90 protein-coding genes and 1 tRNA gene (2 of these 91 cut by a window edge) are annotated in these 115,343 nt (G+C 42.4%); 28 read left to right on the top strand and 63 right to left on the bottom strand.

Annotated elements, in window-relative coordinates:
• Positions 1–879 carry the 3' portion of a hypothetical protein gene (locus J3P37_RS04270; RefSeq protein ID WP_256009765.1) on the top strand. It extends 1,167 nt beyond the left edge of the window, so the window shows 879 of its 2,046 coding nt (coding positions 1,168–2,046); its start codon lies off the left edge, out of view; the stop codon is at positions 877–879.
• Here J3P37_RS04270 and mnmE read toward each other — a convergent pair.
• The 5 genes from mnmE to J3P37_RS04245 form a co-directional block, all read right to left on the bottom strand.
• Positions 798–2,156 carry a tRNA uridine-5-carboxymethylaminomethyl(34) synthesis GTPase MnmE gene (gene mnmE / locus J3P37_RS04265; protein WP_256009764.1) on the bottom strand — a complete coding sequence of 453 codons (1,359 nt, stop codon included), beginning with the start codon at positions 2,154–2,156 and terminating at the stop codon, positions 798–800. The genes J3P37_RS04270 and mnmE overlap by 82 nt on opposite strands.
• 121 nt (positions 2,157–2,277) lie before the next feature.
• Positions 2,278–2,505, bottom strand: a complete 228-nt coding sequence (locus J3P37_RS04260) for a DUF3820 family protein (RefSeq protein WP_256009763.1) — start codon at positions 2,503–2,505, stop codon at positions 2,278–2,280.
• Between the two features lie 14 nt (positions 2,506–2,519).
• Entirely contained in the window at positions 2,520–3,947 is a 1,428-nt protein-coding gene (locus tag J3P37_RS04255; RefSeq protein WP_256009762.1) for a dihydrolipoamide acetyltransferase family protein, read from the bottom strand.
• Between the two features lie 107 nt (positions 3,948–4,054).
• On the bottom strand, positions 4,055–5,305 hold the full coding sequence (locus tag J3P37_RS04250; protein WP_256009761.1) for a competence/damage-inducible protein A: 1,251 nt from the start codon (positions 5,303–5,305) through the stop codon (positions 4,055–4,057).
• Between the two features lie 32 nt (positions 5,306–5,337).
• A complete protein-coding gene (locus J3P37_RS04245) occupies positions 5,338–7,914 on the bottom strand; it encodes a putative LPS assembly protein LptD (protein WP_256009760.1) in 2,577 nt (858 codons plus the stop codon).
• A 40-nt stretch (positions 7,915–7,954) separates the two neighbouring features.
• Between J3P37_RS04245 and J3P37_RS04240 the strand changes: the two genes are divergently transcribed.
• From J3P37_RS04240 to J3P37_RS04230, 3 genes are all read left to right on the top strand, one after another.
• The gene (locus tag J3P37_RS04240; RefSeq protein WP_256009759.1) at positions 7,955–8,818 is read left to right on the top strand and encodes an N-acetylmuramoyl-L-alanine amidase family protein; all 864 of its coding nucleotides are present in this window, start codon (positions 7,955–7,957) and stop codon (positions 8,816–8,818) included.
• Between the two features lie 79 nt (positions 8,819–8,897).
• On the top strand, positions 8,898–9,731 hold the full coding sequence (locus tag J3P37_RS04235; RefSeq protein WP_256009758.1) for an N-acetylmuramoyl-L-alanine amidase family protein: 834 nt from the start codon (positions 8,898–8,900) through the stop codon (positions 9,729–9,731).
• Between the two features lie 37 nt (positions 9,732–9,768).
• Positions 9,769–10,713, top strand: coding sequence for an MlaD family protein (locus J3P37_RS04230; protein WP_256009757.1), 945 nt, complete (start codon positions 9,769–9,771; stop codon positions 10,711–10,713).
• Positions 10,714–10,767: 54 nt separating this feature from the next.
• On the opposite strand, the gene J3P37_RS04225 is transcribed toward J3P37_RS04230, so the two are convergent.
• The 4 genes from J3P37_RS04225 to J3P37_RS04210 all read right to left on the bottom strand — a co-directional run bounded on the left by J3P37_RS04225 (position 10,768) and on the right by J3P37_RS04210 (position 14,403).
• A complete protein-coding gene (locus tag J3P37_RS04225; RefSeq protein ID WP_256009756.1) occupies positions 10,768–11,682 on the bottom strand; it encodes a ribonuclease Z in 915 nt (304 codons plus the stop codon).
• Between the two features lie 15 nt (positions 11,683–11,697).
• A complete protein-coding gene (locus J3P37_RS04220) occupies positions 11,698–12,075 on the bottom strand; it encodes an STAS domain-containing protein (protein WP_256009755.1) in 378 nt (125 codons plus the stop codon).
• Between the two features lie 249 nt (positions 12,076–12,324).
• The gene (locus J3P37_RS04215; RefSeq protein ID WP_256009754.1) at positions 12,325–13,272 is read right to left on the bottom strand and encodes a phosphoribosylaminoimidazolesuccinocarboxamide synthase; all 948 of its coding nucleotides are present in this window, start codon (positions 13,270–13,272) and stop codon (positions 12,325–12,327) included.
• A 165-nt stretch (positions 13,273–13,437) separates the two neighbouring features.
• Positions 13,438–14,403: a PhoH family protein gene (locus J3P37_RS04210; RefSeq protein WP_256009753.1), complete on the bottom strand. Its 966-nt coding sequence runs from the start codon at positions 14,401–14,403 to the stop codon at positions 13,438–13,440.
• 102 nt (positions 14,404–14,505) lie between these two features.
• Between J3P37_RS04210 and J3P37_RS04205 the strand changes: the two genes are divergently transcribed.
• The 3 genes from J3P37_RS04205 (at position 14,506) to J3P37_RS04195 (ending at position 18,653) form a co-directional block, all read left to right on the top strand.
• Positions 14,506–15,282, top strand: coding sequence for an SAM hydrolase/SAM-dependent halogenase family protein (locus tag J3P37_RS04205; RefSeq protein WP_256009752.1), 777 nt, complete (start codon positions 14,506–14,508; stop codon positions 15,280–15,282).
• A 106-nt stretch (positions 15,283–15,388) separates the two neighbouring features.
• A complete protein-coding gene (locus J3P37_RS04200; RefSeq protein WP_256009751.1) occupies positions 15,389–17,212 on the top strand; it encodes an ABC transporter ATP-binding protein in 1,824 nt (607 codons plus the stop codon).
• A gap of 37 nt (positions 17,213–17,249) precedes the next feature.
• Positions 17,250–18,653 (top strand): MBL fold metallo-hydrolase, encoded by a 1,404-nt coding sequence (locus J3P37_RS04195; RefSeq protein WP_256009749.1) that lies wholly within the window; start codon positions 17,250–17,252, stop codon positions 18,651–18,653.
• Between the two features lie 313 nt (positions 18,654–18,966).
• On the opposite strand, the gene J3P37_RS04190 is transcribed toward J3P37_RS04195, so the two are convergent.
• The 4 genes from J3P37_RS04190 to rpe all read right to left on the bottom strand — a co-directional run bounded on the left by J3P37_RS04190 (position 18,967) and on the right by rpe (position 24,204).
• On the bottom strand, positions 18,967–19,917 hold the full coding sequence (locus tag J3P37_RS04190; RefSeq protein WP_256009748.1) for a D-2-hydroxyacid dehydrogenase: 951 nt from the start codon (positions 19,915–19,917) through the stop codon (positions 18,967–18,969).
• Between the two features lie 24 nt (positions 19,918–19,941).
• Complete coding sequence (gene serC / locus J3P37_RS04185; protein ID WP_256009747.1) at positions 19,942–21,021, bottom strand: 3-phosphoserine/phosphohydroxythreonine transaminase; 1,080 nt, start codon at positions 21,019–21,021, stop codon at positions 19,942–19,944.
• Positions 21,022–21,095: 74 nt separating this feature from the next.
• Positions 21,096–23,528, bottom strand: a complete 2,433-nt coding sequence (locus tag J3P37_RS04180) for a TonB-dependent receptor (protein ID WP_256009746.1) — start codon at positions 23,526–23,528, stop codon at positions 21,096–21,098.
• A 4-nt stretch (positions 23,529–23,532) separates the two neighbouring features.
• Positions 23,533–24,204, bottom strand: a complete 672-nt coding sequence (gene rpe / locus J3P37_RS04175; RefSeq protein WP_256009745.1) for a ribulose-phosphate 3-epimerase — start codon at positions 24,202–24,204, stop codon at positions 23,533–23,535.
• A 466-nt stretch (positions 24,205–24,670) separates the two neighbouring features.
• Between rpe and J3P37_RS04170 the strand changes: the two genes are divergently transcribed.
• Positions 24,671–25,537: an alpha/beta fold hydrolase gene (locus J3P37_RS04170; protein ID WP_256009744.1), complete on the top strand. Its 867-nt coding sequence runs from the start codon at positions 24,671–24,673 to the stop codon at positions 25,535–25,537.
• 246 nt (positions 25,538–25,783) lie between these two features.
• Here the strand turns inward: J3P37_RS04170 and J3P37_RS04165 are convergent, their stop codons facing one another.
• From J3P37_RS04165 to J3P37_RS04070, 20 genes are all read right to left on the bottom strand, one after another.
• Positions 25,784–26,602, bottom strand: a complete 819-nt coding sequence (locus tag J3P37_RS04165) for a phosphatase PAP2 family protein (RefSeq protein WP_256009743.1) — start codon at positions 26,600–26,602, stop codon at positions 25,784–25,786.
• A 386-nt stretch (positions 26,603–26,988) separates the two neighbouring features.
• A complete protein-coding gene (locus tag J3P37_RS04160) occupies positions 26,989–27,411 on the bottom strand; it encodes a hypothetical protein (RefSeq protein WP_256009742.1) in 423 nt (140 codons plus the stop codon).
• A 55-nt stretch (positions 27,412–27,466) separates the two neighbouring features.
• Positions 27,467–29,053, bottom strand: a complete 1,587-nt coding sequence (gene abc-f, locus J3P37_RS04155; RefSeq protein WP_256009741.1) for a ribosomal protection-like ABC-F family protein — start codon at positions 29,051–29,053, stop codon at positions 27,467–27,469.
• 254 nt (positions 29,054–29,307) lie between these two features.
• Positions 29,308–30,231: an AraC family transcriptional regulator gene (locus tag J3P37_RS04150; RefSeq protein ID WP_256009740.1), complete on the bottom strand. Its 924-nt coding sequence runs from the start codon at positions 30,229–30,231 to the stop codon at positions 29,308–29,310.
• Between the two features lie 115 nt (positions 30,232–30,346).
• Positions 30,347–30,769, bottom strand: coding sequence for a DUF1810 domain-containing protein (locus J3P37_RS04145; protein WP_256009739.1), 423 nt, complete (start codon positions 30,767–30,769; stop codon positions 30,347–30,349).
• A 48-nt stretch (positions 30,770–30,817) separates the two neighbouring features.
• Positions 30,818–34,801: a hybrid sensor histidine kinase/response regulator transcription factor gene (locus J3P37_RS04140; RefSeq protein ID WP_256009738.1), complete on the bottom strand. Its 3,984-nt coding sequence runs from the start codon at positions 34,799–34,801 to the stop codon at positions 30,818–30,820.
• Positions 34,802–34,944: 143 nt separating this feature from the next.
• The gene (locus J3P37_RS04135; protein ID WP_256009737.1) at positions 34,945–36,192 is read right to left on the bottom strand and encodes a glucuronyl esterase domain-containing protein; all 1,248 of its coding nucleotides are present in this window, start codon (positions 36,190–36,192) and stop codon (positions 34,945–34,947) included.
• Positions 36,193–36,318: 126 nt separating this feature from the next.
• On the bottom strand, positions 36,319–37,884 hold the full coding sequence (locus tag J3P37_RS04130) for a DUF4832 domain-containing protein (RefSeq protein ID WP_256009736.1): 1,566 nt from the start codon (positions 37,882–37,884) through the stop codon (positions 36,319–36,321).
• Between the two features lie 132 nt (positions 37,885–38,016).
• The gene (locus tag J3P37_RS04125) at positions 38,017–39,237 is read right to left on the bottom strand and encodes a SusE domain-containing protein (protein ID WP_256009735.1); all 1,221 of its coding nucleotides are present in this window, start codon (positions 39,235–39,237) and stop codon (positions 38,017–38,019) included.
• A 43-nt stretch (positions 39,238–39,280) separates the two neighbouring features.
• On the bottom strand, positions 39,281–40,927 hold the full coding sequence (locus J3P37_RS04120; RefSeq protein WP_256009734.1) for a RagB/SusD family nutrient uptake outer membrane protein: 1,647 nt from the start codon (positions 40,925–40,927) through the stop codon (positions 39,281–39,283).
• Between the two features lie 17 nt (positions 40,928–40,944).
• A complete protein-coding gene (locus J3P37_RS04115) occupies positions 40,945–43,959 on the bottom strand; it encodes a SusC/RagA family TonB-linked outer membrane protein (RefSeq protein ID WP_256009733.1) in 3,015 nt (1,004 codons plus the stop codon).
• Between the two features lie 514 nt (positions 43,960–44,473).
• A complete protein-coding gene (locus tag J3P37_RS04110; protein WP_256009732.1) occupies positions 44,474–45,688 on the bottom strand; it encodes a glycosyl hydrolase family 28 protein in 1,215 nt (404 codons plus the stop codon).
• A 4-nt stretch (positions 45,689–45,692) separates the two neighbouring features.
• Complete coding sequence (locus J3P37_RS04105) at positions 45,693–47,903, bottom strand: glycoside hydrolase family 3 N-terminal domain-containing protein (protein ID WP_256009731.1); 2,211 nt, start codon at positions 47,901–47,903, stop codon at positions 45,693–45,695.
• 23 nt (positions 47,904–47,926) lie between these two features.
• Positions 47,927–48,697 carry a glycoside hydrolase family 35 protein gene (locus J3P37_RS04100; RefSeq protein ID WP_256009730.1) on the bottom strand — a complete coding sequence of 257 codons (771 nt, stop codon included), beginning with the start codon at positions 48,695–48,697 and terminating at the stop codon, positions 47,927–47,929.
• 4 nt (positions 48,698–48,701) lie between these two features.
• Complete coding sequence (locus tag J3P37_RS04095) at positions 48,702–51,479, bottom strand: DUF8487 domain-containing protein (RefSeq protein WP_256009729.1); 2,778 nt, start codon at positions 51,477–51,479, stop codon at positions 48,702–48,704.
• Positions 51,480–51,545: 66 nt separating this feature from the next.
• Positions 51,546–52,724: a glycoside hydrolase family 88 protein gene (locus tag J3P37_RS04090; protein WP_256009728.1), complete on the bottom strand. Its 1,179-nt coding sequence runs from the start codon at positions 52,722–52,724 to the stop codon at positions 51,546–51,548.
• 12 nt (positions 52,725–52,736) lie between these two features.
• The gene (locus tag J3P37_RS04085; protein ID WP_256009727.1) at positions 52,737–54,524 is read right to left on the bottom strand and encodes a glycoside hydrolase family 2 protein; all 1,788 of its coding nucleotides are present in this window, start codon (positions 54,522–54,524) and stop codon (positions 52,737–52,739) included.
• Between the two features lie 3 nt (positions 54,525–54,527).
• A complete protein-coding gene (locus J3P37_RS04080; protein ID WP_256009726.1) occupies positions 54,528–56,519 on the bottom strand; it encodes a retaining alpha-galactosidase in 1,992 nt (663 codons plus the stop codon).
• Between the two features lie 4 nt (positions 56,520–56,523).
• Complete coding sequence (locus tag J3P37_RS04075) at positions 56,524–58,596, bottom strand: alpha-galactosidase (protein ID WP_256009725.1); 2,073 nt, start codon at positions 58,594–58,596, stop codon at positions 56,524–56,526.
• 315 nt (positions 58,597–58,911) lie between these two features.
• The gene (locus tag J3P37_RS04070) at positions 58,912–59,907 is read right to left on the bottom strand and encodes a helix-turn-helix domain-containing protein (RefSeq protein ID WP_256009724.1); all 996 of its coding nucleotides are present in this window, start codon (positions 59,905–59,907) and stop codon (positions 58,912–58,914) included.
• 126 nt (positions 59,908–60,033) lie between these two features.
• On the opposite strand from J3P37_RS04070, the gene J3P37_RS04065 reads away from it, so the two are divergent.
• Complete coding sequence (locus J3P37_RS04065; protein ID WP_256009723.1) at positions 60,034–62,421, top strand: TonB-dependent receptor plug domain-containing protein; 2,388 nt, start codon at positions 60,034–60,036, stop codon at positions 62,419–62,421.
• 25 nt (positions 62,422–62,446) lie between these two features.
• Positions 62,447–63,697 carry a DUF4374 domain-containing protein gene (locus J3P37_RS04060; protein WP_256009722.1) on the top strand — a complete coding sequence of 417 codons (1,251 nt, stop codon included), beginning with the start codon at positions 62,447–62,449 and terminating at the stop codon, positions 63,695–63,697.
• A 102-nt stretch (positions 63,698–63,799) separates the two neighbouring features.
• Here J3P37_RS04060 and J3P37_RS04055 read toward each other — a convergent pair whose 3' ends face one another.
• The 6 genes from J3P37_RS04055 to hscA all read right to left on the bottom strand — a co-directional run bounded on the left by J3P37_RS04055 (position 63,800) and on the right by hscA (position 70,150).
• Positions 63,800–64,759: a hypothetical protein gene (locus J3P37_RS04055; protein WP_256009721.1), complete on the bottom strand. Its 960-nt coding sequence runs from the start codon at positions 64,757–64,759 to the stop codon at positions 63,800–63,802.
• 717 nt (positions 64,760–65,476) lie between these two features.
• The gene (locus J3P37_RS04050; RefSeq protein ID WP_256009720.1) at positions 65,477–65,998 is read right to left on the bottom strand and encodes a GNAT family N-acetyltransferase; all 522 of its coding nucleotides are present in this window, start codon (positions 65,996–65,998) and stop codon (positions 65,477–65,479) included.
• Between the two features lie 43 nt (positions 65,999–66,041).
• Complete coding sequence (locus J3P37_RS04045; RefSeq protein ID WP_256009719.1) at positions 66,042–66,368, bottom strand: DMT family transporter; 327 nt, start codon at positions 66,366–66,368, stop codon at positions 66,042–66,044.
• 107 nt (positions 66,369–66,475) lie between these two features.
• Positions 66,476–66,585 (bottom strand) — tRNA-Asp (locus J3P37_RS04040).
• Between the two features lie 192 nt (positions 66,586–66,777).
• Positions 66,778–68,238, bottom strand: a complete 1,461-nt coding sequence (locus J3P37_RS04035; RefSeq protein ID WP_256009718.1) for a glycine--tRNA ligase — start codon at positions 68,236–68,238, stop codon at positions 66,778–66,780.
• Between the two features lie 58 nt (positions 68,239–68,296).
• Complete coding sequence (gene hscA, locus J3P37_RS04030) at positions 68,297–70,150, bottom strand: Fe-S protein assembly chaperone HscA (protein ID WP_256009717.1); 1,854 nt, start codon at positions 70,148–70,150, stop codon at positions 68,297–68,299.
• A 277-nt stretch (positions 70,151–70,427) separates the two neighbouring features.
• On the opposite strand from hscA, the gene J3P37_RS04025 reads away from it, so the two are divergent.
• The gene (locus tag J3P37_RS04025; protein WP_256009716.1) at positions 70,428–70,877 is read left to right on the top strand and encodes a hypothetical protein; all 450 of its coding nucleotides are present in this window, start codon (positions 70,428–70,430) and stop codon (positions 70,875–70,877) included.
• A gap of 24 nt (positions 70,878–70,901) precedes the next feature.
• The gene (locus J3P37_RS04020) at positions 70,902–71,309 is read left to right on the top strand and encodes a hypothetical protein (protein ID WP_256009715.1); all 408 of its coding nucleotides are present in this window, start codon (positions 70,902–70,904) and stop codon (positions 71,307–71,309) included.
• Between the two features lie 61 nt (positions 71,310–71,370).
• Here the strand turns inward: J3P37_RS04020 and J3P37_RS04015 are convergent, their stop codons facing one another.
• The 5 genes from J3P37_RS04015 to J3P37_RS03995 form a co-directional block, all read right to left on the bottom strand.
• The gene (locus tag J3P37_RS04015) at positions 71,371–71,976 is read right to left on the bottom strand and encodes a YceI family protein (protein ID WP_256009714.1); all 606 of its coding nucleotides are present in this window, start codon (positions 71,974–71,976) and stop codon (positions 71,371–71,373) included.
• 69 nt (positions 71,977–72,045) lie between these two features.
• Positions 72,046–73,362, bottom strand: a complete 1,317-nt coding sequence (locus tag J3P37_RS04010; RefSeq protein WP_256009713.1) for a porin family protein — start codon at positions 73,360–73,362, stop codon at positions 72,046–72,048.
• Between the two features lie 90 nt (positions 73,363–73,452).
• The gene (locus tag J3P37_RS04005; RefSeq protein WP_256009712.1) at positions 73,453–74,055 is read right to left on the bottom strand and encodes a YceI family protein; all 603 of its coding nucleotides are present in this window, start codon (positions 74,053–74,055) and stop codon (positions 73,453–73,455) included.
• A gap of 219 nt (positions 74,056–74,274) precedes the next feature.
• Complete coding sequence (locus J3P37_RS04000) at positions 74,275–75,213, bottom strand: universal stress protein (RefSeq protein WP_256009711.1); 939 nt, start codon at positions 75,211–75,213, stop codon at positions 74,275–74,277.
• A gap of 52 nt (positions 75,214–75,265) precedes the next feature.
• Positions 75,266–75,643 (bottom strand): hypothetical protein, encoded by a 378-nt coding sequence (locus J3P37_RS03995; protein WP_256009710.1) that lies wholly within the window; start codon positions 75,641–75,643, stop codon positions 75,266–75,268.
• A gap of 238 nt (positions 75,644–75,881) precedes the next feature.
• On the opposite strand from J3P37_RS03995, the gene J3P37_RS03990 reads away from it, so the two are divergent.
• The 7 genes from J3P37_RS03990 to ccoS all read left to right on the top strand — a co-directional run bounded on the left by J3P37_RS03990 (position 75,882) and on the right by ccoS (position 84,929).
• Positions 75,882–77,099, top strand: a complete 1,218-nt coding sequence (locus J3P37_RS03990) for a PAS domain-containing sensor histidine kinase (RefSeq protein WP_256009709.1) — start codon at positions 75,882–75,884, stop codon at positions 77,097–77,099.
• A complete protein-coding gene (locus J3P37_RS03985) occupies positions 77,065–78,132 on the top strand; it encodes a response regulator (protein WP_256009708.1) in 1,068 nt (355 codons plus the stop codon). Before J3P37_RS03990 ends, J3P37_RS03985 begins: the two co-directional genes overlap by 35 nt.
• Positions 78,133–78,218: 86 nt before the next feature.
• A complete protein-coding gene (locus J3P37_RS03980) occupies positions 78,219–79,250 on the top strand; it encodes an NAD(P)-dependent oxidoreductase (protein WP_256009707.1) in 1,032 nt (343 codons plus the stop codon).
• Positions 79,247–80,587 carry an oxygen-independent coproporphyrinogen III oxidase gene (gene hemN, locus J3P37_RS03975; RefSeq protein ID WP_256009706.1) on the top strand — a complete coding sequence of 447 codons (1,341 nt, stop codon included), beginning with the start codon at positions 79,247–79,249 and terminating at the stop codon, positions 80,585–80,587. Before J3P37_RS03980 ends, hemN begins: the two co-directional genes overlap by 4 nt.
• Before the next feature lie 14 nt (positions 80,588–80,601).
• Positions 80,602–82,383: a hypothetical protein gene (locus J3P37_RS03970; protein ID WP_256009705.1), complete on the top strand. Its 1,782-nt coding sequence runs from the start codon at positions 80,602–80,604 to the stop codon at positions 82,381–82,383.
• 9 nt (positions 82,384–82,392) lie between these two features.
• A complete protein-coding gene (locus J3P37_RS03965) occupies positions 82,393–84,780 on the top strand; it encodes a heavy metal translocating P-type ATPase (protein WP_256009704.1) in 2,388 nt (795 codons plus the stop codon).
• Positions 84,777–84,929, top strand: a complete 153-nt coding sequence (ccoS, locus tag J3P37_RS03960; protein WP_256009703.1) for a cbb3-type cytochrome oxidase assembly protein CcoS — start codon at positions 84,777–84,779, stop codon at positions 84,927–84,929. Before J3P37_RS03965 ends, ccoS begins: the two co-directional genes overlap by 4 nt.
• Before the next feature lie 99 nt (positions 84,930–85,028).
• Here ccoS and J3P37_RS03955 read toward each other — a convergent pair whose 3' ends face one another.
• Positions 85,029–86,072, bottom strand: coding sequence for a hypothetical protein (locus J3P37_RS03955; protein WP_256009702.1), 1,044 nt, complete (start codon positions 86,070–86,072; stop codon positions 85,029–85,031).
• 241 nt (positions 86,073–86,313) lie between these two features.
• Here J3P37_RS03955 and ccoN point away from each other — a divergent pair, with 241 nt between their 5' ends.
• The 6 genes from ccoN (at position 86,314) to J3P37_RS03925 (ending at position 92,074) form a co-directional block, all read left to right on the top strand.
• Entirely contained in the window at positions 86,314–88,428 is a 2,115-nt protein-coding gene (ccoN, locus tag J3P37_RS03950; RefSeq protein WP_256009888.1) for a cytochrome-c oxidase, cbb3-type subunit I, read from the top strand.
• A gap of 21 nt (positions 88,429–88,449) precedes the next feature.
• Positions 88,450–88,626 (top strand): hypothetical protein, encoded by a 177-nt coding sequence (locus tag J3P37_RS03945; RefSeq protein WP_256009701.1) that lies wholly within the window; start codon positions 88,450–88,452, stop codon positions 88,624–88,626.
• Positions 88,623–89,510, top strand: coding sequence for a cbb3-type cytochrome c oxidase N-terminal domain-containing protein (locus tag J3P37_RS03940; protein WP_256009700.1), 888 nt, complete (start codon positions 88,623–88,625; stop codon positions 89,508–89,510). The genes J3P37_RS03945 and J3P37_RS03940 overlap by 4 nt, the downstream gene beginning before the upstream one ends.
• A gap of 141 nt (positions 89,511–89,651) precedes the next feature.
• Positions 89,652–90,965 carry a cytochrome c oxidase accessory protein CcoG gene (gene ccoG / locus J3P37_RS03935; RefSeq protein WP_369414047.1) on the top strand — a complete coding sequence of 438 codons (1,314 nt, stop codon included), beginning with the start codon at positions 89,652–89,654 and terminating at the stop codon, positions 90,963–90,965.
• A gap of 3 nt (positions 90,966–90,968) precedes the next feature.
• The gene (locus J3P37_RS03930; RefSeq protein WP_256009699.1) at positions 90,969–91,394 is read left to right on the top strand and encodes a FixH family protein; all 426 of its coding nucleotides are present in this window, start codon (positions 90,969–90,971) and stop codon (positions 91,392–91,394) included.
• Entirely contained in the window at positions 91,391–92,074 is a 684-nt protein-coding gene (locus tag J3P37_RS03925; protein ID WP_256009698.1) for a sulfite exporter TauE/SafE family protein, read from the top strand. Before J3P37_RS03930 ends, J3P37_RS03925 begins: the two co-directional genes overlap by 4 nt.
• Before the next feature lie 82 nt (positions 92,075–92,156).
• Here the strand turns inward: J3P37_RS03925 and J3P37_RS23045 are convergent, their stop codons facing one another.
• Entirely contained in the window at positions 92,157–93,332 is a 1,176-nt protein-coding gene (locus tag J3P37_RS23045; protein ID WP_256009697.1) for a beta-ketoacyl synthase N-terminal-like domain-containing protein, read from the bottom strand.
• Positions 93,333–93,482: 150 nt separating this feature from the next.
• Here J3P37_RS23045 and J3P37_RS03915 point away from each other — a divergent pair, with 150 nt between their 5' ends.
• Positions 93,483–94,016, top strand: a complete 534-nt coding sequence (locus tag J3P37_RS03915; protein ID WP_256009696.1) for a hypothetical protein — start codon at positions 93,483–93,485, stop codon at positions 94,014–94,016.
• Here J3P37_RS03915 and queD read toward each other — a convergent pair.
• The 9 genes from queD to J3P37_RS03870 all read right to left on the bottom strand — a co-directional run bounded on the left by queD (position 94,001) and on the right by J3P37_RS03870 (position 102,891).
• Complete coding sequence (gene queD, locus J3P37_RS03910; protein ID WP_256009695.1) at positions 94,001–94,357, bottom strand: 6-carboxytetrahydropterin synthase QueD; 357 nt, start codon at positions 94,355–94,357, stop codon at positions 94,001–94,003. The two genes, J3P37_RS03915 and queD, sit on opposite strands and share 16 nt — an antisense overlap.
• 34 nt (positions 94,358–94,391) lie before the next feature.
• Complete coding sequence (locus J3P37_RS03905; protein WP_256009694.1) at positions 94,392–94,883, bottom strand: c-type cytochrome; 492 nt, start codon at positions 94,881–94,883, stop codon at positions 94,392–94,394.
• A 74-nt stretch (positions 94,884–94,957) separates the two neighbouring features.
• Entirely contained in the window at positions 94,958–97,216 is a 2,259-nt protein-coding gene (locus J3P37_RS03900) for a nitric-oxide reductase large subunit (RefSeq protein ID WP_256009693.1), read from the bottom strand.
• Positions 97,213–98,472 carry a hypothetical protein gene (locus J3P37_RS03895; protein WP_256009692.1) on the bottom strand — a complete coding sequence of 420 codons (1,260 nt, stop codon included), beginning with the start codon at positions 98,470–98,472 and terminating at the stop codon, positions 97,213–97,215. Before J3P37_RS03895 ends, J3P37_RS03900 begins: the two co-directional genes overlap by 4 nt.
• Positions 98,472–98,804 carry a metal-sulfur cluster assembly factor gene (locus J3P37_RS03890; protein WP_256009691.1) on the bottom strand — a complete coding sequence of 111 codons (333 nt, stop codon included), beginning with the start codon at positions 98,802–98,804 and terminating at the stop codon, positions 98,472–98,474. Before J3P37_RS03890 ends, J3P37_RS03895 begins: the two co-directional genes overlap by 1 nt.
• Positions 98,791–100,086 (bottom strand): hypothetical protein, encoded by a 1,296-nt coding sequence (locus tag J3P37_RS03885; RefSeq protein WP_256009690.1) that lies wholly within the window; start codon positions 100,084–100,086, stop codon positions 98,791–98,793. The genes J3P37_RS03890 and J3P37_RS03885 overlap by 14 nt, the downstream gene beginning before the upstream one ends.
• Positions 100,083–100,928 (bottom strand): DUF2249 domain-containing protein, encoded by an 846-nt coding sequence (locus tag J3P37_RS03880; RefSeq protein WP_256009689.1) that lies wholly within the window; start codon positions 100,926–100,928, stop codon positions 100,083–100,085. Before J3P37_RS03880 ends, J3P37_RS03885 begins: the two co-directional genes overlap by 4 nt.
• 24 nt (positions 100,929–100,952) lie before the next feature.
• A complete protein-coding gene (gene ric / locus J3P37_RS03875; protein ID WP_256009688.1) occupies positions 100,953–101,906 on the bottom strand; it encodes an iron-sulfur cluster repair di-iron protein in 954 nt (317 codons plus the stop codon).
• Between the two features lie 103 nt (positions 101,907–102,009).
• Positions 102,010–102,891, bottom strand: coding sequence for a universal stress protein (locus J3P37_RS03870; protein ID WP_256009687.1), 882 nt, complete (start codon positions 102,889–102,891; stop codon positions 102,010–102,012).
• 238 nt (positions 102,892–103,129) lie between these two features.
• Here J3P37_RS03870 and J3P37_RS03865 point away from each other — a divergent pair, with 238 nt between their 5' ends.
• Both J3P37_RS03865 and J3P37_RS03860 read left to right on the top strand, forming a co-directional pair.
• On the top strand, positions 103,130–104,188 hold the full coding sequence (locus J3P37_RS03865; RefSeq protein ID WP_256009686.1) for a response regulator: 1,059 nt from the start codon (positions 103,130–103,132) through the stop codon (positions 104,186–104,188).
• A gap of 98 nt (positions 104,189–104,286) precedes the next feature.
• Positions 104,287–106,239, top strand: coding sequence for a DUF4914 family protein (locus tag J3P37_RS03860; protein WP_256009685.1), 1,953 nt, complete (start codon positions 104,287–104,289; stop codon positions 106,237–106,239).
• Positions 106,240–106,362: 123 nt separating this feature from the next.
• Here J3P37_RS03860 and J3P37_RS03855 read toward each other — a convergent pair whose 3' ends face one another.
• The 8 genes from J3P37_RS03855 to J3P37_RS03820 all read right to left on the bottom strand — a co-directional run.
• Positions 106,363–106,854, bottom strand: a complete 492-nt coding sequence (locus J3P37_RS03855) for a threonine/serine exporter family protein (protein ID WP_256009684.1) — start codon at positions 106,852–106,854, stop codon at positions 106,363–106,365.
• A 1-nt stretch (position 106,855) separates the two neighbouring features.
• Positions 106,856–107,626 (bottom strand): threonine/serine exporter family protein, encoded by a 771-nt coding sequence (locus tag J3P37_RS03850; protein WP_256009683.1) that lies wholly within the window; start codon positions 107,624–107,626, stop codon positions 106,856–106,858.
• 79 nt (positions 107,627–107,705) lie between these two features.
• Positions 107,706–110,333, bottom strand: coding sequence for a bifunctional acetaldehyde-CoA/alcohol dehydrogenase (adhE, locus tag J3P37_RS03845; RefSeq protein ID WP_256009682.1), 2,628 nt, complete (start codon positions 110,331–110,333; stop codon positions 107,706–107,708).
• Between the two features lie 152 nt (positions 110,334–110,485).
• Positions 110,486–110,869: a pyruvate formate-lyase-activating protein gene (locus J3P37_RS03840; RefSeq protein WP_369414046.1), complete on the bottom strand. Its 384-nt coding sequence runs from the start codon at positions 110,867–110,869 to the stop codon at positions 110,486–110,488.
• Positions 110,870–110,892: 23 nt separating this feature from the next.
• Complete coding sequence (locus J3P37_RS03835) at positions 110,893–111,267, bottom strand: 4Fe-4S cluster-binding domain-containing protein (protein WP_256009681.1); 375 nt, start codon at positions 111,265–111,267, stop codon at positions 110,893–110,895.
• 84 nt (positions 111,268–111,351) lie between these two features.
• Positions 111,352–113,586 carry a formate C-acetyltransferase gene (pflB, locus tag J3P37_RS03830; RefSeq protein ID WP_256009680.1) on the bottom strand — a complete coding sequence of 745 codons (2,235 nt, stop codon included), beginning with the start codon at positions 113,584–113,586 and terminating at the stop codon, positions 111,352–111,354.
• A gap of 179 nt (positions 113,587–113,765) precedes the next feature.
• A complete protein-coding gene (locus J3P37_RS03825) occupies positions 113,766–115,046 on the bottom strand; it encodes an L-lactate MFS transporter (protein WP_256009679.1) in 1,281 nt (426 codons plus the stop codon).
• 231 nt (positions 115,047–115,277) lie between these two features.
• A protein-coding gene (locus tag J3P37_RS03820; RefSeq protein ID WP_256009678.1) for an acetate/propionate family kinase crosses the window boundary here: on the bottom strand, positions 115,278–115,343 show its 3' portion. 1,137 nt of this gene lie beyond the right edge of the window; the window shows 66 of its 1,203 coding nt (coding positions 1,138–1,203); the start codon falls outside the window, past its right edge; the stop codon is at positions 115,278–115,280.

The raw sequence follows: 115,343 nt of genomic DNA, 5'->3' as shown, positions 1-115,343 counted from the left end.
ATCTGCAAAGCCTTTCCTCAAAACATATGGGTTCAGCTTGTCCTAAAGGATGTAGTTCTTTTTAGAAACTACCTTACAAAATGGTTTAACTCGGATAACTGGAGTGTACACACATCGCTCTTGAAGCTTTCTTCATTAAATCAATTAGATGCAAGCATCTTCAAGCTTTCTAAGGAAGAATTGAAAAAATTAGATGCAGCTGAAAAAGGTTACATTGCAGCGAAGATTGTCGGCTATACTTACTCTCCAGAGCACCTTCAATCCTTAATTTTGTCTTTAGTATCAGGTGTAAAAGAAAGTGAAACAGGTTTGCTCACATATCTTTATACAATCTTTTTCGATTATATAATTTATAACTATCGGAGCACCTTAACGGAAATTAAGAAACTCATAGATTCAAAGGATACGCCCCTGCATTTGCGGCACTTTTACCAAAAGCTAAACAATGCTTATCAGCACTATTTTGATCAATTAAATAAAATCCCTGACACATCTGAAATTCAACCAGATAAAGTTCTATTGGATTATATAAATTTCTACAGACAGCAAAAGTTTTCGGAGGAGTTCAAAAAGGCACAGAAAAACTCATTCAGCAATTATTTCAAAACTGTTTCCTTGCACTCTAACAACTGGGCTATAAGACGCCAAAATGAGCCAGTTCATAAAGTAAGCCCTATGGGATTAATACAAACGAGCCATGAATTTCCTTCTGGCGAAAAATTGGCAACAATAAAAAACAGAATCATAAGTCTTAAATTAAAGAATGATAGGCCGTTAAAAAACAAGAATAGATCATATCACTTTCCGATACAAAACTTACTAAAGATATTATCCAGCAAATCATCCGTCGTCACCGTCCCCGTAATCTCCCCCAGATAATACAGCGCCTGCTTAATATCCATCGCCAAAAAATCAGAAGTAACCGGGTTATCTATACCAAATAACACGCGCTCCAGGGAATCCTGGGTACGTTGCAGCGCTTCCACATGACGCACATTGGTCACAAGTACATCATCAGTACTGATGTTATGCAAATTCACCTTCTGAAGGATCTCCTCCTTAAGCTCCTCAATTCCTTCTTTGTGTTTTGCAGAGATATAATTAGGATCAAGCAGCGACAGTTCAGAAGTTTGCTGGGGGCTAAGTAAATCACTTTTATTCACCACAAAAACGGATGGGATTTCCAGGTGCTGAAGCTCTGAGATCTGAGTCTCGATTTCCTGTAAAGCCTGCGTAGGGTCTACCAGGTAGATGATCAGCTTGGCTTGCTTCATCTTGGCCAGGGTGCGCTCCACTCCTTTCGCTTCGATGATATCTTCAGTTTCGCGGATACCTGCGGTATCAATAAAACGGAAGAGGATTCCGCCAATGGTCATTTCATCCTCGATGGTGTCGCGGGTGGTTCCGGCAATTTCGGATACGATGGCGCGATCTTCGTTTAAGAGGGCATTGAGCAAAGTGGATTTTCCGACGTTAGGTTTTCCGGCTATCACCACGGGTACCCCATTCTTCATCACATTACCCTGCTCGAAAGATTTAATCAGCTTGCTCAGCACTTTGTTGATCTGCAGGATCAGGTGTTTAAGCTGTTCGCGGTTAGCAAACTCAACATCTTCTTCGGAGAAATCAAGTTCCAGCTCTATCAGGGAGGCGAAGTTGATCAGCTGCTCGCGCAGGTTCTGCAACTCATTAGAGAAGCCGCCGCGCATCTGCTGAAGGGCCACCTGGTGGGAGGCTGCTGAGTTGGAGGCGATAAGATCGGCTACGGCTTCGGCCTGCGAGAGGTCCATACCACCGTTCAGGAAAGCTCTTAAAGTAAATTCACCCGCTTTGGCTGCCCTGGCGCCGTGCTTCAGCATCAGCCTGATGATGCTTTCGATAATGTATTTGGAGCCGTGAGTGGAGATCTCCACTACGTTTTCTTTGGTGTAAGAGTTCGGGGCGACAAATAAGGATACTAATACCTCATCCAGTATGGTTTCGCCGTCACGGATAGTACCAAAGTGAATGGTATGGCTCGGCTGTTTTGCCAGATCCTTACCTTTAAATACTTGATTGGTAATGGATATGGCGTCGGGACCGGATAGCCGGATAACGGCGATTGCTCCTGAACCGGAAGGTGTTGCAAGGGCTATGATAGTATCAGTAGTAGTCATAATTATCTGGGGACAAATATCAGAATAATTAAAGACTTAAATTTTCTAAAAAACCTTCACCGATGATCGAGTGACCTTTTTGGTGATTATTTGACAATAACACTAGAGTAATTAAAAAAAATCAAGATGGCTTAAACTGGGACTTCTTAAGGGGCGTTAACAGATACTCCAGACCGTTTAACTTAATTTCATACATGGTATGCAGCAGCATACCGAGTTTGCCTTCGGGAAATCCTTTAGAATGGTACCATACCAGGTAAGGTTCGGGCAGGTAACAGAGGATGGTGCCTTTGTATTTGCCGTAAGGCATTTTCATGGTGACAAGCTCCTGGAGTGAGGAAGTATTCATAATAATTTCAAGTACTATATTTCACAGGATCCGTCCCAGCCTTCCAGGTAGTCTGCTACACGTTTTAGGAACATACCTCCTAAGGCTCCATCTACCACACGGTGATCGTATGACATAGAGAGGTACATTTTATGGCGGATGGCAATCACGTCCCCGTATTCGGTTTCGATTACGGCAGGTTTTTTCTGGATAGTTCCGATAGCGAGAATAGCCACCTGTGGCTGATTGATCATCGGGGTGCCCATGATGTTTCCAAAAGGACCGATATTGGTGATAGTGAAGGTTCCGTCCTTTACTTCGTCGGGCTGAAGCTTATTTGCCCTGGCTCTTCTTGCCAGGTCGTTTACGGCCTTGGTTAAACCTACCAGGTTCAACTGATCGGCGTTTTTAATCACCGGCACAATGAGGTTACCTGAAGGAAGGGCTGCTGCCATTCCGATGTTGATATCCCGTTTTTTGATGATCTGAGAACCGCTAACGGATACATTGATCAAAGGAAAGTCTTTAATGGCTTTTGTCACCGCCTGAACAAATACCGGGGTAAAGGTGATCTTCTCCCCTTCTCTTTTTTCAAAGGGGCCTTTTATTTTATCGCGCCATTTTACCAGGTTGGTTACATCGGCTTCAACGAATGATGTAACATGAACGGCAACTTCTTTACTCATGATCATATGATCTGCAATGAGTCTGCGCATGCGGTCCATTTCGATGATCTCATCTCCGGGGCCAATGGATACTGATGGCTGGGTATGGGCAGCTGGTTTTGACTGATAAGCTTCTTGTGGAGCTGATCGTTCGACTGATGCTGTTGCTTGAGATTGAGCTTGAACCTGAGCCTGAGCCTGAGCTGCAGTGGTATTGCCAGTTCCGGCAGCCGGCCGGTTTTGCACGTAATTCAACACGTCTTCTTTGGTTACCCGCCCTTCGGCGCCTGTGCCTTTTATGGCATCAAGCTCTTTTTGAGAAATCCCTTCTTCGTTGGCTATGCTTCTCACCAGCGGTGAATAGAAGCGAATAGAGCTGATTTTCGAATCGGATGCTTGTTGAGGTGCTTGTTTTGACGGCGCTTCATTTACAGCATTCAACTCTGTTATGCCAGGTATCTTAGGTATATTTGGAATGTCACTAAGGTTCACAGGTTCTTGTTTCTTAATTTCAGGCTCAGCAGGAACAGATGTCGAATGTCCAGCTGTACTTCCTCCCTCTGTTTCAATGATCGCAATAACCGAACCGATCGAAACCACGTCATCTTTATGAACGAGGCGGCTTACTAACTTCCCCGAAACAGGTGAAGGCACATCTGAGTCAACTTTATCGGTTGCGATTTCAACTACTGCTTCATCTTCACTGATCTGGTCACCGGGGTTTTTCAACCATTTTACAATAGTAGCTTCTGCAACACTTTCACCCATTTTAGGTAGTAACAATTCGAACTGAGCCATATATTAGAATAAGGGGTGCAAAAATAATGTTTTTACTTAGGATGGAGCAACAATTCAAACTGAGCCATATACTAAGTAAAGTAAGGGTGCAAAAATAATGTTTTTACTTAGGAATCGTGTTGATCCCGGAGTAATTTAAACAGAAGGATCAGGGCGTTTACTGCAGAGCGCTCAATATTTTGCTGCCTGCGGCCACCAAACTGGTACCGCTGCGTCACCACTTTACCCTTCCCGAAAACGGCAACCCATACTGTTCCAACGGGCTTTTCTTCGGTACCACCCCCAGGACCAGCAATACCGCTGACCGATACTGCGTAATCGCTACCGGTGCTTTGCTGAACGCCTTTTACCATCTCAATGACAGTTTCTTCGCTTACCGCCCCAAACTGACTTAATGTTTCGGAACTTACTCCCAGCAAACTTTCTTTAAGCCCGTTAGAATAAGATACTACGCCTCCCAGAAACACGGCACTTGATCCTGCATGCCGGGTAAAAAGATGGGATAAATAACCACCTGTACAACTTTCGGCAACCGCTAGCTTCAGTCCTTTTTCTTCCATAAAATCCAGTACTGCTTTCTCCAGCTCTTTATCTTCGGAGGTCACGATATAACTGCCGGCGATGGCTGCTATCTTATCGGCATGAAGCTGAACTTCGGCTTTAAGGGCTGATTCATCCTGTCCGTAGGCACTTAAGCGCAGGCGCACCTGGCCCAATTTAGGAAGGTAGGCCAGTTTAATATGTGGGGGCAATGCATCCTCTGCTTCGGCGATCATTTCCGCAAGGAAAGACTCTCCTATTCCGGCTGTCAATATGGTATGGTGTACAATGGCTTCCAATTGGAAGCGCTCCTTAATCCGCGGCAGCACTTCTTCCTGCACAAGGTACATCATCTCAAAAGGCACCCCTGGCATGGAAATATATACTTTACCTTCATGTTCCATCCACATTCCGGGAGCCGTACCGTTTTTATTGAGAAGGACGGTGCAGTTTTCCAGTACATCTGCCTGCTGGCGGTTAATGTCGAGCAAAGGACGGTTGTGTCGCTTGAAGATTCCGCAAATAATATCAAGACTTGCCGCATCCTGCCTGAAGCCTACACCGAAATATTCGGCCAGGGTCTTTTTGGTAATGTCGTCTTTTGTTGGACCCAATCCGCCTGTAACGATGATCACGTCGGCCCTACCGGCAGCGGCTTTAAAAGCTTCCAAAATATGCGAGCGCTCATCAGAAACAGAAGTTATTTGCTTCACCCTGACACCAATGGCATTCAGCTGCTCTGCTATCCAGGCTGAGTTAGTATCAACGATCTGGCCGATCAGAATTTCGTCGCCAATGGTTATTATTTCTGCTAACATGATTTTTGATAAACGCTGTTATAGACTAATTCCTAAAAAGGGTTGTATGAACTTCTTCTGCTTAGTTTAAGATCCTGTAAAATAGAGGCTCTTACGCGCAAATCAAAGCTATAGCTTTTGTATAAACCGAAGGGCATCCAGGTAAAGGCCATATCCCAGCAGTGCAAGTCGCGGTTGATCGAAAATGATGTCGGACTGAATGTATTTTGCTTAAAATCCCAGCCGGAAGTATAAGACACCTTCCATTTAGGAGTTACACTAAAGTCACCGTTAAAATTCAGTGAGTTGGTAACCTGCCCCCTGAGTCCGACCTTGGTATAACCAAAGCTGTAACTCGCATTTAAGCTCCAGGGAATAGTGAAATCCACAAATTCGTTCGGATTACGAAGAATGCTGCTGATATCCTGTTGCTGCTGTGGCGTGGTATTGGGATTATCCTGCATGTTCTGGAGGTTCTCCTGCCTCTTTTGCAAAGCCTCCGAATTGAAATTGTAGCCGGTGGAGAATCCAAAATTAACCAGCCTCGGAAGTCTGCCCTCTCTGAAAGTGTAACGATCTATCCGGGTCCCAATACTGTCGACCTGGTAAGGATCGAAGGTTCCGTTAAAACTGATTGCCAGTTTCTGCTTAAAGAAAGCTGTACGGCCGCTAAAACCTATATTAGAAAGTTTGTAGTTCTCCGCCAGGAAATTATAACTCCCGCTAAAGTTCAAACCCTGAATAATAGGGATCTTTTCGAAAGCACTGGCGGTATCAGACTTTGACTTCACTTTTGCTTCAATGGTATTGTCTAAGCCGAATGAGACAACAGCACTTCTCCCCCGTCCGGGCCCCCCATAAACAGTTCCTTCAAAGATCGAATACTTGTGTTCAACGCCAGCATTGTCTCTATACGTATCATAGAAGCCAAAATTGTCACTACTGAAATCAGGAGTATAGGTAAAGTTCGCGCTGGGAGTCATTACATGCCGGATAGCATTTATTTTGCCCTTCTTAAATTCGGCCATTCCATACACCTTAGTAGAAAGTCCGCCACCAAAGGAATAATCATAGTTTCTGGCAAAACCACGCACAACTTCTCTGTTCACCACTCTGTTAAACCTGTCATAGCGCTGCCTGTACGTTTGCAGAGACCAGCGTTCATTATAATTGAAATTCGTGCTGAACTGAAGGTATTTCAACACGTTAAAGTTCATACTGATAGGAATAGCATGCGAAATTCCGTTCCTGGCATTCAGTAAACCACTGTCAAGAAGATTATATTCTTTTTCTTCAATGGTATTCGACCCGTTCATGTTATATCCTACCGAAATTTTTTCATACCATTTAGGCGCTCCCGTCCGTTCCTTGTTTTCAAAAGGATTGATGGTGGTCATCGCCAAACTAAAAACCGGCAGCTGCAAGGAAACAACCTGGGTTGCAAGATCCTGCCTGTGTGATAAACTGGTATTGAAATTAAACAGGTTGTCGAAAAATGTACGGCTATAGTTCACACTCGAAGACAGGGAGGTCTGTGTCAGGCGGTTAATATCATAGGTTGCAGATGCCCGTGTATCCTGGAAGTAAGAACTGGTGGATATGTTTACGTTCGCCCCGAAATTAGTACCAGGGTTAGCTGCCTGATCCTGGGTATGCGACCATTGCAGGTTGAAGTTTTGCCGCGGTTTGTATTCTGGAGTACCCTCAATACCATTACGGATAGATGCATAAGCAAAGTTCAACTGACCGTTATATTTGTAGTTTTTACGGTAGCGGGTTAACAAACTTCCCTCATACGATCCCTTGCTGTATACAGTACCTAATACATCGGCATCCCAATAATCGTTAATACCGAAGTACCAGCCTGCATTCCGGATAAAGAAACCAAGGGTGGCATCTTCACCGAACGTAGGGAAACGAAAACCCGAGGAACGTTTATTGGTCTTAGGAAAAAATCCAAAAGGCAGGATCACCGGTATAGGGATATCTTCGATCTCCAGGTAAGCGGGCCCGCTGATCACCTGCTTTTCGGTAACCAGCCCTTTCGAAATATGAATACCAAAATGCGGATGTGGTAAATTACAGGTACTGTATATACCGTTCCTGAATGAAATTTCGTTGTAAGGATTCTTTTTGGACTGTGCCGCAGAGATGTATCCGCCCTCTACTTCAGAAAAAGATCCGTATGTTTTACCCTTTTTGCTCTCCATGTTAAACACCAGCGAATCGGTGCTTATAGGCGACTCCTCGCCCTGCTTAAAGATAGGTCGCCCCCGGTAGCGGTTCCATTTATCATTTAAACCGCTGGCAAATAGCGTTTTATTTTTCTGGTCAAGCCGGATATAATCGGCAGAAAGTTCCATTCCTTCGTAAGAAACGCGTGCTTTTCCGTAAAGATATACTATATTCCGGTCGACACTAAAGTGGATCGAATCTTCAGCGTGGTAATCGATATCAGTATTAAGTCCGGATCTGGTTGCAGAATTTTTATTCAAAGAATCCGTTTTAAGAGAGTCGGTTACCAGGGAATCCCTTAAAGTAGTAGTGATTTTTTTTGTGGTATCTGTCTGAACACCTGTTTGCTGTGCCTGTAAATTGCAGGTAAATGCAACAAAAAGAAACAGAAACACGTATCGGATAAAAAAAATGCTGATAGATTTCAAGTGTGTGATGATGAATATTATTTTTGCAATAAATTACAGCTCAAATTTAATGAAATTAATACCATTCAAAAGATTGATTTATGGCTTTGCCCTACTAATTGCATTTCTTCCTTTGGTATCAATTGCCGTATCATTTCCTAATAACTCAACAAATCCCCCTTATCGTATAAAGACCATTGTAATTGACGCTGGTCATGGCGGAAAAGCAACAGGAGCTGTAGGAAAATTTTCAGTTGAGAAGAAAGTAACCCTTGAAGTAGCTTTGAAGTTAGGTAAAGAAATAGAAAAAACTTTCCCGGATGTAAGGGTTCTATATACGCGTACTACCGATGAGTTTGTACCTAATATTGATCGCCCAAATCTCGCCAACCGCGAAAAGGCTGATCTGTTTATTTCCATTCATTGCAACTCGATGCCACACACCACCAAAAACCGCCTTTCGGTTAGAGGGGTAGAAACTTTTGTTGCAGGCTTTGGCCGTCTGGATGAACAGGACGTCGCTATAAGGGAAAATGCGGATATCTTACTGGAAAAAGATTATAAGGAAAAGTATGATGGATACGATCCGAATGATCCAACCAGTATGATCGTTTTTTCTCTTCTAAAAAATGCTTATCGGGATCAGAGCATTAAGCTAGCGAGTTTGATGCAAAATGAATACATCGCCACTGGCCGTGTTGACCGTGGTGTAAAAGAACAAAATATATTAATTTTACAGAGAGCGGGCATGCCATCCGTACTAACCGAAATTGGCTTTATAAGCTGTCCTGAAGAAGAAGAGTATATCAATTCTGATTATGGACAAAGTGAAATTGTAACTAATATATTAAGAGCAATACAGGCGTATAAAAAAACAGTTGAAGTCTCCTAAGACTTAAGTGCAGGGTTTAGGGTTTAGAGTTCAAGGTTAAAGATTAAGCCTGTGAGCATTTATCCGGTAAAGGAAGAAAATGAGCAGATTTAGATTTTTAATAACTTGTACTATTTTGATGTTATGGTCTTTATCTCCAAGAAATGGTCTTGCGGAGAATGTGGAGAAGACAGAGAATAACGACAAGACTGTTTCAGCTCCCCCTTATCGCATAAAAACAATAGTGATCGATGCCGGTCATGGAGGTAAAGATGGAGCTACACGTGGTGTCCTGGCGACCGAAAAAGAGCTGGCTCTGCAGGTTGCCTTAAAACTCGGCGCGGCTATTCAGGGTGAAATGCCTGATGTAAAAGTTGTCTACACCCGCACCACCGACGTCTTCGTACCCTTATATGAACGCATTGCGGTTGCCAACAACGTAAAGGCAGATCTGTTCATCTCCATCCATTGCAACGACATGCCCAAAAACTACCGGGGACGCAGCTCCACTAAGGGAACTGAAACTTTTGTTTCAGGTTTCGGACGTTTAGATGAACAGGACATCGCTATCCGCGAGAACGCCTCCATCCTCCTCGAAAAAGATTACAAAGAGAACTATGGGGGTTACGACCCTAATGATCCGGAAAGTATTATTATCTTTTCCTTAATGAAAAATGCCTTCCGCGATCAGAGTATCCGCCTGGCGAGCTTGATGCAGGACGAATACGTTAAAACCGGCCGTATTAACCGGGGTGTAAAAGAGAAAAGTTTGGCAGTGCTGGCCAGAGCTGGTATGCCCGCTGTATTAACTGAGATTGGTTTCGTATGTAACCGCGAAGAAGAAGAGTACATGGTATCTGATTATGGCCAAAACGAAATCGTAAGTTGTTTGTTGAAAGCAATTCAGGCATACAAGAAGCAGGTAGAGCTTTAACGCCTTGATTGATTATATTTGAAAAAACGAATACGCTTTGAAAATTACAAACGAAACAAAAGTTGGCATACTGGCAGCAGTCTCCATCACCGTTCTAGTGCTGGGATATAGTTTTCTAAAAGGAAATGATGTTTTCTCCAGCGAAAAGGAATTTTACGCTACTTATGAAAGCGTAGAAGGACTGACCATCTCTAAACCTGTTTTAGTTAACGGCTTTCAGATCGGCAGGGTGTCAGCCCTTACTTTAAGACCGGATGGCCGTATTGATGCTCAGTTTAAGATCCATCCAGAGTATGAGATCCCAAAAAATACGGTTGCCCGCCTTGAAAGTACCGACCTTTTAGGAAGTAAGGCTATTGTGTTCGACCTCGGTACCGGACAAGAGTATGCAGAGGCTGGCGATACTTTGCAGGCAAACACTGAAAAGGACCTTATGACTAAAATGCAGCCGGTTCAAAAGAAAGCCGAGCAGATCATTACACGTCTCGACTCAATCCTCACCTCGGTTGATAACACGATCAGTCCGGAGTTTCAACGCAATTTCAACAGCAGCTTTGCAAGCATAGCGCAGTCTTTGCAAACCCTGGAGTCGACAACTAAAAAAGTGGATTACATGGTAGGCACAGAAAGTAGTCGCTTATCGGCTATTTTTGCAAACCTTGAATCTATTTCCTCAAACTTTGCCCAGAACAACAAAAAGATCAGTGCAGTGATGACTAATCTGGAATCTGTAACGGATCAGTTCGCGAAAGCTAATTTTGAACAGACGATCAAAAATGCGGATAAGGCTGTGGCCGACTTCCAGCTGGCTGTGAATAAGGTTAATAATGGTGAAGGATCTTTAGGGCAATTGATAAACGACAAACAGTTATATAACAATCTTAACAGCTCTGCTGAGAACCTGAACAAGCTGATGATCGATCTAAAAGCTAACCCCAAGAGATACGTAAGCTTCTCGGTCTTTGGCGGTAGAAAAGATTAATAGAAGCGAAAGGGACCTACGGTCCCTTTCGCTTCTATTAATAATCTAATTTCTTCACTCAATAACAACCGTTTGCCCTTCAATTGCTAGCCTGGAATTAGGAAACACTGTTTTCGCTTCCTCTAACAAAGGCTCCAGCTCGCGGTAACGGGCTGAAAAATGCCCAAGGATAAGTTGTTTGACACCTGCCTTTAACGCTATTTCTGCCGCCTCCAATGCGGTAGTATGAAATGTTTCCTGAGCTCTTTCCAGCATATCATGCATGAAGGTAGCTTCGTGATAGAGCGTATCTACGCCTTTAATTTGCTCCAGGTATTTCCAGTTACAAATCGTATCTGAACAATAGGCGTAAGATTTCGGTAAATCGGGATCTGTGGTAAGTTCCGCATTGGGGTGCACCCTGCCCATTGCATCCGTATAATCAAAACCCTTCTTTAACAAAGGAATCACATTGACAGGGATATCCAGCTCCTCTACCTTTTCTTTGACGATCTTGCGAAGTCTCTTCTTCTGGCTGAAACGAAATCCAGTGCAGGGAATCCGGTGCTCTAATACAAAAGTATCTACAACAATGTCCTGGTTTTCGAAGATCCTTTCCGGCTTCGCCGGATTGGTGAAGACATAGACTAATGGATACCTCAACTCGGTTTGAGAGTACTTGAACTGAATGTCAAGTATCTCTTTTAACTCTGCCGGGACATAAAGATATAAAGGTTTTGTACGGCCATTCAGGTGAAGGGATGAGAGAAGCCCAACTAAACCAAGGTAATGATCACCATGAAGATGGCTGATGAATATATGTTCTATTCGCTGGGCCTTGAAACCGTTTCTTAATAACTGCTGTTGCGTACCCTCGCCACAGTCTATTAAGAAATATCTTTCGTTGATATTCAGTAGTTGCGCACTTGGGTTTCTGTTAAAAATCGGGGTAGCTGAACTGCTTCCTAAAATAGTTACTTCAAACCTCATACGGTGTTGAAGCAATTATCTGGCCTCTTTTTTCAAGTCGCGTTCAATTTCTTCCATAAAGATGAGATCAATCCCTTCTTCAACTGTAGGAACAATAGTAAGAACGTTCTCAAGCTGCGAAATTGTTATTAAGCGGTCGATATTTTCGTTCACCCCGGTTATAACAAAACTGCCTTCAGCATTTTTGCATAAACGATGGCCAACTAACAAGCTGCTTAGACCTGATGAATCTGAATACTTAACTCCGGAAAGATCAAGGATAATATTACGAAGTCCTTCGGTATTGATCAGTATCAATTCAGACTTCAACTGAGGAGAAATTAAGCTGTTTAGCTTTGCTTCATTCAGTTTTATTAATACATACTTTTCGTGTTTATCTACAGTAAATTTCATAAGTTACAGTCACAATTGCTTTTACAATATTAAAGAATTATTTCGATCAGAACAATTGTTTTTTAATGCACAGAAGATGGAAACTCTCCGGAGTTTCCAAAAAATTTTCATGTCTTATAAACTTATGTCCCGGAATTTCGCACTTTGTTTTAAAACTTAACAAAAAACTATTCACAGCGGTTTGCTCTGCCTATTGATTAATTTTTTAGCGCTAAATCGAAAGTCATTTAAACTTATTAAATGACTTAATTAGGATAAACGGTTCAGACTTTCCAGAATATTATTTTCAACTCTTCCTAAAACCTGGCTGGCTTCTGCTTTGATGAACTTGTCGCCGGTGATGTGCTCGTAAAGTTCTATGTAGCGCTCCGATATTGAGTTAATGATCTCAGGAGTCATCTCAGGAACCTGCTGCCCGTCTTTTCCCTGGAAGCCATTTTCAATAAGCCATTTTCTTACAAACTCTTTCGACAACTGGCGTTGAGGCTCACCTTTTGACTGCAATTCTTCGTATCCTTCTTTATAGAAGTAACGAGAAGAATCAGGAGTATGGATCTCATCGATCAGATAGATTTTTCCTTCAGCTTTACCAAATTCGTATTTGGTATCCACCAGGATAAGGCCTCGCTCTGCAGCAATTTCGGTTCCACGCTGATACAGCTGACGAGTATATTGTTCCAGCATAGTATAATCCTGCTCAGACACTATGCCCTGTTCCAGGATCTCTTCACGAGATATGTCCTCATCGTGTCCCACCGCAGCTTTAGTTGTTGGCGTAATGATAGGCTCAGGTAGCTTATCATTCTCCTTTAAGCCTTCAGGAAGGCTCACGCTACAAACCTGGCGTTTTCCGGCGGAATATTCGCGCCAGGCATGGCCGGCAAGGTAACCGCGTATTACCATTTCCACTTTGAATGGCTCGCATATTTTACCGATGGTCACACTTGGATCAGGAATGTCTATTACCCAGTTAGAAACAATATCCTGGGTAGCATAAAGAAACTTGGCTGCAATCTGGTTAAGCACCTGCCCTTTGAAAGGAATGGGCTCAGGAAGAATAACATCGAATGCAGAGATCCTGTCGCTAACTATCATCACCAGGAATTTGTCAGCGATGGTATATACATCCCTTACTTTTCCTTTGTAATAATTTGTTTGGCCGGGGAACTTAAAGTTGGTCTCTTTTATTGCAGACATGTATTGTTAAATTAAAATTTGTTAAAGTTGAACTATGTTAATGAGGATATCGAAAAGCTTCAGATCGTCATGCCGGTCCTGAATCGAGTTCAGGATGACGAAGAAATATAACTTCTTGCACCCTCAGGAAGCAAGCCGCAAAATTAATTTTTTTCCTGAATATCTTTACTGGATATCTCCGTATGCCTTCAAAATCTGCTTCACTAATTTATGCCGCACCACATCTTCCCCGGAAAGGTAGATGATATCAATTCCTTTAATATCAGTTAATATTCGTAAGGCCGTGTGTAAACCAGACTGCTGTTTTTTTGGTAAGTCGATTTGCGTGATATCACCTGTAACAATAAATTTTGCTGAAGGTCCCATACGGGTGAGGAACATCTTGAGCTGCATATCGGTGGAGTTCTGCGCCTCATCCAGGATCACAAAACAATTGTCCAGCGTACGTCCCCGCATAAAGGCTAAAGGCGCCACCTCAATAGTACGGTTCTCCAGGTAAACCTTTAATTTTTCAGGTGGGATCATATCATCCAGGGCATCATACAAAGGCCTTAGATAAGGATCGATCTTCTCCTTCAAATCGCCTGGAAGAAAGCCAAGGTTTTCACCCGCTTCTACCGCGGGACGGGTAAGGATAATACGTTTGATTTCTTTATTTTTCAGAGCCCTTACAGCCAGGGCAACAGCCGTGTAAGTTTTACCAGTTCCTGCAGGTCCAATAGCGAGAAGAATATCGTTTTTATTGATACTCTCTACCATACGACGCTGGTTGGCAGTACGGGCTTTTACCACGATACCGTTGGGACCAAATACAATGGGTTCTCCGCCGCCCGCGGGAGCTTTGTCAGCTCCTGGCTCACCATCTGCCTGCACTGACACCCTGGCGCCAAGAAATCTTTCCAGATCATTACTGCTCAGGCTGTTGTATTGCTCAATATGGTTTATTATCTCTTTAAGTCTGTTGTTAAAACTGGTTAGTTCCGCCACATCGCCCAACACTTTTACCTCAGTTCCCCGGGCCACAATTTTGATCTTCGGGAACTGTTTTTTGATTACTTCAAAGTACTCATTGTTCGGTCCCCAAAGCACTACGGGGTTAATGTTCTCAAGATCAATCTTTAGTTCGTTCAAGTTATGCTTTTTTTAGTTTTTGACTTATTATGTGCAATTAAAATTCAATATTTGCAGGCTGAAATCTGTATCACAAGATTAATAATTAATATTCACATTTTAATGGCAATAATAACTTTAACAACCGATTTAGGTTACAAAGATTTTTATCAGGCTGCTCTGAAAGGAAGCATTCTGAGCCTGTTGCCAACGGTTAATATTGTTGATATCACACACAGCATTTCAGCGTTTAACATCCCGCAGGCTGCTTTCGTTTTAAAAAACGCTTTCCACTACTTTCCGGCTGGTACTGTACACCTGATCGGTATTGATTCTGTGTATAGCGATCATACCCGCTACCTTGGAGTAAAGTATAAAGGCCATTATTTTGTGGGTGCTGACAACGGGATCTTTTCGCTGATGTTCGACACTCCCCCAGAGGAGATGGTTGAGCTTCATATTATGCAGGATCTTAAATTCCTGCACTTTCCGCTTTCCGATATATTCTCTAAAGCATCCTGCCATATTGCCGACGGAGGCAAATTAAATGATATAGGAATTCCCGTGGAGGAGCTGGAGGAGAAAGTGAACCTTCACCCCGTGATAGAACGTGATACTATTCGCGGAAGCGTCATTTATATTGATGGCTTTCAGAATGTGATCACTAACATTTCCAAAGACCTGTTTTCCAAAGTTCAGCAGAACAGGCCCTTCACCCTGTACTTCCGGAAAAGCGAATCGATCTCCCAGCTTAGCTGGCATTACAACGAGGTTCCTGAAGGCGAAAAACTTTGTTTGTTCGGGATCAGCAACCACCTCGAAATTGCTATCAACAAAGGAAATGCCAGCGGCCTTCTCGGTTTGCATCTGGGCGATATTGTACGGGTTGAATTTCATTAAATCATTTAAATTACGTTTAAATTACGCTTAACTGATTATCTCTAAAAATTCATTTGAATAAAAATTTATTTTTGTGTGCGCTATAATGCGCTTTTATTTAGGATCGATGGCCCGGAACAGATTTAATAGCGGAACTACACCGGAAGAAGAACTTCCAAAAGTAAAACTAAACAAAGCAAGTATACAGAAAGCAGAAGGGCTTTTAACCTACCTGAAACCTTATAAATGGAAGTTTATTATTGGTTTAATATTCCTTTTTATTTCCAGTTTAACAGGCCTGGCCTTCCCTTCACTGCTTGGAGCTATGATAGATGCCGCGCAGGGAAAGCACAAATTTGATTTCATCCACCCAAGTATCAATGCCCTGGGTTATACTGCTTTTATTATTCTTTTCATTCAATCTTTCGTATCCTACTTCAGGGTCCGTTTATTTGTAGAGGTGGCAGAAAAAACCATTGCCGATGTAAGACGCGATACCTATTTCAAGCTGATCACCTTACCTATGGATTTCTTTGCAAACCGACGGGTAGGTGAATTGAACAGCCGTCTTTCTGCCGACCTTTCGCAGATCCAGGATACCATTACCACTACACTCGCCGAGATGATCAGGCAAATTGTGCTGTTGGTTGGTGGAATTGCTTTCCTGATCTTTGTATCTCATAAACTTACTCTATTTAATCTGGCAGTATTGCCGGTCCTGGTGATATCCGCTATATTCTTTGGCCGGCTAATCCGCAAGATATCCAGGCAAGCCCAGGACAAGCTGGCTGAGTCGAACACAATTGTCCAGGAAACCTTGCAGGGAATTGCCAACGTAAAGGCCTTTGCCAATGAATCTTACGAAGCTAAACGGTATGATAAAAGTCTTCGGGAGGTTGTTCAAATTGCTTTAAAAGGCGCAACTCTGAGAGGTGGCTTTGCTTCCTTTATCATTTTTTGTCTGTTTGGCGCTATCGTAGGCGTAATATGGTATGGCTCCATTCTGGTTCTTCAGGGCGAACTGTCGGTTGGTGATTTAACCACTTACATCCTCTATTCCATGTTCGTTGGCGCTGCTATGGGTACCTTCCCCGACCTTTATGCCAATGTTCAAAAAGCCCTGGGTGCAACAGAACGTGTCATTGAAATTCTTTCAGAAAAGAACGAAGCAGTTTCTATGGAAGCTTCGGAAAATATAACCAAGCAAGTGATCAAAGGCGATCTGGCCTTCAACGATGTTCACTTCTCCTATCCTTCGCGCAAAGAAGTGGAGGTTTTGAAGGGCTTGTCCTTTAGTGCCAAAGCAGGCGAAAAGGTAGCCATCGTAGGTCCAAGCGGTGCAGGTAAATCAACCATAGCTTCGCTCATTTTACGCTTTTACGAACCGCAGCAAGGGGGCTTGCTTTTTGACAACAGACCTTCAGAAAGCTTTGCCCTTACTGACATCCGGAACCAGGTTGCTATTGTACCGCAGGACGTCCTTCTTTTCGGCGGCACCATTCGGGAAAATATCGCTTACGGCAAGTTAAATGCTTCCGACGAAGAGATAATCACTTCGGCTAAACAGGCCAATGCACATCATTTCATCCAGCACCTGCCGGAAGGCTATGATACGATCGTAGGTGACAGGGGAATGAAATTATCAGGCGGCCAGCGTCAGCGCATAGCCATTGCACGCGCCCTGCTTAAAGATCCGGCTATTTTGATACTGGACGAAGCTACCTCATCTCTCGACTCTGAATCAGAGCGGCTGGTGCAGGAGGCGCTTGAGGTTCTGATGAAGAACCGTACGTCCATAATTATTGCACACCGTCTCTCTACTATCCGCGAGGCGGATAAGATTGTGGTACTTGAAAAGGGCCAGGTGATTGAGATTGGTACACATGAAGAACTAATTCAAAACGAAGAAGGACTATACCGCTATTTAAGCCAGCTTCAGTTTGAAGCTTAATTTGGGGGCTTTAAGCAGTAAACTCGAAAAACATTAAATGAAACTAACCATTTGGGGGGCTGCGCGGCAAGTAACGGGCAGCATGCATCTTTTAGAAACCGGCAACTATAAAATACTTATTGATTGCGGGCTCGACTATGAAAAGGATACCAGGCTGGAGGAAAACGAATATTTTCCTTTCGATCCGGCCAGCATCGACGTATTAATATTAACTCACGCACATATTGACCATTCGGGAAATATTCCGACCCTGATCAGGATGGGCTTCGATGGGCAGATACTATGCACCCCTCCTACTGCGGATCTTACCGAACTATTATTGCTCGATTCCGTTAATATCTTTCTTAAAAAGGAAAAAAAGCACTCCAAACGAAGACGCGGACATTCATCGGGTCCGAAGGCGCTGTACCTGCAAAAGCATGTGATGGAAACAACCGAGCGTTTTGTAACGATCAGTTTCAATAAACTCTTTCGTCTTAATGGAGATATCAGCCTGGAATTCGTTCCTGCCGGTCATCTATTAGGAGCCGCAGCAGTGGTCCTAAACGTGAACGAGCACGGCGTCGAAAAGAAGATCGCCTTTACAGGGGACATAGGCCGCGCGAATTATCCGGTGATTGTTGATCCGGAGCCATTGCCTCCGGTAGATTATCTGGTTTGCGAATCAACATATGGCGGACGCTACCATACGAAGGATAAAACCGTTGAACAGGTACTGGTGGAAACCATCGACAATGCCTGTATTAAAAACCCCGGCCGGCTGATCATACCGGCTTTCAGCATCGGCAGAACGCAGGCGCTGGTATATTCTTTGAATAAGATTTTCTCGGCTGGATTACTTCCGAGGGTGAAGATCTTTGTCGATAGCCCGCTGGCAAATTATGCAACCGAAGTATTCCGCAAACATCATAGTTACCTGAACGAAGAGGCTCAGGATTTCTATCTTCGAAAAGGCGACGAGTTTGAGTTCGAGAACCTGTACTATATACAGAACCTGCAGGAAAGTAAGGATGTATCAAATTATTTCGAACCCTGCATCATCGTCTCTTCGGCCGGAATGCTGGAAGGAGGCCGTATCCAGGATCACCTGTTCTATAACGTACAAAATTACTACTGCACCATCCTTTTTATCGGCTACAGTGCAAAAGGTACCCTTGGACATCGCCTTTTACGCGGGGATCCTGTAGTTCATATTCGGGACAGAGAATTGGCCGTATATGCTACCATCAAACAAACCGATACTCTAAGTGGTCATGGCGATCATGGCGACCTCCTAAGGCTTATTCAGAGCCAGGATAAGGCTCAGATAAAGAAAGTGTTCCTCGTACATGGAGAGCCTGAAAGTATGCAGGCCTTAAGATCAGATCTGGTACAGGATGACCAGGGCTACCAGGATGATCAGGTAGTGATCCCAGAAAAGGGAGAAGTGTTTGAGTTGTAATTCAAAGCCATGTCTTGACGCCGAATCAAGGTATCCAAAGCTAATATTAGCTCGTTATGCCGATTCTAAATCAAGTTCAGGGCAAAGAAGCTCTTAACACGGTCGTCATGCCGAATTTATTTCGGCACCTCTTGAACTTAAGGACAAACTCAGGCAAGAGGTCCTAAAACAAGTTCAGGATGACGAAAAAATGAGTTGCGCTGCTAGTGAATAGGTGCCGTGTGTTAAACAAAAACCTACTTAAAGACATACTCACAAAAAAAGCCAATGAGCGCTGCTCATTGGCTTTTTATATTAACCTCTACTTCTTCTTTTATTTCTTAAAGAAATCAATGATCAGGTTTGCAAGTTCAACACCAATACGTTCCTGGGCTTCATTAGTAGCAGCGCCAATGTGCGGTGTTAAAGAGATCTTTGGATGAGTCAGGATATCCTGAAGAGGAGTTGGCTCATTATCAAAAACATCCAGACCAGCGAAAGCAACTTGTCCAGAGTTTAAAGCTTCAATTAAAGCAGGCTCATCGATAGTACCACCACGAGAGCAGTTAACGATACCTACGCCTTTTTTAACTTTAGCAAACTCTTCTGCACCTAAAACAGGTTTTTCGGTGAAAGGAATATGTAAGCTGATGAAATCAGATTCTGTAAGAACCTGCTCTAAGCTAGCCTTAGTTACAGGAACCTTAACATTGATCCCACCTGTTAAGTTAAGCTCCAGTTCTGCAGGAACATCATACAGATCGAATGCAAGAACTTCCATACCTAAACCCAGGGCGATCTTAGCAGTTTCGCGACCTATACGGCCAAAGCCGATGATACCGATCTTTTTACCTTTTAGCTCAATACCTTTAGCATAAGCTTTTTTAAGGTCGTTGAACTTAGTACCGCCTTCAACAGGCATCTTACGGTTAGAATCGTGTAAGAACCGGATACCAGTGAATAAATGAGCAAAAACCAGCTCTCCTACCGAAGGAGATGAAGCTGCCGGAGTATTAACTACCGCAAGACCTTTGCTTTTTGCATACTCCACATCAATATTATCCATTCCAACACCACCACGGCCAATAAGCTTAAGGTTTGGAACAGCGTCGATCAGATCTTTACGAACTTTGGTAGCACTACGAACGGTGATCGCATCATAGTTTTTAAGTGCTTCAGGTAGCTGATCCTGTGGTATATTTTGTGTATCAACGGTAAAGCCGGCAGCTTCAAGCAATTGCTTTCCTACTGCATCAATACCATCATTGGCTAGAATTCTTATCATTATATAATTGAATTTAAGTACAAATTAGCTGCTTTGTTTAGCTGTTTTTTCTGCAAACTCCTGCATCGTTTCAATCAGGGCATGAATAGCTGTGATCGGCAATGCATTATAAATTGAAGCTCGGAAGCCACCAACACTGCGGTGTCCTTTGATGCCTACCATACCGCGTTCTTCCGCGAATTTCAGGAATGGTTTTTCCAGCTCAGGATTCTGCATCACGAAACAAACGTTCATTCTTGAGCGGTCTTCCACAGCACAAGTTCCTTTAAATAAAGGATTCCTGTCGATCTCTGCGTAAAGAGCTGAAGCCTTAGCGATGTTCTCTTTTTCGATCTGCTCTACACCACCTTTAGATTTCAACCATCTAAGGTTCAACAAGGAAGTATAGATGGCGAACACCGGGGGAGTGTTGTAAAGTGATTTGTTATCTGCATGGATCTTATAATCAAGCATTGATCCTAATTTCCTGCCAGACTTTCCAAACAACTCATCCTTAACGATCACCAAGGTTACACCTGCAGGACCCATATTTTTCTGAGCACCAGCGTAGATCAATCCAAAGTCTGCCACGTTGATCGGACGGCTTAAAATGTCGGAAGACATATCGCTAACCAATGGAACCGGAGAAGAAGGGATTGTATGCAGTTCGGTACCAAAAATAGTGTTGTTAGTAGTTATATGAAAATATGCCGCATCGGCAGGGATTTCATAATCTTTTGGAATGAAAGTATAATTTGATTCTTTAGATGTTGCTACTACATTAACATTACCAAACAATTTAGCTTCTTTCAAAGCTTTGCTCGACCATGCGCCTGAATCAAGGTAGGCAGCAGTTTGCCCCTCTGGTAACAGGTTCATCGGAACCATTGAGAATTGTAAACTTGCACCTCCCTGAAGAAATAGTATTGAATACCCATCAGGAACATTCAATAACTCTTTTACAAGGCGGGTGGCTTCTTCTACCACGGCTTCAAATTCAGGAGCTCTGTGCGATATTTCCAAAATTGATAAACCGGTATCATTAAAATTTAGAACAGCTTGAGAAGCCTGTTTAAATACTTCCTGAGGTAGAATACAAGGGCCTGCGCCGAAATTAAATTTCATTGTTAGTACGTTTTGTTGAGGCCCCAAATTTAAAAGAATTATATCTTTTTATTTACAGATTTATAGCTTTTTATTTACTTATTTTTAATTTTAGCAATAATCTTAAAATTCAGTTGCCGGGATGTTAAGTGGTTGGGAATAGCAAACTGCTTATTGTTTACATCCTTAATCCAGAGATAGGATACTGTATTGTTGATATTAAGCAAGTTAAACACTTCAGCATAAAGCATCAGCGAGTTCAGATATCTGTTCATGAACCCCAGGTACCGGCCACTGCTTCCCTCCAGGAAATTCTTTGAGAAGCCAATATCCACGCGTCTGTAAGCCGGAATCTTGAATTCATCAGCATAGCGTTCTGTTTGCGGAGGTCCTGCAGGTAATGCAGATCCGTACAAGATTGATAAATGCACCTTATATGTCGGACTGTTAAAAAGCTTATCCTGGAAAAAGGCGGAAAAGTTAATTCGCTGATCAGTGGGCCGTTTCAGATACCCTGGCTCTATACGGGTAGTGCTTCCGTCGGCTTCCTTACGGGAATAAAAATCTCCCTCAATATCTTCGGCGGTTTTCATAAGCGATAACCTGAATGAAGATTCCAGGCCTTCCACAAACTCGCCACTGACGCTAAGATCGGCACCTGTTGCATAACCTTTTGCCTGCTGTCCGGCAAAATACCGGATGCGCAGGTTTTCAATCTTGTAAGGAACCAGATTATCCAACTTCTTATAATAGATCTCGGATGTAAATTTCATGGAATTACCCCATTTCTTAAACCTGTAGTCTGATCCAGCCAGGAAATGCCATGATTGCTGGGCCTTGCTGCCACTGTATATATTCCCCTGAAAATCTCTCATCTCTCTGTAGAAAGGGGGCTGATTATAAGATCCCGCCGAAAAACGAAATCTCAGGTTTTGATTTTCCGGCTGATAGGCAGTGTTGATCCTGGGACTTAACAATAACTCGTCTGTAAAAGAGTTGTAATTAGCGCGTAAGCCAGCAGTTAAGGTTAGTTTTTCCGTTAAGGAAAAAGTATTCTGTACGAAACCCGAGATACGACGAGTGAGCACACTATTGTCGGCAAAAGCCACATCGCGCAATACTATAGGACCGGGAACATAAGGAAGAATATATCCGGCTGAATCCGTGTACGCGTATTCATTCAACTCATCGTTTATCCGGTCGAGCTGGAAACGGGCGCCTGCCTCCCAATAGGAAGATCCTTTTTGCAAATAACCCTTAAGCTCTGAAGCATAGACCTTCGACTTTAAGAAGTTCCTGCCATGATCGAAATCGACACCAAAGCCCCTTCCCGCGCGGATCTGTCCAAAATCGGAGGTACTTTCGTCTGTCTCCACACCATCAAAAACGTATTGTCCTTCAATGTCGAACGTTTCTTCTTCCCGGATGACGAAGGCTGAGTTTATCCATTTCAAGCCGAACTGTGCATTGGGTTTATAGGCAAGACTTAATGCTCCGGCAAAGGCTTCATAACGGTCTTTCTCTGAACCTTCGTAATCAACCGACAAGCGATATTGTTCGTTGACTGTACCAAAGACCGTTTCACGGCTTTGAGGAATAAGAGTGAAACGGTTTAAATTATAATCTCCAAAAATCGAGACTTCCCATTTCTCATTTAACCGGGACGAATGATACAGCTGCACATCGTAAAATTTCGGCTGATAACTTCCTGCTACCGGTTGCGTCTTTAATATACTCTGATTGGTCTTGGTTCTTAAGCCAAATAAAGTGAAGCCATTTTTGGTAGGTAGCTTTGCGGTAGCTGAGAGTCCGAGCAAACCGCCAGACAATATCAGCTGCTGGCTATCGGGACGATTATACTTCACGTCGAGCACTGAAGAAAGCTTTTCGCCATACTTAGCTTCAAAGCCGCCCGCGGAAAAGTTCGCCTGGCTTACCAGTTCGGGATTGATAAAACTTAGACCTTCCTGCTGACCGTTTCTGACAAGCATCGGCCTGAAGATCTCCAGGTCGTTTATATAGACCAGATTTTCATCAAAGTTTCCTCCCCTCACGGAATACTGGGCACTTAATTCATTATTTGCTGATACGCCCGGCAGGGTTTTCAGCAAGGATTCGAAATTACCGGATGCCGCAGGATTGTTTGCTATAAGCCCCGCATCAATAGTAGTTAGATTTCCAGCAGAGCGCTTCCTGGAATTTACTTCCACCTGGTTCAACTGACGGACGTCTTTCTTTAAAGACACATCTTTTTTAACCTCAGAAAGCCCCATCCCATCAACTACAACCGTTTCTGAAATAAAGCCTGTTAAGCTGAACAATAGTGTGAAAACCTTTTTTGGGGAGGTCAGGGAATAAGATCCGTCTATTTTGCTTAAGGTTTTAACTGAAGTTCCCCTAATGCTGATGTTTACGTTTTCCAGAGCTTCCCCTTGCTCTGATCTCACCTCGCCTGAAATATGTAATGATCTTTGAGCAAAAGCATTACTAAACGCTAGAAAAAGGATTACAACAAACAGGCTCCTCATTAAATTAAACTTGCATCAGGTTATGAGGAACTGCCTTCAGACCGGAAATGATCTTTTGTGGTTCTGCAGCACTGAATACAAAGTTTCCGGCTACCAGGACATTGGCTCCCGCCTTTAGTAACAAGGGCGCGTTTTCACTATTTACTCCCCCGTCAATTTCAATTAAAAGGTTTTCGTTCCTACCCGACGCCATTGCTTTTAAAGTGCGGATCTTGCGGTAAGTATTTTGAATAAATTTCTGCCCGCCAAACCCCGGATTAACCGACATGATCAAAACCATATCAATATCCTCAATGATATCATCCAAAACACTTACCGGAGTATGGGGATTTAAGGCAACCCCTGCAATACAGCCCAGGTCTTTTATCGCCTGAACAGTACGATGTAAATGCGTACAGGCTTCATAATGGACCGTTATGGTTGCTGCCCCGGCCTTTTTAAACTGACTTAAATAACGGTCGGGATCAACGATCATTAAATGCACATCTAAAGGCTTTTTTGCATGCTTTGACAATGCCTCTAAAACAGGAAAACCGAAGGAAATATTTGGAACAAATACACCATCCATTATATCTACATGAAACCAATCAGCCTCGCTAGTGTTCACCATCTCAATATCCCGCTGAAGGTTTCCAAAATCTGCTGCCAAAACTGATGGCGCTACCAGGTGTTTCATACTGCAAACTTATAAATTCTTTTTTTTGAATGGGGATTTGTTTTTTAAGATTTCAGATCCAGGATCAAGCGGAAAAGTTGGGGGATGTCTTTCCTTCGTCATCCTGAACTTGTTTCAGGACCTCTTGCTTAAGCATGTCCTTTATAGTCCAAGAGTTGCCGAATCCTGAACTTGATTCAGGATCGGCATGATCCACCGACTTAAAAAGATGCTCTTGAAAAGATAAAAATGCTCCCGCCTTCAAAAGGCAGAGAGCACAGGTAGATATAGGGCGAACGCCTGATTGGACCGCAAATTTAAAAAATCCAGTCAAAAGAATCGTCTTAAATCTAAGTTAATTCAATCTTACTAATCCAAATCCGGCAAATCGATCCTGAAACATTCTCTTCCTCTGAAAGTTATCTTGTATTAAGTTTTCAGCTGGTTACACTCAAAAGTTTTAACTCATAACTTCAACTTACATACTATGAATTTCATTAAATCGCAAAACCCCGACGGATCTACGGTGAATCTTTATTATCAGGATCAGGGTACGGGCGCACCCGTAGTTTTTATCCATGGCTGGCCTTTAGACCACCAGATGTGGGAATACCAGGTAAGTGTGTTACCCAACTTTGGATTCAGGTGCATCACCTACGACCGCAGAGGCTTTGGCAAGTCGGACAAGCCCTGGGAAGGTTACGACTATAATACACTTGCCGACGACCTGAAAGCAGTATTAGACCAGCTTGATCTGCACAATGTCACCCTGATCGGTTTCTCCATGGGTGGAGGAGAAATTGTTCGATACTTTAGCCGCCACCAGGGTAACAGGGTTTCTAAAGTGGTTTTGATAAGTTCAGTAACACCATATTTCTTACAAACTGAAGAGAACCCCGATGGTGTTCCCCAGGAAAAAATAACAGAGATCACCGAAAGCCTGCAGGAAGATCGTGCTGGTTTTCTTCAAACTTTTATTAAACAGTTTTATGGTGTAAGCCTTTTAAGTCGCCCGGTAAGCCAGGGAGTGCTCGATTGGGACTTCTCAATAGCAATGCAGGCGTCAGCCAAGGCAACTCTGGATTGTGCACATTCATTCGCTGAAACCGATTTTACCCGCGAAATGCGCCACATCAATGTGCCTGCGCTGATCATCCATGGCGATAGCGACGAAACTGTTCCAATAAAAGCCACCAGCGATCAGGCCGCACTGTTAATACATGATGCCGAGTACATTGTTTATGAAGGTGCACCTCACGGTTTATTCTTTACCGAGAAAGAAACGTTAAACGGCGAACTCATCCAGTTTATGCAAGTTGAGAGCAATCCTGTGTCGAATACATCAACATTGTAACAAACTTTTCTAAGCACAAAACCCTCTGTCCTGAGAGTTAGCGCAGCGCTCTCAGGATCCACGAATAAAAAAGAGTTTCCGACTCGCTAAAGCGCCATACAAAACGCCTAACGAGTCAGAGACTCTCTTTTATTGCTAATCCTTAGTCCCCAATGCTTTTCAGCCCAGGCTACAGACTAAGGACAGTACTGTTAGTTTCGCAACGGCCACGTGCCGCGTGCGCCTAATGATAAACAAGTCTTTGCTTTAAAACTTATACGATAGCTGTAATCCATCATACTCCAGCGTTTTAACAGGCACGATACTTAAGTTATTCCCGGTTGTTTTCTTATGTAAATGCGGAACAAGTATCCCAGCCCCCGCTCCTACAGCGTAACCAAGCAGGTTATCACTTAGAAAATGATTCCCGCCCTTTAGACGACAATACCCTACTACCGCAGGCAAAGCCGCAGCTGCTGCCCATACATAAGGTTTTGCACGAGAATCCGGGTTAAAATCACTAAACACTTTTGCTGCAAAGAACGAAGCGGAAGCCGTTGCAGCGGTATGTCCGGCAAAGAAGGAACGCTGAGCGCCTTTTTTCATTCGTTCTTCCAGAGGAGCCTTGGTACCGTAGGTGTATGGCCTGCTCCGGTTTATACTTCCCGCTGTTAAAGTAAATGCAGCCCCGGTGATAGCCATGGTTTCTACATACATTGCCAGTATTTGACCTGCGTGACTGCGTTCGTTTTTAGTGAACAACATGGCCACCGGCATCGCAAAAGAGGCATAAAATGGGTAATAACTGAATTTATCTATTGATTCAGAATAATAACCAGCGCTAAAACGATCGAAACCCGGCACATCAGATTTATCTTTTGCTGCAAGTTCTTCGACGGTTAATCCTTTTTTATCATTTATCAGTTTAAGCCCCAGAACATTCAAACCCACAGCTCCGGCTATTATAGGACCGTCAACTGCCAGGCTGGTTTTGTAAGGCGACTCAGATCCGCTTTCGGTGATCTGACCGATTGCCGGAAACTGTAAAATTGAGAGCGAACAAAGTAATGCTATAATTATTTTCATGAGTGTTATGTTTATTTAAAGCCTAACACTATTCCATTTTAAATAGTTTGAAGATGGCTTTAAAAAGACTGATTATTTAAACGTGTATTAAGCTCCCACGAATTTCCGGCTCTTCGAAATTTGCAATTTCGAAGCATTATCAAAGGATCTGTGATCCGAGTTGAGCTACACGTATGTACAATACCTGGCACCTCCGCCCGTCAGACAAGGGCGCTTAATTTACTACCCAATAAATTTCCAGCCATTGAAAGATTGAAATGTTAATAAATGTTAAAATTCTTTAACATTTTATCACAGTAGCTATATTTGTTACGGTTTATAATTGGTTAGTAAAAGCCTTCACTCTCCCCGTTTGAAGGCTTTTCGTTTTTTAAACCACCTGAAGTTTATTGTAACATATAGACATTATAGTCATACCCTGTGGCGTGCGGCAAAACACCGTAATATTTAATTTGCTGTGCTGAGTGTTCAAAAATGACGTATTTGACACCATCAATGATCAGCTCTCCATTTTCTCTATTGTAAGAATAACTAAGGACTACTTTAGATAATTCTGCTTCATCACACTTTTCGCCATTTCTCGTAATCTCTAAAACTCCATCCTTTTTAAAATGATAAATATCGTCCTGAATACAGGTTGGAACGCTGTGATAGGTAAAAAGACCCGGGGGACGCGAAGAAGGATTTTTATCCCTTATTCCCATCTTCCAGGTTTTAGAGGTTAGGAAATCAGTCGCGTCATCCTTATCCTTTTTACACCCGAACATAATAAAGAGTAACATAATGATGGAAGCCAAACGTAATTTCATAAAAATTAAATTTCAAAGTGCAGCAAATATAAATCAACGAATCAAATAATAAATATCACAACATAATTACTCTTTCCACATTCACCTGTTCCAAAAAAGCTTCATCATGCGAAACAACCAAAATCGTTCCCTGGTAATCATTAATTGCTGCTGTTAATATTTCCATATTCTGAATATCCAGGTTGTTAGTGGGTTCATCTAGAACAATGAGGTCAGGGGCCTGATTACGTATATTAAGACAGCAAAGCATTAAGCGCATTTTTTCACCACCGCTGAGGGTGATGCAGGGCTTATCCCAATATTCATTATTAAATAAAAAGCGGTTTAAGCGGGTCTTTACATCGTGTTCCTGCAATGCAAAAATATTGTATTTCTGAGCCTGCTCATAAACTTTTACTTCATTTTCGATAAGAGAATAATCCTGGTCGATATACACCGATTCGATATTCGCTCTTTGGATTTTACCGGACAGCGGCTCTGCTTTGCCAAGTATGAGCTGAATCAGGGATGTTTTGCCAGAGCCATTCAGCCCTTTCAATGCAATTCGTTCTCCACTGCTTATGCGGAAGGTTAAAGGTTCCGGCCAAAGCATCGTACTTCCATAACCGAAATTGACATCCGTGGCTGTAATTAATACTTTACCGGTATGGAGTGCAGATCTATCAAAGTTAAACTTCATTTTGTCCGTCTCCGGCAAGTCCTTACGAAGCTCGCTAAGATCCTGTGAAATAGCACCTACCTTTTCGGAATGAATTCCCTTCATCTTAGCAGTACTTTTCTCGGCATTGTTTCGCAAAGTGTTCATCACTATGGTCGGCAAGCCTGCTTTCTCCTGCTTTTTCTTCCCGCGGGCGTCGAGTTTCTGCTGCCTTTCTAAAGCTTCACGGGCGATGTCTTTAGCTTTCCTGAGAGCCTTTTCTTTAGCTTTCAGATCATGATTTAAGGCATTACTTTCAAGCTGTTTTTGCTCGTGATAAAAATCAAAATTTCCGCCATAGCGAGTTATTCCCTTTTTGTTTAATTCATAAACTTCATCAAGGAGGTTCAACAGCTTCCTGTCATGACTCACCACCACCAGGGTCGATGAAGTTGACCTGATAAATTCGTAGAGCAATTTCCTGCCCCAGGAGTCAAGGTGATTACTAGGTTCGTCCAGTAACACTATAGTAGGCCGGTGAATCAAAATACCAGCAAGGAATACTTTTGTTTTTTGCCCGCCACTGAGAGTACCCATTTTTTGCCTCAAATCAAAACCCTCAAGATTCCATTGAGACATTGCTGTCCAACAGCGTTCCTCAATCGTCCAATCATCATTTAAAATGGCAAGATTCTCTTCATTGACGTCGCCATTGAGAATTTCATTCATCGCCCGTAATTTTCCATCTACCCGCAGAGCCTCGGCGATAGTAAGATCTTTAAATTGACCAAAGATTTGAGGTATATAGTATGGGTCGTCGGCAGTATAAACCGAACCTGCCGAAGGCTTTAATTCCCCTGCCAGAATTTTCAGGAGCGTAGATTTCCCGGCACCGTTATTTCCGATAAGGGCAACCTTATGATTTTTAATAATGTTGAGATTTATATTCTCAAACAATAAATCTTTATTTGGATGTATATATGTAAGATTTTGAATAATAAGCATGTAATTTCTTTCTTAAGATGAATAATGACTTGGGGCACCAGGTGGCAAGCAGTTATTTTTGAAAGAAACTAAATCCTACATGATCAGAGTTTTGAGGTTGGGTCTTTTTGCTGTTGCAAAGATAATAATTGTAATTAATAAATTAAGATAGATTTTAGCTGTAAGCCTACAACACCAAGTTACCGTTCCATTTCCTTTCCCGATGTTTCTCCCAACTGTCTCCGGTAAGCAAGAGGCGTTCTCCCTGTGATCTCCTATTCAACAGGAATACAAAAGTCGACAATACACTTCCTTTCGGGATGTTCATTAAAATTGTTATGATAGATCTCGAAAGGATTTCTGTCGGCCTTTTTATATCCGTTTTCGTTCATCCAGATAAATAATCCTGTCCATGACCTTTCAAACTCCTCAAGTCCGATTTCAAAACTGCCTACAATAATTTTCCCTTCCTCAATAGAAGTAAGGCCGATCCCAGAACCCGTATCTAAACTAGTCTTTGATTCTGTATTCAAAGTGATGCAGGCACTCATCCTTACCTTCTTAGCTTCGGTTATTTTAAAACTATCATGGTAAATGGTAACCATTTTTGCCTGTTCATTTATCAGCCCCTTAGGTCTGGCCCATCGAATTAACTGTTCATAAGCGGCTCCCAAATTCTGAGGTCCGATACTTGACGAATAAGCCAGTTCCATCCTCGACATTCTTTTGATCTCAATCTTTGCATTCATTTTTATCCATTCTTTAAGATTATTAATGATGCAAATGTATTTTTCAGTTTCAGAATGCTTTTGACCATTCTTGCTTTCAAGTTGGCTAATCTTGCTAAACTTGTTTGCGTTCTGCTTCCTGAATTCCGTCGGACTGACATTGTAGAATCTTTTAAAGGTCCGCGTGAAAGATGAAATATCATTGAATCCATATTTCAGCGAAATTTCCCTTACACTCGTGTTTCTATGCATCAGGTAAGCAGCTGATTTTTCCACCCGTCGCCTTGTAACATACTCATTTAATGTTTCCTGAGTTATCGTCTTGAAAATCCTGTGAAAATGAAAAGGAGAGAAACAGGCAATTTCTGAAACCGTATTTAATGAAAGATCAGAATCGAGATTATCATCAATGTATTGGAACACCCGGTTAATTCGGTTCTTATAATCTGTGAGGATTTCGTTTTCTGTCACTTTTACTTCTATTAAGTACAGGAATGCAAGACTCTTCGATAGCGCTTAAAGTTTTTCGTTTCAGAAACGAAAGATGATCACTATTACGATTCCGGCAAGCATGAAGTCTTACCTGCTATCCAATCAATCGCAGGGTAGCATCATCCTTTTTACCCTCAAAAAACTTTTCAAGCACTGCTTCAAATACCGGATCCGCACCCGGAACCATAGCAAAAAGAGTCATTGACGAACGCAGTTTCATATCGTCTGGGCTGCCCATGATGTATGTCGCATCATTTCCCGGAAGCTGCAGAAGGGCTTTAGTTATTTCAACCAGACGACCACCCAATACAGGATGAGCCAGGTAAGCGGTTGCTTCCGCCAAATCTTTAATACCGTAATGTTGCGCCATCTGACTAAAACCCAATCCCTTCATTTGCGGAAAAATGTACCACATCCAGTGGCTGCGTTTACGGCCGGCTTTAATCTCAGAAAGCGCAATAGCATAATCCTGCTCCTGGGCACTAATAAATCTTAGAAGATCAGTGTTATTCTCCATCCTTTGATACTCCTTTTGGTTTACAAAACTATTAAAAGTTTGTTGCCTTTATCTCCTATCTACTTCTTCCGAACTTGCTCTCTTCTTAAACTCCGATGGACTCAAATCAAACTGCTTCTTAAAACATACACTGAAATACTTCGCATTATTAAATCCTGTTTGATAAGCAACCTCCGCAACTGTCAGATCCGATTGTTCCAGCAGGTAAGCGCTTCGTTTCAGCCTGATATTCAGAATAAACTCTTTAATAGACATCCCCACAATGTCATTTATCTTTTGGTACAAAATGGTTCTTCCCACATTCATATCAGAAACAAAAGAATCAACTGAATAATCCGGATTAGCAATATTCTGTTCGATAAACTTCATTGCTTTAAGCAAAAGCTCTTCATCCATAGAAGTAATGGTCACTTTCGACGGATCCACCAATAACCTCTTGCTATACATCTCCCTTAATTCCTGCTGATTCTTTAGAATCGTTTCTGTCTGCTGCAGCAGATACTCTATTTCAAAGGGCTTATCGATAAATACAGTTGCGCCGAACTCGAGCGCTTTTACTCTATTCTGGTTCTCATCCCCTACCCCTGAGATCATCACGATCGGAATGTGACTGGTTTTGAAATTTTGACGAAGGCGGCGGCATACTTCAAAACCATTACTGTTAGGCATCATAAGATCTGTAACGATCAGTTGAGGATAGATCTTCTCAGCTTTGATAATGCCTTCCATGCCGTCGCTAGCCGTGTAAACGTTATATTTTTCTGAGAGCCTCCGTTCCAGGTAAGTACGTAAGGCTGGATCATCCTCTATAAGAAGAAGGCTGTTTGCTTTGCGGGCATTCTTAACTACATTCCCAGGCTCAGCCGACTCTAACATGATATCATCAATTTCTGAAATAGTATAGTCATATACATTTCCCTCTATGTCTCCTGAACCAGCTTCCTTTTTAAAAGGAAGCATAATGGTAAAGGATATTTTGTCTGCTTTGTTAAGCATCCAAACCTTTCCTTCAAGGGCGTCGACTAGTTCCTTCACGATAGCAAGCCCCAGACCCGAGCTTCCCTCAAAAGTAGGACGTTGTGATGACAGGCGATTAAAGGATGTGAAAAGAGTAGCAATTTGCTGTTCAGAAAATGCGTCCCCTGTGTTTAACACTTCAATCGAAATGTAGTTCTTTTCCTCACTATCTACGCCATCAGATAGTCTTGTTTTCTCCTCTTCGGTGGATTCGTATATACGAACACCTACATAACCCTTATTCGGGGTATATTTCAGTGCATTAGAGAACAGGTTCGTTAAGATCTTTTCGATGACGTCAGAATCAAATGCCACATATACATGATCCTCATGGGACGCAATATTGGTTTCAATTTCCTTTTTGTTCGCATATAGTTCGAACAATCCAAAAAGGTCCTGAACAAAACTAACCAAATCGCCTCCTTGCGGATTTAAAGTAATTTTCTGACTCTCTATTTCCCTGAAATGGAGCAATTGACTTATCATACGCTGAATACGGGCTACATTTTTCTCTATGAGCTGCATATAACCTGCCGCATGATCATTATTCGCAAGAGTCCCTTTAAGTTGTTTAAGCGGCTCGATGATCAGCGTTAAGGGAGTCTTCAAGTCGTGAGAAATATGCGTAAAGAAATCCGTTCTTGCCTGATTTAATTCGCGCATATTTTGCTCTTTCCATATTTCTAAAGCTAATCTCTCTTTAAACATCCTTTTATTGGTGTAATATCTCATTACAAAGAACAAAAGAGCCAGTGCAACCAGGGTATAAAAAAGATAAGCCCACCAGGAAAGAAAAAAAGGCGGATCCACGTGTAAATGAAGTCTTGATATCTTATCCCCCCATAATCCATCGTTATTGGATGCCTTTATTTCAAACGTATAATCACCGCTGGGAAGATTAAAAAACTGAACGGAATTCTGATTTGCGTTGATCAGCAACCATTTGTTATTAAGCCCAAGCATCCGGTAAGCAAATTGATTTTTATTTGCAGACAAATAGCTGTTTGATGAAAACCTGATCTCTATGTTGGATTGCTGGCCTGAAAGCTCTATTCTTTCTTCCTCCTGGTTTGTTAAACTCGAGATATCTTTAGATAGAGGAGAATCTTTGGTATTAGCTGTTACTGGTGTATTATTCACCAAAAAATTAGTGAAAAACACCCTTGGTTTCTGCGGATTCTTATTCAGGTATCCCGGGTCAAAAAGCAAAAATCCATTCGTCCCGCCAAAAAGCATCTCTCCTTTCCTGGTTTTATAAGCAGATCGTATATAAAAGGACCCGCAGCTGTTCTCCCTGTAAAATCTCGCTTTTTCGAACTTCTGCAATTTGTGGTCATAGTAGTAGAGCCCCTCGCTGGTGCTAAACCAGATATTTTTCGAAACATCATCCTCCAGGATACCGAACACCATTTTGGGGTGAAAGCCATTTCCGCCATTAAAATTGAGATACCTGCCATCTTTCTTTAATACATTTACTCCCTTTCCCAAGGTTCCTACCCATAGATCCCCGTTCGAAGCTTCGTAATAGCAACAGAGCTGATTCGCCGAAAAAGGGCCATCTTTAATAAAATGGTGTTTCAAAACTTTTAAAGTATTGCGGTCGACAATGAATAATCCCTGATGACTGATCAGACGAAGGTTATTTTGTTGATCGATATACAAGGCTTCCACTTCTACATCTAATGGTTTGTTATCTGTTCCGGTAACCTTGATGATCTCAATATCTCTTTGATTATTCCTTTTGTAAAAGAAGGATCTGTCAGGATCTGACATCCACCATGTACCCTGTTTCTCCCTTATGAACTCATATATGGTCAGTGGTCTTCCGGTCTCGGCCGATTGAAAGTTAAGGTCCTTAAACGTTCTATTAATGATGTCATAAGAGGTGATCCCTCCATTAAAACCTGAAATAAGCAAATTCTTTGTTTCAGGGTCAAAACGCAGGCGCTTTATCATATTAGAGTTCAGCGAATTCCCATTTGACTTCATGAAATGGCTGAAAGAATCAGTAGCCCTGTTCCAATAGTTGAGCCCCCCACCCTCAGTTCCGATCCAGATGTTCCCTAAATGATCTTCCTGAAAACTGCTTACAACCGGGTGATTAAGTCCGCCGGGGCTCGGATTGAAGTAACGCACCCGGGCATCGTACAGGGAACAGTATGCAATCTTACCGCCATAGGTCCCAATCCAGGCACCCTGGTCCGGATCCCGGTAAATTGTCCATATTGAATTATTGGGTAAGGAAAACGCATCGTTTAAGTTCATTCTTAAAAAGCTGCTGCTTTCTTTAAGCGGATCATAAAGAAAGAGACCCATCTGCGTAGCTACCCATATGATACCTGCCTGGTCAATAAATATCTTTTTGGCCATAACAGATTGATTTCCTGCAATTATTACCGGGATCTGTTTTCTAACATTTCCTTTACCATCCGTTACATAAACTCCTCCCCGCTGTGTTAGATAATAATAAGAGCCTTTGTATTCAAGACCGTCTATTAAAAGATTCTTTGCTCCTCCAAGAGTCGAAAAAAGCTTTAACAGGCGTTTCTGCGTATCTAATTTGTAAAGAAAGCCGTTTTGTGTAAGGTAAAGACTGCCCTTCAAACTGATCACGCTACTGAAAAACCTTTCTTTAGGTAAAGGCAAAGCACGCAACTTTTTACTGCTTTGATCGTACGATAAAATAGTATCTTCCGAAAGCATATACAACCTGTCATCATCATGCAGCGACACAGAACGAATTTTTCCGGGAACGATCAGGTCAAATGAAAAACGATCATAATTGAACTTCAATAAGCCATGGTTAGTCGCCAGAAACAATCTCCCTTTTTTGTCGGTTACTAATGTACCATAAGCCCATCTATACTTGGGTTGACTTACCGATACCAGCTCGTTCAATTGATAAAAGCTATTCCCGTCATACATGAACACCGCGTCAGGGCCGGTATACCAGATCCGACCCAGGCTATCCTTGGTGATACTCTGTATTCCTCCATAATAAGAAGTTTCAGGCATCACATGAAAGCGGTAACGCGAAATATCAATCGCAAAAACACTTTGAAATATAGAAATGCAGAAGCAAAAAAGGAATAAATTGAATTTGCGTACCCCCATAGGACCCATCGAAGATTGTTAAAAATTTCCTCTTGAATTCAGCGTTATTGTTTTGTTGAATGACCATAATGATAATCAGCAAAACGGATAAATTTCTCCCAATCGTAATCATTCAAATCATGCTTGCCTTCCCGGAAATGATATCCAATAGTTGAGTTGATGATAGGCGAATTAACAGCAGGAAACTCCGGACCTATGGCAGTAGCTTTACGATACAAATTGTATGCTGGAACGGCATTTACCAGCGACAAGTAGGAACCTCTTGGATCGGCCCACCTGTCTTCCACGGCATTTGTTGTATATACCGGTCTAGGGGCTACTAAGGCGATCAACATATGCTGATCTACCGGCAAATCATTTACCTTGTTGCTATATTGCTTATAACTACTAGCGAACCAGTGTCCAAACTGTTTATTGATCAGGCTGATAGTCTCTCCATATTGCCTGCGGGCCAAAGACGCTCCGGTACTTCCTGAACAACTGCTGAACACCATAGCGAACCGCTGATCCAGCGCTCCTGCCCATAAGGATGTTTTTCCACCCCGCGAGTGCCCTACGATTGAAACTCTTTTAGCGTCAATATCTTTATCTGTCTCGAAATAGTCCATCACCCGGCTAGCCGTCCATGCCCATGCACCTATTGCTTTCATTCCGTCATCCCTGGTTAACTGCTCAGGGTAAAGTTGATCGATCACTCCATGCTGATAGCTATCCTTTTTATCCGGCGCAGCATCAGCTACATGAAAACTGGCAATAGCGTAGCCTTTATCAATGATCATCTCAGCAGGCCAGAATGTACTTCTCACCGTACGGTCAGGATCCGTATTTCTCTTACTACGATTATTGATCAGCAAAAAAGCCGGCGCAGGCTTTTTACGTGCATTAGGGATAAACAGTACTATTGGGATGCCTATATGTTTTCCCTTGTTCCAAACTTTGACCATTACTTCCTTTAAGCTGGCACGCCCGTCCATGGCATAGGGATCTTGCCTGGTTAGTACAAACCGGATACTGTCAAAGCTTTCAGGCATTTGCCCATAAACATTCTCTTTAAACAGGGAGATTATTTCAGGTCTCCGTTCTTTTTCCCAGACCTTTTTGTTTTTCACAGTCTTGCCTTCAGTTGTCCGAAGCAGTTGAGGGAGGGTGTATTGAGGAACGTTCGCTTCATCATAGTTGACGATCTCCCCCATAAATGTATCGGTCTTTTTTTGCGCGTTTGCCTGATGAAAACCAAGGCAGAATACAAGACTGTACATACATACGATGCCTGAAAAAAAGAATTTTTCCATTATTCTGTTACTTCGACTCAAGTTTATCATAAAAATACTGCTTCACCAAAGGTTTCTAAAATATTAAGCTGTTGTCCGCAAGGAGAAGACAACAGCTTAATGATACTATGTTGCTATTAATCAGATTTATTGCACTTGCACATCGAGAAGCTTCAGCCATCCGCCGCTGGTAATATCACCGTTAACGGCAAGCTTTATACCTGGCTGGTTTTCCTTTGTCTTATCAACAATGGCTACAGCCCATGAATAAGTTCCGGCTGGTACATCCACCGGAGTTTTGAACTCATAGGATACCGGTGTATCTTTAAGCCAATTCGAAGGCTCGCTGTTATTATCAACCAGCACTTTTTTTACATTGCCCTGAGCATCCAGCAGAGCGAAAGCAACTTTATATTTGTAGTTCCACTGAGGAATGTTATTAGGGCAATATCCCCAGCCTGTATTTCTCCAGCGATGAGTAATAATAGCCTCAGACCCGCTGTTTACTTTCTCAGGCAGATAAACCCGGTCTGGGTACAGCCTGTAACCGCCTTCAGAGACAAAGCGCTGAACCAATGTAAAGCTGTTTTCAAACCAGGACTCCGTCTCTGACCCTGCCCTGAAATCCATCATATTCACATGAGCTTCGGCCGATGCGTCAAACTCTCCAAGTCTTACATCTTCAGGATGTCCTTGCCTGTACTTTTTACTTGAGTCGTTCCAATAGCTGTGAGAGCTAATGATCCAACCTCCTTCCATAATCACCGGGCGTTTAAAGATCCAACCGTTAACAAATTGCTTTTCCCAACTTCCATAATAATCGCTCATTCCAAAAGCATCTTGCCTCAAGCTATATCCTTTATTAATAGCCTTGACCAGCAACTTGTCACTATTGGGATTTGCTGCACCCCAGCTCACCGGATCTCCGATCACACGGTGATAATTAATAACAAGGGGCACCTTATTGAAGGTCCTGGTGTAAAGGTCGGTAATCCAATCAAAAACCTGCTCCTTAACAACTTCTTTCTCATTATCATTTAACTCACCCGGAGCCGCATATACTACATTATGAGCCTCGCCCCATTTACCTAGTCCGTAAGCATCGATGAATGAAGTTTTTACAGGATCATTAAAATCCTTGGCCAGTTCTTCAATAAATTTGGTATAATATTGCTGGAAAATTGGGTCCTGTGGTATTGGAGTTATTCGGGTAGGATAATTAGCATTCTCCAGGTAAGACTTGGCGCCCGCATCAAATACGAACTGAGGGGTGTTCATACCCTGATCTCGTCCGTCAACCACAATACGAAGTGCGATGGGTAAACCTCTGTCCTGCACTCCCTTAATTAATCTACCGAGCCGCGAATTTGGGTCTCTCCAGGTATACACTCCATCGCTGGGGTTCATGGATGACCAGCTGGTACGAATATAGCAAGCAGAAGCATAATCCCGGATCTTTACTCTCTTGCCCAGGTCGGCAACATATATTTCCTTATCCCAGTAAGTCTCATTGGCATCACGTGCGCCATACATCACCCAGCCGTTTAAAGGATTATGTATAACCGAGCTTCTGTTGTATTTTGGTTTTACCAGGGTTCCGGTAGGAACGCCCACTTTGGTATCATCGTCTTTTTTTGTGCAGGCAACTGAATGGAGACACATGATTGCCAACAAAGCAACTTTGCTTATTTTCTTATAATTCAATTTTGTCATTTTTTCTTGATATTTTAAATTTATTTGGAAGAGATATCCTGAAATCGGCCTCATCGTCATCCTGAACTTGCTTCAGGATCTCTTGCTTAAGCCGGTCTTTTGGACGCTATCTTCCCTAAATTCTCACCTCATTTACCTCTTTTCAGCAAGGATCGTCATATTCCTCAGGTCAAATACAAGGAAATTTGTTCCGGTGGGGATCGTGATATATGAATTACGATTTTCTCCTGAAAACCCTCCACCTAAATCATTTACCTTACCTAAAGTGAGAGTAATATCTTGCCTTAGACCCGCGGCAGTCAATGGAGAACTAAATGCGTAAGCAAGGTTCTTGTCATTGTCGTTTCCACCGTAAACGATAAATTTAGCTTTACCCGTCCGGCCGCCGGTATAAACAAGCACCTGCGGATCAGCTAAACTTGGCGTACAGCTCATTTTAATCGGAGCTCCCCAGTTGTTAATAGCGCCATGCATCCACAGATCCGTAACTTCCGTGGTAATAGCTCCTCCGCCACCATTCCAAACAACACTCTTTGGTGTAAGAGCTGTTGCTGGCGAATAGATAGCAGCAGTTGCTTTTTGCATATTAACGACCACACGATATTGACCCGGAGTTTCTATCTTCCAGGCAAACGGAGTTTCCCGCATTTTTATACCTATTGTCTCACCGTCCTGTAACTGATCATTTGCGTCAGCAGAATAGATATAGTTTGTTGCACCTTCGAATTCTACGGGGATCTGCAGATCACCAGCCTCCAGATCAAGAAGAAACGCATACTGGTTTGGATTTTCCAGGGTTTTACTCATCTCAACTTTACTCAATCCAGGTACCGCCGAACCATCGAGGAATACCTTATCGGCATTAAAAACCACAGTTCTAATAGGCTGCACGTTAACTCTTACAGTACGCACTTCTGGCGCCTCAAAGGTAGCCCCGCCTTCCCATTCAGCAATGATGCGAAACTCTATAGTAAAGGGTTTATTTGCTGCCACTCCCCATTTTTCATTTGCCCAGTTCTGTAGCTGCTCCGACGTAAAACTCCTGCTGTTGATACCTTCATCCTCATAGTTCATAATGGCTGTAGCCGAACCAAAATTATTTCCTACCACATCCATTTTAGTAGTATAAGATACAAGATGATCGTCAGAGACTTCTCTTGCCTCTGTCCATGAAAAGGTTATTGCATTATCTTCAAGATGCTCTTCATCCAGAGTGATATTTTCTGCTGAAGCTTTTAACTCCAAACGCTCTTCCACCTTAGGAATGTCCAAAACTTCCGGTTCGCAGGCAGTCATGCAAAGTACCGCAAAAAATAAAGGCACTATTTTATATAAATATTTTACTTTTTCCATTACGTTATTCTTTAGTAAAAATCATTATTCTCTGATGATCTGCTTACCGCTTTTCATATCCCAAATTCTGAGGGAATTCAGCATCACGGTTAGCATCAATGATAGCTTGAGGAATAGGCCATAATGCATGTTCATCCTTAACTATACCCTTGATAGCATCGTTATATGCTCTTACCCGCTCTATATATTTACCCGTACGTACCAATGTAAAACGGCGGGTCTCTTCACCTATCATTTCCCTGATACGCTCATCAAGAAGGAAATCCATGGTCATAACACTGGCATCTACAGTTGATGCTCCGGCTCTTCCACGTACTTCATTGACAGCCTCGGCTGCCTTTCCAGGAAGCCCCTGTCCCAGATAAGCTTCAGCAAGCAAGAGGTACGTCTCTGCCAAACGGAATTTCATTCGGTCTTTGTAGCTTCCAGTTAAGCCTAAGTTTTCCGTACGTCCGTAGAAAAACTTTGTGATAGCTGGAAAAAGAGATTTGGTGGACGTCCATGTTTGGTCAGTTATATTAACTTTTTTACCAAATAAAGCAGTCTCTGCAGGATTATTATAATACCAGTTACGCTTAATATTATAGTTAGAGTTCCGCATATCTGGATTGGTAAAAATTCCAGGAATATTTCCTGTCGCATTGGTGCCGGCAGTTCCAACCCACCATTTCATCGGGACCAGTTGTGCCAAACCGCGACCACCTAAAGTATCTGCCAAAACAAAGCCTCCAATATCTTGGTATTTAGGGTTCCATGCCCGGCGTGTCCAATCGTCAGAATTAGTACCTCCACCAACGGTGTTAAACTGAAATTGCAAAACAAAGATACTTTCCCTGTTACCAGACTTCCGGTTTTGGTTATTCTCCAGGAACATGTCACTGAAAGCGTCGCCTGGCTTATCTTTGTTTACGCCAAAGCGTGTTTTCATTAGCCCATAATAACCACTATTAATGACAGCTAAAGCAGCTTGTTCTGCAAGTACATATTCTTTTTGCAGCAGGTACATTTCGCTCAATAAATGATATGCAGCCCATTTGGTGAGTTTTCCATCCAGAACCTGTTCAGGGTTGGCAGGAAGATTTTCTGTAGCAAATTTCAAATCCTCTACGATATGGCCTAATACCTCAGCTTTGGGCGTACGAGTGAAATTTAGCTGAAAATCGTACAGAATCGTCTCTACATATGGTACATCGCCGTAAAGATAGATTAGCGTACGATAAGCATATGCTCGAAAGAACCGGGCCTCGGCCTGGAAACGCGCCTTATCTGTGGGATTATCCCAGTTGGTGTTTTGTTCTGAAAAAACAAGAATTTCGTTAGCGGAAGCGATAAGGCTATAAGCCCAGTTCCAGAATGTCCCCACAAATCGGGTTTCTGAATTCATTGTCAGGTTGGCGAACGGGATCAGCGAGCCGTCGCTTGCTGGCGCATCTGCAATATCTGTGGCAACTTGTAAAGCTTCATAAGGACAAGCAGCATTGTGAATGTAAGCACCACCTTCGCCATAAGTGTTATATTCTGAACGCAACAGTGAATATAGCCCTGCGCTACCTACCTCAAAACCGTAAGTACTCGTAAATGTATTACTTGGCGCCAGCTCTGATTTTAAGTCTTCCTCCAGGAAACGTTCGCATCCACTGAAAGAAAGCATCAATATAACCGCCAAACTGGTTTTTATAAAGTTTTTCATTTTCATATCTTTCTGATCTAAAAAGTTAAATTCAATCCTAACATATAAGAGCGTGCAGTTGGATAGGAAGCCATCCAGCCGTTGTCATAGTTGAGCACCTGTCTTGTGTTAGAAAAAGTGTGTAGATTATTTACACTTAGGTTAAGATCAATGGCACTGAAACCAACTTTGCCTGCGGTTTTCTGACCAAACCTATGACCAAGCGTAATATTCTTAATCTGCACGTAAGAAACTTCCTTATAATAACCATGGCCAAAATTATTATCATAACCAGGTGAAACTATGTCTGCGTTCTGGTTCTCAGGTGTCCAATAGTTGGCGCCATGCACATAATTCGTTATCCCAAAGGTCCACGACGCCATATTTGCAACATTGTCTTCGCTCCAATCTCCAAATACGCCATTAACCAGGCAGGAAAGATAAAAATTCTTGTATTTCAATCTGTTGCCTATAGATGCGGTGAAGTTAGGTCTTTGGGATCCGATAACTTTCCTGTCCTTAGTATCTATATATCCGTTTCCGTCTACATCCTCCAGTTTAGCTGAACCGGGAATGGCGCCTGCCTGAATCTCGCGTACAGTTCCGTCGGGGTTAGTAAGTTGAAATTCATCCCCTTGTTTCCAGACCCCTATCATATTGTAGTCATAAATGACCCTCAAAGGCTGGCCTATAAACCAGTTGTTGGTGATATCATCTACTCCGTCTCCACGCAGCTCAATGATCTTATCACGGTTCAGGGAAAAATTAAGATTAGAACTCCAGCGGAAATTCTTTTTGTCAATATTAACCGAGTTTAAAGCGATTTCAATACCCTTATTACGTACCTGTCCGATATTGTCCCAGATTCTGTTATAGCCATTCATAATAGGTACAGTACGGATCATCAACAGGTCGTGTGTATTTGATAGGTACATGTCGACGCTTCCGCCGAAACGATTATTAAATAATGAAAAATCCAAAGCGGCGTTAGCGGTATAAGTCGTTTCCCATCTGAGGTTGGGATTACCAATCCCATTTCCCGCAAGGTAGGCCGTATTGGCTGCGTTACCGGCATCGCCCCATATATACTTCACACCCGAGTAAAGACGATCTAATGTCTGATACGGACGAATCGCCTCATTGCCATTAGCTCCATAAGACACTCTCAGTTTAAGCATATTTACCCAGTCTGCTCTGTCTTTTATAAAATTCTCCTCACCTATATGCCATGCAAGGGCAGCAGAGGGGAAAAAAGCATACTTATTATTTTTTCCAAACACCGACGAACCATCTCTACGAGCGGTGATCGTTGCCATGTACTTACCCTTAAAGGCATAATTCAGACGGAGCATATAGGAGAGCATTGCCTTTTCTTCCAGGTCGGAATTTGGAGTCGAAACATTCTCCGCACCTTCCATCATGTTATATTCGTTGTCATCGGTCACGAAATTTGTCCCGCTTAGAGAAGAACTGAAGTTTCTACTCTCCTGCATACTGAATAATCCGGTTGCATCAAAGCGATGCTTGCCGATCTCACGCTCGTACTTGAGTATGTTCTCCCAGGTATAATCATTATAATGCCCGTTATTAACACTTCCTCTGCCTCCTACCGTTTTTCCTTCAAAAGTATTTTTTCCATAATAAGTGCCCGTAAAGGAGCTTCGGTAATTGTATCCGTAGTTTGACCGGAACGATAAGCCTTTCACAGGCAACAGTACATTCGCATAAGCACTTAGGAAAAAGTTACGGTTGGTTCTATCCTGCACGGCATCTACGTTGCGCATAGGGTTAGCTATGAGATTATACTCCATCGGCTCAGGAACATAGTTACCATTTTCATCTGTGTATTTTCCAAAAGGACTCTGTTTAATCGCATGCTCTATATTTGGAGTAATGCCACCGTCTTCTCTTTGAGAGAATTGTGTTCCGATACCTGTGGTCAACCATTTATTGAAGGTCTGATCGATATTCGCTGAAATTATGGTACGCGAAAGTTTCGAGTTGAGGACCACTCCCTCCTGCCCCAGAGAAGAAATAGCAGCCAGATACTTAGTACTCTCTGTTCCTCCGGAGATACTTGCCTGATGATCCATTGTAAATCCCTTCCGGAATATATAATCTTGCCAATTGTGTGTAATTCCCTTTTGGTACATTTCACGTTCAGTAAGACTAATAATGCCTCCCGCGATAGGATCGAGCCCATCACTGGACCGCCCTTCCTTTAAACGAGCAATATCTCGCTGAAAGCGTATAAACTCATTGGGTCCCATTACCTGGATGTATTGCATAGGTTCCGCGACGCCAAGCTGCCCCCTATAGGACACTTGTGGCTTACCTAGCTTGCCTCGCTTGGTCTGAATAAGTATTACCCCATTCGATCCGCGGGCTCCGTAGATCGCTACTGCCGATGCATCTTTCAACACACTCATGGTTTCGATGATGTTGGGATCAAGATCTTGTAGCGAACCACTATACGGAATTCCATCCAGAACGATCAAAGGGTTATTAGGTGCAGACAAGGAATTTTCACCACGAATCTCCAGTGTTTGATCTTGTCCTGGCGCAGCATTACCCGTTGTAATCGTAAATCCAGCAACCTGCCCAATCAAACGGTCCATTAAATTGGGAGTAGAAACCATATTGATTTGCTCACTGCCCACCACTGTTACCCCCCCCGTCACATCCTTTTTCTTCGCAGTACCATATCCTACCACCACTACTTCATCAAGTACCTTATCTCCGGCCATGGTCACATTCACAACTCCAGAGGGACTAACTTTGACTTCCTGGCGGTTGAAACCTACGTATGAAAAAACCAGGGTTGCCGACGGAGAAGCTTGTAAGGTGTAATTTCCGTCGATATCCGTTGAGGTTCCTGAGGTGGTGCCTTTCACAAGCACTGAAACGCCGATCAAGGCCTCTCCTTTCTCATCAGTAACTTTTCCTTTGATTTTAATTGGATCTTGCTGCGCATAAATGTCACTTACCGTCAGTAAGAGCATAGCAACAGCCATTAAGCAGCTTTTCAGCTGTATGTGTATTTCTTTAAGCATTTAAAATAGATTATGTAAGGGTTAACTTTAAAACATTTACATTTCATCTTCATTCTATGTCAGATCTGAAGACAATTCGGTGTGAATCTGATTAGTAATCTTCTATAGGCATGAGAATTTGTAGTTTAAATTTCTTTCTGTTAAGTTGGAAGGGGTTGCGATTATTTTCGGCTTTATGATTGGCATGTCAAAGCGATAATAATTTTTCGACTTTGAGTTGTGCAGCTTCTTGGCGATATCTGCAATTACTACTTGAAAACACTTCATAATATTCGGTTTAAATTGGCGGTTCGCTGTAGCCGGAATCCGGATTCAACGCCCACTCGCTGGTTTAAAATTTGTTTACGTTAATTGGTGCTTGCCAGGCTTCTGCCCTTTTTGCTGTAACAAAACTATATACAAAGGCATGTTTAGAGGGTTCGTTTTCGTACGGAAATGGTTCATTTTTGTACAAAGAAGGCTTTTTATGGAATTTTTACCTTTTTAGACATCTAAAGCCGGCCAGTTTCTATAACTAAGGTTTTGTACTTATTACATTGTCCATTGCTACAGTACTATTAGCCTGTATATCGATCGCTTCTCCATCGCCTGTATATAGAATATCCCTGAAACTAGCGTCTGATATCCCCCTGGCCTTGACAGGCAAACCGGTAATTATATTTCTTACAAAAAGTCCCTTTATATTTCCGGCATGTTCAACAACCAGGCCCTGGTTTGATAAAGGGCTGATTACCATATTCTCTATAAAAACATTTCTTATTCTAAGTTTTCCAACCGGCATAATGCGGATTGCACGGTGTGAAATAGAATAGAAATCCTGCCAGTTCTGAAGATATACGTTTGAGATGTTATCTTTTTCGCCGCCATATATAGAGCCACTTACCACATTGACATTTTCCTCACCTGCTCCCACCCCCGTGTCAGTCAGTCCGATATTAATAAAATCATCTCCGCTTTTGCCTCTGCAATTATCTATGATTATGTTTCTGCATCCGAACCGCACTCCCAATCCATCCTGGTTCAGGAGCTGCCTGTCGGCTCCAGCAACGTTAACGGCTTGCCTGACATCTAAAGTGATGTCCTTTACCTTGCCATTTGTACAACGTTCTAACACTAAACCATGAGCATGGTAGTCCTTCAGCTTAATACCGCTTATCTCAAAAGCATCGACATGAGCAAGTATAATAGCGTGATTACGCCACCCGCCTTTCTGGTTCTCTCCACTTTTACCGGCGTCGCTTCCATAAGATTGTCCGAATCCTTTAGGATCTTTGGACAAGGTCTTATTATGATCTCCCGTAGAGCGCGGATTGCTGGCACCTTCCAATAAGACGTTGCCCCTGCCCGTTATTTTAATGTTGCTTAAAGGCTGGACAGTACTGATGCCCAGACCCGCGTTTGCAGAACGGATAAAATTATCCCTGCACTTATCCGATAATTTGATCTTGCAATTATTCAGTTCAAGCTCTATATCACCCGGCAACAGGATTGCTTGGTCTAGCAGCCAGACTGTTGTTTTTTCTACAACGTCATACCTCGGAATAATCACTTTTCCGGTCGTACGCTTTGCCTCATCTACTGCCCTTTGGATCCGTTCGCTCTGGGTACCGCGTTTGTACATATTCGGACTGGTATAATCCAGATCATTTTTTGCACCTCTAGCTACTAGCGTAAAACTGTGTATTAATAGGATGCAAAGCATCAAATAAATTCTCCCTTGACTCGCCATTCTTTTATCGACCTACTTCTATTTTTACCTTCTTATCCTTCACAATAACATAATAGTCGCCGTCCTCAACATACTTTTTGCCTTGATTACTAACGAACCCGAAATCTCTTTTCACATCGATTTCAAAACGGAATACCTTTGTCTCACCTTTTTTGATCAACTGCTTCTCAAAATATTTAAGCTCCTTAACCGGGCGGGAAATAGTGCTTACCGGATCAGATATAAACCAATGCACAGTCTCCATTCCATCAGTATCTCCCGTATTTTTTACCGGTACCTCAACTGCGATCTTTCCGTCCGGCCTGGCTTTCAGCACCGATGCTTTTAGCTCTCCGTATTCAAACGTGGTATAGCTCAAACCATGACCAAAGTCATACAAAGGTGTGCTCGGAATATCCTGGTATTTTCCCTGGTGCGGCCTCGCGCTTTGACGATGATTATAATAAATGGGGATCTGGCCGGTTGAGTAAGGAAATGTCATGGATAATTTACCTGATGGATTCACCCTTCCGGAAATAACGCCCGACACAGGTTTACCTCCAGGAATTCCTGGCTGCCACATGGTTAAAATAGCATCGCAGACAGGTTCAAGTCTATTCAACTCTAAAGGACGTCCGCTGGAAAGAACAAGGATCAGGGGCTTACCCAATTTTTTAAGTTCCATTAACAGCTCTTCCTGTATTTGCGGCAATGCAATGGTAGAGCGCGACGCATTCTCACCGCTCCATTGGGCTTTCTCACCTAAACAGATAATAATAGCATCGGAAGATGCTCCAACTTTTTTTGCCTCTTCAAAACCTGATCTGTCATTCCCGTCAAAGTCACAACCCGCAGCCTGCATTACCTGGGCTTTGCCTTGGAAATCTTTTTTCAAAGCTTCGTATACGGTAGTTGCGTCCTCCGCATTCCCCTGGGCTCTCCAGGAACCAAGTAAATGCCACTTGCTGTTAGCCATCGGACCAATCACAGCAAGCTTTGCAACACCCGACAAGGGTAGCGTTTTGTTTTTATTCTTCAACAACACGATAGATTCCTCAGCCAGGCGCTCTGCTATCGCTAAACTCTTCGGCAAAAGAAACCGCTCTTTTTCTTTACTTACCTGGGTATAAGGCCTGTCGAAAAGACCTAAACGAAATTTTACTCTTAATACACGCTTTACCGCATCATTTAGCATATCCTCAGACACCTTTCCTTCTTTCACTAAAGCTCCCAGATGGGTATCATAGCTCTTGTTCATCATATCCATTTCTACTCCGGCTGTGAATGCTTTCAATGCAGCTTCTTTCTTGTCTTTAGCCACACCTTGCGGCCTGAGCTGTTCGATAGCCCCCCAGTCAGACACCACGAATCCATCATGCCCCCAGCGTTCTTTCAGTACATCTCTCAAGATATAGCGGTTGGCTGTTCCTGGTGTACCACTAATATCGTTGAACGAACTCATCAAAGTCGCCGCCCCGGCTTTTACGCCCTCCAGGTAAGGAGGCATATAAGTATTCCAAAGCGTCTGATCCGATATTTCGGTATAAACATAATCACGCCCCGCTTCTGAAGCACCATAACCAATATAGTGTTTAAGGCAGGCGGCAACCCGCGCCGGATCTGACAGATCATTTCCCTGATAACCTTTCACAGAAGCTACACCAAATACCGCATTCGTATAAGGATCCTCTCCATAACCTTCGGCTACCCGGCCCCATCTGCCATCACGGGCCACATCGATCATAGGTGAAAATGTCCAGTCAACCCCCGACATCCTTGCTTCCTGCGCAGCAACCGCACAGGCTTGTTCTACCAAAACCGGGTTCCATGAGCAGGCTTGTGCTAAAGAAATGGGATAGACGGTGCGGAATCCGTGGATAACATCATAACCAAATATGATGGGAATACCCAGTCGAGATTGCTCCATCGCTTTTTTCTGAACCTTGTTACGCAGACCGGGGTCGCTGCTGAAATAGATCAATGAGCCGATTTCTGCCGGAATATCATTTACCGGATCTGCCATATTATTGGCATTATCGTTTCTGCCCAGGGTATACTGGTTTAGTTGCATTACCTTTTCTTCCAATGTCATACGCGACAACAGATCCTGGACCCGGTCTTCTACTGCTTGCTTAGCATCCTTGTATAGCGGGACGTCTTTTTTCCTTTGACCATATGCTGCTGCGCTCAAAAATAGGGATAAGAACAAACAGGATATCTTAGTATATCTATTCATTGTCTTTTATTAAAGCTATTTATTTAATTAAATACCGGTTCATCTGCAAACCCAACCGTATTCTGAGAGTTGTTTTTCAATTCAAAAATGACGATCTCGTTTTTATCTTTTCTAAGGATATCTGCTACCACCTGAATAGATTGCAGCTTTTCTTTTTCCCAGTATGAGCCAATATATTGTCCGTTAATCCATACTTCTCCCATTCCCCAGCCTGCCATATTAAGATAGGTATCTTTAACATCACTCACGTTGAAGAAACCTTTGTGAAAGCCGGGAAGCGCATTCGACTTTTTAGAGTGAAACTTCAGATCCTCAATTTGCAGATCTCTGACCTTTAGCGGAGTGATCTTCCAGCCAACAACCTCTTCCCCATCAACGGTGACCCGGCCAAACAAACCTTTTGAGTTATCTAAAATTTCAGGTCCGTAGGTTATGCGGCCAATATTTTCGACGTATATCCGCAACAAGTGTTTGCCCTGAGCTGTATTCAGAGTGATCTTCCGTTCATCGTTGGTTATTGATCCCTGCACAATAGTATCAACATATACTGCAGCGAAATCCCGCACATTTTCAAGTTCTAATACGGCGTCTTCAGATTCGACGCTTATTTGGGCCTCATATAAAACATACCCAAACTCTACATCTATCTCATTAAACGGCAGTAGATTCTCGGATATAACCGTACTTCCATAAATCTGGTCTAAGCCAGCCGTCGCAGACATTTTTATCTGTTGTGCATAAATAAAAATGCAACTAAAAACCAAGCCGGTCATTAGAAAAATTCTTCTTCTCATAACATTACTTCATCAGGAAAGACTGGATAAATGGCTCCTCAACAGCTACCTTTGGATTGAACTTGCCGCTTTTGACATAGTTATCTACACTCACCAGTAATTGCCGGGTTGCCGGACGATTCGCCATGTCCTTTTGAGTGTCTACAGCCAATACCAGTAATTTCCCCTGTCCAACTTTTGCCTCAAAGCCAATTCCCAACTTTTCATTATTATCATAGCTGTCGATGATCTGAATGAATGGTCTCAGATCCTTCGGCGCGTTCTGCATTTCGATAACCCTGGCATTGTTCAGAATATCCCACCATTGCCAGTCGGTATGATAGGATGTAATAAACTGATCGAAAACAGGATGATCATTCTTGATCAGTGCCCCAATCGTCATTGGCTTCCACGCAAACATGATCGGGTTCCAGAAGTGATTATGAAAGGTTGAAGTGCGACCTTTCACGTTTTCCGGCTGCGGACAAAGAACAACCGTTTTACCTTGTGCAAGCTGCTGCTTTGCCTTGTCGTCGTACATGGAAGTATAGAGAACCTCCGCAGTTGATTTCATCAGGTTTTCATTTCTGGGGTAAACCCAGATGTCCCAGCTATTTTTTATAGCTTCATTTACAGAAAGATGAACGGTCAGTTTTTGGGCCGAAGTAACTCCCTTCAGGTTAAAGGAAAAGTTACCTACCGGGAATACATCATCTCTTCCGATACTCCGTTTCCTTAAATTACCGTTCTGTAATGTTTTGCCCGCCTCGTTAGTTACCCACCATTTTATTTTAGCATTTTCAATGGCCTTGGGTCCGAAATTGTAAACCTCCGCATCACCGGCAAAAGTTTCATCATTAAAATAAGAGCTTTTAGCATAACGAAGCAGGGCGACGGTAGGAGCGCAGGATTCCCTGAATTTCTCTGGTGTTACTAAACCTTTTGAATCCCAGAAGGGATCCAGCAGACCTACCGGAGCATATCCCTGTCCGGGGAAATCGTTTAAAGAAAGCAACTGAAATCCGGCCGATTTGGATGAGCGAAGCAAGGCTTCGATTACGGCTTTGTACTCCAGAACGGTAAGTGCACCGGATGCTTTGAAAAAGTCGGGAGCCTGATCCAGCATCCCGTTCTCTTTTAGCATATCACGAAACACTTCGAAGTTACGTGCCTCTACCGGGCTGTTGGCATATTTCTTTATTTCTTCAAAGTTAGGGTAAATGCAACGTTGACCAGATTCGTGTGAAATGACAGGTACATCTACATCCGATTCCGTACTCCTGTCCCATTTGGTATGAGGCAAACCTTCATACACCTTTACCGGTCCTTTGTTCGTTTGCTGAGAAACGTAATATTGATCAGATTTTACACGTGTCCGTGCTGTAGAACCACTAAAAAGATGCCTGTTATCCAGGTCTCTGGCATTCGAAGTCAGCTCTTCGATAAAATCGAAGTTTCCTGTTATTTCATTACCATTGCAATACAATACGAAAGAAGGGTGATTTCCGTATTCTTTTAGTATGCCCCGCATTTCACGGCGGAAGAAGTTGTAGCGATCCTCATCAACTTCAGCATCCTTGCCCCACATAGGCATTTCCACCTCGAAATAAATCCCGTGTTTGTCGGCCATCCGGAATGCTGCCTTTGGCGGACACCAGGAATGGAACCGTAAATGATTCATTCCATATTTTTTCAGGATAAGCATAATTCTCTCCCATTCAGCATCGTCAACCGGAGCATAGCCGGTTTTAGGGAACACAGCGTTTTCTACAGTTCCACGAAGATGTACCGGACGATTATTTATGAGCACATGGTTTTTACCCTGCTTAACTTCTCGCATGCCGAAGGTAGCAGATTTCTCATGCGTGTATGAGCCCTTTTCAGAACTCGTCTTCAGCTGACAAGTGATATTGTAAACATTTGGATTGAATTCGTCCCATAGCTTAATGTCTCTGCCCAACTGAATCACCTCTTCAATGGTAACAAGAGAGTCGTTCACGCTAACCGGAATCTTTTTAACCATGTTATATTTTTTCCCGTTCACGGTGAAGCTGGCATTACCAGTAATGTTCTTTTTCGTGTAATTGCGGACCTGCATCTTCACTTTTATGGACTTGTCAGCTATATTTGGATAGACCTGGAGGTCATCCACATATACAGGATCAATGGCGACTAATTTGATCTCTCCCAGGATACCATTCCAGTTTATCTGGGTGAACTCTGTATGCGCATGATTCCACTTATGCGTATTATACTGATAGCGGTTATCTATGCCAACGGTAATGCGATGCTTTGTTCCTGGGGTAACGAATGCCGTTAAGTCGTGGTTATGCGGAACACTTATATAATCTACCTTGCTCACTTCTTTTGTGTCGACAAAAATGGAGCTTAACCAGTGTGTACGTTCAAAATACATGAAAATACGTTTACCTTTCCATTCTTTCGGGATCTCGATATCACGCTGATACCAGGCCGGTGCCATGTACTCGTATTTACGTGTTAGCCGGTCGATGTACTTATAGGGGTTTTTGTAACCGATCTTAAAGTCGTCTGTAATGCCAGGAAGTATTATCGAGTCTTGCAGTTTATGGTTATAACGCGGCGACAATGATCCCCGTCTAAAATCCATAACGTCAGTCTGGAAACCCCATTTTCCCGACAGATCTATCTCCTGTGTCTGCGACGTCGCTTTTAGCAGCGGCAGCAATAACAAAATGGTCAATGCGAATTTCAGGCATCGTCTCGTGAATTTCATCTTCTTTCCTGGCAAGTTTTTTAATAATTTTTCTTTGTGTGTGGGCATAGTATTATCAGTAAATGGCGTTTTTAGATTGTTCCATTTTTATTTAATGATCAAATATTAAATACTCTACAACTTCCTCTTTAACCGTGTTAGCGCTTCCAAATAATAATAATCTGCATAACTAAGCGGTACATCTACCTCTGATTTCATTGGAAAAGCTCCGGTACTGTGCTTTAATATAAAAGCACCATTCTCCCCCAGGGAAGCCGTATAGGCAGCCGATGCCAGCGTACGAACCTGCGTTTCGGCCACTTTCATATATTTTTTAGACAAGCCCTTATCCACATAATCGCTTAGCTCAATTAAAGCCGAAGCAATTAAGCTGGCAGCAGATGCATCCCTTGGCGTCTCCGCTGTTTTCGGCACATTAAAATCCCAGTAAGGGATAAAATCCTTCGGCATTTCAGAGTGATTTATAATGAAGTTGGCAATATTTTTGGCTTGCTCCAGATAGCGTTTATCCTTTGTTTCCCTGTACAGGTAAGTATAACCATACAGCCCCCAGCCCTGTCCCCGGGCCCAGGCGGATTCATCAGAATAACCCTGGTGGGTTTGTTTTAAATGCGGTTTTCCTGAAAGGGTATCATAGGATACCACATGATAAGAGGAATAATCAGGCCGAAAATGATTTTGAATAGTTTTATCAGCGTGTGATACCGCAATTTCCTTCAACTTAGCATCTCCGGAATATTCTGCAGCCCAAAGCAACAGTTCCAGATTCATGAGGTTGTCGATTATGACAGGATACTGCCATTCTTCCGTATTGTGATCCCAGGAGCGGATCAGCCCAACTTTCGGACGATAGCGGGTCGCCAGAGACCGGGCTCCCGTTAGCAACACTTCTTCGTAGCGCTTTTCGCCGGTAAGGCGCAGCCCGTTACCGAAACTGCAATACAGCATAAAACCTACATCATGATTATCCACCGTATATTTTTCGCGTTCTACGCGGTCGGTATACAGTTTGGCATAACTTAAAACCTCCGGATTTTTTGTATTTTCATAGATATACCATAATGATCCAGGGAAAAAGCCACTGCACCACCAGCGTGAATCGGATGAAACGTCCTTGCCTTTATCGAAGGTACGCGGCAAGCGACCTTCCTGTGAGGCATACTTTTTTGCCATCAGCAAAGACTGCTGTTCAGAAAACTTCAGCGCATCCTCAACAATGTTCTTCAAGGGTTGCCCTGAAGATGTTTTACAGGTAACTACAACAGCAAAAACCAACAGAAATAACTTATTCATACTCAAGCTCTACTATTTTATGTTCTTATAATAATCCCTCATCAGATACCAGGCTTTCTTTTTAAAGCCCTGGTCGGATATCAATCCTTTCCTGTTCCAGCCATCCTGGTTAGTCGGGTGAAACCTGAACGGCGATCTGAAATCAAATAAGATCCATGGAGCTGTACCACGCAGGTTAGGAATGTTCCTAAACATCTTTAAGTTATCGCGGTAAAGCGTAGCCTGGTAATCTTCGCTCCAGGAACTAACTACATCCTCATTCCCCAATTGACCATACAGGGCCTCTCCGCCAAATTCAGAGATGATCAAAGGTTTCCCCTTAGCAACCTCCCACTTTGCCTTCTCCGGAGCCAGCGGCCACTGGTGGTACCAGCCCATATATTTATTGATGGCCACCACATCCAGCTCCTGGATAAAAGGATCGTCCATCACAAACAATTGCTTTTCCTTGTTAAATCGTACCAGATCAAAAGCAGCTGTCATCAAGCGGGTGGTGTCAACAGCCTTGCAAGTCTCAATCAGATACTTAAGAAAATTATTTCTCGGTTCGGAAGGCTGGGTTTCATTAGCTACCCCCCAGAAGGAAAGTGCACAACGATTCTTATCACGCATCACCATCTCTCTGATCATATTACCTGCCTTTTGTTTAGTCGCTTCGTTCTCAAAGTCGATGCCCTGCCAGATGGGGATCTCTTCCCAAAGCATGAATCCCATTTTTTCGGCTAAGCGTACCGTATATTCGTTCTGCGGATAATGCGCAAGGCGGATCATATTACATCCCAACGCTTTAGCTTCCGAAAGAAGCATCACGGCGTCCGCCTCTGAAAATGCGCGACCTTTGCGTTGTGGGATTTCTTCATGGAAACTAATTGCCTTTAAAAACACAGGCTTATCGTTAAGGTAAATATCCTCTCCTTTTGTATACAGGTTACGAAAGCCGATCATTTCCTCTACTTTATCATCTTTAGAAGAAATGATAACCTTATACAACTTTGGAGAATCAGGCGACCAGCGCTGCAGTTTCTTAACGTTAAAGGATACTTTAGCAAAACCCTTATTGTCAGTAGTTAAATCTTGATCTACATTCAATTCCGGGATCTGAATACGGATGTTAACGTTGGCAGCATTTTCGGAAAGTTTTATGCGTGCATCGATCTTATCTGCCTTCCGTTTATCCAGTTGAACAAAATAATCCTCGATGAAAACTTTCGGAGTACTTACCAAAAAAACATCGCGGGTAATACCTCCGTAATTCCACCAATCGAACGCCATTGCCGGGATCGCATCTACGGTACGGGTATTGTTCACTTCAACAGCCAGGAAATTGTTAGTATTCTGAACCTGGTCCGTGATCTCTATCTGGAAAGGAGTAAAACCACCTTCATGCTTGCCGATCTCCTTTCCGTTCAGATAAACACGACTACGGTAGCTTACTGCTCCAAAATACAGGAACAAACGCTTCCCAGCTTCCTTTTTTGCGTCGAAACGACGTGCATACCATACCGTTCCTTCATAACGATGGAGTTCCGGCGACTGGCTGTTCCAATCCGAAGGCACATTCAAACGAAGTCCATGATCAAAAGAATACTCGTAAAAGTCAGTTTTGCCTTCGGGTTTCTTGTTAAGATAGATCTTGTTTTTACGTCCCTGATCATACTGATCTATGATAGCGTCCCATTTACCATTCAAAGACTGAACGTTACGTCCATAAACATTAGCAATCAGCTCTTGAGCAAAACCGTCTGAAAACAGCAGGCAAAAGAGAATTACTACACTATATCTTATATTATTGTATCTCATATATTATTTCTTATAGATCTTCATGGCAAAACCACCACCTTTTGCCATAGATAAACTCAGCTTTTTATTAGCTGGAATAACCGTCTTTACTTTCTTATAATCTGAAGCTATGCGGTTTGCATTAACGCCATCTTTGAACATCTCAACCTCATAATTGCCATCTCCGAGGAAAGACAAATTCAGCTCCAGGGTACGTTCATCCCAGTTAGTGAGACCTCCCACATACCAGACATCCCCCTTTCGTCTGGCAGTAACCACGTATTTGCCTATTTGACCGTCGAGCGCCATAGTATTATCCCAAACTGTTGGCACCTGGGCGATAAAATCTGTACACTCCTGTTCCTTCGTGTAATTCACTGGATTGTCGCAGAGCATATTCAGAGGCGACTCAAACACGATATATTCAGCCAGCTGGCGGCAGCGGGTACCCTGGCTCATCGGTTCGTCGTTTATACCTCGATGAGTTCTTTTTGTCGCGTTCCTCATCGCGCCCTGGGTATAGTCAACCGGACCAGCAACCATCCGGATAAATGGCATAGTAACATCGTAAGTCACAAGATCCATTTCCGGTCCCGTCCATTTCATTTGCTCCATACCATTTACCGCTTCGTAATTGATTACGTTAGGATAGGTGCGGTTCATGCCCGTAGGCTTGTAGGTTCCATGAAAGTCGACCATTAATTTGTACTTCGCTGCGGTTTCAGCGGCACGATAGTGAAAATCAACCATCTGCTGATCATCCCGGTCCATAAAATCGATCTTGAAACCTTTGACTCCCATTTCAGAATAGTGCCTGCACACTTTCTCCATGTCACGATCAAACGCATAGTAACCTGCCCAAAGGATGATGCCTACATTTTTCGTTCTCCCATAATCAATCAGCTTTTTAAGATCAATTTCGGGCACTACCTCAAAGAGGCTGGCCTTTAAGTTCACTGCCCATCCCTCATCCAGGATCACATACTCGATCCCGTTTTTTGAAGCAAAATCGATGTAAGCCATATAGGTTTCGTTGTTAACCCCGGCAATAAAGTCGACACCCGACAGGCCCCAGTGATTCCACCACTCCCAGGCAACTTTACCTGGTTTTATCCAGGATATATCTTTAAAGCGCGCAGGAGCAGCCAGTTTATAAACCATATCGTTATCAGCCAATTGCTTGTCATCTGTAGTTACAATAACTATGCGCCATGGAAAGCTCATTCCAGCTTTACCTTTTGCGATATACGCTTCACGGGCGGTAACTAGCTGCTGAAGCTGGTTATGTCCCCCCTGTTCGGTGGAAGCCGGATAAGGAGCAAACTGCGATCTGAGGGAAGTTGAACCATCTTTGTTGATGAGGTACATACCCGGGTAATTTTCCAGGTCGGATTCAGCTATGCAGACTTTCTTCCCGCCATCAAGCTCCACTACAACGGGACTGAAAGACAGTTTATCTTTACTAAGCAAGCTCAGTGGCGAATACGTATACGTATTCTCAAAAGAATTAAAATATTGCCCTTCAATAGTTGTGGCTTTACTCTTTACATAGGGTACATAAGCCTTGTGATCCTTTGCGAAATTAAATGAAGCTTCTTCGTTTTTTACCAGGAAATCACTACTTCCTGTCGATACGAAACGGTAGGCCATTCCCTCATTGTATACACGAAAAACGAGGTTAAAGCCTTGGTTGAACTCCAAAATGAGTTCTTTATAATTGTCATTTATAGTATTTCTTTTATAGAAGGGAGATGTAATGTTCTGATTGACCTGGCTGGTTCTTGTTCTTTTAACGCTTGAATTAATGCCGAAATCATCACCTTCCACCAGGTCCACATAAAGAGGAGAAGGTTTCAAAACGATATCTTTTTGATGCGACAGACTGTAAGTGATCTGCTTATCAACAACTACGGCTACTGTTAATCGTCCATCGGGCGAACTGATGCTGTAGTTCTTCTTGGCATAAGAACAAAAAGAAGTGAGGGAGAAAAAAAGTATCAGGAATTTATATCTCATGTAATTAATTGTTCAGAATTTTATATTTATATAGGACAAAGCTGTTTATGCTATCAAGTTTGATCTCTACAGCCCCTTCAGTACCAGTTCTGAGCGTCATAGATCTTCCATCACCAAGTACAGGTGTTAATCGTATTTTTATTTTTCCAGGTAACCAGGTTTTTATAGTACTGGTATTATGCGGTGTATTTTCCCTGAAGAAAATAAAATACCCCTCATCGCCTTTACTCGATCTTATGGATTGAAAGCCAGTCCATGATCTGCCTGAGGGCTCTTCTCCTATAGGCAGTATAGTTCCCATATGAAAGTCGTGCTGTATCTTTTTGTAAGCTTTTATTAACTTGCCAACGCTGAATGCTTCCTGTGGCAAGCCGCTGCCTTCAAACCATGCCAAAGGTTGTCCGGCCATAGTGGTGGCAAAGAGGTAGTCAAAGGAATAATTAGCCGGAGCAAACGGATCCTTTCCATATTTATCCGTATTACGCCACTTGTTCAGGAACTCGATCTGCAATTTTTCAGCAGGCACATATTTAGACAGTTGCCATAAATTACGCAGTGTCCAGTAAGGATAATAATTCTGCCAGTCTGTATAGCGGTTTTCGAGGAAGATATTGCCATACTCATTAAACATATGATACCCCGTGCGGCGTCCGGCAGTTGCATCCAGGTTAAATACCACTGCATCATTTGTTTTTTCCAGCACCGTATCGAATAGTTTCCGAAGGTTAATTTCCGCCTCTTTGCTTGGGATCGACAATCCGTCGATCTTAAATGTGCGGATGCCATAAATCTTATACAGCTCAACTATAGCCTGTACATCCTTTTCCCAATCCGCATAACTGTTCTGTACACTAGGATTAAACCAGAGACAAACTTCCACGCCCAGTTCCTTGCCTCTTTTCACTACCGGATGTAAACCATTTGGATATTTCTGAGGATCAGGCTTCCAGTAATCAGGGTTATCCCAAATATTTTTGAATGACCCTTTGGCAACAGCCGAGTTAGGGCTTTTCCCTACTTGCCATCCGTCGTCTATCTGAAAATGAGTAATGCCAAGCTTAGCAGCCTTTTCAATCTCTATCAGGCTGAATTTTTCATTTACCTTCGAATCCTGGCTCCTGTCGCCCCAGGTATTCATCATGATCATCTCATCTCTTAGAGGTAGCAGTTTGCGGAGATTCTTTTGATAACTACGCAAAGCTATCAGCCTGTTTACCTCCGAACCGCTGTACACACCAATCACACAACCGTAGGTTTTCCGCCACTCATTTTCTTTGATATCGTTTTTCGCCAGCCCTAGCCCTGTCACCATAAAATGTCCGAACTCAGTAGTGAAATCAAAGCCCTTATAGGCTAATTGCGTGCTGGAAGAAGGCGCTTCTTTCAAGAAGAATATACCTTTATCGCTTTCAACGTTATGTGCAAAGAGCAGATTCCCTTTATATGAATTTTTACGGTAAGGGATAATATTGCTTTCGAATACCAGGTTGTTGTTCCAGTCAGAAACGTCATAAAACTCAACCATCTTTGTCTTCCAATGGAATCCATCCAATTTGATCTGGTCAAGTACAGCCGTAACTTGCTTCGATTCATTCTCTACTGCCGATTCAATATTTTTTTTATCGGCCAGATCCACATCGTCCTGTCCCGGAGCAGGCTCTATCCCACCTTTAAGATAGGTATCGCAAGCTATCGCAGCGCTGTTTTTATAAATACGAAAAACGCGTTTAACATCAAGCGGCCCCATGGAAAAAGATACAGTTGTCTCCAGGTAAGCCGTATGGATACCAGTTTCCTTCACTTCCTTTGAAGTAAAAGATGAATTTGAAATAGTCGCTGCCTCTTTTGATACCACAAAATCGGAGGACTTTCCCCTGTTCAGCCAGCTTTCCCCTGAGAATTTATCAGTCAGGCTGAAAGTTATCAGGTTTCCTTTATTCCAAATAAACTTTCTTTCTATGAGATCATTGCCTATTAATAGGGTATCTTTCTCCAAACGGCTGTAATAGCTGTCCTGGGAAAAGGCAGAAGAAGAAATAAATATTATAATAGTAAGCAGTTGTAACAATTTTTTCATATCAGCTATCCCGGCGTTTTGTTTACACCCGAAATTCAACATAATTCCAATTTTTGAAAAACTCCCAATTCTATATAAGAAAACTTTGTATTCGATTCTAATGGCTGGTTCTGCTCTCAGCTTTAAATCGTTTATAATTGTTTCAATAATTGGTGCTTCAAAACTAAAGATAAGCAGCGTTTGATGGGTTCGTTTCTGTACAGAAATGGTTCATTTTTGTACAGAGAAGGGCTTTAAGGCGATTTTTAATCAGTAATGATATCGCGTAAAAAAAAGATATTGAAAATCTGAGGAAGTAATTTTGCGCTCGAAGTGCTATTCCTTACGTGTATTGTTATCCCGAAGCCTTATGGGAGAAAAGCCATGTACCTTTTTGAAGGCAACGCTAAAATTGGAGGTGTTCTGATATCCCAGCAATAAGCCTATTTCGTGAACAGACAAGCTGGTGTCTAATAAATACGTCTTTGCCTGCTCCATTCTAATCTCCTGCAAATATCCAAAAACTGTATGACCGAAAATACTCTTAAAACCTGTTTTAAGTTTTGTTTGGTTGATGCCTACCGTTCTCGAAAGTTCTAAAATTGTAAAGGAATGGTTCAAATTTTCCTGGATAAGGGAAGCCGCCCAGAGTATGCGCTCACGGTCTGCAGCACTTAAATTAAAGTCGTGCTGCTCGTTTTCAAACTCAGCATAAAGCATCGCGATCAACTCAAATATCTTAGATTCAAGATATACCCTTCTCGTCAGACCTTCAAAAGTGCAGTTTTTAATATGATTTATGGTGTTGTAAATGCCGGGGCTTACTCTGATACTTTTACTGAGTAGCTGACAGCTAATATCCTTCTGGATCAGGTTGAGAAACGTGTCCAGAGTTTTTGATTCGCCTTCGTATTGGTTTAGCAAAGATACCGGAAGATGTACGTCAAAGGTATCGTAGCTTAGCCCTTTCCTGAAGAGAATTTCTGCCTGATTTTCTTCCGCAGACAAGTAACTTATATTGCCAGACCTTCCAGGCGCGATGTGCTCTTTGCCGTCCTTGCTTTTGTAGAATATATCCCTATCCGACAAGTTGAATTGAATTTCCAGTAAGGAAGATTCTCCTTTCCCGGAGATTATGACATCATCTGTCATTACATAATTACTTTGAAGAATGGATAAATGATGTCCCAAGATCTGTTCGTTATACACAATGTCCCCCTTTAAATCAGGCAGGACTATACGATGTAAATCGCCAGATGAGCTAACATCTTTAGATTTACCCAAAATACTTGTGATATCATCAAAATCCGAACTGGCAATTCTAAAGGCCATAGCAATTTCCCAAAGGTAATACTTCTAAAATCATAACAAAAACTTCCTAATTCATAAATTACCTGTTTTCAAAACAGATACTTTTGCCGATGTAAAAGTAATTTATAATTAGTATAAATAAAAGAAGTGACGGGCAGAATTTACTTAACGTGCATACTGATATTAATAGGCTCTATTGTACTTGGCTGTCCGGTACGAATTCATGTCAGCGATTCTTTGGGAAATCCCTTGTCTAATATCGCTGTTAAAATTAAACCCTTATCTGGGAAAACTGATGTCTCAGGGGATCTGGTACTGGAACTGAAACAAGGCAGGCATTTTATTCAGCTTCTTGACAACTCGGGCATATTACTTGAATCATTTGTTTTTGTTGATTGCAATAGCCAGAAGACCTTCAACTTTATCCTGAATAATACTGCCCGGCGCTCAATCGAGTTGAAGGAAACGATTGTTCGTTCGAAAACGGTAAAGCAGGCAATCGAGGCTTCTCCATTTGCGGTTCAGGCCATTGATTTGAAAAAAGATTATAACAAAGGCGGTGACATCAGTGAAGTGTTAAACAGGGCATCAGGGGTTAAAATAAGAACTGATGGAAGTATAGGGGCTCCTGTTCAGATCAACCTGGGTGGATTACAGGGTAAGGCTGTCAGACTGTTCAGAGACGGTATTCCTGTTGAGCTCTTTGGGCATGGATTTAGCCTGGGAACTATACCTGCTAATATGTTGGACCGTATAGAGATCTATAAAGGTGTGATGCCTCTCTATCTTGCCTCAGATGCCCTTGGCGGAGGTGTCAACCTGGTATCTAGGCATGAATATAAAAACCAGGCGGAGATTTCTTATGAGAGGGGTTCTTTTAACACTCATCGGGCTACACTATACGGAATCTGGAACGATCCGGCGAAAAAATGGTATGTCGGCACAAACAGCTCCTTTAACTATTCGGACAACAATTATAAGGTTGAGGCTCCTTTTATTGATACGGAGACAAGTGTTACCAGCTATAGAAATGTCAGGCGTTTTCACGACGCAACCAGGACGCTTTACGTCGAAGGCTTTGCAGGGCTGCAAAACAGGGCCTGGGCAGACGATCTGCGTCTTACCGTTCTTGGTTCGGGCTTTTACAAGGAATTACAGCATGACATATTGATGAACAAGGTTAATGGGCAGGCTCTTTCTAAAGAGAAAAATTATACAGGGCTGCTTAATTACAAAAAGAATTTCTTTGATGAACGATTAAAGGTTAGCTTACTGAGTACTTACAGCTTTTTCAAAACCAGATTTATTGATACGGCGACTGTTCGTTACGGATGGGATGGAAGTATTATCGGAACAGGTTTAACGCCTGGTGAAATTAATGGTGGCAATGATCAGCGATTGGATTATCGGTTTTTCTCAGCCCGTCTCAATGTTTCTTATGCCTTATCCCACAAACATACGGTCGATTTCAGCGAACTATTTCATCACCAAAACAGGAAAGGAAGTGATCCCCTGGGTTCGATTTCACCGGTAGAGAATATTGATGTACTGACAGTGCCTGCTTTTTACCGGAAGGATGTGATGGCCTTAGGGTTGCGGTCAACATGGTTCGATGACAGGGTAGAAAGTATTGTTGCATTGAAGTATTATCATTTCAACACGAAAGGTTTCACTACAGACAATTCAGGAACAGGATGGCGTTCTGCCAATGATACCAGCCGCATAGGATATCTGGCTGGCCTGCGATGGACCAAGGGCCGTTTCCTCACAAAAGTTTCCTATGAATATGCAACTCGTCTTCCTGATGAGATAGAAATTTTTGGAGATGGAGTACTTTCAAAAGAGAACATGGACCTGCAACCTGAAAAGAGCCATAATGTTAACCTGAATGCCCGCTATTCAATTATAAATGGAGACAACCGGCTTACCTTATCTGCGGATTTATTCTTCCGAAAAGTGAAAGACGGCATTTTTCTGCAAAAGGATATTCCGTATAACAGATACATTAATTTCGAACATTCAGAAATTAAGGGCTTTGAGTTTGAAGCCTCTTATGCTACTGGTAAGCGTTTTGATCTTGGAGCTAACTTTACTTACCAGGATATCCGCAGAATAAATATAGAGGATGCTCTATTTAAAATTGAGGAAGGTTCCAGGGTGCCTAATATCCCTTTTCTTTTCGGTAATTTTTGGCTGAATCAAGGGTTTAAAGGTGTCTTTAATCGTGCCGACCGAATGGAAATAAACTGGAATGCGAACTACACTCACCGGTTCTTTCTGCACACGATTCCTAAAGGAAATGAGCCAGCGCTGTTTGGGAAAGTTGAAGACTTCCAAAGCTCACTTATTATTCCAGCCGACGGCCGGTTAGGGCTGTTTTCAAATAACGCAGGCGTATACTATCATTTTCCAAATCAAAAGATCTCGCTGTCTGGAGAATGCAGAAATATTGGAAACGTAAAGCTCTACGACAACTTTTCTGTACAAAAGCCTGGCAGATCATTCCATGTCAAGTTAGTCTATCATATTTTTTAATTACATATTTCAATAAGAAGATACAATGAAAACAAGTAAACAGTTACGCAACCTGATGCTCGGCCTGGTGGCCCTGGCCTTTATGGCTTCCTGTAAAAAGGATAATGATGATCCGAAAGAACCTGACACCGATCTTCCCGCAAATGAAACCTGGGTGATCTACAACGCTTCGGCAGGTTGGTCGGGTGGTGTATACGCACTGAAAGACAATAAATCGCGCGAAATTAATCTGAGCGGACTCCCGTTCTTCCAGGTTAGCAGCAACATGGGAGGAAGAGCTTTTGGAAAGACTCTTTACCGGGTAAATAGCGCAGCCGGAGCTCAGGGACTTTTGAAGATGGACATCAACGCTTCAGGAAATGTGGTAGAAGGTAAGTTTTTAGCTTCACAAAGTACGCAATACATCACTAATTACCTGGTAGTGAGCGCCACTGAAGGCTATTATTGGGATGATGTGAGAGGCGGTTTGAAAGTTCAGACCTTCAACCCGACTACTATGGAGCGTACCGGCGAGATTGATTTCAGCTCATTGTCAGAAGGACTTCCTAATGAATCTGCCGGACAGCTGATCATTGCTAAAAGAGATGATAAATTATATGTTGACTTGCTTTTGGGTACCAAGCTAGCCGGTGACTGGCAGGTAACTCCGCCAAACAAGGAAGTTGCTATTGCAGTGTATGATCTCACTCAGAAAACAATTCTTGGAGTAACAAAGTTTGCCGGAACCACCAACCTTGGAGTATTTATCGATAATGTTCTTTGGAGTATAGATGAAGTAACGAAAGACCTTTACTTCGTTGCAGTGGGAGATATGAAGAGACAATCTTCTGAGTTTTCTTCAAAGATCCTTCGTATAAAGAACGGAGAAACTCAATTTGACCAAACTTTCTCGATCGACATTAAAGCTTATCAGTTTCCTGCAGAATTTAACAGACTGTTTGCTTACAATAACAAGATCTATACAACAATCCCTTCTCGTGCAGTGTCTTACTATGGTGGTGGTCAGCACGGTGTTAAATACAGGGATGATGTTTGGTACTGGAACGAGATCGATGTCAATACTAAGCGTGCTACCCGTTTAAATATACCCGCAGATAGTTTTTACGGCACACAAAATCCTTTCTTCCATAATGGGGAAATCTATTTCGTTTCTAACAATACTACTGAAAGTTTCTTTGGTGTAAACCAATATAATCCTTCAACAAAAGTTGTTAAAGAAACTTTCCGTTTAAAAGAAAGCGGAAGACTAAATGGATTTAATATAATAACAGAATAGTACAGAGTAAAGGAGTCTTTTAGATTTGAAAGACTCCTTTATTATGCACAGGGAGAACGGTTTCCGTGAGAGTCGTCCCCGAGGACTTAAAAGGCTCTTTTATCAAATTTCAGAAAATTTAACATCTCCATTAGGCGGCCCGCCACCTGTATCTGTCTTGACTTTACTCTTAGGTTTTAACCATAATGCTTTGTCCGGTCGTTTTTTAGCCGTCGCCTCAGCTTTTTCGCGCAGGCGGGCAATTTCTTTCAATATGTTATTTCCAGGATAATACAGAGGAATTATCCGATACGTTTTACCATTATCACTGTTTTCTGTTTCTGTTTCTGTTTCGGCCTCAATGTGCCATGCCCCTATCAACTCGGAAGGACTCCAGGCTTTTGAGTTGAATGTTTGTGCTCCTCCAAAACCGTCACTTGCATAGGCATGAATGGACATGCTCAGCATCACTAACCTGCCTTTAATCACTTCATCATCCAAACGGATCACTCCGCCTTCAAAGCTTTCCTTGTATCCGATCTTTATTTCCTTGACGCTGTTATAGCAAAAAACCTCCTTTTTAAAGTCGAAGGCAATGGCTACAAAGCGAAGAACATAATTATGAACATTAACGCTGGGGGCTTGAATGTCTTTTCGGGTGATCGCCGGAAGCTCAATACAGATCTTGTTTTCAGCATCAAGGCAGGTTTGAGGCCTTGCCCGCAGCACCTTAGGTAAAGGTGAATTGTTATTAAACTGGAATCCATTCAGGAAACCCAGATCGGCATCATGCATATCTCTTTCGCCCCGTGCCTTTTGACTGGCCGTGACGCCGTTCCGGACAGCCGAATTCATGCGATTGATCATTCGCCCATCATAACCGCCGTAAGTATAGCCAAATGCATGCCTGATCACTCTGGCCGTAGTGCTGCATAAACCGAACTCCAGGCTGCTTTCCTTGCTTGCCAGGGTTTGTTTGAACTTTTTGGGCTTCATTTGTGCTACTTGCTTATCAAAGTAGCCCCTGTAAACAATGTTGTATACAGAACCGTGAAGAACTCCCTTTTTATCTATTATTGCCATCGTTTTATTTTTTGTTACGTATATAAATTTTATATATTTGAACATAAAGCTAAGTAAGGACCATGTGTCAATCAATGACTTAGGTCACTTATTGTAAAAAAATCCTACCACAACAATTACAGTATATTTCAAGGTTTAGTAAACGGCCAGGCTCCTGACCAACTTAAGGACGGGTTATCCCCATCTTCAATATATTGCTGCGTATATGCTAGCTAAATAGCTCTAAAAGTCCGCCTATTGCAAGTAAAGGCGGACTCACTGCGGTACTTACGAAGATTGTAGGCAGCAATATATAAAACCTGTTAAGGACTTGGGAAGAAGCATTAACGAAGATAGCTCTATGTTGAATTTTTACTGGGAAGGGCTCTTCCCTGCTTTGAATTTGGGACGATTGGCTTAGGGACGAGATTGTTGTAACAATGAATAAATGTAAAGAAACTTCATCTTTAAATCAAAATTTATTTATGCCTCTCAAAGAAAGACCGGAACACTTGAAACATTTCGGTCAACAGCCTTATTCGTAAGAAACATTCTTAACGCCTTGAACTTTTACTGTCACTGATCCGCTATTAAATAACTTCATCAGCTTCTCTGCAGATATTTGGTTTTCAGGCTTGAATTGAGAAATTCCAAGTTAGGCTGTTGATTTATACGTTTGCCCGCGATTGCGATATCTTTTAACAAAATTCCCACTAACTCATGAGGAGGGTATTCGCGCTATTGCAGTGGTAATTTCATCATAATATCGGTCTGCTCATCTTCACCTAACTTAAAAATGTGCTTATCGAATTCTATGAAACCATTTTTTTTATAGAAACTTACAGCCCTTACATTCTTTTCCCAAACGCCTAGCCAGACATAGTCTGCACTAATCAGCCTTGCAGCTTGCAGTGCCTTTTCAAACAGCAACTGACCTACATTTTTGCCGTGGAATTCATTTAATACGTAAATCCGTTCAATCTCAAGCGCGTTGTGTTCTTTTAATTCGGTTTGAGCCTGTCCGGAGTTCAATTTTAAGTAACCGATCACATTATTATTAAGCTCTGCAAAATAGAATTCGGAATTTTGATTACTAAGTTCAGCAATCAATCTTTCTAAGGAAAAGCTTTCTTCCAAATATTCTTTCATATTTGCTTCTGCATTTCCGGCTGAAAATGTCTCAGAGAAGGTTTGCCGGCCAATGCTTTGCAGTGTATCAATATCGTCAGCAATTACTTTTCTTATACGGATGGTTTCCATAATATACATTTGACCCCTCAGGGCTTATTAAGATAATTTCAGGTTAATGGGATACGGCTTTCAGTCCGATGATTGAACCTATTAAAGTGGTAAGGAAAAGCAGGCGAAGAAAGGTCGCAGGTTCCTTAAACACCAGGATACCTACTAAGACGGTTCCGACTGCTCCAATGCCTGTCCATACCGCATAGGCTGTTCCAATCGGTAAGACTTGAGTAGCCTTAATTAAAAGCCCCATACTGATACAAAGAGAAATAAGAAAGCCAGCATACCACAAATACATTTCGTTTCCAGTGGTTTCTTTTGCTTTTCCTAAACAATACGCAAAGGCTACTTCAAATAGGCCTGCGATAACTAAAATAATCCAGTTCATTTATTTTTGCTGTGCTAAAACTTTGGGACCATTATAAAAAAACAAAGCAAGATGATGGGCACCTTGCTCAAACTAACCAATTATAAACCTAAAATTATATGAAAGGGCTGTAGGGGAAGGAGTCGAACCTTCAAGGAGTGGTTAGGCCATTGCTGGATTTCCCATGATCTCCGCCACCGAGACAAGGAGGTGTGTCTGCCAGTTTCACCACCCTACAGTATTGCGATCTTTAAAAGAACTGTTGATACAAAGGTAAAATCATCGTGGTTATTTTGCAAATATTCTAATGGAAAAATCTATTTTTTAAATTATTTACAATACAACCAGGGTATATTACCAAAACATTAACACAACCTTAAATAAAAAGCCTTTTATTGCAATTTTCGCAAACACCTTTGCTTGTAAACTACTAGTTAAGCAAGTTCTTCCAACTTACTTTTTCCGCAATTATTTGATTTAGTTTATCGATAGCCACTCTTTCCTGCTGCATAGAATCACGCTCGCGGATGGTAACGGTGTTGTCTTCCAGGCTCTGATGATCTACTGTGATACAAAACGGAGTACCAATAGCATCCTGACGACGATAGCGTTTACCTATAGCGTCCTTCTCTTCATAAATCACATTATGATCAAGCTTGATGCTGTTCATTATTTCACGTGCTTTTTCCGGCAGACCGTCTTTTTTAGTAAGGGGAAAAATAGCAGCTTTTACAGGAGCCAGGCAAGGATGCAACCTTAACAGGGTACGGCTGTCTTTTTTATCGCCTTCGCTTAGATCCTGCTCTTCGAATGCATTGATCATTGTTAATAGGAACATCCGGTCTAACCCGATCGATGTCTCAATTACATAAGGGGTATAATTCTGGTTGATCTCGGGATCGAAATACTGGATCTTTTTCCCTGAGAATTTTTGATGTTGGCTCAGGTCAAAATCAGTACGGCTGTGGATACCTTCCACTTCTTTGAATCCGAAAGGAAATTCAAATTCTATATCGACCGCAGCGTTTGCGTAATGCGCCAGTTTGGTATGATCGTGAAAACGGTATTTTTCAGGAGATGTGCCTAAAGCTTTGTGCCACTTTAGACGGGTTTGCTTCCAGTAATCGTACCATTCCATTTCTGAACCTGGGCGAACAAAGAACTGCATCTCCATCTGCTCAAACTCTCGCATCCTCATAATGAACTGACGTGCTATTACCTCATTCCGGAATGCTTTTCCAATCTGGGCTATTCCAAACGGGATCTTCATTCTTCCGGTCTTTTGTACATTCAGATAGTTAACGAATATACCCTGAGCCGTTTCGGGACGAAGGTAGATTTTATCTGACTCTTCTGCGATTGCTCCGATCTGGGTAGAGAACATCAGGTTGAACTGACGTACGTCTGTCCAGTTGCGGGTACCTGATACCGGGCAGGCAATTTCATGCTCCACAATTAAGTCGCGCAAACCGGTAAGATCATCGCTTTTTAAAGCCTGATCCATAGCCTCCTGAAGCTGTTCAGCTTTAGCAGACTTACCGTCTTTTTCGTAACGGGCTATTTTGTCCTCCAATAACTGATCGGCACGGTAACGCTTTTTTGAATCTTTATTGTCGATCATCGGGTCGTTAAAACCATCGACATGACCGGATGCTTTCCAGGTAGTAGGATGCATGAATATTGCGGAATCAATTCCGACAATGTTCTCGTGCATCTGCACCATGGATTTCCACCAATATGTTTTTATATTATTTTTAAGTTCAGCTCCATTTTGCCCATAGTCGTAAACAGCGCTTAAACCATCATAGATTTCGCTGGACTGGAATACAAATCCATACTCTTTAGCATGGGAGATAACGTTTTTAAACAGTTCGTCGTTATTTTTGCTCATGATGCTGCAAATATAGTATTATTCAAGAATTGTGATCAGTATGTGATTTATTGGAACACTATATTGCTTTTCCTTTCATAGCCTGGGAAATTGCCTGGTCCATTAACCTTTCGGCAAAGGGCCGGGTAAACTCGTTCAGCTCATCGATCTTTTTATGGATAAGATCTTTGTCTCCGGAGTTTAAGACCTCTTTCAGACTTTCGATATGCTTTATGGTATCGGAAATTTCCTGAGTACTAACATATTCTTTATTCTTTTCCAGGAAACGTTCGGCGGTGTAGACCATCTGTTCGCCTTCGGTACGGGCTTCAATGATCATTCTTTGTGCAACGTCATCCTTCGCATGCGTGATAGAGTCGAATAGCATTTGCTCTACTTCCTGATCTGTTAAGCCGTAAGCTGGTTTTACTTCTACTTCCTGTTTTACACCAGAGCGTAGTTCTAATGCCTGTACGGTTAGGATGCCATCGGCATTCAGCAGGAAGTTGATATTCACCTTCGGCAAACCAGCAGGCATGGCTGGGATTCCTTTCAGATCAAACTCGGCAAGCTTGCGGTTTTCTTTTACGAGATCACGTTCTCCCTGATAAATGGAGATCTTCATATTCACCTGTCCGTCAACAGAGGTAGTATACTGGCGTCCAGCTTTGGTTGGCACTTTAGAATTCCGGGGAATGATCACGTCCATTAAACCACCCATAGTCTCAATACCCAGTGATAAAGGAGTTACGTCGAGCAGGAGGATGTCTTTACGGTTACCCGCCAGGATATCGGCCTGAATACCGGCACCTAAAGCAACTACTTCGTCGGGGTTGATCTGATCGTGTACTTCTTTTCCGAAAAATTCGGCTACTTTTTGTTTTACGAGAGGTGTACGGGTGGATCCTCCAACCATGACCACTTCCTGTATGTCGGCAGCGCTCAACCCAGCGTCCTTTAACGCGTTTTGGCAGGCCACGATAGTCTCTTCTACCTTTGGCAGGATCAACGAATCAAAGGTGCTTCTGGTAAGTGCACAAGGAATATCGCCCACCTTCTCATTATATATATTCTGGCTGCTTAATGCTTTTTTAGCTTCTTCCGCTTTAAGCCTTAATGCCTGGGCTAGTTCTTTGTTGGCAGATACCTCTTCCCTGTTAAGCTGATTCTGCTCTATCCAGTGATCGATAATAGCTCTATCGAAATCGTCGCCTCCCAGGAAAGTGTTCCCGTTGGTTGCCAGCACTTCAAAAATGCCATTCTGGATACGCATGATGGATACATCAAAGGTTCCACCACCAAGATCGTATACTGCAATGGTTTTTTCTTCTTCTGGGTTTAAGCCGATACCATAGGCCAGACTTGCAGCAGTTGGTTCGTTCACTATCCGGAGGACATCCAAACCTGCAAGCTTACCTGCATCACGTGTAGCCTGGCGCTGGCTGTCGTTAAAATATGCAGGAACGGTTATCACGGCGCGGTTGACAGGTGTCTTCAGGGCATGTTCGGCACGTTCCTTTAACTCTTTTAAGATAAGGGATGATAGTTCGATCGGGGTAAAAAACCTCTCTCCTACCTTAATCTTGACAAGACTTTCGGTATTATCATCAATAACTTTATATGAAAAGAAATCTTTGTAGTTTTCAATATCATGGTAAGAACGCCCTAAAAGACGCTTTACTGAAAATATGGTATTGGAGGGGTCTGAAACCAGATATGGTTTTGCTTCATTGCCCACAACCACACTTCCATCGGGATGAAAATGTACAATGGAAGGTACTAACACCCCTTTACCTGTATCATTTATAACCTGCGGTTTCCCTTCCGGATTTATAAATGCTACGAGACTGTTGGTGGTACCCAAATCAATCCCTACAATAATATCTTCTTTTTGGATAGAACCGGTTGCGATGTTAATAGAAACTTTAGCCATAATTATACTTTCCCAGCAGGCAAAGGTACTTAGATTAGAACGATTCTGAAATTACATACAGGATATAACTCAGTTGTGACAATTGCAAGGCTTTAAAAGCATTTGGTGATAGATGATTAGTATCATTAATTATCATAACCGCTATCACCTGGGAGTCTTTTAAAGATGAGTATTTTTAGAATTTAATTATGTTGTTAAAGGCAGGCGCGCCAGCAAAGACACGTGTGCCAGGAAAGCCGGCCAGGCAAGCTAAATTAATTAAAGGTGATATCGTGTTATGGAAACAAAAATATATTCATCCTCCGGTTTTGCTCATCATTGCAGCGCAGAAGAATTGTATGTACTGACCCGGCACTGGTTATCAGATCTGCATTTTTTTGCTGAAGAGATTAATTATTTTTTGAGCCTGGGATGTCATCAGGCATTCTCTAGCCTGGACAAACAGTCTGTTTTGAATATTGAGATCATAAGAAACGAGTTCAAGGAAATGCTGCAGCAAAAAGAGCGCCTGGAAGATTGCATTATTGTTCATCAAACCGCAATTAGTCACAGCCTGGATAACAACGGCCGGAACAAAGGTAAGTTCAATAATTTTAACATTTTGCAATCAAAACTTGAAGGTGAGTTATTTGATTTCATTAAAAAACTCAGACAAGTTAAATTACGCTTTTTCGAAGCCACAAAAAAGGCATATATAAATAAATCACATGATAAGGTTGTCGCTTAATCAATTAACATAGAGCATATTTCAATGAAGAAGGTTTTTTATTCGGGCTTTGTAGCCGGTATAAGCTTGTTTTGCATAAGTTATGGGGGATTGTTCCTGGCCATAAGATTTGTACCTGAGCTTTTTGTAAGTTATAATAATCCACTTTTCAACTCGGATGGCAGCAGAGATCTGTTGTTCTATCTGCACGCTTTTATTATAAGCCTTGCGTTATCCTGGTTCTGGGAAAGGTTTAAAAGCTTGTTTAATGGCCCTTTTATTCTGAGAGGTCTCGAATTTGGCTTTGTGTATGCCATGGTTGCGCTGGTTCCAGTGATGTGGATCACCTTCAGCGCCCTGGATATCACTATATCAATGGTATTAAGCTGGTTATTTTATGGCTTTATACAAGCAGTGGTAGCAGGAATTATTTTTGCTAAGATCAATCCTTAAAAGGATTGATTAAGTTAATGGGTTTAAGTATAACGGTGTTCCTGGCGGAGACCGTTTTTTTTTAATCTATCACCCGCATGCGCAAGTTGAACACTACGCTCAATTCATTGTTCGTCTGAATCATCCCACCTATCTTTCTTGGCGGTACTATATTGAAATCAGAAAAGTTTACTTGCCGTGTTCCAACTAGCTGGATTATATTAGCCCCGGAATATAAAAATTTGTAATCTACCTCAAAGCGTTTGGTTACTCCCGCAAGTTCTATAGAGACGAGACCTTTTATATATTCGCGCTGACCATTTAATTCGGGATAGCGGCTAAGATTAATAAATTTTACGATCAGCTTTGGATAGGTTTTAGCTTTTAAGGTTTTTCTTAGGTCACTCGTCATCACTGGATTGTGACAATCGAAGTGCTGCACATCGAGTATTAAAGAACCATTGATGGCAAGCGGAGCCTTTGATGCGTTCTTTGAGATGCTTAAGGTATCTGTACGCGCATAACTGTTAATCTCACAGTTGAACTTATTAATATTTGTACTTCCGTCAACTCTCAGGGATCCGCCTTTCATAATGACCCAGCGGGTTACCTGGGAGCTATCCTCTTTGTTTATAAAGGAAGATATGAAAAGAAGTAAAAGGATGATGAGAAACTTTGGGGAAAGCATAAAATAAATTTTACTTTACTAAAAAAGCAGGTGAATCTATCAACCTGCTTTTTTAAATGCATTTGCTTTTTAAAAACCAACTACGGCCTGTATCACATAACCGTCGAATTTTGCGCCTTTACGAATGGCATCTGTAAAGTTTTTATATTCCTGATTAGTGTACTCTGCTTTTAGCAGGATATTTTTAGTTAAGAACCAACCTGCTCCGAAGGAGTAACGGTTTACTTCAACATCTTTTGTCAATCCGGCAAGTTCCGCTTTTACGGTATTGTAACGGGCACCTACAAAAAGATTTTCTGATTTACCGAAACGGTATACACCTTCTACAGCGATCTGAGTAGCGTCTCTTTTATCTAGCTCGGCATTAGATCTTCCTTTAGCAAATTCATATGTTCCGAAGAACTCAAGGCCGTATGCTTTAACAAATCCGTTCAATTGCAGCGCATCAATTTGTTTTGTAAATCCGGGATTAAAACGTCCTGAGAAAGCATTTGAGGCATAGGTTACTGCACTACCGGCTGGCTCTACAACCATGAAGTAGTTTGATCCTGTGCGGTCGCCACCATATAAGGTGTTACCATTTTTACCAGCGCTGTTGTTATGGTAGTAAGAACCGGCCACTCTTATACGCAGATTCTCATTTAACCTCGTATCATACCCTACCTTTCCGTATATAGAAGGGCTTTTGTGCTGGCTGTCGTCTGTAATTACGCCATTGGCATCTCTTACAACAAGTATACTGTCGATATTTCCTTTAATTAAGCCGTTAGATACACCCAGCATTCCGAAAAGACCATTTTTAGCGACATACACTTCACCTCCGATCTCAGTTGCAAAGGCATCCATAATGTAGTTTTCTACGAAGGGATTGTATATAGTTTGCCCGCCATCAGATCTGCGGAAGTGCTGATCACCATAGTTAATCTCCATGTGTCCCACTTTAATGGTGGTGACTTTCATGATGTCTTCCCAGATCTGACCTTTAAAAGGAAGCTTGTCAAACTGGATGTAACCTCCTTTTACCCAGGTTTCGTTATGGTGACGTGATGACAGATAACTGGTAAGGTTGAGGCGGATACCATCGGCTAACTGAACGTCCATGAACAAGTTAGCGTTTGCAGTGTTAAAACCTGGGGTGATTTTATACAGGTTATTCGCATCATTTTCGTGTTTCAAACCCTGGAAAGATTGGGTGAAGCCAGCACCAAAGTTAACTTTCACGTTTTCAAAAATGGCATTGGTATCTTTTGGGGTTTCAAACACGTTAATTCCTGTCTGGTCATATGGCCTTAAATTGGTCACTTTTGTCTGCGCATTGGCTATGAAAGGGCTTACTAGCAGAGCGAACATTGCTCCTTTAATACTATTAGATAATTGAGTTCTCATAATCGTAATTTTTAATATTTAATTGTTTACTGTTTAGTTTCTTAAATTGAGGTACCAGTGGCGAGTTCGTCACCGGAATTGAATACATGTTTAATTCTTTAATTTTAGTGTAAAATCGATGGTAACTTCATCGCCTGTTTTTAGGGCACCCATCATGAATGAAGGGGCTTTGATCTTAAAATCACTCATCTTGATGCTTTTTGAGCCTTTGCAGGTAATTTCGCCGCCATTAACAGTGTAAGCACTCTGCAATGTCACCTGGTTAGTAACCCCTGATATGGTTAAATTTCCGGTTACTTTAATGATCTTTTGACCAGGAACGACGGTTGCATCCGTTAACTTGAAGGTGATCTTGTTGTACTGCTCGGCTTTTAAAGCTTTGTAAGCTCTTGTATCCATCAGGTCTTCTTTACTTTTTAAGCTGGTTACAGGAACCGAAAGATTCAGCGCTGTGATGTCTACGAGCTGATCACCTTTTAGTGTGTAAGTCCCCTCACAGCTGACATTAGATGCAAGCATTGACCAGTCGTGAAGATTAGAAGTTCCGTTTACTTTTATAAAAGATCCTGAAACACTTTTGAAGGAAGTTTGAGCCGGTAAGATATTTGCAAACAGGGTTAGTATTATTGTCAGGGAGAGGATCACATATCCCCTTTGTCTTTCAACTCTGGCATTTTCATTTAGCTTTTTCATACTCTTTGTTGTTTTTATTTCTATATATCAAAGGTATTGTGAGAAAAAAGGCTACAGAATGATCTAAGGGATTAAAAAAAGTGATCTTAAACACAGGTGGAAAAATATTTCGCCCCCCGGGCGGAGAGGCGGCACATAAAAAAAGCAGCTTCGGGACTATGAACCCTCAGCTGCCGTTCTACTATACCAAGCATTTATTATAATTGTGACGGATTTATCTTACCCTCTGGAGCGCCCGGGCTCATAGCAATAATGATCCAGCTGATCATCTGACAGATCTCCAACATTCTCACTGAATGAACCCGGTAAAACCAAAAGCGGAACCTCTGCGATATCTACCATTCTTTTGCTGATACTGGAATGGAATAAATTCTCAAAGAAACCATAGCGTTTATGAACAAGTGCCAGAATATCAGCTTTGCCTGCCCCACTGATCTCGAGCAGGCTTTTGGGTATATTCTCGCCTTGGATACTGGTGTAAGTGATCCTGGTCAGGATGCTATCTGAAGCATTTTGACCCTGATCTGCTAATATTTTGTTTGCCTGTCCATCAGAAGACACATTGGGAGGCAATATATTTCTAACTAAAATTTCTGCATTAAAAGGCTCTGCTATTTCAGAAAGATATTGAATAACCTTTTTATTGCTGAATGTAAGATCTGTTCCGTAAGCAATAAGATTGATCCCTTTATAACCCTGACTGCCGGGGATCATCAGCACCGGGCAGTCAATATTATCCAGGATATCGTGCGTATGGCTATCGAAAAGAAAGCGTGCTAATCCGTTCGACTTATGCGCTCCCATCACTATCAGGTCTACTCCTTTTACCGGAATGATGCCGGAGACAAGTGTTGTTAATTTCCCGAAACCGGCTATGCAGGTTACCGTCGGCTCGTAGAGCGCGTCTTTCTGATTTTTTGGAACGAGACTTTTGAGGTGATTGGCCAGATACTTCAGATCCATCATGCATTCATCCTGAAGTGACAGATGACCGGCTACTGGCCAGGCTATAGGTTGAGCAACGGGATTATGTTCTGCCAGTTCAATTGCATTACATAAAATAAGGTCTGCGCCGCTTTTAAATGCCATTTGCATAGCATATTCGGCCGCATACTGCGCTCTGATAGAAAAGTCGGTTAATACCAGAATAGTTTTCATATTAAGCATGGTTAAAAAGGTTAGTTATACCAGTTGTGTAGAACGATGTATATTAGTCTAGTCGCATCATTTGTTTTAACTGACTAAAACCGTATTGTAATTCCTTCATCTTCCTTTCAAAATAGGTATGGTTTTCAAGTAAGTCTAAATTGACCGGTGTTTGACGGCTAAGTACACTTGTGTATCGTACAAAATCGGCATGTTTTTCTGCCATTTCATCCATTAAGATTGAGACATCATGAACCAATTCGCTTACCTCATCCATGTCCCAAAGTATCTTAGACAATACCGGATCAGTTTCTTCGATACAGGATCTTATTCTTGCGATGTCGCTGCTGCATTCTTCCAGAAAAATTGTCCAGTCGCGACTTTGTAACCAAAGCTCCGTCAGCTCAGCAGCTAACATTTTATCTTCCTTTTGCCTTGTCATGTTAGTATTTGATTTTAATAGTGATGAAGCTTGCTTAACCGGCTCATGCAGGTATCGTCACGGATGAATTACATTGTGGTTTAGATTCTTAATCCGAAATTAAGCGTAAAGAAGGGCTTATAAAATGATTGCTATCAAGAGATTAAATGATTTATATCAATTTTAATTAAATAAAATCAATCTTAATTTATATTTACTTTCGAATCACAAATAATGAAACTTATGTTTGCATAATTCAATGGATAAGGCAAAACTATTAAACGCAATAATTGAAACCGCTATCGATGGAATTATAACCATAGACAGCCGTGGTATTATTGAATCTATTAACCCTTCAGCATTAAAACTATTTGGTTATGAGGAACATGAGGTAAAAGGTAAAAACATTTCGGTGTTGATGCCAGAACCCGACAGGAGTGCACATGATAGTTATATAAACCGCTACCAGCAAACTGGTGAGAAACGAATTATCGGGATCGGACGTGAAGTTTTGGGACTTCGGAAAGATAAAACGACCTTCCCTTTCAGGCTGGCTGTCAGTGAGGTTGAATATCAAGACCGGAAAATATTTACCGGCTTCGTACATGATCTAACGAAAGAAAAGCAGGCAGAAGAAAATCTGAAGAGATATACTGAGGAGCTGGAAGAAAAAGTAAAAGACCGCACGCAAAATCTGGAGCAGCTCATTCTCGAGCTCGAAAAAGCCAGGGATGAAGCTAGCCACTCGCTTGAAAAAGAAAAAGAATTGAACCAGTTAAAAACGAGGTTTGTTTCTATGGCATCTCATGAGTTCAGAACACCTTTAAGTTCGGTCCAACTCTCAGCCTCCCTGATCGAAAAATACTTGCAAAAAATTGATCAGACCAATATCCTGAAGCACACCGGAAAGATAAAGAACTCGGTCGGACATCTCACCGGCATCTTAAATGATTTCCTCTCGCTTGAAAAGCTGGAGGCAGGTAAAACTGAAATGCAGTTCCAGGTATTCGACCTGGTTAAGTTTTCGGAAGATATTATAGAGGAGATGCAGTTGATCGCCAAACAAAATCAACATATCGTTTATCAGCACACCGGCGCAACCAGCCAGGTATTTCTGGATCCCGCATTATTAAAAAATGCTGCAATAAATCTTGTATCCAATGCCATTAAATATTCTGGCGAGAATACTTTTATTGAGTTTAACACTGAGGTTAACGAAACTGAGGTCTGTATTACGGTAAAGGATAATGGGATAGGAATTCCTGTAGAAGAACAAAAAAATCTCTTTGAGCCATTCTTCAGGGCCCACAATACCGGCAATATCCCCGGAACCGGATTAGGACTTAACATCGTAAAAAGATATATAGGAATGATGGGCGGAATTGTACTCTGTCAAAGTGCCCAGTATAAAGGAACTACTATATCTTTAATTTTTAAAAAGTATGAACATAGCAAAGACAACAGTATTATTAATTGAAGATAATGACGATATAAGAGAAAGTACGGCCGAAGTTCTGGAATTGGCAGATTTCACTGTTTTGACAGCGGAGAACGGCAAAAAGGGCGTAGAGCTTGCACAAAGCAGTTTACCCGACATCATATTGTGCGATATCATGATGCCTGAACTCGACGGCTATGGAGTATTGTACCTCCTGAGTAAAAACGAGGCAACCGCCGACATTCCTTTTATCTTTCTTACTGCAAAAGCCGAACGTACCGACATGCGGAAAGGAATGGAAATGGGCGCGGATGACTACCTGACTAAGCCTTTCGATGACATTGAACTGTTAAATGCTATTGAAAGCAGGTTGCAGAAACGTGAAAGGGCGAAAAGAAATGCAGGAAATGCAGCATCTCTGGAAAACCTGCTCGATGAAGCAAGGTCCGCGAAGCTGCTGCACGAGCTCTCAGGAAACAGTCGCGTACGCTCGTATAAGAAAAAACAGAATATTTATATGGACGGCGACCAGGCTTTAAATGTGTACCTGGTAAAAAGCGGAAGAGTACGAACCTATATGATCTACCAGGATGGCCGTGAAATAGTAACAGGCATGTATGCAGCAGGTGATTTTTTGGGTTACGAGGCTGTACTTCTTAATAAAGTTTATCCTGAAAATGCAGAAGCCCTTGATACTACAGAGCTGCACCTTATTCCACGCACTGACTTTAATACTTTGTTATTTAAGGATATCGGAATTGCAAAGAAATTCATCGAGCTTTTGTCGGGCAACCTTCAGGATAAACAGGAACAACTGCTTAAGCTGGCCTATAATTCCGTTAGAAAACGGGTGGCTGATGCCCTGGTAGATCTGGGTAAAAAGTTTGTTGATGAAGATGTTGAACAATGCGAAATAAAAATTTCCAGAGACGACCTTGCGTCCATGGTTGGTACTGCCAATGAAACTATCAGCCGTACGCTTGCCGACTTTAAAGACGAGAAACTCATTGAAAAAGAAGGCAGTGTTATCAGGATCATTTCCATGGACAGGCTTAAAAAAATCAAACAATAAAATATGACGAAGATCACTTTTAACCCTGATTAGTCTCATAGCTTAAGATTTGCTGTACCGCTACTTTTGAATCTAAACAAAATAGCATGAAAGCGGTTGCGTACAGCAGTAAAATCTGTGAAAAGGAGCTTCTTATCAAAGCAAATAATAAGAAGCATGATATTACTTTAATATCGAACAGGTTAACCCTCGACACCATCTCCTATGCCAAAGGCAAAGATGTGGTGTTAGCGTTTTCCTGCGATGATCTTTCAGCCCCTATTCTTTATAAATTGAAAGAAATGGGGGTAAAGTATGTATCCACCCGGTCTTCCGGTACTGACCATATTGACCTGACTAAAGCTGATAGCCTTGGGCTTAAGATAGCCAATGTCCCCGCTTACTCCCCCGAGTCTGTAGCAGAACATGCCATTTCCTTGATCCTTTCTTTGTTAAGAAACATTATTCCTGCTCACAAACAAATGCTTGAACATGATTTCAGCCTGAATAACCTTGTTGGAAGTACGCTGAGGAATAAAACCGTCGGAATAGTTGGCCTTGGAAGATCCGGAAAGGTACTGGCTCAGATTCTGCGTGGTTTCGGAGCAAAGATCCTGGTGAACGACATCCGGGATGTAAGTGAGGAATGCACATCTTATTCTGCCAGACAAGTAAGTTATGATGAAATTCTGAAAGAGTCAGACATCATCAGCTTTCATGTCCCCTTAAGTGAAAGCACCCGGCACATGGTTGACAGGGAAGCAATAATCAAAATGAAGGCTAGGGTTATGCTGATCAATGTTAGCCGTGGGGCCATATTCAATACCAAAGATGTTTTGGATGCACTGCAAGATGAGAAGATCAGCAAACTGGGTATGGACGTTTATGAATTTGAGCACAATGTGTTTTTCTTTAACCACAGCAGAAATCCGATACAGGATCCCCTGCTTAAAGCACTGATTCAGCACTCCAGGGTACTGCTTACACCACACATGGCTTTCCTTACCGAGGAAGCTTTACAGGTAATTGCAGAACAAACAATCCTGAACCTTGATCTGTGGGAGGCCGGCCATACGCCTGTTAACTCTTGCACCATTGGAATAAAAACCGGCATTGTACCTAAAGCTATTTCCGCATGAGCTCCGAATTAATAAAAAAATATAATGTAGCCGCCCCCAGGTATACTAGTTACCCGACTGTGCCATACTGGGATACGGAGAGCTGGACGCAGGAGAAATGGCTGGACTCTGTGAGGATAAGCTATACCGAAAGTGCTTCTGAAGGTATAAGCCTCTATATTCACCTTCCCTTTTGCGAGAGCCTTTGTACCTATTGTGGCTGTAATACGCGTATCACAAAAAACCATGGAGTTGAAGAGCCATACATCAGAGCCGTTTTAAAAGAATGGGATATGTATTGCAATGTTCTGGGCAGCAGGCCACGCCTTAAAGAGATACATCTCGGAGGGGGCACACCTACATTTTTCACTCCTGAAAACCTGCAGAAGTTATTAACCGGGATATTTGACCGTTCTGTAATAGCACCTGATGCTGGGTTCTCATTCGAGGCCCATCCGGCAAATACCAGTGATGATCACCTAAGATCCCTTTACAAGCTCGGATTCAGGAGACTAAGCCTTGGCATTCAGGATTTCGACCCCAAGGTGCAGGAAATAATTAACCGGAAACAAAGTATAGAACAAGTTGCCCATATTACCAGCTATGCACGTGAGCTCGGATATGACTCCATAAATTATGACCTCATTTATGGCCTGCCATTGCAGAAACTGCCTGGTGTTGAAAAAACGATCAATGAGGTGATTAAGCTGATGCCTGACAGGATCGCATTTTACAGCTATGCCCATGTACCCTGGATAAAGCCCGGACAGCGTAAATTTACGGAAGCAGACCTTCCAGGAGAGGAAGATAAAAGGGCTCTTTACGAAAAAGGTTGTGAAATGCTGCTCGCGGCTGGGTATGAAAATATAGGCATGGATCATTTCTCCCTGCGAAGCGACAGCCTTTTTAAGGCATCGCTGAATGGTACCCTTCACAGAAACTTTATGGGATATACCCCTGAATACACCAAACTTTCGATCGGCATCGGGGTGTCTTCAATCAGTGACAGCTGGTATGCCTTCTCCCAAAATATTAAAAAGCTTGAAGTCTATCTTGCTAAAATAAGTAATGGGGAATTCCCATTATTAAAAGGGCATATCCTGACAGACAGCGACCTGGAATGGCGCCGGGAGATCTCAAACATTATGTGTAAAGGATTTACGGATCTGACCAGAACCGACTCCAGACTTGTGAAACGATTGCTTCCGTTACAGAAAGATAAACTGGTTGAATTCGATTATCACAAGCTGAATGTTACTCCGCTTGGAAAGTCTTTTCTCAGAAACATTTGTATGGCCTTTGATGAACGCCTATGGAATAGCCCTGTAAATGATCAAATATTCAGCAAGGCTATTTAAAAAATAACATTAACATGAGTCACACTTTTCATATTCCCGTTTTAGGCCTTGGCTTTTCCGTTGATACACCATTAAAAGTTGGCCGCTATGGCATATCATCAGTTATATCTGTTGTAGATGATGAGCTGGTGGAGCGTATGAGGAAATATCATACAGAAAAAAACGGCATACCGTATCTTCCTATAAAGAAAACAGATGAAGATCACAGGGCGCGCCGGATTACGGCTTACCTGAATTTACTTAACGAACTGCTGGATATCCAGGTAAGGGAGCTTAGCGAACAGGACTTTGCCTCCGGAACTGATATTACCAGGTATTTTGAGCTATTGCCCGATAGCTCCCGGGTTAAGCATATGTACCTTGAGATGCTGGCGGAACAGGATCCTCGTAAGAAGGAACTCTTACAGCAATCACTTAGGCTGAACCTGAAAAAAGGTTCGATCGAAGTGAACATCATGTCTAAAGTTGACAAAATGAATCTTGGAAAAGATGGTTTGCCTTTGGGAGATAAGTATTCTGATGCACTCGCCTCGCTCCGTGGTTTTGCGGAAAGTGAGTTAAGATCATCTATCATCCTTTCTGCCGGCATGAACCCGAGATTATACAGCTACCTGGCAGAGTTTGAGTGTTTCCGTCCGGAGAGCTCTTCAGGAAAAAGGATTGTATTGAAGGTCAGCGACTACCGCTCGGCACTGATCCAGGCCAAATTCCTGGCAAAAAAAGGTTTATGGGTGCATGAATTCAGGATTGAATCAGGCTTGAACTGCGGAGGACATGCCTTTGCCACAGAGGGCTACCTTTTGGGGCCAATCCTTCAGGAATTCAAAGATAAACGCGCGGAGATGTTAACCGAGCTTTATGATATTTATCATGCTTTTTTTACCGGCTCGGGAATGGATGTTACAAGACCTATGACACGCATAACCGTTCAAGGCGGAATTGGCACAGCAGAAGAAAACTCCTTTTTGATCGAATATTACAACCTGGATGGAACGGGTTGGGGAAGTCCTTTCTTATTGGTTCCTGAAGCAACCAACGTGGATAGTGCTACATTGGATTTACTTAAGGATGCAGACGCTGAAGACTTTTATATCAGTGGGGCCTCTCCTCTCGGAATTCCTTTCAATAATTTCAGGAAAAGCACTGCAGAGATCCAGCGTCTGGAGCGAATAGCTAAAGGACGCCCGGGAAGTCCCTGCAAAAAGAAATTCTTGGTTTCTAATACTGAATTTACCGAAGAGCCTATATGTACAGCTTCCAGGGAGTATCAGAACCTGAAGTTAAAACAACTTGCAGAGTCGGGCCTTCTAGACAGAGAATATGACGACAAAGTCAGACAGATCACGGAAAAGTTATGCCTTTGCGAAGGTTTATGTGCTTCTGCATATCTGAAAAACGGCATGCTCGAGCCTCGGGAGAATCGGGCTGTAGCAATTTGCCCGGGTCCGAATACAGCTTTCTTTTCAGGGATATATACGCTGGATGAAATGGTGAAACATATATACGGCAAGATCAACCTGCTTAAAGGTATAAGTCGTCCGCATATGTTCATCAATGAGCTCAAGCTTTATATAGACTATTTGAAAAAGGACATCGAAAACAGCGCAAGCCAGCTCAATGATAAAAAGATGAAACAGCTGGAACGGTTCAGGGAACAGCTTATGAACGGCGTTGAATATTACAACGACCTGCTTCCGAACCTTTTGAAATTTTGTGACTCCTGCAATAAGACTTTTCAATCCGAACTCAAGAACCTGGCTTCTCAGATAAATCAAATGGAAGTCAGACTCGCTTAATGTTTAAATATGGCTGCCGGGACTTTAACTGAAACTTCCTGTTATCACTGCGGAACAGAAATAACAAATAAAAAATATATCTATGATGACAAAGCTTTTTGCTGTGCAGGATGCCAGAGCGTTTACCAGGTATTGTCAGTAAATAATTTATGTGATTACTATCGGTACAATGATACACCAGGTCAAACAAAATCCAACCAGCCGCAGCAATTTGCTTACCTTGACGAAGAGCGTATTACGGCCGATCTGATCGATTATAAGGATGAGACGCTTACTGTAATTACCTTTTATATTCCAGGCATTCATTGCAGTTCGTGTATCTGGCTTCTGGAACATTTGCATAAGCTAAATGCCGGTGTGGTACATTCCAGGATAGACTTTTTGAAAAAGCAGGTTTCAGTAACTTTTAAACATCATGAAATATCGCTTCGCCAATTGGTTGTGTTACTGGCTTCAATAGGGTATGAGCCCCTGATCAGCCTTCAGGATGTGGTTAAAGAAAAGCAGGGATCGGTTAACCGTCAGCTCATTCAAAAAATTGCAGTTGCAGGTCTATGCATGGGAAACGTGATGCTTTTCAGCTTCCCTGAGTATTTTGGCCTTTCAGAGTTTGAACAACAATACAGATCATTGTTCGGATGGCTTAACCTGGCCTTTGCCTTTCCGGCAACTTTCTACTGCAGCAGGGAGTTTTTTACTTCTGCATGGTCGGGCTTAAAAAACAAACTTGTTAACCTGGATGCCCCATTGGCCCTTATCATTGCCGTATTATTTTGCAGAACGGTATTCGAGATCACGACCCAAACCGGCGCCGGGTTCTCTGATACCTTAACCGGACTTATCTTCCTTTTACTGATGGGCAGGTGGGTTAAACAGCGCACTTATTACCAGCTTTCTTTTGAACGCGATTACCGTTCCTATTTCCCGGTGGCGGTAACGGTTCTAAAAAACAAGGAGGAAAAGTGTGTAGCAATCTCTGAGCTTTCTATTGGCGACAGGGTGTTCATCCGGAACAACGAGATACTTCCTGCAGATGGTATTTTGATGCAGGGCGAAGGTTTCTTCGACTTCAGCTTTGTTACCGGCGAATCAGAGCCGGTGAAAAAGGTGCTCGGAGAAATTGTTTACGCCGGAGGCCGGCAGGTAGGTGAAGCCGTGGAGCTGGAGATTATAAAACCAGTGTCTCAAAGTTATCTTACAAGCTTATGGAACAATGAAACCTTTATCAACAAAAAGTCTATTTTAACTTTCAATGACAGCATTGCCAAATATTTCAGCCTGATAACTTTTATCATAGCCATTTCTGCTGCAGCATTCTGGGTGTATTCATCTGATATAGCGAAGGCCTGGGCTTCCTTTACGGCAGTACTGATTGTTGCTTGTCCTTGTGTTCTTTCGCTGAGCACCCCCTTTACGCTATCGGCCGTACTTAGCATATTTGATAAAAACCGCTTTTATTTGAAAAATACCGATGCAGTTGAACAGCTTGCACAAACGGATACTATTGTGTTTGATAAAACGGGAACTATTACGGCACCGGATGCCCTGAACATTTCTTTTACTGGTACTTTAAGTTACGAGGACAAGGTAATGGTTGCTTCCCTTGCCCGCAACTCAGCACATCCTTTAAGCCGGGAAATAATCAAGTGGCTCATGACTGACAATTTACGTCATGTATATAATTTCAAAGAAGTAGTTGGGAAAGGCCTCTCTGGTTATGTTAACAATCGTTTTATTCTGATGGGAAGCGCATCATTTGTTCCTTCCGCGAAATCTTTCAACAAAAACACGTCTTCTGTACATCTCGAAGTAGACGGTGACTACAAAGGATATTTTACTGTGCACCATCAATGGCGCGATGGACTTGGCTCGTTGTTTAAATCCCTTTCAGGATGGGGCCTTCATCTTCTCTCGGGCGATAATGAAGCTGATAAAGGAAATCTGGCAATGTTTTTTCCAAAGAATATCTTTTTCAGACAATCTCCACAAGCCAAGCTGAACTACATTAAAGATTTGCAGCTGCAGAATCATAAGGTGATGATGTGCGGAGACGGATTAAATGATGCGGGAGCTCTAAAGCAAAGCGATTTTGGAATAGCTATAACCGATAACATTAATAATTTCAGTCCTGCATGTGATGCTGTATTGCAAGGAGAATCCCTCAAACTTCTGCCCAAGTTCATCAGTCTCGCAAGAGAGGCAATGAAAACGATCAAAATAAGCTTCGCGATAGCCAGTGCGTATAATCTTGTTGGAGTTTATTTTGCGGTGCAGGGAACCCTTTCTCCATTAACTGCTGCTGTTTTAATGCCGCTTAGTACTGTTACTATACTTTCGTTCACTACGCTTTCTACGAAATATTTCGCCCGTAAAAATCAACTAACCTTAAAAAAATGAGTATAATTTATTTTCTCATAGGCTGTAGTATTGTGATTGCCCTTGTTTTTTTGGCTGCTTTCTTCTGGGCCATGCGAAATGGTCAGAATGATGATATGCAGACGCCTGCGATGAGAATTCTTTTTGACGATGATAAACCAGAAAGTTAGGTTGAGGACATGAGGGGAGAATCGGGAGCATGGGAGTACACACGGCACGCGTGCGCTAGCAAAAGCTGGAAACCCTAATCAGGATCAGGAAAGAAATGATTACAGTTTTGCAAACAGGTAGTGGTTCAATTGTTCTTCAACCAGCTCACCCATATTTCTGCACCATCTAAATGAAGACTGATGATGAAAATCACTCAGTTCGGCAGCCAGTTGCTCCACTTTCTTTTGCGGTGAGATTATGTCGGCTTTCATACAACTAAGCAGGTCCTGAAGCCTGTAATGTACCAGTTTAACCCTGTTATTGATCAAGCTTCGCTCCTCTTCCTGGTACTGCCGCATCGTTTTTTCATCCATATGCTTTATACCTAGCAGCACTAATGCATTATTTTCCTTAAAATAGTGAGGTAAATAAAATTGCCTGCGACCCTCGTACGATTGCTGGTCAAAATCAATTGCACGGATACGATACTGGTTGCCTTCGATGTCGGGCGTAATATGAACAACATAATTGTAGGATCTCATATCGCCTAATAGGCGGATGAAACATCGTTCATTAAACTTCACAAATTCTTTGCAAATCCTGATCTGATTAAATTTCGAAGTATTTAAGCGCTGATTGATAAAAATATCACCGGGAAGCCCCGAAATATGCTCCTCAATTAAGGTATTGCCATCTGTTAAATATCCTATCCGGTTCGGCGAAAGGATATGCTCAAGTTCCAGTCCGTAAACCCTTGAAGCATCGGCTATCTTCACATAGAAGTAATCGTAGTTATCATTAAACTTATTTATTACCCGAATCCTAAAGGGTTTAGAATTACCGAAAGTGCAATAATCTATCTGGGCAATTTGAAGATGTTCAATTACTTCCAAATCTCCGGAAGCATTCATCATTGCATAAATAGCGGTAAGATTTGGAAACAGTTCATCCATCTCACTCTGGTCGTAATACACGGTTTGCCATAGCGTGTCATTGCCGTTCTTATCGAGCAAGGGTACACTTAACTGAAACCTTAGGAGGTCGGAGTATTGCACGGAAAGTTTTAGCTGCCGGTTATATTTAAAAAGATAATCTTTCAGCAGATCGTTCACCGTGTAGAAGTATTTTTTCCTGGAAGGAACATTTGCAGCCGGCTCGCCCATAATATTGTGTTGATGAGTTAGATCTAAATCTTATAGCAAAGCTATAAAAGGTACGTTAATATGCAATAATATTAAAGTGGAAGGGCTTTTTATCTAAGATCAAATGATTCAGGCCATAGTTCTTCCCACTTTTCTTTCATTTCATAAAAAAGTGACGAATATCAGTTTTTACAGAAACGCAGGTCATCTCCGGGGAGTGTTTCGCCCAATACCTTTACATCTGAAAAATCCATTCAACTTTATGCTTGAGAAATTTACTTACGACAACAAAATTGTCAGGAACTTTGGTATAGCCACTGTAGTATGGGGTATTATCGGGATGACGGTAGGACTACTGGTGGCCATGCAATTATTTAAACCCTCCTTGAACCTGGGGAATCAATACACCACTTTTGGAAGAATAAGACCATTACACACCAATGCGGTGATTTTTGCCTTTGTGGGAAACGGAATTTTCATGGGTGTTTATTACTCTTTACAAAGGCTTCTCAAAGCGAGAATGTTTAGCGATGTTCTGAGCAAGATTCACTTCTGGGGCTGGCAGTTAATCATCGTTTCCGCAGTTATTACTTTGCCGCTCGGCCTTACTACTTCTCATGAGTATGCCGAACTTGAATGGCCCATAGACATTGCTATAACCCTGATCTGGGTGGTATTTGGCATCAACATGTTTGGAACTATCATTAAACGCCGGGAGCAGCATATGTATGTAGCCATCTGGTTTTATATAGCAACCTTTGTTACCGTTGCCGTGCTGCATATCGTAAACTCGTTCCAGCTGCCTATTTCTGCTTTTAAGAGTTATTATATTTATGCCGGAGTTCAGGATGCTCTGGTTCAATGGTGGTATGGTCATAATGCAGTTGCATTTTTCCTTACTACTCCTTACCTCGGAATGATGTATTATTTCCTTCCGAAAATGGCAAACCGGCCGGTTTACTCGTATAAATTGAGTATCCTTCACTTCTGGTCACTTATTTTTATTTACATCTGGGCTGGTCCGCATCACTTACTTTATAGTTCATTACCGGGCTGGGCACAATCGCTCGGAATCGTATTTTCAATCATGCTTATCGCTCCAAGCTGGGGTGGTATGATCAACGGATTGCTCACGCTGCGCGGCGCATGGGATAAGGTACGCGACGATGCCACACTGAAATTTATGGTTGTCGGACTGACGTCCTATGGTATGGCCACATTTGAAGGTCCGATGCTTTCCTTTAAAGAGATCAACGCAATCGCACATTTCACTGACTGGATTGTAGCCCACGTACACGTGGGAGCTTTAGGCTGGAATGGTTTCCTTACATTCGCTATCCTCTACTGGCTTGTTCCCAGAATCTATCAGACCGAACTTTTCTCTAAGAAATTAGCAGGCTACCATTTCTGGATCGGAACTTTTGGGATACTATTTTACGCGGTTCCGATGTACTGGGCAGGATTTACTCAAGGGCTCATGCTTAAAGAGTTTACTCCTGAAGGCATGCTAAAATACCCTGGTTTCCTGGAGTCTACATTCCAGATAATTCCTATGCACGTGTTCAGGGCTATTGGTGGCGCATTATACCTTGCAGGAGTTGTGCTGATGACCTACAATCTGATCAAAACAATTAACCAGGGAAAACTTCTGGCTAACGAACCGGCTGAAGCCATGCCATTGGCGCCAGTTTTTGTGCCGCATGCAAGTGAGAAAACGTGGCACAGAGTATTGGAGCGTAAACCAATGCGATTCCTGGTACTTTCTCTTATTGCCATACTGATTGGTGGAATGGTAGAAATGATGCCTACCTTTCTGGTAAGCTCTAATATACCAACAATTGCAAGTGTTAAGCCCTATTCGCCACTTGAATTGCAGGGAAGAGATATTTACGTACGTGAGGGTTGTGTAAACTGTCACTCGCAGATGGTACGCCCGTTCCGCTCAGAAACAGAGCGTTACGGAGAATACAGTAAAGCAGGTGAGTTTGTGTATGATCACCCATTTTTATGGGGTTCTAAACGAACCGGCCCCGATCTGCATCGTGAAGGAGGTAAGTACTCCAATGCATGGCATTTTAATCACCTGCTGGATCCAACCACGATGTCTCCCGGAAGTATTATGCCGCCTTATCCATGGCTGATCGAGCAGAAACTTGACATCAGTACTACTGCCTCCAAAATAACAGCGATGCGCAGTCTGGGGGTTCCGTACGAAGAGAACTATGAAACTGAAGCCAATAAAGACCTTATGGAGCAGGCTGATATGATTGCAGCAAACCTGTCGGCTGATAATATTAAAATTAAGAGCGACAGAGAGATCATTGCCATCATCGCTTACCTGCAAAGGCTGGGCATAGATATAAAAGCAGAAAAATAAGGTCCATAAAATAATCACATTATGTTTAAGCAATTTCTAAATACTGTAACTGATAGCAATGTCTATCTCATTACCTCACTGTGGATATTCTTTATTTTTTTTATCCTGGTAACAGTGATGCTCATTAAAATGAATAAGGATCATATCCGTCACATGAGCGAGCTTCCTTTAAATGACGATAATCAGGAGGAATTATGAGAATATTTTTAACCGGTATTTTTCTATTCTCAGGGTCTGTGTTTGCTCAGTCAACTGAAGAAACATCGAAAGTTTTAGGCACTGGTAACCTTTACTGGGATCTTTTGATCATTGCTTTTGTCATCCTGTTGCTACTTTTACTGCTTGTCTCCGTGGTTTTGTTAAGAACGTTCAAGCAGCTTTCAAACGAGATCATCAACCCAAGTCCAATTGTAACGGAAGTAGAGAAACCGCTGGAGTACGAAGAATGGCTTGCTATGAAAAAGAGCAAACAAGGCATTTGGACCAAGATCCTTGGCCTGAAGCCACTATCAGAAGAAAAAGACATTTTGCTTGAGCATCAGTTTGATGGCATTGCGGAGCTGGATAATCCTACCCCGGCCTGGTTCATGTGGCTTTTTTATGGAACTATTGCGCTAGCTTTCGGATACATGCTCACATATCATGTGTTCGACTGGGCGCCACTTCAAGACGAGGAGTATGCCCTGGAAGTCCAGGAGGCTGAAGCAGCCAGGAAAGAATACCTGTCGAAAGCAGCGAACCTGATCGATGAAAACACGGTAAAAGAAAGCTCTGAAGCCTCTGTTATTACTTCCGGACAGGCAATCTACAACTCCAATTGCGTTGCCTGCCATGGAGACCGAGGCCAGGGGGTAGTGGGGCCAAATCTTACAGATGAGTACTGGCTTCATGGCGGAAGTGTGAACGCCATCTTCAAAACAATCAAATATGGTATACCCGAGAAAGGGATGATATCATGGGAGAAGACTTTGACTCCGAAGCAGATTTCTGAAGTCACAAACTTTATCCATTCCCTGAAAGGAAGCAACCCGGCTAACGCCAAAGCTCCTCAGGGAGAAAAGGAAGGCGAAAAAGAAGGCTAATTTCTTAGCCAGTTATCTGAGAATTTAAGTCACGGCTTTGCAGGCCGGGCATAATAATAGGCCAGTAGATGGCAATGAGAAGATGGGAGAAGATTTGAACAATAACAAAAAGGTGCCCGGGAATGGATTTATCCGAAACTCGTGAAAGGGAAACTTTATCAGTACCGCAACTGGCTGAGTTACGTCTTACTGGCACTTATGTTCTCAGGTCCTTTTATAAAAGTCAATGGAGAGCAGCTTATCTTGTTAAATATATTGGAAAGAAAATTCGTCTTCTTTGGCGTAGTTTTCTGGCCTCAGGACTTCCACATATTTGTGTTGGCTATGCTGACCTTCATCATATTCATCATTCTTTTCACTGCGGTGTTTGGACGGGTCTGGTGCGGCTGGGCGTGTCCCCAGACTATTTTCATGGAAATGTTATTCCGCAAGATAGAGTTCTGGATTGAGGGAGATGCAAACAAACAAAGAAAGCTGGACGCCTCAACTTTGACGGTCGAAAAATTTTTCAAAAAGACGGCCAAACATACCCTGTTCCTGCTGATCTCCTTTCTTATCTCAAACGTTTTCCTCGCATACGTTATTGGCCTTGAGCCCCTGATCAAAATTATCGAAGAACCAATTACATTACATATCTACGGTTTTTCTGCTATCATCATTTTCACGGCAGCCTTTTACTTAGTTTTTTCATACCTGAGAGAAGTGGTGTGCACGGTGATTTGTCCCTACGGTAGACTTCAGGGAGTTCTGCTCGATAAAAAAAGCCTGGTGGTTGCATATGATTATGAGCGGGGGGAACCCAGGGGAAAGCTGAAAAAGAACACCTCCGGTTATGTAAACACGGGTGATTGCATTGATTGCAATATTTGCGTCCAGGTTTGCCCCACAGGTATAGATATTCGTCACGGTACCCAATTGGAATGTATCAACTGCACACTTTGCATCGATGCCTGTGATATGGTGATGGAAAAAATTAATCGTCCCCAAAGGTTAATTGGCTTTAAATCACAGGAGCAGATAAGCAGTAAACAAGCATTTCGTTTCAGCAAAAGGATATACGGCTATGCCGCAATATTAGGCGTTTTAATCTCGGTGTTATCGTTTCTACTGATATCAAGAAGCGATATAGAGACCGTGATCTTACGCGCAGGCGGAACCTTGTATCAGGAGCGTCCGGATGGTACAGTCAGCAATCTTTATAACGTGGAACTGATTAACAAGACTTCAGATCCCGTGAAGTTTGAGTTGTTGCCTGTAGAAAAGGGCACCTCTATTCAATTCATCCGTAAAGAAGATACCATCGGAAAAGGAAAAAGCGTTAAACTCACTTTTTTTATAATAAAACCGCAGAAAGACATTGCAGAATATAAGTCTGAAATAGGACTGAAGGTTCTCTCGAAAGGCAGAACCGTTGAAGAGCTTAGTACAACATTTATTGCACCACCAAATTTTTAACATATGAGCTGGGGAACCAAATTAGCTGTTGCCATGGGTTTATTTATGATATTCATACTAACCCTGGGCTTTAGAATGATCTTTAGTAACAGCGATACACTGATCGAAAAGGACTATTATGAGCAGGGATTAAACTATAATCAGAAATATGATGCCAAAAGACTGGCAGTTACCGACTCTGTAATTCCGAAAATTGAAACTGACAACCATGGACTTTCTATCCGATTTATTCTTCCGGCTTCCTGCAAACTAAATTTCAAACGCCTGTCTGATTCTAAAATGGACCGGACCATTGAACGTCAGACCGATGAAGAGGATGTTGTTCATATCGCCGAAGGGGAGCTTAAAAGCGGGCCATGGATGCTATCAGTTAATTATAGCATCAACGAGAAGAATTACCTTTATGAGCAGGAAATATTAATGCCATGACTTACCAGGCGCTAGCTTTCTTTACCGGCCTGTTTGGAAGTATACACTGCGTTGCCATGTGCGGTCCTCTCCTGCTTGCATTGCCTTTCGCTAAGCAAAGTCCTCTCATAGCCCTATTTCAAAACTTGCTTTACCAGTCGGGCAGGATACTTATATATAGCTTTTTGGGATTCCTTGCTGGCTTGTTAGGCATTGGATTTGCCATGCTGGGCTTACAACAAGCTCTAGCGCTGCTTACTGGCACTATCCTCCTTATAGCTGGCCTAAGTTCATATTTTCCAGGTAGGTGGGACAAAAGTTTCTTCGGAACAAAAGTCATCAGTATCATCGGCCCATTCTTGTCCAGATATATGAGTAAACCTTATGGAGCATTTGTTGCCGGGATGTTTAACGGGATTTTACCTTGCGGAATTACATATATCGCAATAGCTCAATCCGTCAATCAGAGCTCCGCCTTGAGCGCTGCAGAATCTATGTTCTTTTTCGGACTAGGAACCCTCCCACTGTTGCTCATCACAGCGGTAGCCCCCTTAGCTTTTAAAAGACTAAAGGCATTTAGAATGCTTGTTCCCGTTTTATTACTGATAGCAGGAAGTGTACTGCTTGCCCGGGGCTTCAATGTGAGTATTCCATACGTATCACATGCGATTGCGTCCGAAACTGCGCCGCAATGTAATTAACAGCTTTGATTATCGATATCGTCTCTTTAATTGAATAAAACCGGCACCAGAGATTATCATAGATGAACGCAACAAATAAAAGTCAGCTACTCCTCGTAACAATGAGGGCTGCTGCATTTCCGCCAAAACCCGCGGCTGTAACCATAATCCTTTTAACGGGCCTTTTATTAACACATGCTGGAATTGAGGTTAAATAGGGAAAATCCAGAACATGCTGAGTTTCTAATATATAAAGTGCGTAATCCAAAGCCATGCAACCTGAAGCCCCAAGAGTGTGCCCGGTTAACCATTTAGACGAGGAAATAAATGGCATCCCGGAATGTCCAAAAACTTGCTTCAAAGCATTTAATTCGGCGTAATCTCCTACAACAGTTCCCGGAGCATGCAAAATTACCATGTCAACCGGAGAGTCGATTTCTGCATTTTTAATAGCGTTTTCCATTGCCCGCTGAAAGTTTTTACCTTCTTTGGAAACACTTGTTTTACTTCCTATACTTTCAAAGCCCAACCCTACTGATTCAATATAAAAGCCAGGGCCTTCCACTTGTTTGTCCTCTACTTGTTCCAGGGCAAAAATCGCTGCGCCCTCCCCTAAAACGAATGTGTTTTTTCTGTTCACATTGAAAGGCTGACAAGGATAAGGGCCTGTTATTTCATTTGAATAGATGCCCAAAGCTTTCATTTGTGCTATAGTAAAGGGAGTAAGCGGCGCCTCAGACGCACCGGCAAGAAATTTTTCTGCCATACCGGCCTTGAGCCAGGCCACAGCATTCGCAATAGCTTGCAAACCGGTACTGCAGGTAACAGAATGGCTTAATGAACAGCCTGTACTATTCAAGTCCTGGCCAACAAAAGAAGATATATTACCAAGAGTAGTTACCGGAGAAGTATTAGGCGGTACCGTACCTGATGAATTGAATCTGGAGATATACTCTTCAAACAAAGTAGTGGCGCCCCTCGAAGAGCCGATATTTATACTTATATTTTTTTCATTAATCCAGCCGGCATCGGCCATAGCATATCTGGCTGCATAAATGGCCATGAGCACCGTCCGGTCAATTCCCCTGAATAGTTTATTCTCTGCTTTTAGAGCTTCAAGTATTTCGGAACTTTCACGTGGAAGTGGTATTACCGGAACGCCCGCACTCTCCGTGTATTTAACCTCACCCGACCTATAAGTTTCAAAAATTGCTTCCCTTTTATGACCAAGAGCAGAAATACTGCCGTATCCGCTTATTCTAATGCGTTTTTCTCTCACCTGATAATTACTGACCCATCTAACCGGGAATGCTGAAATACAACGGCTCCCTAAGAATCAGAGTACAAAGAAGAGAAAAAATATATGCTGATAAAATGATTCATATCACTTTGAGATTCTCTACTGATGGGTCAGGTTTAAATCGCCTGTATGAATATCATTCTTTTCCGTGATCCTCAACATCTGCTATATGAGAGAGTAACCGTACATTTCGGATATAAATTAGCTCACATGCAAAAAGAAATAAGCAACTTTTTAAAAGAATGCCGGATCGCAAGTATTTCCTGTATCGATGCAGACCTCAAACCATACAGCTTCCATTGCTTCTATGCTTTCGACGAAAGCAATCACCTACTTTTTTTTAAGTCTTCAGCGAACACCTATCATTCGAGATTTATGTCGGATGAAGTTCCCGTTTCAGGTTGTATCCTTCCCGATAAAATAGATATCATTGCTCTTAAGGGGATTCAATTTACGGGAACAATCAAAACAAAAAATTTCCCGGTTGGACTGAATCCAGATCTGTACTACCATAAAAAACTGCCCCTGGCTTTAGCAAAACAGGGACAGGTTTGGTGTATACAGTTACAAATGATCAAGATGACGGACAATACAAATTTGTTCGGCAGGAAGTTGAAATGGGTAAAGCCAGATAATGCGGAGCAGGTTCACTCTCCTGTATAAATAACTCCTGAAGTCGGGGTCTCTTTGAGTTCGATTTTTTTCAGTTGAGGGATAACTGGTTTGATCTTCCGCCAGATCCAAATCGCCAGAAGCTCACTGGTTGGATTAGAAAGCCCCTCAACATCATTGAGCAGTTGATGGTCTAGCTGGTTAAGTACAGGATTCACAGCGCTTTTAAGGTCATAAAAATCGATCACCCAGCCCTCTTCCTCTTTCACTTCGCCCTCCACAAAAACTGTCAGATGGTAGGTATGGCCATGAAGTTGTTTGCATTTATGGTTTTTAGGAACCTTAGTCAAAAAATGAGCAGCGTCAAACGTAAATTGCTTATATAAAATCATTGAGTTGTTTAGATGTAATTATCCAATATTCATCTTAATCTATATCGTTCTGACGGAGGAAGTCAAAAATCTGAACAGCCTCTTCTTCCGAAATAGCCTGATAAGGCATAACTGCTTTATATTCTTTCAAAAGAGCTTTCGCTAAGGGATCTATTCGGCTCATCTCTTCAGGGTTAGTAATTATATTTAAGATCCATTCAGGTGTACGTATTTTAGTTACGCCCTTTAAGCCCGGACCAATAAGTGCGTTAGTATTAAGGGTATGACATGTTACGCATTTTGACAGGAACACCGCCTGGCCTTTTTGAACATTTTCAGGATCAATTGGCTTACCTGTAAATGAACTAAACTTTCCAATCCCTTTACTGTCATTCTTTGCTTTAATATCGGTAACAGCTGGCTGCTGCACTGACGGAGTTTCGTTTACAGCACTTTGTTTGTTCTCCCTGGGTGCAGGGCTTCCGCATGCGAATATCAAAAACAGGCAAGCGGCCAGGGGAATACTACATTTTATTGAGTTTTTCATCCTTATCATTTAAGACACAGCAAAAGTACCTTCCAGTACTTTTGCTATGAATGATGCAGATCACTTACTCAAGATTAAATGTCAAATTTTCCTTTTTTAAAGCTCCATCCAAACTTCAATCCGATGACAAATAAGGCCAGCGCGACTGTGCCAATAGCAAAAATCGTATCCCCGATTGCCCTTAACCACCGAAGGGTTTCCAGAACAGGTTGCTGCATAAATTCTGCGGAGCGTGCATACCACATTCCCTCATTAACGCTGGCAATTGCCTGTAGCATACCCATTGGAAGCAGGCTTAATAAAGCCATAAGCATTAACCCGATATTGATGGACCAGAACGCAAAGCCTATTAGCCCGTCTTTCCAAACGTTTTGCCGGTATAGGCCTTTAAGTACAAAGAGCATCAAACCAATTCCCAATACTCCATAAACTCCGAATAAAGCAGTATGCCCATGCAGAGGTGTGGTATTTAAACCTTGCATGTAGTAGAGAGCGATGGGTGGGTTAATAATAAAACCGAAGATACCTGCCCCTAAGAAATTCCAGAAGGCAACGGCGATCAAACAGTAAATAGGCCACTTATACCCGCTCACCCATCCTTTTTTACCACTCAAACGATAGTTATGGTATGCTTCATAACCTATTAACACCAATGGTACAACCTCCAGGGCACTAAAACTGGCCCCCAACGCCATAATGGCTTTGGGAGTCCCTGAGAAATACAGGTGATGAAAAGTTCCCAGAATTCCTCCCGACAGGAAGATAACAGTAGCAAACAACACGTTCAACGTTGCCGACTTTTCGTTCAGCAGTTTCATCCTTACAAACAGAAAAGCAGCTACAACCGTTGCAAATACTTCAAAGAAGCCTTCCACCCAAAGGTGTACAACCCACCAACGCCAATATTCAGCTATGGCCAGGTTGGTTTGCCTTCCCCACATTAAACCTGCAGCGTAAAATAGTGCAATAGCTCCTGATGCTATGACAAACATAGTAAGTAAATGCCGGCTGCCTGTTTTTTTCTTTAATGCCGGTAGCAGGGCGCGCACCATAAGAAATAGCCATAAGAACAAACCCACCAACAGGAATATCTGCCATAACCGACCGAGATCAACATACTCATATCCCTGGTGTCCCAGCCAGAAGTTCTCAGCCAGGCCAAGCCTTTGCATCACACCATACCATTGTCCAACCATTGAGCCAACAACCACTACTATTAAAGCAATAAAAAGTGCATTAACACCAAGCTTTTGATATTTAGGCTCATAGTCCGATACCGCAGGGGCAATATATAAACCGGTTGCCAGCCAGGAGGTTGCTATCCAAAATATTCCGAGCTGAACATGCCAGGTCCGGCTAAGCGAATAAGGCATTATTTCATCCAGCGGTATACCGTAAAAACCTCCGCCTTCTACTCCAAAATGCGCTGTTACTACCCCTAGTATTACCTGAATAAGCATCAGAGCCGATACAATCCAGAAATATTTCAGCGTAGCCCGCATAGAAGGTGTGGAAGTGCTGTTCATTAAAGGATCTGTTTCTGGTACATTTTCCTCATGTTCTTTTTCATTGGTCCGGGCATTATAGAATGCGAGGAGTCCAATTCCCAAAAGCAGCATGATCACACTGAAACCGGTCCACATAATCAAGTCCCCTGTCGCAATATTGCCAATGAGTTTGTCGGGTGGCCAATTATGGGTGTATGACACTGTTTCTCCGGGACGATGTGTCACACAAGCCCAGCTTGCCCAGAAAAAGAATGTGTTCATTTGCATTAAGCGCGCCGGATCCTTAATAGCATTTTTTTGAATAGCGTAATTATCTCTTAAACCATCAAATGCCGGGTCGTCCGTGAATAATGCTGAATAATACTTGCGCAAATGGTCAAACGCCATTGCCCTGAGAGGGGAAATAGTTAGTTCCCGGGTTCTGGGGTTATACGTGTTTACTCTTAACTCCTTCTGCAGCCGTGTCTGCAAGCCGGCTTTCAATTCATCATTTAACTTCTCATACGGAAGGGAATATTCTTTCTGAGACCATAAGTTAAGAATGTAAAGTGCTTCCCGGTGTAACCAGTCGGCTGTCCAGTCGGGAGCTACATAGGCGCCGTGTCCCCAGATAGAACCTACTTCCTGGCCACCCATACTTTGCCAGACATTCTGGCCATCTTTGATATCCTGCCTAGAGAAGAGCACCTGTCCATCGGTGGTGACTACCTGTTCGGGAACCGGCGGAGCTTTCTGGTAAATTTCAAATCCATAATATATAAGGACAGCGAAGGACAAACCTACCACAAGGCCAAAGGCCAACCAAAGTCTAGTTGTTGCTTTCATTTAAATTGATTGATTGTTTTGTTAAAACTGTTTTTGAGGCTAACCAAGTCTGGATGGTCGTCATTTGATATGTATTTATGTTCCCTTTTTTCAATCCCCGCTTCAAAAAATCTGAAGGAGTAGGCAAAACCGAAGAGGCTGAATAACACTGAAATTGCAAGCAAATAAATTTGAAAATGCGGAACGGTGATCCCTAATAAACTCAACAAAGGCTGACCAAATAGTAGTACCAGGTAAGAAACCGTACTCAGTGCGTAAAGCCAGTCAAGCGTTTTAGCCCCTCCCCTGTTAAGGGTGTCGTCAAATTGGCTGATCAACACTGGCGTTACACAACCCAAAGTGATCAAATGGACATATCCAATGATCAGGTTCCGATTGAGAAAAGTCCATTCTCCGATGGGCGGATAACAAATTAGTATTTGAAAGAACACTTTGGCAGAAATCGCCAGCAGGGCCATTTTAACCAATGGTGGAATTCCCCTTGTTTTGTGCCATACACTTCCAAGTATCATAAACCAACTCCATGCATTAAGGACAGAAGCAGCGGATGCTGTATATAAAACCCAGAAAGGAGGCTTAACCCATAAAGTGAATATAAAGAATAATGGAACAGAGGAAAAAATAAAAATATTCGTCCAAAGAGCCGTTCTCTTGTTTCCACCGGCATCATCTTTCAAATATCTTATCGCGAGCAACGCGAGGGCAGCTAGCTGCATCCAGCCATTCAGTTGAAAATGTAGATAAAAGTAGATAGCGTTCTGATATAGGACTCCCAGATGACCGCTGGCTTTGAGCACCGCCAGAGCTAACGGTCCCAGCGAAGAAATGAAGATACATATGGCACCTGCTTTGATCAGCTTAACGGAAATGGTGTTCTTTATATTTGATGAGCTTTTTCGATAAACAAGCCAAGCAAACCAACAACTTACAACCAGGAACAGGGTAGAAAAGAGGATAGAAACAGCTTTGTATCCCTGTACAGAAAAACTTAGCAGCATACCAAATGCACAGGCAAGTGTAGCCAGAAAGATCCATTTAAAAACTGCTGGCTCATCCTCATATAAATGCCTGACGATTAACACAGCCAAACCCAGAAAAGTCCATCCTGCAAAAGCAAAATGTGAGTGTGCATGAAGTATATTGAGATAATTTAAACCTCCGGCGGGGAAGCTCATCATATACCGCAGTAAAACACCAAATAAAGCTAAGACAGTAAAATTAATAAAAGCCCAGGCCTCGTAATTCAGCTTTTTCATCACATTCCCAATAAGCGTTTGCCTTCTTTCGAAATCCTATCGAACGACCACACCGGCTCCCAGACCAGGTCTACACTTGTTTTATACTCCGGATAGTGATGAGTAAGACAGTTTTCGACTGAGCCGACTATCGTTCCTCCCATCGGACAGGCTGGAGACGAAAGAGTCATCGAAATAGTGATTACCTTACTTTCTTCATTAACATCAACATTGTAAACCAATCCAAGGTCGATAATATTTATTTCAAGTTCCGGATCGATAACGAGACGCAAGCTTTCAACGACCCTAAGTTTGAAGAAGCTATCGGATTGGGTAATATCAAAAATTTCCATATACTTTCGTTTTGGACTTGTGAAGGATGACGATGAGGACGTTAAGGAGGTAAATTACAGCTGTGAGCAGGAACCATAGTAATGACAATTTAAGAAGGATATCAGAGTGGAAGAACAATCCAGCATAGAAGCCTGCGTTGAAAACCAGGAAAATATAAAACTGCACAGACAGTAACCTTTTACTAAACAGATCGGCTGGTAGCGGGGTGGTTTCCTTGCCCGCCAGATGCTGATATCGTTTTATCCACACTATAAACGGTAGGGTCTTGAACGTTTGCCCAAGAATGATTGCACTTATCCAACCCATAAACACTAATGTGCCATAAATATTAGTACTCTTTACAGACAGGCCATCGCCCTTAATCTGATAAAAAACAATGAATGGCAATGCAACAAGGCTCAGTGTCAACAGGAAAAAGGATAAAAAAGTATGCATAACGGGCATGTCAAATGCCTTTCGCATTCTGGACTTGACACATTGTGCAATGAAGATCAACCAGCAGATCACCCCAGCAATTGCTGCAACCGCAACTATGTAGGTTTTCATGTTCACACCATACAAATAGGTATCTACCAGGAATGAAACCAGGGCCGCATTTATCAGGTAATAACTCCAGCTGAGACAGGCAGTATTCTGCTTTGTCGATACCAGGAACATGGGTATCAGTTTCGAGCTAACTCCTATGATCAATAATAGGAACCAACCTCCAATCCCCATATGGGCATGCAGTTTGAGGAACAGCAAATGATCTTTTGGCAAAAAAGGGAAGCGAAAGTTAAACACCATTAATGTGCCCAGGATAGCTGTTGCCAGCAACCATATACAGGCGGTAGTGATGAAATCCTGGTAGATACTGTGCTTCTCTGTTCTGCTTGACGTAATGAAGGTGTTCCAGGCAAACAACAGGATCCCAGCCAGTAGAAGTATACTTCCTGCCTGCATACATAAGCCAGGGTCAAAATTCCAGAATGCACAAACGAACAGTACCAGTCCGGTACAAAAAAGCCCGAAGCTCAGCCAGGCTATCTTATAGCTGTACAATTCTGTCTCTAAAACAACCGGCAATAATTGATAGCAGGCACCAAAAATCATCAATGATCCCCAGCCGAGCGCAGCAGTATGCGTAATTGCCAATAGTTTAGGTTGAAAATAATGCCCGTTAAGGTCTTCGGAAACGAATTGCAGCATTATCGCTATTGCAACAAAACATACCGCAGCCAGCAGGTAATGGGCGATCACCAGCCTGAATAATAAAGGATGTTGCCGGTTAACTGATTTCATTGCCGGTATATCAATAGATTTACTTTATCATCAGGTGTTTCCTGCAGGCAGAAAGCATATCCACGTTCCTTTAACTCAGATAAGAGGTATACCGGAACTTTTTTGTGATAAACAAATAAGCCATTACCGGCAGGTAATTCCGACAAACATTGAAGGATGGTCACCATTGGCTGGGGCATTTCCAGATGCCGGACATCAATTTCTTCCAGCTGACCTGGTGTAAAGGATGCGAGGATCTGCTCAAACCTATTTGCCACCCCTATATTGGCATCGTCACTGGTGTTAATCGTTTCAGATTCAGTAAGCCGGTTTTCAGTCCGGAAAATCCAGGTTATCACTATATCCGGCTCCGGACGCTCCGTCCGGCAGCTGAAACCTTTCCGGGATAAGAGAGCAATTAAAGGAAGCGGCTCAAAACTATTTATAAGTTTCAGAGCTTGTCCGCGTTCATGGGAGTCCAGAGATTTCAAAATTGTTTGGAGAGGATCCTGTCCTGCAGCCAGCATGGGTCTTACGTCTAAAGTGCGGGATACCAGGATTTCTTCAGTTTCTAGGGTTAATGTCAAATCCAGAACAGGCTGCGTGTCTTCTAAATGCGATGCTTCTTCCGTCGTAACCTTAAAACGCAATTCTTTCATCTTACCTAAAAAGTCATCAAGATTGCAACCTGCAATTCTGCAGGCATCTGAGATGGTAACCCTTCCTGCAAGAAGTTTCCTGAGTACAGGGTTACGCAGTTTACTAAAATGAGGATTCAACGCAGCCAGTGCCTCAATAACTTCCGGATTTGCCTTTATCAGACTTGAAACTTTTGTTTGAGGGGTAATTGCGTCAACATTCATCTTAGTAATTCTTTACCTTTATCATCAGATGCCTAAATCTTTCTCAAGCTGGATGGCTTTCGGAAACAGTATATTATTTTCTAAATGCACGTGGTTGAAAAGATCATTTTCAAACTCCTGCAACTTTTTAAACAGTATGGTATATGAGGTACATGCATCCGGCGGTAAACTGTAATCATTTGTTAGTTCACGGATAGCAGCAAGATCTTCGCCTGCATGTTCATGTTCCACTTCCATCATTTGGGTTGGATTATTCACTGTCCCGAATGGTGCCCTGACAATGGCAGTTCCGTTCTTAGCGGCCTGTGTCAGTTGCTTGATGAAAGGAAATAGAATATTCTCTTCTTTCATCAGGTGTAGACTTAAATCAGAGGCAACCCGGTTGAAAATACGCGCAACTTCTACAAGTTCTCCGTGCCTGTCGCCATGCACTCTTGCCACCTTATTGGCTAATTCGCTTAGGAACGGGATACTTTCCCTCACATAATTATGATGGGTATTTACGATGTAATCGCTTAAAAAGTCCAATTCCCACTTATCGAAGGCAAGTCCGGATCCTGGTTCTATATTCGCTATTTCTGCGAGTTCAGTTTTTACGCTTTCCAGATCAATTCCTTTGCTTTCGCAAACCTGCTCCAGCGTTTTTTTCCCTCCGCAGCAAAAGTCGATACCACGGTTTTTAAATACCTGCGCCTTACGATAATCTTTCGCTACTATTTCACCTATGGTTTCCTGCGGCTGTGAGGTATCTAGTTTCCCAATCTTCACTTCCCACGTGGCGGGTCCGTTTTCCAGGTATTCCCAGGTAAATACATTACCCCGTTCGCCCAATAATTGGTAATAAAGCGGTTTCGGGTCGTGGTCGTTGTGAATGATAAAGGCCTTGTCTGGCTTCAGTGCATCAAATTCTTCAAAAATTCTGGGATGTTTGAACCTTGGCTCAATCTTAGTTACATCAAGAGTTAGTATTGCTTCCATTTGTCGTTGGATTTAATAAAAGATATTTTTATCTTCTATTACAAAGGAGTGCATTTATGTTTCCAAAAAAAATGATCTAAATCACATCATTTCCAGTTTTACATCACACACTTAGATTGGAACCAACGTGGAGGTCATTTTTGTTCTGACTGTATGAGTGAGGCATTACGAGCAGAGGTATTATAGTGGAGTGAGCAAGATGTTTACTTATGCTGGAATGGAAAATCCGATCAATAAAATCATAGCGTTTATGTACCAGACTAAGAATGTCGACATTTCCAGAGCCACTTAAATGTAGTAAACCATCCTCTACCGTATCTTCCCTGAGGCTTTCATAGTCCATTTCAACACCAGAAGTTCTAATTTGAGAAAGGATTAAGTCTTCAGTTTCCTTTTCATGTGCTGTTGGCGGCAGATCCAAAAGTGAAATATGATTTACAGAGATCTTCGATGCAAAGGGCTTAGCCAGTTTAAGGAGAAAAGAGATTACTTTAGTATTGTTAAAGCTCAGATCGGTGGCGTAAGCAATATGTCTGACTGGCTTGAAGGTGGTGTTTTCGGGTATGAGCAACACCGGGCAGTTAATGGAGTCGAGTATGTCATTTGTATGGCTGCCAAAAAAGAACCTGGATAAGCCGGTAGATCTATGCGCACCGATCACAGTGATATCCACAGAATAATTGACGATCACTTTTTCTGCCAGGTCTGTCAATCCATTAACATCAGTTATATAAGATATCGAGGGATGGAACATGCCGGGCTGATCCTCCCCTGGAAATGCCTGAAAATGCCTGCCTATTTCCTGAAGACGTTTTAGTGTCTGATTTCTAAGCACCTGAGAATCCGCGACCGGGTACTGATCTGAGACTTCCAATGCATGACAAAGCAGAATGTTCGCTTTAAGCGGGATCGCTAATCGTATGGCATATTCGGCCGCATATTGCGCACGGGTAGAAAAGTCTGTAAGGACGAGTATCGTTCTCATAACAAATAAATTTGTATTTAAGATGAGGCTATTTTGAGAGAAATAAAATGATCTGAATCATCTTTCCGAAATTTAGAGTTCTCCTTTGCCAGATCTTCTCATTTTATTGGGAACCATCAATTTTCAGGTTTGAATACTGATTAGAATTATAAAAAAACGTGACAGTAATCATTCGACTGTTCATCAGCGTAACGCACCTTTAGTCAATCTAAATATTCATTTCATGTAACAATCCAAAATGAGAAAAATACTAATCATTGATGACGATGAGGATTTTAGGGAAGATGTTTCTGAAATACTTCTATTGTCTAATTATGTAACCTTACTCGCCGAAGACGGGAAATCAGGTGTTGAAAAGGCGCTCCGCGAAAAACCAGACATCATTTTATGCGATGTTTCGATGCCCAATCTGGATGGTTTCAGTGTCTTTCATATTTTGAGTCGTCATCCCGAAACAGGGGGTATTCCCTTTATTTTCATGACCGGAAGAAACGCCATAGCGGATATACGGAGAGGAATGAGCATGGGCGCGGACGATTACCTGGTTAAGCCCTTCGATGAAACAGACCTGTTGAACTCTGTTGAGATGCGATTAAATAAAAATAATGGATCGAAAGGAAAACTGACAGATGCACAGCAGATGCTGGTAACCTTCATCAGAGAGGTGCAACAAAGGGGTTCTAATTTTCTGCCTAATGCAGAGATCCAGGTGCAAAGTTATAAAAAGCGACACATTCTTTACTCTGATGGACAGAAAGCATCAGCGGTCTATTTTGTAGTTAGCGGGAAAATAAAAGAATATATGATCAACAATCAGGGCAAGGAGCTGATCACTAATATGTATGGAAGAGGTGATTTCATTGGTCATGCAAGTGTTCTTGAAAATAGTCCTTATACGGAAAGCGCACAGGTTATTGAAGCGGCCAAGTTATTGGTACTTCCAAAGAAAGACTTTCTTCATATCATCCAAAACAATCTGCAAATAGCAAGTAGTTTTATTGGCGTGCTATCTCACAGTCTTCTGCTAAAAGATCTGAAACTGATGCAGTTTGCTTACAGTAATCTCAGAAAAAAAGTTGCAACCGGCATCCTGGAGGTTGTCGACAAGTTTAGGGACCAGAATAATGGGATGCCGGCGGTCGAAATATCGCGTGAAGACCTTGCTAATGTTGTAGGAGCCGCTCAGGAATCGTTAAGCAGAACCTTAAAAGAATTCAAAAGTGAACGGCTTATAGCCCTGTCTGATGGAGACATCATTATTTTGGACGTTGACAGGCTACGAAACATGGCTCACTGATTTAGAACCGGCCACCTGTTTCAATCATCTGTGCTGTGTTGAAACAGGTAAGCTCACTGAATATATTAAATACACTCATCAGCACAAAAATCAGTCACATGGAAAAATCCCTTTTTAGAAAATTCATTTTACCTAAAGAGCTAGAACTCATTCTTGAAACAAAGGAAGTAATATTAGCAGAGAGCCGCGAAGACCTGATCGATCTTTCCTTTGGAAGGGCTACAGATCATATTTATGAAGTTGGTTATGATACTCCAGGCTTCGGAAAAATTGTTGAAGCCACAGTAGTCCGCTGCAAAAACGGAATTTCTGTTAACTATACTGATCCATACCTTCGAAGAAGAGACCCCGACTGCATGGTTATCGCAGATGACCGGCCAACCGACAAACCAAAGTTTGCAGATCGCTTTGGCAAAGACTTTAACGAGCTTCGTAACGAGACCTTTCTCTGGCTATCAAAGCAGGAAGAACTTATTGTCGTCCCTTTTATGTCAGGCGGAGATGATACCGGATACCCATCTTTACTGGTTGCTCCATCGAATGCCGGCTTTTTCGCTACTTGTCTTGCAGATCTTCAGGGATTTATTCCAAGAAGCAAAATCCCACAGGCTTTTAAACCAAGGGCGGTGATCTATGTCGCGCCTCCCTTCAGACATACTCATTTTAATGGCAAACAGGTGGTGGTTCATAACCGCTTAAAAAAGATTCATGAAATGTTCGCTTACAATTTATATCCGGGCCCAAGTGCAAAGAAAGGAGTGTACAGCGTATTGCTGGATATCGGGGAAGAAGAAGGCTGGACCACCCTTCATGCATCTGCAGTTAAAGTGATCACTCCCTACGAGAACGACTTTATAATTATGCATGAGGGAGCCAGCGGAGGAGGCAAAAGTGAAATGACTACTGCTTTTCACAGGGAGCTGGATGGGCGACTTCTGTTAGGAACGAATATCAAGAGTAAAGAGAAATACTATCTTGAGATAAAGGAAGAATCAGAGCTGCACCCAATCACGGATGATATGGCGCTGGCCTTACCTTTTCTTCAAAATGGCAAAAAGCTGGTAATTAAAGATGCAGAATATGGCTGGTTCCTCCGCATCAACCACATCACTCAATATGGAACCGATCCGGCTATTGAACGTGCGACTATACATCCGAAAGAACCGCTTGTATTTTTGAGTATTGACGGAAAGCCACAGGCAAGCTGCCTGATCTGGGAACATACCATGGATGCTCCGGGTAGACCATGTCCAAACCCTAGGGTTATTTTGCCCAGGAAACACGTTCAAAACACTGTTGACGAACCTGCTGAAATAGATATCCGAAGCTTTGGGATCCGTACGCCGCCCTGCACCCGCGAGAATCCAACTTATGGCATAATCGGCATCTTTCATATTCTTCCCCCTGCCCTGGCCTGGCTTTGGCGATTAGTTGCACCAAGAGGCCACGCAAATCCAAGCGTAATCAGTACAGGAAAAGGAATGATCAGTGAAGGTGTTGGCTCTTACTGGCCCTTTGCCACCGGCTTAAGGGTTGACCAGGCCAATCTTTTACTTGAACAAATAATCAGCACTCCGCTCACCAGATATATTCTCATCCCGAACCAGAACATCGGTGCGTATGAAGTAGGATTTAGCGGCCAGTGGATTGCCCGTGAGTATCTTTCCAGAAGAGGGAATGTTAATTTCAAGAAAGAACCGCTGGTACCTGCAAGATGCCCGATCCTGGGATTTGTACCTGATACCATAAAAATTGATGGACAAGTAATTCCTAAACATTTTTTACAGGTAGATCAGCAAAAAGATAATGGTACCGACGGCTACGATGCAGGAGCAACAATATTGACAGAATTCTTTAAACAGGAACTGGCAAAGTATCTCGTACCTGACTTGCATCCTCTTGGAAGAAAGATCATAGAATTATGCCTCGCTGACGGAAAGCTACAGGATTATATTGATTTGATTCAGCCCCTGGAAAGTGTAAAAATCGAAACACCAGTTCCGGACTCTTCGCATGCGGGTATTGCTTCTCCTGAAACTGCTATTAAGTAGTAAAAAAGAGCTTCCGACCTGCCAGGCGAGTTCTTAACGCCCGGCGAGTCGTAAACTCTTTTTCATCGATGAATCATCAAGCACACGCGTGTCGCGTGTGCTTAACTCGTTAGATATTATATATTATAATCTCTTTTTAAACCGTATTTCCTTCGCAGATTCTTTCCTGGTTAAGAGCATCGGAACCTTCACTCCACCTGCCAGACTCATCAAAATAAGCATCACCTTTAATCCATTATTTACGGTCTCTGATAAAATTTGGCTGTAGGTTTCCTGATGTAGATCACCGGCCAGGTTAAGCAAGCCTAGCGTCATTTTGTAAGCCAGAATACCCGGCACCATCGGTATAACGGCTGGAATTGCGAAGACGGGAGGCGGCGCATGTTTTTTATGCGCAAACAAAATACTCATAACCCCGATCAACATTGCACCAACCAGCGTCGATACTATAATGTTGGCTTCATATTGAAGCATTAACGTCCTTGTAAGACCACCTGCAGCGGCCATGATAAATACTGCCAACAGCGTCCTTACTGGCACATTAAATAATACTGCAAAGCCAACGGCAGCCATACCGAACCAAAAGCCTCTTTCAAAAAAAAGAACCCATTCCATGTTAAAACTGATAAATAAACATAACTGTGAATAAGCCCAAAGCAATAGTAAACGAGATCATGAATCCATTTAATCCACGTATTAATCCGTTCTGAAGGTTTCCATCAATCATATCAGAAAAAGAGTTTATCAAGGGAACTCCTGGTATTAAAAATAAAACAGATGTGGCGAAAGCGTGTTCCTGAGCATCACCTATACCAAATTTCAGAGGGATGCCCGCTATAAGAGCGGAAGTCAATGCAGCGAAATACACGCAGATATAAGGATTAAACCTCATTTTGGCAGCTTTCTGCCTCACAGCCAGGCCCAAAAGCGACCCTAGAAATACCATAAACATGTCGAACAGACCGCCACCAGCAAGTCTGCAAAAAGCCGCACCAGCTATGCCTACCAAAATCAGAACCCAGGCCCTGGGGTAATGAGGTAATCCCGCTAATCGTTTCACTTCCAGGTTAACCTCAGCGATTGTCCAGTTTTTTTCGGCAATTAACCAGCTCATCCGGCTTATCCCTGACAGGACCGAAAAATTGATGCCGTGAACTGAAGTTCGTTTCAGGCTGTTAAAAAAACGGTCATCTTTTCCATTGTGAACATTTAGCATTAGGGTCCGCTGGGAGATCAGCATATCCGCATTACAACCAAAGGAGGCAGCAATCCGGGAAATGGTATTCCGTATTCTACCGGTACTTGCGCCGGAGATCATTAACAGGGCTCCGACATCAAGTAAAGTTGCTCCAAGAGCGTTTATATCTATTTTATCCTTTTCCTTCAAAGCTTTGTTATTTTAAGTTATTAGACTGATATACCTATTCAGGAAAGGTATATCAGTTATCAACAATAAAGTATTAAGATTAAGATGCTTCCATCTTTTTTGCTTTTGTTGCTGCCGGACTTTCAGTTCCTTCGAAGGCTTTTATATAGAGCTGTTTAAGTTCACTGATCAAAGGATAACGCGGATTGGCTCCGGTACATTGATCATCAAAAGCCTGTTCAGACATACCATCCAAACTTGCATAGAATTTTGCTTCCGATACACCGAAAGCTTTGATAGAGCGCGGAATACCGACCTTCACTTTCAGGTCCTCAATAGCCTTAATTAACAAGTCAACTTTTTCCGCATCCGTTGTACCTCCCAGGTTCAGATAATCGGCGATCCTGGCGTATCTCCATCTTGCATTCGGGTATTTGTATTGAGGGAAGGCTGCTTGTTTGCGAGGATTTTCGACAGCATTGAAACGAATCACTTCAGTGATCAGCATTCCATTTGCAACTCCATGCGGAACATGATGAGTGGCCCCTAATTTATGTGCGAGCGAATGACATATTCCCAGGAAGGCATTGGCAAAGGCCATGCCGGCGATGGTTGATGCATGAGCCATTTTCTCACGGGCCTTTATATTAGTTGTCCCTTCGTTATAAGCATCAGGAAGATATTTAAAGATCAGGCGCATTGCTTCCAACGCTAAACCGTTGCTAAACTCGGAAGCCAGGACTGACACGTAAGCTTCCAGGGCATGAGTTAAGGCGTCGATACCTGATGCTGAGGTTAGACTCTTCGGCATGTTCATCATCAATTCTGCATCGACAATTGCAATGTCCGGAGTAAGCTCATAATCAGCCAACGGGTATTTAATATCCGTATTCTCATCAGTGATCACCGCAAAAGGGGTAACCTCCGAACCTGTACCAGCAGAAGTAGGAATGGCTACGAAAAGAGCTTTTCCTCCCATTTTCGGAAAGGAATAAACCCTTTTTCGGATATCCATGAAGCGCATAGCAAGGTCCTCAAAGCGTTCTTGCGGATGTTCATATAAGACCCACATAATTTTTGCCGCGTCCATTGGAGATCCCCCACCGAGAGCAATAATAGTATCCGGCTTGAAGATAGCCATTTCAGCAGCCCCTTTTCTGGCAGTAGCCAGTGTTGGATCTGGTTCTACATCAAAGTAAACAGTATGTTCAATGCCTAACTCATCCAACACCTTTGTAACATGGTCAATAAATCCTAGCTCATACAACACCTTGTCTGTTACTATAAATACCCTTTTTCTGTTCAGATCCTTTAATTCTCTCAAAGCGACGGGAAGACATCCGTATTTGAAATAAACTTTTTCCGGAACCCTGAACCAAAGCATATTTTCTCTTCTTTTTGCTACGCTTTTTATATTTAAAAGATGTTTAACTCCAACATTTTCTGATACCGAGTTACCACCCCAGCTACCGCAACCCAAAGTCAATGATGGTGATAGTTTGAAATTAAAAATATCGCCAATCGCTCCCTGAGAAGAAGGCATATTGATGATAGTTCTTCCTGTCTTCATGGCAGCACCAAACTTTTCAACTCTTCCCTGACTGACCACAGCATCCGTGTATAAAACCGACGTATGACCAAAGCCTCCGAGTTTCACTAACCTCACTGCTTTATTCAGGGCTTCGTCAAAGTTTCTGGCCTTATACATGGCTAACACCGGCGATAATTTTTCATGAGAAAAAGGCTCCTCAAGTTCCACCGATTCAACCTCTCCTATAAGAACCTTAGTCTCTTCAGGCACAGTTATACCCGCAAGTGCGGCGATTTTAGCTGCAGATTGTCCAACGATGTTTGCATTCAATATTCCATTAATCAATAGAACAGCTCCAACTTTACTCACTTCATCTTTCTTTAGCAGGTACGCACCTCGCTCCTCAAACTCTCTTTTAACTTCCTCATAAACTTTCTCAACAACAATTACGCTCTGTTCAGATGCACAGATCATCCCATTGTCGAAAGTCTTCGAAAGTAAAACTGAATTTACGGCCATTTTTAAATGCGCTGTTTCATCAATGATGGCAGGAGTGTTCCCGGCTCCTACACCTATCGCAGGTTTTCCGGACGAATAAGCGGCCTTGACCATGCCGGGACCTCCGGTAGCAAGGATCAAGTCAGCCTGAGCCATAACAATCTGTGATAGTTCGACGGAAGGATCTGAGATCCAGCCAATGATTCCTTCCGGTGCACCGGCTTTTACGGCAGCGTCCAGCACAATTTTTGCCGCGGCAATGGTTGAACCTTTAGCTCTTGGGTGAGGTGAAAAAATAATACCATTACGTGTCTTTAAAGCAATAAGGGCTTTGAAGATCGCCGTAGAAGTTGGATTTGTAGTGGGTACCACCGCTGCTATCACACCAATAGGTTCCGCGATCTTAACGATCCCAAAAGCTTCGTCGTTTTCTATAACGCCACAAGTCTTCTCGTTCTTATACTGGTTATAAATGTATTCCGATGCGAAATGGTTCTTGATCACTTTATCTTCCACCAAACCCATACCCGTCTCCTCTACAGCCATTTTTGCCAATTGAATCCTGGCATTATTGGCCGCAATAGCTGCCTGCCGGAATATCTCATCAACCTGTTCCTGGGAAAATGTAGAAAATTGTCTTTGCGCCTCTCTGATTTTTTCGATTTGCTGAAGTAGTTTGTCTGAATTATTTGCTTTCATAATTGTGAATTAATGACATCTCTGCCTGAACTTATTTGGGGTATAAGCAATCATAGAGTGACTGACTATTACTTCTATAAAGTTCGTGTAAAGTATACACTAAGCGTATGATACACATCAAAGCCTGAGATGATAGTAATCACCAATAAAGCTTATTTCAGAATAACATTGTTGAAGTACTTCTCAAAGATAGCTTTGGTAACCTGTTTGCTTTCTTCAGACGGGGAATTCGTATCCTTTAGCGGATATTCCAGATTCATCAATTGCCACTTATGCATACCTAATTGATGAAAGGGAATTATCTCTACCCGATCGACAGTTTTATATTCAGCAAAACGCTGTGCCCACTGCTCAATAAATTCAAGCTGGTCAGACCATCCTGGTACCAGAACATACCTCAACCACATTCTTTTGCCCGTAGATTCCCGGTACTCAGCAAGAGCAAGCGTATTCTTATTTGACTGCCCTGTTAATTCCCTGTGCCACTTATCATCAATATGTTTAACATCCAGAAGTAACAGGTCTGTGTGTTCCAAAAGTTCGTGAACCTCGGGCGTATTTAAACGGCCATTTGAATCAAGGCAGGTGTTAATCCCCTGCTTATGTAGTTCTTTAAAAAGTGGGTAAGCTTACTCCGCTGAAGCAGCGGCTCACCCCCGGATACAGTTACACCTCCCTCGGCGCCAAAGTAATTCTTCTGGCGAACAGCTCTTTTTACTAATTCCTCTATTTCAACAAGAGTTCCACCCTTCACATCTATCGAATCGGGATTCTGGCAATAGAGACAACGAAACTGGCACCCCTGTACAAAAACGACCATTCGTATTCCGGGGCCATCATGGGTACCAAAAGTTTCGAGAGAATGTATTCTTAGGTGTTCCGGATCATTAACATTCAGCCGGGCGGCTTCAATGTCCTGTAGGGGAAAATACATCTTTATATTATGTTATGGTCAATATAACAAAAGAGTCAGGCCGGTTTAAGGACCTGACTCTATCGAACTAAAAAACAACATTACCTACAAAGTTTCATGGAATGTGCGGGTAATTACTTCCAGCTGGTGAGCTCTTGAAAGCCTTACGAAATTCACCGCATAACCAGAGACTCTGATTGTTAGTTGCGGATAATTTTCAGGGTGTTCATAAGCATCCATCAGCGTTTCTCTGTTTAAGACGTTAACGTTTAAATGGTGAGCCCCTTGTTTAAAATAACCTTCCAGCGTATGGGTGAGATTATTTACCTGCTCGTCGCGACTGTCCCCAAGTGATTTCGGAATCATTGAAAATGTATTGGATATTCCGTCCTGGGCATCATTATAATCCAGTTTACAAACAGAATTTAAAGAGGCTATAGCTCCGCTGCAATCGCGGCCGTGCATCGGATTTGCTCCTGGCGCAAATGGCGCGCCTGCTTTTCTTCCATCTGGAGTAGCACCGGTGTTTGTGCCATACATCACATTAGAAGTAATTGTAAGCAAAGACAGCGTTGGAGTTGAATCTTTATAGGTCGCATGTTTCCTGAGCTCAGTTATAAAGAAAGAGGTTACTTGCTTAGCTATATTGTCCACGCGATCGTCGTCATTACCATACTGTGGATATTCACCTTCTATTTTAAAGTCTACTGTTAATCCATTTTCATTACGAACAGGAGTTACTTTAGCATATTTGATCGCTGCAAGAGAGTCGGCAATTATGGAGATCCCTGCTGCGCCATATGCGATGTCAATGTGAGGGTCTGTATCCACGAAGGCCATCTGAGCTCTTTCATAATAATACCTGTCGTGCATATAATGGATGATATACATTGCTTTTGCATATACCCGTGCAAGCTCAGACAAGGTGCGTTTGAATACATCCCACACAACATCATAGTCAAGAACACCATCAGGAATTACCGGGATATTTTTGATCACTTCAACCCCATCATGTTCTTCCCTGCCCGCGTTCAATGCAATCAATAAGGCTTTAGGAAGGTTTGCCCTGGCGCCAAAGTGTTGTATAGACTTTCCTATTTCCTGATATGAAACACAACACGCGATACCATAATCGTCTGAACCGCGGCTTCCGCGCATCAGATCATCATTCTCATATTGAATTGAAGAAGTATCAATAGACACCTGAGCACAGAATTTTTTAAAGCCTTCAGGAAGGTTTTCCGACCAGAGAACTGTTAGATTAGGCTCTGGAGAAGCACCCAGATTGTATAAAGTTTGCAAAAAGCGGAATGATGTCCGTGTCACTTTAGTGCGTCCGTCATGGAAAGTACCGCCTATAGATTCAGTTACCCATGTAGGATCGCCTCCAAAGATCTCGTCATAAGAAGCAGGGCGTAGGTGTCGAACCAGCCGTAATTTCATAACAAACTGGTCTATTAGTTCCTGAGCACCTTCTTCATCTAACAATCCTGATTCTATATCACGCTCTATGTAGATGTCGAGGAAAGATGAAACATTACCCAAAGACATGGCGGCACCGTCCTGTTCCTTAACCGCTGCAAGGTACGCGAAATACACCCATTGCACGGCTTCTGCGGCATTTCCTGCCGGACGACTAATGTCAAACCCATAAGAGGAAGCCATTTTTAGCATATCGTTTAAAGCACTGATCTGGGCGTTAATTTCTTCGCGCAGACGTACTTTATGCTCAGTCATTTCACCTTCAACCTTAGCCAGATCAGCTTTTTTGAATTTGACGATCTGATTTACACCATACAGTGCCAACCTCCGGAAATCACCTATTATACGGCCACGGGCATAGTTGTCAGGCAAACCGGTTAAAACGTGTTTAGAACGAAATGCACGGATCTCAGCGTCGTAGGCACTAAATACCCCCTCATTATGATTTTTTGCATAAGTGAATATGTCTAGCACACGTTCCGAAACATTTAATCCTCGTTCCTTTACAGCTGATTCAACCAGTTTGACACCACCAAAGGGCTTCATTGCGCGTTTAAGCAGCTGATCGGTTTGAAGACCAACAATTACCTCATCCTCTTTTTTAATATATCCTGGTCCAAAGGCCGTAATATTTGAAATTGTTTCAGTATCAATTGCCAGAATTCCATTATTCTGTCTTTCCTGCAATAAAGAGAGTTTGCTTACCTCCCATAACCTGTTTGTTCTTTCAGAAGGCCCACGAAGAAAGGTAGCATCGCCGGTATAAGGCCTAATATTTTTTACTACGAAATCATAAACATTGATAGCTGTATTCCATTCACCGGATTGAAAAGGGATACATGTGACATCTGTTTCCATACTATTGTGTTTTTATATTTTCAAAAATACAGGGGTAATGGCCTGATAAGAATGATCTGCATCACGATCCGGGATGATCTTTGATCTAAACAGGAGTTCTTTAATGAAAAGCCCCGGACTTTTGGGGATGCCCGGGAACTTTTACTAACCAAACTAACCGAAATCGTTTATTCATTTATTTAATCGACAAAAGCCGAAACGTTCAGATCTTCGTTTTCCTTATCGCCCAAATTTAGCTCAGCACGTTTTATCTCTAACCTGATCAGGAATGATATCAAAAGCCCTAGTAACAATAACCCTGCAAAGCCATACAGGACTCCATTGTAACTACTAGTTGCTGTACGAATCCAGGCCGCCAGCAAGGGTCCGGCCATCCCGGCAGCAGCCCAGGCGGTTAAAATATATCCGAGTATTGTTCCGAGCTCTTTAGTACCGAACATGTCGCCGATATATGGGGGAACCGTTGAAAAGCCAGCCCCATAACAGGAAATGATCAAAAATATAACACATTGAAAAAGTACAGGATGATGGATACCCGGAAGGAAGAAATAGGCGATGATCTGTATTATAAAAAACAGGGTAAAAGTGTTTGGTCTGCCGATAAAGTCAGAGAATGTCGCCCAGCCTATACGGCCTCCACCATTAAATATTCCCATGAAACCCACCATGGCGGCTGCAGCAACCGCACTCAGTCCAGCAAAATCCTGCGCCATAGGTGAAGCCACTGAAATGATCGTTATCCCACAGCTTATGTTAATAAAGAACATAGCCCACAGATACCAGAAGCGTCTGGTTTTGATAGCTTCATTTGCCGTCAGCCAGCCTGCTGCATTATCCGTTCCACTCTTTGACAAAACCTTAGTCTGCCCCCCACCGGGCGACCAGCCTTCAGGGGGTGCAGCAAGGTAACGGGAAGAAAGAAAGATAACCACAAAATACGCTGCTCCCATTATAAAAAATGTATTATCTATACCAACAGCTGGAATCAGCTTAACCACCAGGGGGCCGCTGATAAGCGCGGCAAAGCCGAATCCCATAATCGCAAGACCGGATGCCAGTCCCCGCTTGTCGGGGAACCATTTAACAAGGGAGGATACCGGTGTAATGTATCCGATACCCAATCCTATACCTCCTAAAACGCCATAAGACAGGTACAAAAGTGGCAGTGAGGCCATTTTGATGGCCAGACCTGAACCTGCTATACCTGCACCGAAAAAAATGGCAGCCAGCAACCCCGATTTCCGTGGACTCTGTTTCTCCAGGAAACGTCCAAGAAAGGCTGCAGAAATACCCAGAAAAAAAATTGCTAAACTAAATGTAAATTGTGTTTCCTTTAATCCCCATCCCAGCTTCTCTATTAAAGGTTTTGTGTAAACACTCCATGCGTAAACAGATCCGATACTTATATGTATACCAACTGCAGAAGCGGCAATTAACCACCTGTTCTTCACTCTTGTCATACCTTATTTTAATTGATATCAAAGTAACAGAGCCTTTGATAAACAAGGAATGATCTTGGTCATGTTAATAATTGATTAAAGTTCTCTTTGTAAAAATTTTTCAAAAAAAAGGCTGCCCTAAGGCAGCCTGTGATAAAAAGGTTTGTGAATATTTTTGGCTATTCGGACACACGCGGCATAAGTGCGCGAGCGGAAGCAGCCTTCAAGCAAACAACAATCGAAGAAATCAAATCATGCCTGGCAAAGCAGCTCAACACATTGATTCGCAATTTCAAGCTCCTCGTTAGTAGGAACTAT

It is taken from the genome of Desertivirga xinjiangensis (assembly GCF_024436435.1).
GTDB classification, from domain to species: Bacteria; Bacteroidota; Bacteroidia; order Sphingobacteriales; family Sphingobacteriaceae; genus Desertivirga; species Desertivirga xinjiangensis.
This window is presented reverse-complemented; position numbering and strand designations above follow the sequence as displayed.

Coding starts and splice junctions, on each gene's coding strand:
- J3P37_RS04140 (WP_256009738.1), bottom strand. CDS start 34,801: ATGCCTGAAACTTCTTATTATGGAGGAATACAGAGTATCACCAAGGAT.
- J3P37_RS03895 (WP_256009692.1), bottom strand. CDS start 98,472: ATGAAAAAGCTGAATTACGAGGCCTGGGCTTTTATTAATTTTACTGTC.
- J3P37_RS04045 (WP_256009719.1), bottom strand. CDS start 66,368: ATGAACTGGATTATTTTAGTTATCGCAGGCCTATTTGAAGTAGCCTTT.
- J3P37_RS04015 (WP_256009714.1), bottom strand. CDS start 71,976: ATGCTTTCCCCAAAGTTTCTCATCATCCTTTTACTTCTTTTCATATCT.
- J3P37_RS03925 (WP_256009698.1), top strand. CDS start 91,391: ATGACTTACCAGGCGCTAGCTTTCTTTACCGGCCTGTTTGGAAGTATA.
- J3P37_RS03915 (WP_256009696.1), top strand. CDS start 93,483: ATGAATATCATTCTTTTCCGTGATCCTCAACATCTGCTATATGAGAGA.
- J3P37_RS04240 (WP_256009759.1), top strand. CDS start 7,955: ATGATGAATATTATTTTTGCAATAAATTACAGCTCAAATTTAATGAAA.
- adhE (WP_256009682.1), bottom strand. CDS start 110,333: ATGAAAGCAAATAATTCAGACAAACTACTTCAGCAAATCGAAAAAATC.
- J3P37_RS04235 (WP_256009758.1), top strand. CDS start 8,898: ATGAGCAGATTTAGATTTTTAATAACTTGTACTATTTTGATGTTATGG.
- J3P37_RS04075 (WP_256009725.1), bottom strand. CDS start 58,596: ATGAAAAAATTGTTACAACTGCTTACTATTATAATATTTATTTCTTCT.
- J3P37_RS04080 (WP_256009726.1), bottom strand. CDS start 56,519: ATGAGATATAAATTCCTGATACTTTTTTTCTCCCTCACTTCTTTTTGT.
- J3P37_RS04195 (WP_256009749.1), top strand. CDS start 17,250: ATGAAACTAACCATTTGGGGGGCTGCGCGGCAAGTAACGGGCAGCATG.
- J3P37_RS04220 (WP_256009755.1), bottom strand. CDS start 12,075: ATGAAATTTACTGTAGATAAACACGAAAAGTATGTATTAATAAAACTG.
- J3P37_RS04050 (WP_256009720.1), bottom strand. CDS start 65,998: ATGGAAACCATCCGTATAAGAAAAGTAATTGCTGACGATATTGATACA.
- J3P37_RS04025 (WP_256009716.1), top strand. CDS start 70,428: ATGGAAACAAAAATATATTCATCCTCCGGTTTTGCTCATCATTGCAGC.
- J3P37_RS04215 (WP_256009754.1), bottom strand. CDS start 13,272: ATGTCTGCAATAAAAGAGACCAACTTTAAGTTCCCCGGCCAAACAAAT.
- J3P37_RS04000 (WP_256009711.1), bottom strand. CDS start 75,213: ATGAAAACTATTCTGGTATTAACCGACTTTTCTATCAGAGCGCAGTAT.
- J3P37_RS03905 (WP_256009694.1), bottom strand. CDS start 94,883: ATGAAAAACTCAATAAAATGTAGTATTCCCCTGGCCGCTTGCCTGTTT.
- J3P37_RS04100 (WP_256009730.1), bottom strand. CDS start 48,697: ATGAGAAGAAGAATTTTTCTAATGACCGGCTTGGTTTTTAGTTGCATT.
- J3P37_RS03995 (WP_256009710.1), bottom strand. CDS start 75,643: ATGACAAGGCAAAAGGAAGATAAAATGTTAGCTGCTGAGCTGACGGAG.
- J3P37_RS04200 (WP_256009751.1), top strand. CDS start 15,389: ATGGCCCGGAACAGATTTAATAGCGGAACTACACCGGAAGAAGAACTT.
- abc-f (WP_256009741.1), bottom strand. CDS start 29,053: ATGCTTATTATTCAAAATCTTACATATATACATCCAAATAAAGATTTA.
- ccoN (WP_256009888.1), top strand. CDS start 86,314: ATGCTTGAGAAATTTACTTACGACAACAAAATTGTCAGGAACTTTGGT.
- queD (WP_256009695.1), bottom strand. CDS start 94,357: ATGATTTTATATAAGCAATTTACGTTTGACGCTGCTCATTTTTTGACT.
- J3P37_RS04105 (WP_256009731.1), bottom strand. CDS start 47,903: ATGAATAGATATACTAAGATATCCTGTTTGTTCTTATCCCTATTTTTG.
- J3P37_RS03870 (WP_256009687.1), bottom strand. CDS start 102,891: ATGAGAACGATACTCGTCCTTACAGACTTTTCTACCCGTGCGCAATAT.
- J3P37_RS04005 (WP_256009712.1), bottom strand. CDS start 74,055: ATGAAAAAGCTAAATGAAAATGCCAGAGTTGAAAGACAAAGGGGATAT.
- pflB (WP_256009680.1), bottom strand. CDS start 113,586: ATGGAAACAGATGTCACATGTATCCCTTTTCAATCCGGTGAATGGAAT.
- J3P37_RS03955 (WP_256009702.1), bottom strand. CDS start 86,072: ATGGGCGAGCCGGCTGCAAATGTTCCTTCCAGGAAAAAATACTTCTAC.
- J3P37_RS03885 (WP_256009690.1), bottom strand. CDS start 100,086: ATGAAATCAGTTAACCGGCAACATCCTTTATTATTCAGGCTGGTGATC.
- J3P37_RS04145 (WP_256009739.1), bottom strand. CDS start 30,769: ATGGAGAATAACACTGATCTTCTAAGATTTATTAGTGCCCAGGAGCAG.
- J3P37_RS04260 (WP_256009763.1), bottom strand. CDS start 2,505: ATGAATACTTCCTCACTCCAGGAGCTTGTCACCATGAAAATGCCTTAC.
- J3P37_RS03880 (WP_256009689.1), bottom strand. CDS start 100,928: ATGAATGTTGACGCAATTACCCCTCAAACAAAAGTTTCAAGTCTGATA.
- J3P37_RS04180 (WP_256009746.1), bottom strand. CDS start 23,528: ATGAGGAGCCTGTTTGTTGTAATCCTTTTTCTAGCGTTTAGTAATGCT.
- J3P37_RS04125 (WP_256009735.1), bottom strand. CDS start 39,237: ATGGAAAAAGTAAAATATTTATATAAAATAGTGCCTTTATTTTTTGCG.
- ccoS (WP_256009703.1), top strand. CDS start 84,777: ATGAGTATAATTTATTTTCTCATAGGCTGTAGTATTGTGATTGCCCTT.
- J3P37_RS03865 (WP_256009686.1), top strand. CDS start 103,130: ATGAGAAAAATACTAATCATTGATGACGATGAGGATTTTAGGGAAGAT.
- J3P37_RS04055 (WP_256009721.1), bottom strand. CDS start 64,759: ATGGCAATAATAGATAAAAAGGGAGTTCTTCACGGTTCTGTATACAAC.
- J3P37_RS03940 (WP_256009700.1), top strand. CDS start 88,623: ATGAGAATATTTTTAACCGGTATTTTTCTATTCTCAGGGTCTGTGTTT.
- J3P37_RS04120 (WP_256009734.1), bottom strand. CDS start 40,927: ATGAAAAACTTTATAAAAACCAGTTTGGCGGTTATATTGATGCTTTCT.
- J3P37_RS04130 (WP_256009736.1), bottom strand. CDS start 37,884: ATGACAAAATTGAATTATAAGAAAATAAGCAAAGTTGCTTTGTTGGCA.
- J3P37_RS04225 (WP_256009756.1), bottom strand. CDS start 11,682: ATGAGGTTTGAAGTAACTATTTTAGGAAGCAGTTCAGCTACCCCGATT.
- J3P37_RS04135 (WP_256009737.1), bottom strand. CDS start 36,192: ATGGAAAAATTCTTTTTTTCAGGCATCGTATGTATGTACAGTCTTGTA.
- J3P37_RS04170 (WP_256009744.1), top strand. CDS start 24,671: ATGAATTTCATTAAATCGCAAAACCCCGACGGATCTACGGTGAATCTT.
- rpe (WP_256009745.1), bottom strand. CDS start 24,204: ATGAAACACCTGGTAGCGCCATCAGTTTTGGCAGCAGATTTTGGAAAC.
- J3P37_RS04205 (WP_256009752.1), top strand. CDS start 14,506: ATGGCAATAATAACTTTAACAACCGATTTAGGTTACAAAGATTTTTAT.
- J3P37_RS04035 (WP_256009718.1), bottom strand. CDS start 68,238: ATGAGCAAAAATAACGACGAACTGTTTAAAAACGTTATCTCCCATGCT.
- J3P37_RS03985 (WP_256009708.1), top strand. CDS start 77,065: ATGAACATAGCAAAGACAACAGTATTATTAATTGAAGATAATGACGAT.
- J3P37_RS03835 (WP_256009681.1), bottom strand. CDS start 111,267: ATGTATTTTCCCCTACAGGACATTGAAGCCGCCCGGCTGAATGTTAAT.
- J3P37_RS04250 (WP_256009761.1), bottom strand. CDS start 5,305: ATGTTAGCAGAAATAATAACCATTGGCGACGAAATTCTGATCGGCCAG.
- J3P37_RS04190 (WP_256009748.1), bottom strand. CDS start 19,917: ATGATAAGAATTCTAGCCAATGATGGTATTGATGCAGTAGGAAAGCAA.
- J3P37_RS03900 (WP_256009693.1), bottom strand. CDS start 97,216: ATGAAAGCAACAACTAGACTTTGGTTGGCCTTTGGCCTTGTGGTAGGT.
- J3P37_RS03945 (WP_256009701.1), top strand. CDS start 88,450: ATGTTTAAGCAATTTCTAAATACTGTAACTGATAGCAATGTCTATCTC.
- J3P37_RS04010 (WP_256009713.1), bottom strand. CDS start 73,362: ATGAGAACTCAATTATCTAATAGTATTAAAGGAGCAATGTTCGCTCTG.
- J3P37_RS04085 (WP_256009727.1), bottom strand. CDS start 54,524: ATGAGATACAATAATATAAGATATAGTGTAGTAATTCTCTTTTGCCTG.
- J3P37_RS04110 (WP_256009732.1), bottom strand. CDS start 45,688: ATGGCGAGTCAAGGGAGAATTTATTTGATGCTTTGCATCCTATTAATA.
- mnmE (WP_256009764.1), bottom strand. CDS start 2,156: ATGACTACTACTGATACTATCATAGCCCTTGCAACACCTTCCGGTTCA.
- J3P37_RS03980 (WP_256009707.1), top strand. CDS start 78,219: ATGAAAGCGGTTGCGTACAGCAGTAAAATCTGTGAAAAGGAGCTTCTT.
- J3P37_RS03930 (WP_256009699.1), top strand. CDS start 90,969: ATGAGCTGGGGAACCAAATTAGCTGTTGCCATGGGTTTATTTATGATA.
- J3P37_RS04095 (WP_256009729.1), bottom strand. CDS start 51,479: ATGCCCACACACAAAGAAAAATTATTAAAAAACTTGCCAGGAAAGAAG.
- J3P37_RS04090 (WP_256009728.1), bottom strand. CDS start 52,724: ATGAATAAGTTATTTCTGTTGGTTTTTGCTGTTGTAGTTACCTGTAAA.
- hscA (WP_256009717.1), bottom strand. CDS start 70,150: ATGGCTAAAGTTTCTATTAACATCGCAACCGGTTCTATCCAAAAAGAA.
- J3P37_RS04165 (WP_256009743.1), bottom strand. CDS start 26,602: ATGAAAATAATTATAGCATTACTTTGTTCGCTCTCAATTTTACAGTTT.
- hemN (WP_256009706.1), top strand. CDS start 79,247: ATGAGCTCCGAATTAATAAAAAAATATAATGTAGCCGCCCCCAGGTAT.
- J3P37_RS04255 (WP_256009762.1), bottom strand. CDS start 3,947: ATGGCTCAGTTCGAATTGTTACTACCTAAAATGGGTGAAAGTGTTGCA.
- J3P37_RS04060 (WP_256009722.1), top strand. CDS start 62,447: ATGAAAACAAGTAAACAGTTACGCAACCTGATGCTCGGCCTGGTGGCC.
- J3P37_RS03970 (WP_256009705.1), top strand. CDS start 80,602: ATGAGTCACACTTTTCATATTCCCGTTTTAGGCCTTGGCTTTTCCGTT.
- J3P37_RS03855 (WP_256009684.1), bottom strand. CDS start 106,854: ATGGAATGGGTTCTTTTTTTTGAAAGAGGCTTTTGGTTCGGTATGGCT.
- J3P37_RS04020 (WP_256009715.1), top strand. CDS start 70,902: ATGAAGAAGGTTTTTTATTCGGGCTTTGTAGCCGGTATAAGCTTGTTT.
- ric (WP_256009688.1), bottom strand. CDS start 101,906: ATGGAAGCAATACTAACTCTTGATGTAACTAAGATTGAGCCAAGGTTC.
- J3P37_RS04115 (WP_256009733.1), bottom strand. CDS start 43,959: ATGCTTAAAGAAATACACATACAGCTGAAAAGCTGCTTAATGGCTGTT.
- J3P37_RS04070 (WP_256009724.1), bottom strand. CDS start 59,907: ATGGCCTTTAGAATTGCCAGTTCGGATTTTGATGATATCACAAGTATT.
- J3P37_RS03890 (WP_256009691.1), bottom strand. CDS start 98,804: ATGGAAATTTTTGATATTACCCAATCCGATAGCTTCTTCAAACTTAGG.
- J3P37_RS03965 (WP_256009704.1), top strand. CDS start 82,393: ATGGCTGCCGGGACTTTAACTGAAACTTCCTGTTATCACTGCGGAACA.
- J3P37_RS03990 (WP_256009709.1), top strand. CDS start 75,882: ATGGATAAGGCAAAACTATTAAACGCAATAATTGAAACCGCTATCGAT.
- serC (WP_256009747.1), bottom strand. CDS start 21,021: ATGAAATTTAATTTCGGCGCAGGCCCTTGTATTCTACCTCAGGAAGTA.
- J3P37_RS03825 (WP_256009679.1), bottom strand. CDS start 115,046: ATGACAAGAGTGAAGAACAGGTGGTTAATTGCCGCTTCTGCAGTTGGT.
- J3P37_RS03860 (WP_256009685.1), top strand. CDS start 104,287: ATGGAAAAATCCCTTTTTAGAAAATTCATTTTACCTAAAGAGCTAGAA.
- J3P37_RS04160 (WP_256009742.1), bottom strand. CDS start 27,411: ATGAAATTACGTTTGGCTTCCATCATTATGTTACTCTTTATTATGTTC.